Annotated in this window: 103 protein-coding genes and 5 pseudogenes (1 of these 108 running past the window's edge); 56 read left to right on the plus strand and 52 right to left on the minus strand. The window is 72.5% G+C overall.

Annotated features, from left to right (window positions below; genetic code table 11):
- From ACIBBH_RS15030 to ACIBBH_RS15045, 4 genes are all read left to right on the plus strand, one after another.
- A partial coding sequence (locus ACIBBH_RS15030) for an alpha-glucosidase C-terminal domain-containing protein (protein ID WP_399404669.1) occupies positions 1 to 336 on the plus strand: 336 nt, incomplete at its 5' end.
- A gap of 29 nt (positions 337 to 365) precedes the next feature.
- Positions 366 to 1,730, plus strand: coding sequence for a maltokinase (locus tag ACIBBH_RS15035; RefSeq protein WP_399404670.1), 1,365 nt, complete (start codon positions 366 to 368; stop codon positions 1,728 to 1,730).
- A 3-nt stretch (positions 1,731 to 1,733) separates the two neighbouring features.
- Positions 1,734 to 3,935: a 1,4-alpha-glucan branching enzyme gene (gene glgB, locus ACIBBH_RS15040; RefSeq protein ID WP_399404671.1), complete on the plus strand. Its 2,202-nt coding sequence runs from the start codon at positions 1,734 to 1,736 to the stop codon at positions 3,933 to 3,935.
- 114 nt (positions 3,936 to 4,049) lie between these two features.
- Positions 4,050 to 5,138 carry a glutamate--cysteine ligase gene (locus ACIBBH_RS15045; RefSeq protein WP_399404672.1) on the plus strand — a complete coding sequence of 363 codons (1,089 nt, stop codon included), beginning with the start codon at positions 4,050 to 4,052 and terminating at the stop codon, positions 5,136 to 5,138.
- 21 nt (positions 5,139 to 5,159) lie between these two features.
- On the opposite strand, the gene ACIBBH_RS15050 is transcribed toward ACIBBH_RS15045, so the two are convergent.
- Positions 5,160 to 5,393: a DUF6480 family protein gene (locus ACIBBH_RS15050; RefSeq protein WP_399404673.1), complete on the minus strand. Its 234-nt coding sequence runs from the start codon at positions 5,391 to 5,393 to the stop codon at positions 5,160 to 5,162.
- 152 nt (positions 5,394 to 5,545) lie between these two features.
- On the opposite strand from ACIBBH_RS15050, the gene ACIBBH_RS15055 reads away from it, so the two are divergent.
- From ACIBBH_RS15055 to ACIBBH_RS15075, 5 genes are all read left to right on the plus strand, one after another.
- Entirely contained in the window at positions 5,546 to 7,450 is a 1,905-nt protein-coding gene (locus tag ACIBBH_RS15055) for an AMP-dependent synthetase/ligase (protein WP_399404674.1), read from the plus strand.
- Positions 7,451 to 7,579: 129 nt separating this feature from the next.
- The gene (locus ACIBBH_RS15060; protein WP_399404675.1) at positions 7,580 to 8,014 is read left to right on the plus strand and encodes an ATP-binding protein; all 435 of its coding nucleotides are present in this window, start codon (positions 7,580 to 7,582) and stop codon (positions 8,012 to 8,014) included.
- A gap of 207 nt (positions 8,015 to 8,221) precedes the next feature.
- Complete coding sequence (locus ACIBBH_RS15065) at positions 8,222 to 9,604, plus strand: NAD(P)/FAD-dependent oxidoreductase (RefSeq protein WP_399405099.1); 1,383 nt, start codon at positions 8,222 to 8,224, stop codon at positions 9,602 to 9,604.
- A complete protein-coding gene (locus ACIBBH_RS15070) occupies positions 9,601 to 9,744 on the plus strand; it encodes a hypothetical protein (protein ID WP_399404676.1) in 144 nt (47 codons plus the stop codon). The genes ACIBBH_RS15065 and ACIBBH_RS15070 overlap by 4 nt, the downstream gene beginning before the upstream one ends.
- Positions 9,741 to 11,990 carry an FUSC family protein gene (locus ACIBBH_RS15075; protein ID WP_399404677.1) on the plus strand — a complete coding sequence of 750 codons (2,250 nt, stop codon included), beginning with the start codon at positions 9,741 to 9,743 and terminating at the stop codon, positions 11,988 to 11,990. Before ACIBBH_RS15070 ends, ACIBBH_RS15075 begins: the two co-directional genes overlap by 4 nt.
- Positions 11,991 to 12,020: 30 nt before the next feature.
- On the opposite strand, the gene ACIBBH_RS15080 is transcribed toward ACIBBH_RS15075, so the two are convergent.
- The 4 genes from ACIBBH_RS15080 to ACIBBH_RS15095 form a co-directional block, all read right to left on the minus strand.
- Positions 12,021 to 12,854, minus strand: coding sequence for a DUF1206 domain-containing protein (locus ACIBBH_RS15080; RefSeq protein WP_399404678.1), 834 nt, complete (start codon positions 12,852 to 12,854; stop codon positions 12,021 to 12,023).
- A 111-nt stretch (positions 12,855 to 12,965) separates the two neighbouring features.
- On the minus strand, positions 12,966 to 13,247 hold the full coding sequence (locus ACIBBH_RS15085) for a DUF5133 domain-containing protein (protein WP_399404679.1): 282 nt from the start codon (positions 13,245 to 13,247) through the stop codon (positions 12,966 to 12,968).
- A gap of 31 nt (positions 13,248 to 13,278) precedes the next feature.
- The gene (locus ACIBBH_RS15090; RefSeq protein WP_399404680.1) at positions 13,279 to 14,175 is read right to left on the minus strand and encodes a SigB/SigF/SigG family RNA polymerase sigma factor; all 897 of its coding nucleotides are present in this window, start codon (positions 14,173 to 14,175) and stop codon (positions 13,279 to 13,281) included.
- A 210-nt stretch (positions 14,176 to 14,385) separates the two neighbouring features.
- Positions 14,386 to 14,820: an ATP-binding protein gene (locus ACIBBH_RS15095; protein ID WP_399404681.1), complete on the minus strand. Its 435-nt coding sequence runs from the start codon at positions 14,818 to 14,820 to the stop codon at positions 14,386 to 14,388.
- Positions 14,821 to 14,968: 148 nt separating this feature from the next.
- On the opposite strand from ACIBBH_RS15095, the gene ACIBBH_RS15100 reads away from it, so the two are divergent.
- From ACIBBH_RS15100 to ACIBBH_RS15110, 3 genes are all read left to right on the plus strand, one after another.
- Positions 14,969 to 15,190 carry a hypothetical protein gene (locus tag ACIBBH_RS15100; RefSeq protein ID WP_399404682.1) on the plus strand — a complete coding sequence of 74 codons (222 nt, stop codon included), beginning with the start codon at positions 14,969 to 14,971 and terminating at the stop codon, positions 15,188 to 15,190.
- Positions 15,191 to 15,248: 58 nt separating this feature from the next.
- Positions 15,249 to 16,724, plus strand: a complete 1,476-nt coding sequence (locus ACIBBH_RS15105; protein WP_399404683.1) for an aminotransferase class I/II-fold pyridoxal phosphate-dependent enzyme — start codon at positions 15,249 to 15,251, stop codon at positions 16,722 to 16,724.
- Positions 16,725 to 17,025: 301 nt separating this feature from the next.
- Positions 17,026 to 17,481, plus strand: a complete 456-nt coding sequence (locus tag ACIBBH_RS15110; RefSeq protein WP_399404684.1) for a cyclic nucleotide-binding domain-containing protein — start codon at positions 17,026 to 17,028, stop codon at positions 17,479 to 17,481.
- A 107-nt stretch (positions 17,482 to 17,588) separates the two neighbouring features.
- Here ACIBBH_RS15110 and ACIBBH_RS15115 read toward each other — a convergent pair whose 3' ends face one another.
- Complete coding sequence (locus ACIBBH_RS15115; RefSeq protein WP_399404685.1) at positions 17,589 to 18,893, minus strand: MFS transporter; 1,305 nt, start codon at positions 18,891 to 18,893, stop codon at positions 17,589 to 17,591.
- Positions 18,894 to 19,926: 1,033 nt separating this feature from the next.
- Between ACIBBH_RS15115 and ACIBBH_RS15120 the strand changes: the two genes are divergently transcribed.
- Positions 19,927 to 20,178 (plus strand): WhiB family transcriptional regulator, encoded by a 252-nt coding sequence (locus ACIBBH_RS15120; RefSeq protein WP_399404686.1) that lies wholly within the window; start codon positions 19,927 to 19,929, stop codon positions 20,176 to 20,178.
- Positions 20,179 to 20,825: 647 nt separating this feature from the next.
- Here the strand turns inward: ACIBBH_RS15120 and ACIBBH_RS15125 are convergent.
- From ACIBBH_RS15125 to ACIBBH_RS15145, 5 genes are all read right to left on the minus strand, one after another.
- Positions 20,826 to 21,275, minus strand: a complete 450-nt coding sequence (locus ACIBBH_RS15125) for a DUF6098 family protein (protein ID WP_399404687.1) — start codon at positions 21,273 to 21,275, stop codon at positions 20,826 to 20,828.
- Positions 21,276 to 21,366: 91 nt separating this feature from the next.
- A complete protein-coding gene (locus tag ACIBBH_RS15130) occupies positions 21,367 to 23,208 on the minus strand; it encodes a sensor histidine kinase (protein WP_399404688.1) in 1,842 nt (613 codons plus the stop codon).
- A 14-nt stretch (positions 23,209 to 23,222) separates the two neighbouring features.
- On the minus strand, positions 23,223 to 23,930 hold the full coding sequence (locus ACIBBH_RS15135) for a response regulator transcription factor (RefSeq protein ID WP_399404689.1): 708 nt from the start codon (positions 23,928 to 23,930) through the stop codon (positions 23,223 to 23,225).
- Between the two features lie 19 nt (positions 23,931 to 23,949).
- On the minus strand, positions 23,950 to 24,696 hold the full coding sequence (locus tag ACIBBH_RS15140) for a L,D-transpeptidase family protein (RefSeq protein ID WP_399404690.1): 747 nt from the start codon (positions 24,694 to 24,696) through the stop codon (positions 23,950 to 23,952).
- A 41-nt stretch (positions 24,697 to 24,737) separates the two neighbouring features.
- Entirely contained in the window at positions 24,738 to 26,162 is a 1,425-nt protein-coding gene (locus ACIBBH_RS15145) for a M1 family metallopeptidase (RefSeq protein ID WP_399404691.1), read from the minus strand.
- A gap of 167 nt (positions 26,163 to 26,329) precedes the next feature.
- Here ACIBBH_RS15145 and ACIBBH_RS15150 point away from each other — a divergent pair, with 167 nt between their 5' ends.
- A complete protein-coding gene (locus ACIBBH_RS15150; RefSeq protein ID WP_399404692.1) occupies positions 26,330 to 26,680 on the plus strand; it encodes a DUF488 domain-containing protein in 351 nt (116 codons plus the stop codon).
- A gap of 19 nt (positions 26,681 to 26,699) precedes the next feature.
- Here the strand turns inward: ACIBBH_RS15150 and ACIBBH_RS15155 are convergent, their stop codons facing one another.
- Together ACIBBH_RS15155 and ACIBBH_RS15160 are read right to left on the minus strand one after the other, a co-directional pair.
- Complete coding sequence (locus ACIBBH_RS15155) at positions 26,700 to 28,373, minus strand: FAD-binding dehydrogenase (RefSeq protein ID WP_399404693.1); 1,674 nt, start codon at positions 28,371 to 28,373, stop codon at positions 26,700 to 26,702.
- Positions 28,374 to 28,398: 25 nt separating this feature from the next.
- Positions 28,399 to 29,028, minus strand: coding sequence for a TetR/AcrR family transcriptional regulator (locus ACIBBH_RS15160; protein ID WP_399404694.1), 630 nt, complete (start codon positions 29,026 to 29,028; stop codon positions 28,399 to 28,401).
- 108 nt (positions 29,029 to 29,136) lie between these two features.
- Between ACIBBH_RS15160 and ACIBBH_RS15165 the strand changes: the two genes are divergently transcribed.
- From ACIBBH_RS15165 to ACIBBH_RS15175, 3 genes are all read left to right on the plus strand, one after another.
- Positions 29,137 to 29,769 (plus strand): alpha-ketoglutarate-dependent dioxygenase AlkB, encoded by a 633-nt coding sequence (locus ACIBBH_RS15165; RefSeq protein ID WP_399404695.1) that lies wholly within the window; start codon positions 29,137 to 29,139, stop codon positions 29,767 to 29,769.
- Positions 29,770 to 29,852: 83 nt separating this feature from the next.
- A complete protein-coding gene (locus ACIBBH_RS15170; RefSeq protein ID WP_399404696.1) occupies positions 29,853 to 30,599 on the plus strand; it encodes an MBL fold metallo-hydrolase in 747 nt (248 codons plus the stop codon).
- A gap of 18 nt (positions 30,600 to 30,617) precedes the next feature.
- Positions 30,618 to 31,850 carry a DUF4032 domain-containing protein gene (locus tag ACIBBH_RS15175; RefSeq protein ID WP_399404697.1) on the plus strand — a complete coding sequence of 411 codons (1,233 nt, stop codon included), beginning with the start codon at positions 30,618 to 30,620 and terminating at the stop codon, positions 31,848 to 31,850.
- A gap of 6 nt (positions 31,851 to 31,856) precedes the next feature.
- Here the strand turns inward: ACIBBH_RS15175 and ACIBBH_RS15180 are convergent, their stop codons facing one another.
- Positions 31,857 to 32,720, minus strand: coding sequence for a universal stress protein (locus tag ACIBBH_RS15180; RefSeq protein WP_399404698.1), 864 nt, complete (start codon positions 32,718 to 32,720; stop codon positions 31,857 to 31,859).
- A gap of 58 nt (positions 32,721 to 32,778) precedes the next feature.
- Between ACIBBH_RS15180 and ACIBBH_RS15185 the strand changes: the two genes are divergently transcribed.
- From ACIBBH_RS15185 to ACIBBH_RS15200, 4 genes are all read left to right on the plus strand, one after another.
- On the plus strand, positions 32,779 to 33,132 hold the full coding sequence (locus ACIBBH_RS15185; protein ID WP_399404699.1) for a VOC family protein: 354 nt from the start codon (positions 32,779 to 32,781) through the stop codon (positions 33,130 to 33,132).
- A 159-nt stretch (positions 33,133 to 33,291) separates the two neighbouring features.
- Entirely contained in the window at positions 33,292 to 34,968 is a 1,677-nt protein-coding gene (locus tag ACIBBH_RS15190; RefSeq protein WP_399404700.1) for an FAD-dependent oxidoreductase, read from the plus strand.
- A gap of 11 nt (positions 34,969 to 34,979) precedes the next feature.
- Positions 34,980 to 36,413: an ATP-binding protein gene (locus ACIBBH_RS15195; RefSeq protein WP_399405101.1), complete on the plus strand. Its 1,434-nt coding sequence runs from the start codon at positions 34,980 to 34,982 to the stop codon at positions 36,411 to 36,413.
- On the plus strand, positions 36,410 to 36,760 hold the full coding sequence (locus tag ACIBBH_RS15200; protein WP_399404701.1) for a UBP-type zinc finger domain-containing protein: 351 nt from the start codon (positions 36,410 to 36,412) through the stop codon (positions 36,758 to 36,760). The genes ACIBBH_RS15195 and ACIBBH_RS15200 overlap by 4 nt, the downstream gene beginning before the upstream one ends.
- Before the next feature lie 7 nt (positions 36,761 to 36,767).
- Here ACIBBH_RS15200 and ACIBBH_RS15205 read toward each other — a convergent pair whose 3' ends face one another.
- The 4 genes and pseudogenes from ACIBBH_RS15205 to ACIBBH_RS15220 form a co-directional block, all read right to left on the minus strand.
- Entirely contained in the window at positions 36,768 to 37,997 is a 1,230-nt protein-coding gene (locus ACIBBH_RS15205) for an SGNH/GDSL hydrolase family protein (protein WP_399405103.1), read from the minus strand.
- Positions 37,994 to 38,779: pseudogene (locus ACIBBH_RS15210) on the minus strand (glycosyl hydrolase family 95 catalytic domain-containing protein); the annotation flags it as partial. The pseudogene ACIBBH_RS15210 and the gene ACIBBH_RS15205, both read right to left, overlap by 4 nt.
- Before the next feature lie 7 nt (positions 38,780 to 38,786).
- Positions 38,787 to 39,142, minus strand: a pseudogene (locus ACIBBH_RS15215) (sugar kinase); the annotation flags it as partial.
- Between the two features lie 139 nt (positions 39,143 to 39,281).
- Positions 39,282 to 41,063 carry a M4 family metallopeptidase gene (locus ACIBBH_RS15220; RefSeq protein ID WP_399404702.1) on the minus strand — a complete coding sequence of 594 codons (1,782 nt, stop codon included), beginning with the start codon at positions 41,061 to 41,063 and terminating at the stop codon, positions 39,282 to 39,284.
- A gap of 311 nt (positions 41,064 to 41,374) precedes the next feature.
- Here ACIBBH_RS15220 and ACIBBH_RS15225 point away from each other — a divergent pair, with 311 nt between their 5' ends.
- The 9 genes from ACIBBH_RS15225 to ACIBBH_RS15265 all read left to right on the plus strand — a co-directional run bounded on the left by ACIBBH_RS15225 (position 41,375) and on the right by ACIBBH_RS15265 (position 50,831).
- Entirely contained in the window at positions 41,375 to 42,595 is a 1,221-nt protein-coding gene (locus ACIBBH_RS15225; RefSeq protein ID WP_399404703.1) for a serine hydrolase domain-containing protein, read from the plus strand.
- A gap of 171 nt (positions 42,596 to 42,766) precedes the next feature.
- Positions 42,767 to 43,444 carry an AIM24 family protein gene (locus ACIBBH_RS15230; protein WP_399404704.1) on the plus strand — a complete coding sequence of 226 codons (678 nt, stop codon included), beginning with the start codon at positions 42,767 to 42,769 and terminating at the stop codon, positions 43,442 to 43,444.
- Positions 43,445 to 43,602: 158 nt separating this feature from the next.
- Positions 43,603 to 44,643, plus strand: a complete 1,041-nt coding sequence (locus ACIBBH_RS15235; protein ID WP_399404705.1) for a tetratricopeptide repeat protein — start codon at positions 43,603 to 43,605, stop codon at positions 44,641 to 44,643.
- The gene (locus ACIBBH_RS15240) at positions 44,640 to 45,677 is read left to right on the plus strand and encodes a polyprenyl synthetase family protein (protein ID WP_399404706.1); all 1,038 of its coding nucleotides are present in this window, start codon (positions 44,640 to 44,642) and stop codon (positions 45,675 to 45,677) included. The genes ACIBBH_RS15235 and ACIBBH_RS15240 overlap by 4 nt, the downstream gene beginning before the upstream one ends.
- A gap of 84 nt (positions 45,678 to 45,761) precedes the next feature.
- Positions 45,762 to 46,721, plus strand: coding sequence for a threonine/serine dehydratase (locus tag ACIBBH_RS15245; RefSeq protein WP_399404707.1), 960 nt, complete (start codon positions 45,762 to 45,764; stop codon positions 46,719 to 46,721).
- Positions 46,722 to 46,924: 203 nt separating this feature from the next.
- A complete protein-coding gene (locus ACIBBH_RS15250) occupies positions 46,925 to 48,538 on the plus strand; it encodes a serine/threonine protein kinase (RefSeq protein WP_399404708.1) in 1,614 nt (537 codons plus the stop codon).
- 55 nt (positions 48,539 to 48,593) lie between these two features.
- Positions 48,594 to 49,565, plus strand: a complete 972-nt coding sequence (locus tag ACIBBH_RS15255) for an LLM class F420-dependent oxidoreductase (RefSeq protein ID WP_399404709.1) — start codon at positions 48,594 to 48,596, stop codon at positions 49,563 to 49,565.
- A gap of 95 nt (positions 49,566 to 49,660) precedes the next feature.
- Complete coding sequence (locus ACIBBH_RS15260; protein WP_399404710.1) at positions 49,661 to 50,086, plus strand: SsgA family sporulation/cell division regulator; 426 nt, start codon at positions 49,661 to 49,663, stop codon at positions 50,084 to 50,086.
- A 91-nt stretch (positions 50,087 to 50,177) separates the two neighbouring features.
- A complete protein-coding gene (locus ACIBBH_RS15265) occupies positions 50,178 to 50,831 on the plus strand; it encodes a DUF2238 domain-containing protein (RefSeq protein WP_399404711.1) in 654 nt (217 codons plus the stop codon).
- Here ACIBBH_RS15265 and ACIBBH_RS15270 read toward each other — a convergent pair.
- From ACIBBH_RS15270 to ACIBBH_RS15280, 3 genes are all read right to left on the minus strand, one after another.
- Complete coding sequence (locus ACIBBH_RS15270) at positions 50,816 to 51,241, minus strand: DUF6328 family protein (protein WP_399405105.1); 426 nt, start codon at positions 51,239 to 51,241, stop codon at positions 50,816 to 50,818. The two genes, ACIBBH_RS15265 and ACIBBH_RS15270, sit on opposite strands and share 16 nt — an antisense overlap.
- A 191-nt stretch (positions 51,242 to 51,432) precedes the next feature.
- Positions 51,433 to 52,416: an aldo/keto reductase gene (locus tag ACIBBH_RS15275; protein ID WP_399404712.1), complete on the minus strand. Its 984-nt coding sequence runs from the start codon at positions 52,414 to 52,416 to the stop codon at positions 51,433 to 51,435.
- A 296-nt stretch (positions 52,417 to 52,712) separates the two neighbouring features.
- Positions 52,713 to 53,921 (minus strand): FAD-dependent monooxygenase, encoded by a 1,209-nt coding sequence (locus ACIBBH_RS15280; RefSeq protein ID WP_399404713.1) that lies wholly within the window; start codon positions 53,919 to 53,921, stop codon positions 52,713 to 52,715.
- Positions 53,922 to 54,267: 346 nt separating this feature from the next.
- On the opposite strand from ACIBBH_RS15280, the gene ACIBBH_RS15285 reads away from it, so the two are divergent.
- Positions 54,268 to 54,642 carry a tyrosinase cofactor gene (locus ACIBBH_RS15285; protein ID WP_399404714.1) on the plus strand — a complete coding sequence of 125 codons (375 nt, stop codon included), beginning with the start codon at positions 54,268 to 54,270 and terminating at the stop codon, positions 54,640 to 54,642.
- A gap of 33 nt (positions 54,643 to 54,675) precedes the next feature.
- Positions 54,676 to 55,497 carry a tyrosinase family protein gene (locus ACIBBH_RS15290; protein ID WP_399404715.1) on the plus strand — a complete coding sequence of 274 codons (822 nt, stop codon included), beginning with the start codon at positions 54,676 to 54,678 and terminating at the stop codon, positions 55,495 to 55,497.
- 28 nt (positions 55,498 to 55,525) lie between these two features.
- On the opposite strand, the gene ACIBBH_RS15295 is transcribed toward ACIBBH_RS15290, so the two are convergent.
- A complete protein-coding gene (locus tag ACIBBH_RS15295) occupies positions 55,526 to 56,233 on the minus strand; it encodes a ribonuclease H (protein WP_399404716.1) in 708 nt (235 codons plus the stop codon).
- A 30-nt stretch (positions 56,234 to 56,263) separates the two neighbouring features.
- Positions 56,264 to 57,061 carry a VOC family protein gene (locus ACIBBH_RS15300; protein ID WP_399404717.1) on the minus strand — a complete coding sequence of 266 codons (798 nt, stop codon included), beginning with the start codon at positions 57,059 to 57,061 and terminating at the stop codon, positions 56,264 to 56,266.
- 162 nt (positions 57,062 to 57,223) lie between these two features.
- Between ACIBBH_RS15300 and ACIBBH_RS15305 the strand changes: the two genes are divergently transcribed.
- The 5 genes and pseudogenes from ACIBBH_RS15305 (at position 57,224) to ACIBBH_RS15325 (ending at position 62,839) form a co-directional block, all read left to right on the plus strand.
- Positions 57,224 to 58,231 (plus strand): zinc-binding alcohol dehydrogenase family protein, encoded by a 1,008-nt coding sequence (locus ACIBBH_RS15305; RefSeq protein WP_399405107.1) that lies wholly within the window; start codon positions 57,224 to 57,226, stop codon positions 58,229 to 58,231.
- Between the two features lie 230 nt (positions 58,232 to 58,461).
- Positions 58,462 to 59,904 (plus strand): family 2B encapsulin nanocompartment shell protein, encoded by a 1,443-nt coding sequence (locus ACIBBH_RS15310; RefSeq protein WP_399404718.1) that lies wholly within the window; start codon positions 58,462 to 58,464, stop codon positions 59,902 to 59,904.
- Positions 59,905 to 59,914: 10 nt separating this feature from the next.
- Positions 59,915 to 60,961 (plus strand): annotated as a pseudogene (locus tag ACIBBH_RS15315) (family 2 encapsulin nanocompartment cargo protein terpene cyclase); the annotation flags it as partial.
- A 39-nt stretch (positions 60,962 to 61,000) separates the two neighbouring features.
- Positions 61,001 to 61,879 carry a geranyl diphosphate 2-C-methyltransferase gene (locus tag ACIBBH_RS15320; protein ID WP_399404719.1) on the plus strand — a complete coding sequence of 293 codons (879 nt, stop codon included), beginning with the start codon at positions 61,001 to 61,003 and terminating at the stop codon, positions 61,877 to 61,879.
- 87 nt (positions 61,880 to 61,966) lie between these two features.
- On the plus strand, positions 61,967 to 62,839 hold the full coding sequence (locus ACIBBH_RS15325) for an aminoglycoside phosphotransferase family protein (protein WP_399405108.1): 873 nt from the start codon (positions 61,967 to 61,969) through the stop codon (positions 62,837 to 62,839).
- Between the two features lie 36 nt (positions 62,840 to 62,875).
- On the opposite strand, the gene ACIBBH_RS15330 is transcribed toward ACIBBH_RS15325, so the two are convergent.
- Positions 62,876 to 63,358, minus strand: coding sequence for a VOC family protein (locus ACIBBH_RS15330; RefSeq protein ID WP_399404720.1), 483 nt, complete (start codon positions 63,356 to 63,358; stop codon positions 62,876 to 62,878).
- Between the two features lie 118 nt (positions 63,359 to 63,476).
- On the opposite strand from ACIBBH_RS15330, the gene ACIBBH_RS15335 reads away from it, so the two are divergent.
- Positions 63,477 to 64,682, plus strand: a complete 1,206-nt coding sequence (locus ACIBBH_RS15335; RefSeq protein ID WP_399404721.1) for an epoxide hydrolase family protein — start codon at positions 63,477 to 63,479, stop codon at positions 64,680 to 64,682.
- A gap of 21 nt (positions 64,683 to 64,703) precedes the next feature.
- On the opposite strand, the gene ACIBBH_RS15340 is transcribed toward ACIBBH_RS15335, so the two are convergent.
- Positions 64,704 to 65,066, minus strand: a complete 363-nt coding sequence (locus tag ACIBBH_RS15340) for a helix-turn-helix domain-containing protein (RefSeq protein ID WP_399404722.1) — start codon at positions 65,064 to 65,066, stop codon at positions 64,704 to 64,706.
- A gap of 381 nt (positions 65,067 to 65,447) precedes the next feature.
- On the opposite strand from ACIBBH_RS15340, the gene ACIBBH_RS15345 reads away from it, so the two are divergent.
- Positions 65,448 to 66,335, plus strand: a complete 888-nt coding sequence (locus ACIBBH_RS15345) for an RNA polymerase sigma factor SigF (RefSeq protein WP_399404723.1) — start codon at positions 65,448 to 65,450, stop codon at positions 66,333 to 66,335.
- Between the two features lie 94 nt (positions 66,336 to 66,429).
- Here ACIBBH_RS15345 and ACIBBH_RS15350 read toward each other — a convergent pair whose 3' ends face one another.
- Positions 66,430 to 66,882, minus strand: coding sequence for an ATP-binding protein (locus ACIBBH_RS15350; protein ID WP_399404724.1), 453 nt, complete (start codon positions 66,880 to 66,882; stop codon positions 66,430 to 66,432).
- 188 nt (positions 66,883 to 67,070) lie between these two features.
- Between ACIBBH_RS15350 and ACIBBH_RS15355 the strand changes: the two genes are divergently transcribed.
- Genes ACIBBH_RS15355 through ACIBBH_RS15365 form a run of 3 tightly spaced genes read left to right on the plus strand, consistent with a single transcriptional unit; the run spans position 67,071 to position 68,286 of the window.
- Positions 67,071 to 67,214: a hypothetical protein gene (locus ACIBBH_RS15355; protein WP_399404725.1), complete on the plus strand. Its 144-nt coding sequence runs from the start codon at positions 67,071 to 67,073 to the stop codon at positions 67,212 to 67,214.
- Positions 67,214 to 67,861: a PRC-barrel domain-containing protein gene (locus ACIBBH_RS15360; RefSeq protein WP_399404726.1), complete on the plus strand. Its 648-nt coding sequence runs from the start codon at positions 67,214 to 67,216 to the stop codon at positions 67,859 to 67,861. The genes ACIBBH_RS15355 and ACIBBH_RS15360 overlap by 1 nt, the downstream gene beginning before the upstream one ends.
- Positions 67,861 to 68,286: a PRC-barrel domain-containing protein gene (locus ACIBBH_RS15365; protein ID WP_399404727.1), complete on the plus strand. Its 426-nt coding sequence runs from the start codon at positions 67,861 to 67,863 to the stop codon at positions 68,284 to 68,286. The genes ACIBBH_RS15360 and ACIBBH_RS15365 overlap by 1 nt, the downstream gene beginning before the upstream one ends.
- A gap of 1 nt (position 68,287) precedes the next feature.
- Here ACIBBH_RS15365 and ACIBBH_RS15370 read toward each other — a convergent pair whose 3' ends face one another.
- Entirely contained in the window at positions 68,288 to 69,739 is a 1,452-nt protein-coding gene (locus tag ACIBBH_RS15370; protein ID WP_399404728.1) for a DUF6777 domain-containing protein, read from the minus strand.
- A 158-nt stretch (positions 69,740 to 69,897) separates the two neighbouring features.
- Here ACIBBH_RS15370 and ACIBBH_RS15375 point away from each other — a divergent pair, with 158 nt between their 5' ends.
- On the plus strand, positions 69,898 to 71,178 hold the full coding sequence (locus ACIBBH_RS15375) for a streptophobe family protein (RefSeq protein ID WP_399404729.1): 1,281 nt from the start codon (positions 69,898 to 69,900) through the stop codon (positions 71,176 to 71,178).
- 73 nt (positions 71,179 to 71,251) lie between these two features.
- Here ACIBBH_RS15375 and ACIBBH_RS15380 read toward each other — a convergent pair whose 3' ends face one another.
- The 3 genes from ACIBBH_RS15380 to ACIBBH_RS15390 all read right to left on the minus strand — a co-directional run bounded on the left by ACIBBH_RS15380 (position 71,252) and on the right by ACIBBH_RS15390 (position 74,635).
- Positions 71,252 to 71,794 (minus strand): hypothetical protein, encoded by a 543-nt coding sequence (locus ACIBBH_RS15380; RefSeq protein ID WP_399404730.1) that lies wholly within the window; start codon positions 71,792 to 71,794, stop codon positions 71,252 to 71,254.
- An 8-nt stretch (positions 71,795 to 71,802) separates the two neighbouring features.
- Positions 71,803 to 74,142, minus strand: a complete 2,340-nt coding sequence (locus tag ACIBBH_RS15385) for an FHA domain-containing protein (RefSeq protein ID WP_399404731.1) — start codon at positions 74,140 to 74,142, stop codon at positions 71,803 to 71,805.
- Positions 74,143 to 74,224: 82 nt separating this feature from the next.
- Positions 74,225 to 74,635: a hypothetical protein gene (locus ACIBBH_RS15390; protein WP_399404732.1), complete on the minus strand. Its 411-nt coding sequence runs from the start codon at positions 74,633 to 74,635 to the stop codon at positions 74,225 to 74,227.
- Positions 74,636 to 74,978: 343 nt separating this feature from the next.
- Here ACIBBH_RS15390 and ACIBBH_RS15395 point away from each other — a divergent pair, with 343 nt between their 5' ends.
- On the plus strand, positions 74,979 to 75,362 hold the full coding sequence (locus ACIBBH_RS15395; RefSeq protein WP_399404733.1) for a nuclear transport factor 2 family protein: 384 nt from the start codon (positions 74,979 to 74,981) through the stop codon (positions 75,360 to 75,362).
- 161 nt (positions 75,363 to 75,523) lie between these two features.
- Here the strand turns inward: ACIBBH_RS15395 and mgrA are convergent, their stop codons facing one another.
- The gene (gene mgrA / locus ACIBBH_RS15400; protein ID WP_399404734.1) at positions 75,524 to 76,516 is read right to left on the minus strand and encodes an L-glyceraldehyde 3-phosphate reductase; all 993 of its coding nucleotides are present in this window, start codon (positions 76,514 to 76,516) and stop codon (positions 75,524 to 75,526) included.
- A gap of 112 nt (positions 76,517 to 76,628) precedes the next feature.
- Between mgrA and ACIBBH_RS15405 the strand changes: the two genes are divergently transcribed.
- The 3 genes and pseudogenes from ACIBBH_RS15405 to ACIBBH_RS15415 all read left to right on the plus strand — a co-directional run bounded on the left by ACIBBH_RS15405 (position 76,629) and on the right by ACIBBH_RS15415 (position 79,368).
- A complete protein-coding gene (locus tag ACIBBH_RS15405) occupies positions 76,629 to 77,552 on the plus strand; it encodes a LysR family transcriptional regulator (protein ID WP_399404735.1) in 924 nt (307 codons plus the stop codon).
- A 404-nt stretch (positions 77,553 to 77,956) separates the two neighbouring features.
- Positions 77,957 to 78,825 (plus strand): annotated as a pseudogene (locus tag ACIBBH_RS15410) (carotenoid oxygenase family protein).
- A 27-nt stretch (positions 78,826 to 78,852) separates the two neighbouring features.
- Positions 78,853 to 79,368, plus strand: a complete 516-nt coding sequence (locus ACIBBH_RS15415) for a DUF664 domain-containing protein (protein ID WP_399404736.1) — start codon at positions 78,853 to 78,855, stop codon at positions 79,366 to 79,368.
- Here ACIBBH_RS15415 and ACIBBH_RS15420 read toward each other — a convergent pair.
- The 6 genes from ACIBBH_RS15420 to ACIBBH_RS15445 all read right to left on the minus strand — a co-directional run bounded on the left by ACIBBH_RS15420 (position 79,350) and on the right by ACIBBH_RS15445 (position 84,222).
- Entirely contained in the window at positions 79,350 to 80,420 is a 1,071-nt protein-coding gene (locus ACIBBH_RS15420; protein ID WP_399404737.1) for an adenosine deaminase, read from the minus strand. The two genes, ACIBBH_RS15415 and ACIBBH_RS15420, sit on opposite strands and share 19 nt — an antisense overlap.
- Before the next feature lie 44 nt (positions 80,421 to 80,464).
- Positions 80,465 to 80,860, minus strand: a complete 396-nt coding sequence (locus ACIBBH_RS15425) for a VOC family protein (RefSeq protein ID WP_399404738.1) — start codon at positions 80,858 to 80,860, stop codon at positions 80,465 to 80,467.
- A 292-nt stretch (positions 80,861 to 81,152) separates the two neighbouring features.
- Positions 81,153 to 81,401: a hypothetical protein gene (locus tag ACIBBH_RS15430; protein ID WP_399404739.1), complete on the minus strand. Its 249-nt coding sequence runs from the start codon at positions 81,399 to 81,401 to the stop codon at positions 81,153 to 81,155.
- Positions 81,398 to 81,772: a BlaI/MecI/CopY family transcriptional regulator gene (locus tag ACIBBH_RS15435; RefSeq protein ID WP_399404740.1), complete on the minus strand. Its 375-nt coding sequence runs from the start codon at positions 81,770 to 81,772 to the stop codon at positions 81,398 to 81,400. The genes ACIBBH_RS15430 and ACIBBH_RS15435 overlap by 4 nt, the downstream gene beginning before the upstream one ends.
- Before the next feature lie 98 nt (positions 81,773 to 81,870).
- Entirely contained in the window at positions 81,871 to 82,782 is a 912-nt protein-coding gene (locus ACIBBH_RS15440; protein ID WP_399404741.1) for an aldo/keto reductase, read from the minus strand.
- Between the two features lie 117 nt (positions 82,783 to 82,899).
- Positions 82,900 to 84,222, minus strand: coding sequence for an aldehyde dehydrogenase family protein (locus ACIBBH_RS15445; protein WP_399404742.1), 1,323 nt, complete (start codon positions 84,220 to 84,222; stop codon positions 82,900 to 82,902).
- A gap of 181 nt (positions 84,223 to 84,403) precedes the next feature.
- Here ACIBBH_RS15445 and ACIBBH_RS15450 point away from each other — a divergent pair, with 181 nt between their 5' ends.
- Positions 84,404 to 85,450, plus strand: coding sequence for an acyl-CoA dehydrogenase family protein (locus ACIBBH_RS15450; RefSeq protein ID WP_399404743.1), 1,047 nt, complete (start codon positions 84,404 to 84,406; stop codon positions 85,448 to 85,450).
- A gap of 3 nt (positions 85,451 to 85,453) precedes the next feature.
- Here the strand turns inward: ACIBBH_RS15450 and ACIBBH_RS15455 are convergent, their stop codons facing one another.
- The 6 genes from ACIBBH_RS15455 to ACIBBH_RS15480 form a co-directional block, all read right to left on the minus strand.
- On the minus strand, positions 85,454 to 86,596 hold the full coding sequence (locus ACIBBH_RS15455) for an LLM class flavin-dependent oxidoreductase (protein ID WP_399404744.1): 1,143 nt from the start codon (positions 86,594 to 86,596) through the stop codon (positions 85,454 to 85,456).
- Positions 86,597 to 86,644: 48 nt separating this feature from the next.
- Positions 86,645 to 87,829, minus strand: coding sequence for an SfnB family sulfur acquisition oxidoreductase (locus tag ACIBBH_RS15460; RefSeq protein ID WP_399404745.1), 1,185 nt, complete (start codon positions 87,827 to 87,829; stop codon positions 86,645 to 86,647).
- 5 nt (positions 87,830 to 87,834) lie between these two features.
- On the minus strand, positions 87,835 to 88,389 hold the full coding sequence (gene ssuE, locus ACIBBH_RS15465) for an NADPH-dependent FMN reductase (RefSeq protein ID WP_399404746.1): 555 nt from the start codon (positions 88,387 to 88,389) through the stop codon (positions 87,835 to 87,837).
- Positions 88,390 to 88,451: 62 nt separating this feature from the next.
- The gene (locus ACIBBH_RS15470; protein WP_399404747.1) at positions 88,452 to 89,669 is read right to left on the minus strand and encodes an acyl-CoA dehydrogenase family protein; all 1,218 of its coding nucleotides are present in this window, start codon (positions 89,667 to 89,669) and stop codon (positions 88,452 to 88,454) included.
- A 45-nt stretch (positions 89,670 to 89,714) separates the two neighbouring features.
- Entirely contained in the window at positions 89,715 to 90,842 is a 1,128-nt protein-coding gene (gene sfnG / locus ACIBBH_RS15475; RefSeq protein WP_399404748.1) for a dimethylsulfone monooxygenase SfnG, read from the minus strand.
- 155 nt (positions 90,843 to 90,997) lie between these two features.
- Positions 90,998 to 91,081 carry a putative leader peptide gene (locus tag ACIBBH_RS15480; protein WP_350760414.1) on the minus strand — a complete coding sequence of 28 codons (84 nt, stop codon included), beginning with the start codon at positions 91,079 to 91,081 and terminating at the stop codon, positions 90,998 to 91,000.
- Between the two features lie 137 nt (positions 91,082 to 91,218).
- On the opposite strand from ACIBBH_RS15480, the gene ACIBBH_RS15485 reads away from it, so the two are divergent.
- Positions 91,219 to 92,139 carry a LysR family transcriptional regulator gene (locus ACIBBH_RS15485; RefSeq protein WP_399404749.1) on the plus strand — a complete coding sequence of 307 codons (921 nt, stop codon included), beginning with the start codon at positions 91,219 to 91,221 and terminating at the stop codon, positions 92,137 to 92,139.
- Here ACIBBH_RS15485 and ACIBBH_RS15490 read toward each other — a convergent pair.
- Positions 92,136 to 92,309 (minus strand): hypothetical protein, encoded by a 174-nt coding sequence (locus tag ACIBBH_RS15490; protein ID WP_399404750.1) that lies wholly within the window; start codon positions 92,307 to 92,309, stop codon positions 92,136 to 92,138. The genes ACIBBH_RS15485 and ACIBBH_RS15490 overlap by 4 nt on opposite strands.
- Positions 92,310 to 92,500: 191 nt before the next feature.
- Here ACIBBH_RS15490 and ACIBBH_RS15495 point away from each other — a divergent pair, with 191 nt between their 5' ends.
- The 3 genes from ACIBBH_RS15495 (at position 92,501) to ACIBBH_RS15505 (ending at position 96,001) form a co-directional block, all read left to right on the plus strand.
- Positions 92,501 to 94,030: an SDR family oxidoreductase gene (locus tag ACIBBH_RS15495; RefSeq protein WP_399404751.1), complete on the plus strand. Its 1,530-nt coding sequence runs from the start codon at positions 92,501 to 92,503 to the stop codon at positions 94,028 to 94,030.
- Positions 94,031 to 94,098: 68 nt separating this feature from the next.
- Positions 94,099 to 95,472 (plus strand): cryptochrome/photolyase family protein, encoded by a 1,374-nt coding sequence (locus ACIBBH_RS15500; RefSeq protein ID WP_399404752.1) that lies wholly within the window; start codon positions 94,099 to 94,101, stop codon positions 95,470 to 95,472.
- A 91-nt stretch (positions 95,473 to 95,563) separates the two neighbouring features.
- Positions 95,564 to 96,001, plus strand: coding sequence for an SPW repeat protein (locus ACIBBH_RS15505; protein ID WP_399404753.1), 438 nt, complete (start codon positions 95,564 to 95,566; stop codon positions 95,999 to 96,001).
- Between the two features lie 74 nt (positions 96,002 to 96,075).
- Here ACIBBH_RS15505 and ACIBBH_RS15510 read toward each other — a convergent pair whose 3' ends face one another.
- Positions 96,076 to 97,530 carry an APC family permease gene (locus tag ACIBBH_RS15510; RefSeq protein ID WP_399404754.1) on the minus strand — a complete coding sequence of 485 codons (1,455 nt, stop codon included), beginning with the start codon at positions 97,528 to 97,530 and terminating at the stop codon, positions 96,076 to 96,078.
- Positions 97,531 to 97,658: 128 nt separating this feature from the next.
- On the opposite strand from ACIBBH_RS15510, the gene ACIBBH_RS15515 reads away from it, so the two are divergent.
- On the plus strand, positions 97,659 to 98,864 hold the full coding sequence (locus ACIBBH_RS15515) for an ROK family protein (RefSeq protein ID WP_399404755.1): 1,206 nt from the start codon (positions 97,659 to 97,661) through the stop codon (positions 98,862 to 98,864).
- A gap of 76 nt (positions 98,865 to 98,940) precedes the next feature.
- On the plus strand, positions 98,941 to 101,664 hold the full coding sequence (locus ACIBBH_RS15520; protein WP_399404756.1) for a glycosyl hydrolase 2 galactose-binding domain-containing protein: 2,724 nt from the start codon (positions 98,941 to 98,943) through the stop codon (positions 101,662 to 101,664).
- Positions 101,665 to 101,705: 41 nt separating this feature from the next.
- On the opposite strand, the pseudogene ACIBBH_RS15525 reads toward ACIBBH_RS15520, so the two are convergent.
- Positions 101,706 to 101,879, minus strand: a pseudogene (locus ACIBBH_RS15525) (hydrolase); the annotation flags it as partial.
- Between the two features lie 354 nt (positions 101,880 to 102,233).
- On the opposite strand from ACIBBH_RS15525, the gene ACIBBH_RS15530 reads away from it, so the two are divergent.
- Positions 102,234 to 102,497 carry a GlsB/YeaQ/YmgE family stress response membrane protein gene (locus ACIBBH_RS15530; RefSeq protein WP_399404757.1) on the plus strand — a complete coding sequence of 88 codons (264 nt, stop codon included), beginning with the start codon at positions 102,234 to 102,236 and terminating at the stop codon, positions 102,495 to 102,497.
- Positions 102,498 to 102,627: 130 nt separating this feature from the next.
- Here the strand turns inward: ACIBBH_RS15530 and ACIBBH_RS15535 are convergent, their stop codons facing one another.
- Positions 102,628 to 103,482 (minus strand): GNAT family N-acetyltransferase, encoded by an 855-nt coding sequence (locus ACIBBH_RS15535; protein ID WP_399404758.1) that lies wholly within the window; start codon positions 103,480 to 103,482, stop codon positions 102,628 to 102,630.
- A gap of 248 nt (positions 103,483 to 103,730) precedes the next feature.
- A complete protein-coding gene (locus ACIBBH_RS15540) occupies positions 103,731 to 104,414 on the minus strand; it encodes a chaplin (RefSeq protein WP_399404759.1) in 684 nt (227 codons plus the stop codon).
- Between the two features lie 273 nt (positions 104,415 to 104,687).
- Here ACIBBH_RS15540 and ACIBBH_RS15545 point away from each other — a divergent pair, with 273 nt between their 5' ends.
- Positions 104,688 to 106,274, plus strand: a complete 1,587-nt coding sequence (locus tag ACIBBH_RS15545; RefSeq protein ID WP_399404760.1) for an alpha/beta hydrolase — start codon at positions 104,688 to 104,690, stop codon at positions 106,272 to 106,274.
- A 39-nt stretch (positions 106,275 to 106,313) separates the two neighbouring features.
- On the opposite strand, the gene asnB is transcribed toward ACIBBH_RS15545, so the two are convergent.
- The 4 genes from asnB to ACIBBH_RS15565 all read right to left on the minus strand — a co-directional run.
- A complete protein-coding gene (asnB, locus tag ACIBBH_RS15550) occupies positions 106,314 to 108,158 on the minus strand; it encodes an asparagine synthase (glutamine-hydrolyzing) (RefSeq protein WP_399404761.1) in 1,845 nt (614 codons plus the stop codon).
- A gap of 288 nt (positions 108,159 to 108,446) precedes the next feature.
- Positions 108,447 to 109,232, minus strand: coding sequence for an alpha/beta hydrolase (locus ACIBBH_RS15555; RefSeq protein ID WP_399404762.1), 786 nt, complete (start codon positions 109,230 to 109,232; stop codon positions 108,447 to 108,449).
- A gap of 63 nt (positions 109,233 to 109,295) precedes the next feature.
- Positions 109,296 to 110,435, minus strand: a complete 1,140-nt coding sequence (locus ACIBBH_RS15560; RefSeq protein WP_399404763.1) for an alpha/beta hydrolase — start codon at positions 110,433 to 110,435, stop codon at positions 109,296 to 109,298.
- Positions 110,432 to 111,905, minus strand: partial view of a thioester reductase domain-containing protein gene (locus ACIBBH_RS15565; protein WP_399404764.1) — the 3' portion only. It continues 938 nt past the right edge of the window; 1,474 of the gene's 2,412 nt are visible here — the last part of the coding sequence; the start codon falls outside the window, past its right edge — the gene reads right to left on this strand; the stop codon is at positions 110,432 to 110,434. Before ACIBBH_RS15565 ends, ACIBBH_RS15560 begins: the two co-directional genes overlap by 4 nt.

Consider the following 111,905-nt stretch of genomic DNA (forward strand, 5'->3'; position numbering starts at 1 on the left):
CTCCACTGGACCCGCCGCATGATCGAGATCCGCAAGCAGAATCCTGCCTTCGGACTGGGGTCCTACACCGAACTGCAGTCGTCGAACCCGGCGGTGATCGCGTTCCTGCGCGAGTACCGGGACGACCTCGTCCTGTGCGTCAACAACTTCTCCCGGTTCGCACAGCCCACCGAACTCGACCTGCGGGCCTACGACGGACGGCACCCCGTCGAGCTCATCGGCGGAGTGCGCTTCCCCGCCATCGGTGAACTGCCCTACCTCCTCACCCTCGCGGGCCACGGCTTCTACTGGTTCCGGCTCTCCCGAGTCGCATCCCGCATCGGCCGACGACGCTGAGCGCGCCGCCGAGGAAAGGACGCGTCACCATGGCGAAGACCGTAATCCTCCAGCCGAGAAGCACGGGCACCGAGCAGCCCCTGGCCTCGCTCTGCGAGCTGCTGCGCGAGTGGCTGCCCCGGCAGCGCTGGTTCGCGGGCAAGGACCGGCCCGTGACGGACCTCACCGTGCTGTCCGCGACGGAGCTGTTCCCGGGCTGTCTGCACGTACTGGTCCACGCCGGACACCTGCCGGTCCCCGCCCCCGGCGGTGGCACTCCCCCTCCCGGGGACTGCTACCAGCTGCTGCTCGGCGTGCGCGAATACCTCGCGCCGCGGCTGGGCCGGGCCCTCATCGGCCGGGTGCAGGAGGGACCGCTGGCCGGTCTCACCGTCTACGACGCGCTGCACGACCCGCGCTCGGCCGCGCTGCTCCTGGAGCGGCTCAGGCAGCCCGGCACGGCGGGCCCGCTGTGCTTCGAGGCCGACCCGGCCGCGGCGGTCCCGGCCGGACTCGCGCCCCGGCTGCTGGACGCCGAGCAGTCCAACTCGTCCCTGGTGTACGGCGACGCCTTCATCCTGAAGGTCTTCAGGCGCATCCAGCCCGGCGTCAACCCCGACCTGGAGGTGCCGGGGGCGCTGGCCGCGCAGGGGTGCACCCGTGTCCCCGCCCCCGTGGCCTGGCTGCGCACGACCGAGCCGTGGGCGGCGACACTCGGGGTGCTCCAGCCGTACCTGCGCGACGCCTCCGACGGCTGGACGCTGGCCCTGCGGGCGCTCGCCGCCGGCGAGCACTTCACCAAGGAGGCGTACGAGCTGGGACAGGCCACCGCCGACGTCCACCTCGCCCTGGCATCCGCCTTCCCCTCCGGGGCCCACGGCGAGATGGAACTCACGGCGGCGGCGATGACCGCCCGGCTGGAGGCCGCCGCGCACTGCGTGCCGGCGCTCCGGCCGTTCGTCCCCGGCCTGCGCACCGCCTTCGGCGCGCTCGTCACCTGCGACGCCGGGCCACCCGCCCAGCGCATCCACGGCGACCTGCACCTGGGGCAGGTGCTGCGGGCGGGCCGCGAGTGGTTCGTCATCGACTTCGAGGGCGAGCCGTCCCGCCCGCTCGCCGAACGGCGCGGCGCCCAGTCCCCGGTGCGGGACGTCGCGGGCATGCTGCGCTCCTTCGACTACGCGGCCCGCCAGCGCCGCCCCTGGCGCCCGGAGTGGGCCCGCCGCTGCCGGGAGGCCTACTGCGCGGGCTACGCGGCCCGGGCCGGGTGGGATCCCCGCAAGAAGCACGCGCTGCTGCGTGCCTACGAGACCGACCGGGCGGTCTACGAAGTGCTGTACGAGGCCAGACACCGTCCGGCCTGGCTTCCCGTGCCGATGGCGGCGATCGAACGACTGGCCGTCCGAGGAGGATGAACCGTGGCGCTGCGCGACACCTCACAGCCCGAGCCGGCTGGCCGCCGGCCGCTGCCGGCCCCCGCCCTGGACCCGGCCGACCGGGAACGCCTGCTGGCGGGCGCCCACCACGACCCGCACGCGCTGCTCGGCGCCCACCCGGTGCCGGGCGGGATCGCCTTCAGGGCACTGAGGCCGTTCGCCCGTGCGGTGAGCGTCGTGCTCGACGGCGAGCGTCACCGGCTGCTCTCCGAGGGGGACGGCCTCTTCGCCGCCGTACTTGCCCTGGACACGATCCCCGCCTACACGCTGCTGGTGGAGTACGCGGAGGGCGCGCAGGAGGTACACGATCCCTACCGCTTCCTGCCCGCGCTGGGCGAGCTGGACCTGCACCTGATCAGCGAGGGGCGGCACGAGCAGCTGTGGAAGGCGCTGGGGGCCGAGCCGATGACCCACCAGGGCGTGGCCGGCACCCGGTTCACCGTGTGGGCGCCGAACGCGCGCGGGGTGAGAGTCGCCGGGGACTTCACCTTCTGGGACGGGACGGCGTTCCCGATGCGGTCCCTCGGTTCGTCCGGCGTCTGGGAGCTGTTCCTGCCGGGCATCGGGGAGGGCGCGACGTACAAGTTCGAGATCACCTCCCAGTACGGGCACCGGTTCCTCAAGGCGGACCCGATGGCCCGCCGCACCGAGATGCCGCCCGCGACGGCCTCGGTGGTGACGGCCTCGCACCACGAGTGGGGCGACGAGGAGTGGCTCGCGCGCCGCGCGAAGACGCCGGTGCACGAGGCGCCGTTCTCGGTGTACGAGGTCCACCTGCCGTCCTGGCGGCCCGGACTGACCTACCGGGAGCTCGCCGAGCAACTGCCCGCGTACGTCAGGGACCTCGGCTTCACCCACGTCGAGCTGATGCCGGTCGCCGAGCACCCCTTCGGCCCCTCCTGGGGCTACCAGGTCACCTCCTACTACGCGCCGACCGCGCGGCTGGGCTCCCCCGACGACTTCCGGTACTTCGTCGACGCCTGCCACCGGTCCGGCATCGGAGTGATCATGGACTGGGTGCCGGCGCACTTCCCGAAGGACGACTGGGCGCTGGCCCGGTTCGACGGGGATCCGCTGTACGAACCCGGGGACGACCGGCGGGCGGAGCATCCGGACTGGGGGACGTACGAGTTCGACTACGCCCGCACCGAGGTGCGCAACTTCCTGGTCGCCAACGCCGTGTACTGGTGCGAGGAGTTCCACATCGACGGCCTGCGCGTGGACGCCGTCGCCTCGATGCTCTACCTGGACTACTCGCGGGACTCCGGGCAGTGGACGCCCAACGCGTACGGCGGCCGGGAGGACCTGGCCGCGATGGCCTTCCTGCAGGAGATGAACGCGACCGTCTACCGCCGGGTACCCGGCGTGGTGACGATCGCGGAGGAGTCCACCGCGTGGGGCGGCGTGACCCGGCCCACCGACACCGGCGGACTCGGTTTCGGCCTGAAGTGGAACATGGGCTGGATGCACGACTCGCTGGAGTACGTCGCCCACGAGCCCGTGCACCGCAAGTACCACCACCACGAGATGACCTTCTCGATGGTGTACGCCTACAGCGAGAACTACGTCCTGCCCATCTCCCACGACGAGGTCGTCCACGGCAAGCAGGCCCTGGTGTCGAAGATGCCCGGCGACTGGTGGCAGCGGCGTGCCAACGTCCGCGCCTACCTGGGCTTCATGTGGGCCCACCCCGGCAAGCAACTGCTGTTCATGGGCCAGGAGTTCGTGCAGGGCGCCGAGTGGTCCTACGAGCACGGGCCCGAGTGGTGGCTGCTGGACCCCGGCTACTGTGCCGCCGCCGACCACCGGGGCGTACAGGACCTGGTCCGGGACCTCAACACCGTCTACCGGGCGACCCCCGCCCTGTGGCAGCGCGACACCGATCCCGGCGGCTTCCGGTGGGTCGCGGTGGACGCGGCCGACGACAACGTCTTCGCGTTCCTGCGCTTCGACGAGGAAGGCACCCCGCTGCTCGCGGTGTCGAACTTCTCCCCCGTCGTCCGCCACGACTACCGCCTCGGCGTCGGCGACGAGGTCCCCGCATGGCGGGAGACCCTCAACACCGACGCCCTGCGGTACGGCGGCAGTGACGTCACCCGCGCCGACCCGGTCAAACCGGAGGACGGGGAGATCCGGCTCACGCTTCCGCCGCTCGCCACGGTCTGGCTGACGCCCGCGCCGTGAGGGCGCGCACGGGGACGTGACCGGTCCGCCAGGTGTCGACGGCCGCCGGAGGGGCAGTCGGGGTCGTACCACCCGCGACGCCCCGTCGCGGTACGTAAGGAAAGGCGGCCCCACGTGCGCACCGTCGGTGTGGAGGAGGAACTTCTTCTGGTCGACCCGGACAGCGGTGACCCGAAGGCACTGTCGGCGGCGGTGCTCGCCCGCGCCTCCCTGGACGATCCCGGGCAGGACGTGTTCGAGAAGGAGCTGTACGGGCAGATGCTGGAGTTCGCCACGCATCCGCAGACGGACATGGCGGACCTGGGCGCGGAGATCGTCCGCTGCCGCAAGGAGGCGGCCCGGCACGCCGGGGAGATCGGCTGCGCGGTCGCCGCCCTCGCCACCTCCCCGCTCCCGGTCAGCCCCTCCATCAGCATGAACGACCGCTATCAGTGGATGGCGGAGCACTACGGCATCGCCACCCGGGAACAGCTCGTCTGCGGCTGCCATGTACACGTTGCGGTGGAGTCCGACGAGGAGGGCGTCGCGGTCCTCGACCGCATCCGGCCCTGGCTGCCCGTGCTGGCGGCGATCAGCGCCAACTCCCCGTTCTGGCAGGGCCGCGACTCCGGCTACCACAGCTACCGCAGCCGGGTGTGGGGCCGCTGGCCGTCGGCCGGCCCGACCGAGCTGTTCGGATCGGCGGAGCGCTATCACCGCAGGGTCGCGGACATGGTGGCCACCGGCGTCATCCTGGACGAGGCGATGGCCTATTTCGACGCGCGCCTGTCGGAACGCTACCCGACCGTGGAGATCCGCGTCTCCGACGTGTGCCTGCACGCGGACACGGCTGTCCTCATCGCCTCGCTCGTCCGCGGGCTGGTGGAGACCGCCGCGCGCGAGTGGCGGGCCGGCCGGGAGCCGGTCGACCACAGCGTGAGCCTGCTCAGGCTGGCCGCCTGGCAGGCCGCCCGCTCGGGCCTGGACGGGGAGCTGCTCCATCCCGCGACCATGCTGCCCCAGCCGGCCGAGAGCGTGGTGCGGTCCATGGTGGAGCACACCGGCGACGCCCTCTCAGGCACCGGTGACCTGGCCCGGGTCGAGGAGGCCGTCGCCGGCCTGCTGCGGCGGGGCAACGGCGCCCGGGTGCAGCGCGAGCTGATGGACCGGACCGGAAGCCTGCGGGACGTCGTCACCGAGTGCGTGCGCCGCACCCAGTCCTGACGCGCCCCGGGACCGCCGGTCTCAAAGGATCATGACCAGGGCGTACACCAGGAAGAAGGCCGCGACCAGCGCGACGAGGATCAGGATCAGGGTGAGCGGGGCCTTGGCCCAGCCCTTGGGCGGGTTGTGCGTCTCCCGGGGCCCGGCCTCGGGCATGCTGCTCTCCGCGGGCGGCGTCTCGCCGGGCGGCACGCCGCCCCCGGGCTCCAGGCCGGTGGTGCGCTCGGGCTCCGGATCGGGGTTCACGTGAGTCATGTCACCCGAGTCCCCAGGACGCGCCGAGATCATCAGTCGGCCACGACTTCTCCGTTCCCGGCACCCATCGCAACCACCTGGGCTACATTCGAGCACCGCCGACAACGGGACTCGTCGGCGGCGTCACTCTCCGTACACCCCAGGAGCAGCGCATGCGCGACCTCGCTCTCGCTCCGGCAGCCGCCCCGCCCCTGGCCGGCGGGCTGGCCGACGGCGTCTTCGAGACGGCGGACCGGAATCCGGCCCTGCCGGTGCTCGCCCGCCGTGCGGACGGCGCGTCGACCGCCTGGGAGGAGGTGACGGCCGTCGAGCTGCGGGACGAAGTCGTCGACGTGGCCAAGGGGTTGATCGCCTCCGGGATCTCGCCGGGCCACCGGGTGGCCGTCATGGCCCGCACCCGGTACGAGTGGACGGTGCTGGCGCACGCGCTGTGGGCGGTGGGCGCGGAGGTCGTCCCGATCCATCCGACGTCCTCGCGCGACCAGGTCGAGTTCATCCTGCGGGACGCCGGCTGCGTGGCAGTCGTGGTGGAGGACGAGCAGGGCGTCATGACGGTCGGCACGGTCTGCGCGGTCCTGCCCCGGCTGAAGCACGTCTGGCAGCTGGACGCGGGGGCGCTGGCGCAGTTGGCGCAGCGGGGCGAGTTCGTCCCGCTGACCACGGTGGAGTCGCTGCGCCGGATCGTGCTGCCGGACGCGACGGCGGCCGTCGCCTACACCTCCGGCACCACGGGCCGCCCGCAGGGCTGCGCGCTCAGCCACCGGGGCCTGGCGTACCCGTGCGACACACTGCTGGCGGGCTGGGGGCACACCGCGGCGCCCCCCGGCGAGCAGGCGTCGGTGCTGGCCTTCCTGCCGTTCTCGCACGTGTACGGGCTCATGATCATGGTGTTGTGCGTGCGCGGCGGCATCCTCATGGGCCACGAGCCGGAGATGACCGAGGCGGCGCTCGCGTCGGCGCTGCGCACGTTCCGGCCGACGTACCTCTACGGCGTGCCCTTCGTCTTCGAGAAGCTCTACAAGAATTTCCTGCGCACCGCCCAGCAGGCGGGCCGCGGGGCCCTGTTCGAGCGGGCGGCGCAGACCGCGCGGGACTTCGCCGCGGCCGAGGAGCGGCGACGGCTGGGCACGGGAGCGGGACCCGGGTTCGACCTGCGGCTGCAACACGCCCTGTACGAGCGGACGGTGTACCGCCGGCTGCGGGCGGCGCTGGGCGGCCGGGTGGTGCGGGGCACATCCGCCGGCTCGTCGCTCAGCCGCGAACTCTCCCTGTTCTACGAGGGCATCGGCGTGTACGTGCACGACGGCTACGGGCTGACGGAGAGCAGCGGCGGGATCACCGTGCAGCCGCTGGGCCGGGAGAAGTCCGGGACCGTGGGCCGGCCGCTGCCGGGCACCCAGATCCAGGTGGCCGACGACGGGGAGATCCTGGTGCGCGGTCCCTCGGTGTTCCAGGGGTACGTGGGCGACGAGGCCGCGACGCGGGCGGCGCTGGGCGGCGGCTGGCTGGCCACCGGCGACATCGGGCGGCTGGACTCCGAGGGGTATCTGACCATCACGGGCCGCAAGAAGGACGTCATCGTCACCAGCGGCGGCAAGAGCGTGGCGCCGGCCCCGCTGGAGCAGCGTCTGAGGATGCATCCGCTCATCCACCAGGCGGTGGTCGTGGGCGACGACCGGCCCTGCGTGGGGGCACTGCTCACGCTGGACCCGGACTTCCTCGCGCACTGGCGGGCGGCCCTGGCGCTGCAGGGCGACACGCCGGGCCGGGAGGTCCGTGAGGACAACGCGCTGCGGGAGGAGCTGGGCCGGGCCGTGGCCGCCGCCAACAGCACGGTGTCGCGTGCCGAGTCCATCCGGGTCTACCGGGTGGTCACCGAGCCGTTCGCCCCGGCCAACGGGCTGATGACGCCGTCGATGAAGCTGCGCCGGGACGCGATCGTCCGGCACTACGCCGCGGAGATCGAGGCGATGTACCAGGCGCGCAGCCGCGCCTCGCCGCGGCTGTCCGCGGTCGAGCCCGCCGACTGGGAGGACCCGGACGACGTGTTCCGGTGACCGGGCCCCGTCCGTGTGACATCCGCGACCGGCAGGGCACGCGTACCCGGCTCGCCTGCGGGAACCCAAGGACGTGGGAAAGCTGAGCAACGACGACAGCCGCGTTCAACCGGGGCTGAGGAAGATGTGATGGCGACGGAGCCGCGTTGGGACGACACACCGCACTCGGAGGAGACCCACGAGCGTACGGTCTCCTTCGCCGGCGAGCTGCGCAATGTGACGGGTGCGCGGCTCGCCGCCGAGGAGTTCCTGAGTGCGCTGGCACGGGCGTCGCCTCCGTCGGTCCCGGAGTCCTGGGACGACATCCTGCTGGTCGTCACGGAACTGGCCGCGAACGTGGTCCAGTACGCTCCGGGCCCCTTCGAGCTGCGCATGCGGCGGACGTTCGACGGGGTGCACCTCACGATGCACGACACCAGCACCATCCGGCCGGAGCCCCGCCCGTTCCAGCCGAACGCGGGTGGCGGCGGCATCGGCTGGCACCTCGTGCACACGCTGTGCGACCAGGTGAGCGTGGTGGTGACGGACACCGGCAAGGACATCCACGTGTTCCTGCCCTGGTGAGCGGGAACCGGCCGGGGGTACGCCGCATATCCGCGCGACACCCGGGTTACTCAGTCCGGGCCGGGGCATGCTGGTGCCCACGCGTTCGTCTGCCTGCCGCACCCGGCTGGCATCGCGGCTCGGGGCACGGTGGGATCGATGTTGCGAAGCAGCGATCCAGGGCATGCGAACGGCGTCGAGTCGAACCGCCTGGAGCCGCAGAAAGGGATGGACACCGTGACACGACCCAGGATCCTGGTGGTTGGCGCAGGCTTCGCCGGAGTGGAGTGCGTTCGCCGCCTGGAGCGCAAGCTCTCCCCCGACGAGGCCGACGTCACCCTGGTGACGCCGTTCGCCTACCAGCTCTACCTGCCCCTGCTGCCCCAGGTCGCCTCGGGCGTGCTGACGCCCCAGTCGATCGCCGTGTCGCTGCGCCGCAGCAAGAAGTACCGCACCCGGATCATCCCGGGCGGCGCGATCGGCGTGGACCTCAAGGCCAAGGTCTGCGTCATCCGCACCATCACCGACCAGATCGTCAACGAGCCCTACGACTACATCGTGCTGGCCCCGGGCAGCGTCACCCGCACCTTCGACATCCCCGGGCTGACCGAGCACGCCTTCGGTATGAAGACCCTCGCCGAGGCCGCCTACATCCGCGACCACGTCATCGCGCAGCTCGACCTCGCCGACGCCAGCGAGGACCCGGCGGAGCGGGCCTCGCGGCTGCAGTTCGTGGTGGTCGGCGGCGGTTACGCGGGCACCGAGACCGCGGCCTGCCTGCAACGGCTGACGCACGCCGCCATCAAGCGCTATCCCCGCCTGGACCCGGGCCTGATCAAGTGGCACCTGATCGACATCGCGCCCAAGCTGATGCCGGAACTGGGCGACAAGCTCGGCCGCAGCGCGCAGGAGATCCTGCGCAGGCGCGGGATCGACATCTCCCTGGGCGTGTCCATCGACAAGGCGGGCCCGGAGGAGGTCACCTTCACCGACGGCCGCGTGGTGCCCACCCGCACCCTGATCTGGACGGCCGGCGTGGTCGCCAGCCCGCTGATCGCCACGCTCGGCGCCGAGACGGTCCGGGGCCGGCTCGCGGTCACCGCCGAGATGTGCCTGCCCGGCCAGGACGGCGTCTTCGCGCTCGGGGACGCCGCCGCCGTCCCGGACAAGGCCAAGGACCAGGCCGGCGCGGTCTGCCCGCCCACCGCGCAGCACGCCATGCGGCAGGGCAAGGTGGTCGCCGACAACGTCATAGCGGCCCTGCGCAACCAGCCGATGCAGCCGTACGTGCACAAGGACCTGGGCCTGGTCGTCGACCTCGGCGGCAAGGACGCGGTCTCCAAGCCGCTCGGCGTCGAGCTGCGCGGCCTGCCCGCCCAGGCCGTCGCACGCGGCTACCACTGGTCGGCGCTGCGCACCAATGTCGCCAAGACCCGGGTCATGACGAACTGGCTGCTCAACGCCGTCGCGGGCGACGATTTCGTACGCACCGGTTTCCAGGCCCGCAAGCCCGCCAAGCTCAAGGACTTCGAATACACCGACGCGTACATGACGCCGGAGCAGGTTCGGGCGCACGTGGAGGGCGGTGGCACCGAACCCACCGGACTGTGACGCACGTCACCAGGGACCGCCGATCATCCGAGGCCCGGTCGGCGGTCTCCACCGGGCACGGGCACGCCAACGCCCTGGTGGCGCACACGCTCGCCGAAGGCAAGGAGTCGCCTGACACGGGAGAGAGCACGGCGGCGTGAGCACAGCGGGACGGTCGGTGCGGGCAAAGGTGTGGGACCGTGTCGCGGCGTCCGACCCCGGGCTGCTGCGGCTGACGGCGGGGCTGCGCACCGTGTGCGCCATCTCGCTCGCGCTCGTCGTGCTGGGCCCGCTGCGGGTGGACGTGACGCACCTGGTGGCCGGGGCCATGGCGGCGATGGTCGCCACCTTCGCCATCCGGGAGAAGCAGCCGGCCCGGCAGGCCGTCACGCTCGCGCTGGGCCTGCCCGTGGCGCTGGCCTCCGTGTCGCTGGGCGCGCTGCTGAACACGCGGGTCGTGGCGGGCGACCTGTTCTTCGTCGCGCTCATCTTCTGCGCCGTCTACGGCCGCCGGTTCGGTGACCGCGGCACGGCGCTGGGCCTGATCGGCTTCCAGGTCTACTTCATCTCCCTGTTCGTCCGCGCGACCGCCGGCGGCCTGCCGGGACTGTACGGGGCGATCGCCGTGGCCTTCGCGTGCAGCGGGACCGCCCGTTTCGTCCTCGTACGGCAGACCCCGGCCGGCATCCTGGACCGGCTGCGCCGGGCGTTCCGGGCCCGGCTGGCCCAACTGGTGGCCGCGCAGACCGAGTTGCTCGACGCCGGTCCCGAGGAGGTGGAGAAGGTCCTCGACGACGTCCGCACGGGGACCGCCCGGCTGCACGAGGCGGCCCTGATGATCCAGGGCCGGCTGGAGGACGGGACCTCCGACGAGGCGATGGCCGGCCTGGTGCAGCGCCGGATCGCGGACGCCGAGATCGCCGCCGAGCGGCTGGGCCTGCTGCTGCTCACCGCGCGTGCCGCGCGGCGGGCGGACACGCTCACCCTGCACCTGCCGGGCGCGCCCGTGCCCTCGCCGGTGCGGGAGCCGATGCGGGGCGAGGCGACCGACGCGCTGCGCCGGGACCTGCGGGCGCTGCGCATGCTCGTGCTGCGGCCGGTCGGCGAGGACACCGGGACCGGGCCGGCGCAGGTGCGCAACCGGCTGCTCGGCTACCGCGACGGGGAGAACCTGCCGCCCGCGTCGCCCGCCGTCCAGGACGTCTCCCGGGGCATCGGCGAGGCCGCGCGGGCGGTCCTGGGGCTGCGGACCGCCCTGGAGGGGCCGCAGGACGAGTCCGACGACAGCCCGGCGGCCGCCCGCTCCCGTGAGGAACTGGACGCGGAGGACGCCGCCATCACCGGCGGCGCGGACGGGCAGCGAGGGGAGGAGCAGCCGACCGGGCTGCGGCGGCCCACCACGCGGGCAGCCGTGCAGGTCTCCGTCGGGTCGGCGCTCGCCATCGTGGGCGGCGAGCTGCTCTCCAGCCAGCGCTGGTACTGGGCGGTGCTGACCTGCTGGATCGTGTTCATCAACACCGCCTCCACCGGAGAGATCCTGGTCAAGGGCTACCGCCGGGTGCTGGGCACCGTCCTCGGCGTGGTGGCCGGCCTCGGTCTGGCCGGGCTGGTGGGCCACCACACCTGGACGGCGTTCGGGCTGGTGCTGCTGCTCATCTTCGCGATGTTCTACACAGCCCCGCTGTCCTACACCCTGATGTCCTTCTTCGTGACGGCGATGCTGGGGCTGCTGTACACGCTGCTTCACACCTACAGCACCGCCGTCCTGGTGCTGCGCGTGGAGGAGACCGTTCTGGGCGCGGCCTGCGGGGTCCTCGCGGCGGCGGTGGTCCTGCCGGTGCACACCGACCGCCGTACGAACGAACTCCTCGTCACCACCCTGGACCACCTCGCTGACGTCACCCGGGCCGCGGTCGACCAGCTCAGCGGCGGTGCGCCGACCGACCTGCTGGAGAAGGCGCGGGACCTGGACCAGGCGCTGGCCGACCTGCGCGCGTCCACACAGCCGCTGACCCACCCGATCACACCGCTGCGGTCGCGGCGGGCCACCGCCCGCTACGTCGTCGCGCTGCTGGAGACCTGCGCGTATCACGGGCGCTCCCTGGCGGCCACGGCGGAACTGCTGCCGAGCCATCCCACGATCGCGGCGGATCCCCGGCTGCGCGGAGCGGGGCGGCGCATCGTGCACAACATCGAGACGATCGCCGCGCACGTCGCGGACCGGCGGACCCCGTCCGAGGTCGAGACCGGCCGGAGCATCGCCGCCCTGCTGGAGCCCGGCTCCTACCGCACCCCGCGCTACGGCCGGGTCACCGACCGGGTGCTGCGGCATCTGCAGCGCCTGGACGAGGCGGTGACGGGTCTGGCGCGGCCACTGGATGTACCGGTGCAGCGGCCGAAGAACTGACCGCCGCGGCGGGTCCACGGGTGCGGGCTCTCAGGTCCGGATCCAGCGGGCCTCGGCGAAGGAGAAGACGCCGAAGAGCGCCAGTCCGGCCGCGACGGCCACCAGCAGCCAGGGACCGACCGGGGTGTCGGCGAAGGTGCGCAGCGTGTCGTCGAGGCCCTTGGCCTTGTCCGGCTTGGCGGCGGCCGCCGCGCGCACCGCGAAGACACCCGCCGCCGTGAACACCGCCCCGCGCGCGACGCCGCCGGCCACGCCGGTCACGTCCACCAGACGCCGGCCGCCGGGTGGCATCTGGCCGGTCTTCAGCCGGTCGCGGTAGGTGCGCCGTACGGCCTGTACGGCGATCCACACGCCGGTCACGACGATCCCGGCCCCCACCGCGCCGACGAGCCACTGACCGGCCGGCGCGGACAGGGCGCGGGCGGTGAGGTCGCGCGACTGCGTGTCGCTGGACTGCCCGCCGCCCGAGCCCGCCGCGAAGGACAGCACGGAGGAGGCGACGAACGCGTAGAACACGCACCGCATCAGGGACAGCAGCCGCTTGCGCGCCGAGCGGCCGTCCTTGCCGACCGCGCCGAAGAACACCTCGGACAGCCGCCACAGGGCCATGCCGACGAGTCCGACGCCCAGCGCCCACAGCACCACGGCACCGAACGGGTGGTGGGCGATTTCGGCGAGGGCTCCGCTGCGGTCGGCCTGCTTGCCGCGGTCGCCGAAGGCGATCTGGACCGCCAGCAGCCCCACCAGCAGATAGATCACGCCGCGCGCGGCGAGGCCCGCCCTGGCGGCCCACTCGGTCACCGTGCCCGTCGCCCCGGACCGGGCCCGGAACCGTACCCCCCGCACCAGCGCACCCGTGTCCATCTGTACCTCCGAAGCTCCGATTGCCCCGGCCGGCCGGGGACACACCTCGATCACGGGCCGGGGCGACCGCGCGTACGCGGTCGCCCCGGCTGCTCCCCCGGTGGGGCGCGTTCAGTGCCTTCCGGTGTGCGCCGCCACCGGCTCGGGCGCGGTGGCCGCGCGCAGCGTGTCGGCCGCGATGTCCGCCGGCTCGGGCGGCAGCGTGGCCGCGGCCAGGTGGCGGCGGGCCGTGGCCAGGGCGACTCCCACGTCCCGGGTGCCGGTCAGCACACACAGTGTGTACGCCAGGTCCCGCTCCCGCGGGCCCTGACCTCCCTCGTGCGCGAGGAGTCCCTCGTACTCCTCGACGAGCTTGCGCAGGGTCGCGGGATGCGGCCTGAGCGGAATCAGCATCGGTCTCACTCCTCGATCGCTCGGCGGTCCCTCACTCCTTCGGGCGCCCGCCGGGACCACGGCCGCCCGGCCGCCGGCCGAGCGCCTCATCCCGGACGCGTGCGCAGCTGCGGCTGATGAGCCGGGAGACGTGCATCTGGGAGATCCCCAGCTGGTCGGCGATCCGGCTCTGGGTCATGTCCTCGAAGAACCGCATGTAGAGGATGGCGCGCTCCCGTTCGGGCAGGCGGCGCAGACCTTCCTTGGCGGACTCGCGGTCGATGACGACGTCGAAGGAGGAATCCGCCGCGCCGAGAGTGTCCGCGAGGCTGTATCCATCGTCTCCCGAGGACAGTTCGGCGTCCAGCGAGAGCGTGCTGAAGCTCTCGAGGGCTTCCAGGCCGGTGTTGACCTCGTCCTCCGTCAGACCGGTGTGCGCGGCGATGTCGGCGACCGAGGGCTCGGGGCTGCCGGGGTTCTGGGTGAGTTCACGGCGGGCCACGCGCACCCTGTTGCGCAGTTCCTGCACCCGGCGGGGCACCCGCAGCGCCCACATCCGGTCCCGGAAGTGCCGCTTGACCTCGCCGGTGATGGTGGGCACGGCGTAGCTCTCGAACGCGCCGCGCTCCGGGTCGAACCGGTCGATGGCCTTGACCAGTCCCAGGGCGGCCACCTGGCGCAGGTCCTCGACGGACTCGCCGCGGTCGCGGAACCGGCCGGCGATCCGGTGGGCCATGGGCAGCCACGCGGTCACCAGCTCGTCGCGCACCGCGTCGCGCTCGGGGCCCTCGTCGAGTTCCGCGAGCCGGGCGAAGAGGGCCGCGGTGTCGGGGGCGTCGTCGTGGGGCCGCTTGGGTGAGGTGGTGGTGGCCGCCGGGGCGGTGGAGGAAGAAGCGTCAGTGGGTCGGGCGGGCGTGCCAGGACGGCTGGTCGACATATCGGTGAGCATGCGGAATCGCTCCTGAACTGTGGTTTCAGGGAAATGCCGCGGGAGGGCTGCACGGACCACTTCGAAGGGCCCTGAGCAGGCATAACGCTCCCGCTGGGCGCGCCTCCGGTCCGAAGCACGAGATTCCGTCTGCCCTGCCGCCGGTGGCCCAAACTCCGCTTTTTGGAATCGGCGGAAGAAAAAATGGCGGGAGAGGCGGCCGACTGGAATTCAGGTGAGCGGCACGAGCGCCGTGATCCGCTTGCCTCCGCAGGGCAGGCACGCCACGCGGACGTCGTGCGCCAGCCGGCACACGATCGGCCAACCCCGGCCGCCGACCCGGGAACGGCCCTGGTCGTCGACGGAGCCGAGGGCCACCGGGAGGTCGTCACTGCGGTCGCTCACCGAGACGCACACGTCGTGTCCGACGACCTCGACGGAGAAGTCGGTGACCCCGCCGCCGTGCAGCATCGCGTTGGTGGTCAGTTCGGAAGTGACGAGCAGGGCGTCGTCGAGAGCGTCCGTGTCCCAGTGAAAGTGCTGGGCCTGACACCGCTCGGCCACCACACAGCGCACCCTTCTGCGGGCGTCCGCGGGCCGGCACGGCACGGTACGGCGCGCGTCCGGCGGTCCGAACGCGGATTCGGTCCTGTGCGTCTCGCGCATCCTTTCACTCCCCTGGCTGTGAGGACGAAATCCGGTCCTGCCACACCCGCGTGGATTGCACGGGTTCTCCCTTTTCGGCTGACCTGTCGGCAAGCCGCCAAACACGTTCAGGCGCCATCGGGCCTGGTTTCGGGGGTACGCGGATGCCATGACGGATGTCGTGGACTCGGACGAACTGCTGCGGCGGATGCAGCGCGCGAAGGCCTGCGCACAGGAGGAGGAGCGGACGTGGCGGGAGCGCGGTGACGCACTGAGGGAGGACGATCCGGCGGGCGCGCGGGACGCCGCCGTACGGGCGACGGCGTACGAGGTCGTGCTGCGCGTCCTGGACGAGATCCTCACGCCGGGCGTGCGCCGCGGCCGGGGCTGAACCACCGGTGCCTCCCCCGGGTTGATTGACGTTCATCGGTCCGGGCAGACGAAGACCCATGTCCGTCGATCACACACGAGCACCGGTCCTCGAAGCCCTCGCCGACTACCACGCTCAGGGGCGGCTGTCGTTCACCCCGCCGGGGCACAAGCAGGCCCGCGGCGCCGATCCCGCCGTGCGCGAGGTGCTGGGGGACGCCGTCTTCCTGGGTGACGTACTGGCCTCCGGCGGGCTGGACGACCGGCTCGAGCGGGGGCGGGTGCTGGAGCGGGCCGAGGAGCTGATGGCGGACGCGGTGCACGCCGAGCACACGTTCTTCACCACCTGCGGCAGCTCGCTGTCCGTCAAGGCGGCGATGCTGGCGGTGGCGGGACCGCACGAGCGGCTGCTGATCGGGCGGGACGCCCACAAGTCCGTCGTGTCGGGCCTCGTCCTGGCCGGCATCGAGCCGGTCTGGGTGGAACCGCGGTGGGACGCCGAACGGCACATCGCGCATCCGCCGTCGGCCGCGGAGTTCGAGGAGGCGTTCGCCGCGCATCCGGACGCCAAGGGCGCTCTCATCACCAGCCCGACGCCGTACGGCGCCTGCGCGGACCTGCGGGCGGTGGCGGAGGTGTGTCACCGGCGTTCGCGTCCGCTGATCGTGGACGAGGCGTGGGGCGCGCACCTGCCCTTCCACCCGGATCTGCCGTCCTGGGCGATGGACGCGGGCGCCGACGTCTGCGTGACCAGCATCCACAAGATGGGCAGCGGCCTGGAGCAGGGCTCGGTGTTCCACCTGCGGGGCGACCTCGTACCGCCGAAGCTGCTGAAGATGCGCGCGGACCTGCTGGGCACCACCAGCCCGTCCGTGCTGATCTACGCGGGGCTCGACGGCTGGCGGCGGCAGATGGCGCTGCGCGGCCGGGAGCTGATGAGCGGTGCGCTGGAGCTGGCGGCGCGGGTCAGGGCCGCCGTCGGGGAGCTCGACGGGCTGCGCGTGGACGGCCGCGACGACTACTGCGGGCCGGGGCTGGCCGACGACTTCGACCCGCTGCCCTGCGTCATCGACGTGACCGGCCTCGGGATCACGGGCTACCGCGCGGCGGACTGGCTGCGCGAACACCGGGCTGTGGACGCGCATCTGACCGACCACCGGCGCATCGGCGCCCAGCTCACCCATGCCGACGACGCCGCCACGGCCGACGAACTGCTGTCCGCGCTCAAGGACCTGGTGCGCGCCGCGCCGGAGTTGCGTGCGGCCCCCGGGGTGGACGTGCCGCCGCCCTCCGAACTGCGGATGGAGCAGGCGATGCTGCCCCGGGACGCGTTCTTCGGGCCCACCGAGGACGTACCGGTGGCTCGGGCGGCGGGGCGGGTCGCCGCCGAGATGATCACGCCGTATCCGCCGGGCATCCCGGCCGTCCTGCCCGGTGAGCGCCTGACCGAACCGGTGCTGCGCTACCTGTCCACCGGCCGGGCCGCGGGCATGAACCTGCCCGATCCCACCGACCCGGAGCTCGGGACCGTCCGGGTGGTGGCACGGGACGCCTGAGCGGCGGCACATGTGACGGCAAAGTGAAACCGGTCACGTGCCCCGCTCTCGGTTACCCGCAGGCCCGCTAGGTGGTTTACCATTCATACATACGTGGACGAGGAGTCGACCGTTGCCGTCCTCCCCGGACCACCGCATACGGCCCTGGCTGGTTTCCCCCGTCCAGCCAGGGCTTTTCTCTGCCCGGCGGACCGTTGTTCACGGCATCTTCCCTCCTTCGAGGTGCCCGGTGCGGCCACAGAGGCTGAAATGGGCGTAGGGAAAGACACCGCAACCCGTCGTCGGCGAGGAGCACCGCGCCATGACCAAAGCGATCAAACTGCTCACCGCCCTCCCCCAGAGACAGCGAGAGCGTCTGATGGAGCTGGCGAAGGAGGTCTCCTTCCCCGAGGACACCCGGATCTTCGAGGCCGGCGGCACCGCCGACCGTTTCTGGGTGATCCGCTCGGGCGCCGTCAACCTCGACCAGCAGGTGACGTCCACTCAGCGGGTGACCGTGGCCACCCTCGGCGCGGGTGACATGCTCGGCTGGTCGTGGCTGTTCCCGCCGTACGAATGGGACTTCGGGGCGGTCGCCTTCAGCCAGGTACGCGCCTACGAGTTCGACGGCGCGGCGGTGCTGGGGCTGTGCGTGGAGGACCCGCTGCTCGGTCTGTCCCTGGTCCGCACGGTCGCCGAAGTCCTCGCCCACCGGCTGGAGATGACCCGGAGCAAGCTCATGGATCAGTACACGATGCGCCGGCGCGGCGGGCTCTAGGACCCCCAACAGGCAACGTTCGCCCCGTCGCGACGCCCGGCACGCTCCCCCCACGACGCCGCTGCTTGAGGGGCAAACGCTGCCTGCCGGGGCACCGGGCCGGCGGGTCAGACGCGGTAACGGCGCAGCGCCGGTACCACGGCCGCCAGTGTGAGCATCACGGCGACCACCAGCAGGCCGCCGCCCGCCACGGCCGCCCGGGGGCCGAAGGCGGAGCCCATCGTGCCGTGCAGGACGTCGGCCAGACGCGGGCCGCCCGCGACGACCACCGTGAACACCCCCTGCATCCGGCCGCGCATCTCGTCGGTCGCCGCGGACAGCAGGATCGCCCCGCGGAAGACCATGGACACCATGTCGGCGACGCCGGCCGCCGCGAGGAACGCCGCCGCCACCCACAGGTTCCGGGTCAGCCCGAACCCGGCGACGGCCACCCCCCAGCCGACGACCGCGCCGATCACCATCCAGCCGTGCCGCCGCGCCCGCGAGAACGTCCCGGAGAACAGGCCGCCGGCCACCGCGCCGACGGGGATCGCCGCGAACAGCAGGCCGAGCGCGAGCCCTTCACCGTACGAGGCGTACGTCTCGGCGGCGAGCTGCGGGAACAGGGCCCGCGGCATGCCGAGGACCATCGCGATGATGTCGGCGAGGAAGGACAGCAGCAGCACCTTGTGCCCGGCGATGTAGCGGAACCCGGCCGCGATCTTCCGCCAGCCCGCGCGGCGCGCGGCCGAGGCGGCCGGCGGCGGCAGCGCGGGCAGCCGGTGAACCGCCCACACGGTGACGCACAGCGCGAGCGCGTCGATCAGGTACAGCTCGGGCAGTCCGATGACGGGGATCAGGACGCCGGCGAGCAGCGGTCCGACCACCTGTCCGGTCTGCATGACGGTCGAGCCGAGGGCGTTCGCGGCAGGCAGGTCCTCCTTGGGGACGAGCCGTGCGACGGAGGCGTTGCGGGCCGGCGCGTTCAGGCCCCAGAAGGCCTGCTGCAGGGCGAGCAGGACCATCGGCACGGTCACCGACTCCAGCCCGGTGACGGCCTGGACCCAGAACAGCAGCGAGGTGACGGCTATGCCGCTGTTGGTGATCAGGAGCAGCTTGCGGCGGTCCATGGTGTCGGCGACCGCGCCGCCCCACAGCGCGAACACGATCAGCGGCAGCAGCCCGGCGAGGCCGGCCGCGCCGACCCACGCCGAGGACCCGGTGATGTCGTAGATCTGCTTGGGCACCGCGACGGCGGTGAGCTGGCTGCCGACGGCCGTGACGATGGTCGAGGACCACAGCCGGCGGTAGGCCGGGATGCGCAGCGGGCGGGTGTCCATCGCCCAGCGGCGCCAGCCGCGCCGGGGCGGGGGCGGCGCGGTGGCGGGGGTCCCGGTGCGGGGCTCGGTGCTGCTGCTCTCGCTCGTGTCCACGGGCTTCCTGGTCGCTCGACGTCATACCTTTGTTGGTTACACCTTTCGGTGCGGGCTTCACTGTCCCAGGACTGGCTGTGGACGCCGAGCCCGTTCTCTCAGGCCCCGGCGACGAGCAGGACGCCGAGTCGTGGTGGTGCAGAGCCTTCATGGCGACGACGCTGCCGAGGGAGTGGGCGATCACGACGGCGGGCCGGGCCGCGTCCGGCCGGTACAGGAAGCGCCCGCGGATCCGCCGGTCGATCGGGAGACCGGCGGAGTCCCGCTCCTCCCCGGGCCAGACAGCGGGTGACCCGGGCGAGGTGGCCGGCCATGAGCCGGCCGCCGGCCCACTGGCCGGCCCGGCGCAGCGCGGGTAACGCCAGCAGCGTCGTGCAGACGTTCACGACCCGGCCAACCGGTTCGCCGCTGCCCGGGGCCTGGCCGGGGGGCGCAGTTCGGCGCGCGCGTGTTCCAGGATGCGGCGCTCACGCGGGTCGGGCCCGAGTTCCAGCCGCACCTCGTTCAACTCGTCGAGCAGGTAGCGCAGTTCCTCGGCATCGGCGGGGCCGGTGCCCGCCGATGCCCTGGGGCCGACGGGCGGCGAACAGGTCCCCGTAGTAGGCGAAGGCCGGTTCGGCGAGGACGTCCAGGAACGGCACCGAGTCCTCCTGGGCGTGGCCTGCCGTCCGGGCCCACCGCCAGCGCCGCCGGCCACACAGCACACTCGGCCTGCGGATCGCGCGCGCCGCCGATCCCGTGCACGCACAACAAGGCCGGTCTCACGCCCCGTGTCCCTCTCCCTCGGACTTGCGTCCACCCTCTCTCGCCCCCGGCCAACGGTTCGGCGTGGGAAAGGAGTTGCCGAGACCGTGCGCCATGGGGAGGGTCGAGAGCAACAAGAGCGGCCGTCGTCGTGGACCCGCGCGCGAGAGACCGTCCGGAACCATGCGGCTCTGCTGTTTCACCCGGCATCCACCGGTCACCCGGACAGGGCGCGCGTATTCGACAAATCACGGACGATACGGACGACTTCGATCGCAGGTGACATTCCATGGACAACTGGCGCGAGCACGCCGCGTGCCGTCATGAGGACCCCGACCTCTTCTTCCCGGTCGGCACCACCGGCCCGGCCCTGCTCCAGGAGCGGCAGGCGAAGGCTGTCTGCGGACGCTGCCCGGTCAGGGCGCAGTGCCTGGACTGGGCGCTGGACACGGGGCAGACCATCGGCGTCTGGGGTGGTACGGCGGAAGCCGAACGCCGCGCACTCAAGCGGCGCGCGAGCTCACGCCGCCGCTCCGGCTGACCGGGGGTGGGGTCTGAAGGGGGTGGACACGGACCTGGGGCCTCGCGCCCCGATCGGGACGCGGGGCCCGACCGGGGCCCGAGACCTGGCTGGGGCCGGGGACTGACCGGCGCAGTTGGCCTGACCGAGGCCGGGGCACGACCGGGGCCCGGCGCCTGGACGGTGCCCGGGCCTGACGGGAAGCCGGAGGCCGATGCGGGCCGGGTCCCGACCCGGACACGGAGGCCTGCCGCGGCCTGGGGCTGCCCGGCCCAGGGAACCTGAGCGAGGCCGAAAGCCGACCAGGCAGCCACCCGGCCGAGCCCTGGAGGCCCGACGGAAACCCGACGCCCGAAGGCGCCCGGGTCTGTCCAAGACCGTGGGCCAGCTGGGAGCCGGTCCCGACCGCGACCCGACGCCTGCCCGAAGCCAGGCCCGACCAGCCCAGGGAACTGGCCGAGGCCGGAGGCCCGCTGCGAGGCGATGACCTGGTCCGAGGCCGGGACCTGACCGAGTCCGGGGAGCCCGGCCGCCGGCGCCGGGCCCACAGCGGCCCGGGCCCGACCAGGGCCGAAGCCCGACCAGAGAGCCCACGCCCGACCAGGACCCAGGCCCCGCAAAGGGCCCAGCCACGGCCAGAATCCAGAGCCCAGCCCCGGCCAGGGCCGTCAGCCGCCGGTGCGGCGCAACGGTCCCCACTTCCTCTCCTGCCGGGCGACCTCCGCCTCCGCCTCCTCGATCGCCTCCGGGGCGATCCAGCACAGCGGTTCCACATGGGCGACGAGCGGTTCGTTGTCGGGTCCGCGGCCGGTCTCGCGGCCCTTGAGGACCCAGGGCCGTACGCCGGGTCCCTTCTCGCGCGGCAGGTGCGCGTAGTCGTACAGCCGGCGCGCCACCCACAGCTCCACCGAGCGGTCCTCCCACCAGTCCTCGAGGTCGAGCGGGTTGGCGGACAGCCCGGGCATCTCCACACCGGTGAGCTCGTCGGTGCTGGAGGTGGCGGTGAGGTCGACCTCGGGGCCGCGGGACCAGCGCACGTACAGCCCGCGGTGCCGTTCGACCAGGTCGGTCAGCTCGGTGATCCGGTGTACGACCGGCAGGTCGTCCCGTGCGCCCATGGCGTGGCCTCCCTCGTCGGTTCCGACAGGTCCGTCAGGGATCCGGAGTACCCGCGCCGGGCGGATGGAAGCGGAGGACGCAGGTCCGCCCTCACTGATCGTCCGGCGGCGGCGTGCCCGGCAGCCGCAGCGTGAAGACCGCGCCCTCCCCCGGTTCGCTCGCCGCCTCCGCCGTGCCGCCGTGGGCGGCGACCAGGTGGCGGACGATGGCCAGGCCCAGGCCGCTGCCGCCGGTGCGCCGGCTGCGGGACTTCTCGGCCCGCCAGAACCGGTCGAAGACGTGCGGCAGGTCCTCCGGCGCGATGCCGGTGCCGGTGTCGGTGACAGTGAAGACGACGTCGTCGTCGTCGCGGCGGACCGCCAGCGTGACGGTGCCGTCGGCCGGCGTGTGCCGCAGGGCGTTGGAGACGAGGTTGCCCAGTGCCTGACGCATCCGCACCGGGTCGGCGTCCAGCCACGGCGTGCCCTCGCCCTGGGTGCGCAGAGCCACCCCGGCGGCGCCGGCGGCGACCCGGTGGGCGGCGGTGACCTGGTCGAGCAGGTCGTCGGCGCGGACGGGCTCGCGGTGCAGGCGCAGGGTGCCCGCGTCGGCGGCCGCCAGGTCCTGCAGGTCGTCGATGATCCGCTGGAGCACCACCGCCTCCTCGTGCAGCGAGGCGAGCAGCGCGGGATCGGGGTCGACCACGCCGTCCCGGGTGACCTCCAGCCAGCCGCGGATGTTGGTCAGCGGGCTGCGCAGTTCGTGGGCGATGTCGCTGACCATCGCCTTGCGCTGGGCCTCCAGGCGCTCGCGGCGCTCGGTGAGGTCGTTGAACGCCTCCGCCAGGATGCCGGTCTCGTCCCGGGTGGTCACCGGGACCCGCACATGCATGTCGGGCGGCTGCTGTGCCGCCTCGGTCAGGGCGCGCAGGGGCCGCACCAGCCGCGTGGCGACCACCGCCGTGACGGCGACGGCGACGGCGAGGACCAGGCCGGCCACGCCGACGACCTTGGCCTTGTTGGACGGGGACATGTCGAAGCGGGGCGCGGGCCGGCCGCCGATGCCGAGGAACAAGTCGGCGACGGGGGCCACGTAGGGGTCGAGTTGTGCGCGGAGCGCGCTGTCGACGCAGGGTTGCGCGTCGTGTACCGCCTTGGCGTCGCCCCGCTTGGGGAACCCCGCCACGAGGAACCGGTTCGGTTTGCTGGGGTCGCTCTCGAGCAACGCCGGTGGGCCGTAGTCCAGCCCCCGTCGCTTCAGACAGGTGCTGGTGCCGTCGGTCAGCGCCGCGATGGCCTTCCTCTCGGTGGGGGTGGAGTCGAGGAGCTGGTAGTAGCCGCACCGGTCCGCCAGATACTCCGGAGGTGTCCCGGTCCCGTCGGAGTCGCTGAGGACGGGGCGGCCGCCGGGGCTCCGCCGGACCGTGGCCTCGACGCCCTGCCCGGCGTAGCACTGCCGTACCTTCTCCGCGATGGCCGCCAGCCGGGCGCGTTCGCTCGCCGTCAGCCGGTACGGGCCCACGGCACGGGGATCGATCCCGTCGAGCTGCGCGCCGGGCTCGGTGTAGGTGTCGGTGTGCAGGGGGTCGACGGTGGCGGCGGCGCCGAGGGGCAGGGCGGTGCCGTGCGGGGCGGAGTCGGCGATGAGAGTGCGGTCGGCGGTGGTCAGGGCGATGCGCCGGCCCGTCTTCCGGGCCAGGGCGCGGACGGTGCCGTCGACGCCCTTCCAGTCGGGGTGGGTGGCGGCGTACCCGCTGAGCTGGGCCAGGATCTTCATGTCGTCGGCGAGATCCTGCCCCTGCTCCTCCTTCAGGGCGCTGGTGGTGGTCGTGACGGCCAGCCAGGCCGTGGCCGCCACCGAGCACACGGCGATCAGCGCGGAGGCGATCAGCAGCCGCACCAGCAGCCGCTTGTGCACGGGTATCCGCCGCTTCGCGGGCTGCCGTCGCTTCACCCGTGTCCGCCCCCTCACGGCCGGCCGCCGCTGAGCTTGTAGCCGACGCCGAAGACGGTCAGCAGCCGCACCGGGCGGCGCGGGTCGGCCTCGATCTTCTTGCGCAGGTTCATGATGTGCACGTCGACGGCGCGTTCGGTGGAGGCCCGGTCGATACCGCGGGTGCACTCCAGCAACTGCCGCCGGGTGAAGACCCGCTCCGGCTCCCCGGCCATGGCCAGCAGGATCTGGAACTCGGCCGGGGTGCACTCCACCGGCAGCCCGTCGCAGCGCACCTCGTGCCGGGCCGGGTCGACGACGATCCCTCCGGCGCGTACGACGGGGTCGTCCCGCACGCCGACGGTGCGTCCGCTGCGCCGCAGCACGGTGCGGATGCGGGCCATCAGCTCGCGGGGGCTGTACGGCTTGGTCATGTAGTCGTCGGCACCGAGCTCCAGCCCCAGCAGGACGTCGTCCTCCTCGGAGCGGGCGGTGAGCATCAGCACGGCGATGTCGGAGGTGTCGGGGCCTTTGGCGCGCAGCACCCGGCACACGCCGAAGCCGTCGATGACCGGCAGCATCAGGTCGAGGACCACCAGGTCGGGCCGGAGTCTGCGGGCCGCGTCCAGCGCGGCCGCGCCGTCGTGGACCACGGTCGCGGTGTGGCCCTCCGCCAGCAGGGAGCGGCGTATCAGCTCGGCCTGCATCTCGTCGTCCTCGGCAACCAGCACATGTGCGCACACTCGGCGGATCCTAAGCCGCTCAGCCGGCGAGCCAGTCGGCGTACCCCATCACGACGACGGGGTGCCGGTCCGGGTCCAGGGTGCGCAGGAGGTCCTTCATGTGGGCCCTGGCGATGCTGACGCAGCCGTGGGTGGGGCCGCCGTGGTCGACGTGGAACCAGATGCCGCCGCCGCGGCCCGCGCCGCGGGGGCGGGTCCAGTCGAGGGGTGAAGTGCCGGTCCTGCGGTTGTAATTGATGGCGACGACGTAGTCGAACGAGCCGGCCAGTGGTTCGCCCTCGAAGCCGGTGCCCGGTGAGGTGAAGCCGCCGGACCGGGTGTACGGCAGCCGGGTGCCGGGGTCGGGGAGCAGGCCTCCGGCGTCGGTGAGGGTGTAGACGCCGAGGGGCGAGCGCAGGTCCCCGGCCGTGTGGTGGTCGCTCCAGCCCCGCAGCGCGTTGTGCGCGGGCCAGCTCGCGCCCGCCTCCCAGCCGAGGTCGGTGCGCTGGTACAGCACGACGGTGGACCTGGGCGAGTTCCTGCCGCGGCCGGTGACGACGACCGCCTGCCGTGACCGGCCGGGTATCGCGGCCGTCCGCTTCGGCCCGAGGCCGGGTATGCGCCGCGGTGCCGCCTGCGCGGACACCTCCGGCGAGGGCGTGGCCGTCGGTGTCGGTGCCGGCCGGGCGGCGGACGTCCGGCGGGGGGTCACCGCGGCACCGCCGCCGCAGCCGGTGAGCAGAAGGGGACTTGCGAGCAGTGCGACAGCGGTCCTGCGATTGATCATGAATCGACCATGGCCGACAGTTGTGAGGAACTGGTCAGCTTCTAGACTCGGTTGGGCTTCCCGGTCTGGTACAGCCACGTGTGGAACAGGGCGTCGAGGTCCTTGCCGGACTCGCGCTCGGCCAGCTTCACGAACTGGGCGGTGGTGCCGTGGCCGTCGTGGTGCTCCGCCGCCCAGGCGCGCAGTATGCGGAAGAACACCGGGTCGCCGACGGCCCGCCGCAGTTCGTGCAGGGTCATGGCGCCTCGGGCGTAGACGGGGGTGTCGAAGATGTGGGCGCCGCTGCCGGGGTCGCCGGGCGGGAACGCCCACAGGCCGTTGCTCGCCGGGCGGGCGTACAGCGCGTCGAAGGTCTTCTGGGCGCTGTCGCCGCCGTGCTGTTCGCTGTAGAGCCATTCGGCGTAGGTGGCGAAGCCCTCGTTGAGCCAGATGTCCTTCCAGGAGGTGAGCGAGACGGAGTCGCCGAACCACTGGTGGGCGTTCTCGTGGACGAGGGTGCCCAGGTCGGGTGCCGAGTCGTAGACGGGCCGGGACTGGGTCTCCAGGGCGTAGCCGACGTCGGGCGCGTGGTCGACGATCGAGCCGGCGGCGCGGAAGGGGTAGGGGCCGAAGAGCTTGCTCTCCCACTCCAGGACGGACGGCAGCTTCTTCAGGACGGGCGCGGCGGCGCTCGCCTCCCGCGCGTCGACGGCGTTGTACACCTGGATGCCGTCGCGGGTGGTGTACCGCTCGACCTTGAACTCGCCGACGGTGGCGGTGGCCAGGTAGGCGGCCATCGGCTCGGTCTGGCGCCAGCGGAAGGTGGTCTCGCCGTGGGCGGTGGACTGCCCGAGGAGGACGCCGTTGGCGACGGCGGTGCGGCCCCGGGGGACGGTGATGGTGATGTCGTACGAGGACTTGTCCCTGGGGTGGTTGTTCGCCGGGAACCAGGTCATCGCGCCCTGCGGCTCGCCGGCGACGAACGCCCCGTCGTCGGTGGGGATCCAGCCGTCCGCGGAGCCGTCCGGGTCGGTGACCGGTTTGGGGGTGCCATGGTAGGTGACGGTGACCTTGAAGTCCTGGCCCTTGCGCAGCGCGTGACGCGGGGTGACGACGAGTTCCTGGCCGTTCCTGCTGAACTCCGCGGTGGTGCCGTCGACGGTGAGGCGGGTGACCTTCAGGCCTTTGAAGTCGAGGTCGAAGCGGGTCAGCCGCTGGGTGGCGCGGGCGCTCAGGACCGCCTTGCCCTGCAACTGGGCGGCGGATGTGTGACGGAGCGTCAAACCGTAGTGCCGGACGTGGTAGCCGCCGTTCCCGGCCAGCGGGAAGTACGGGTCGCCCGCGCCGGAGGAACCGGTCGTCCCGGCCGCGGCGGGCCCGGCGGCCGTGACCAGCGCCGCGAGGGCGACGGGGACGGTGGCGAGCACCGCCCGGCGGCTCGGCACTGCCGTACGTCTTGCGGCGGCCTGCTGTCGGGGTGACGTCACGTGTGCTCCTTGGGGGGTGGCCAGTGATCAATTACCGACAGACTAGGCGTCATCCCGGTCGCGATTCGCCCTAGTTCAGGTCAAGTCACGCCGCGTCGCCAACCGCTCGGCGGGGGTCGCCGCAGTACGCTCGCGGCACCGTCCACGACCCGAGAGGGGCCCCCACCGTGAGCGTGCGCGTGCGCCGGATCTACGAACCGCCCGAGCCCGACGACGGCCTGCGCGTCCTCGTCGACCGGCTGTGGCCGCGCGGCGTGTCCAAGGACGCGGCGCACGTGGACGAGTGGCCGAAGGGCATCACCCCGTCGGACGAACTGCGCCGCTGGTACCACGCCGGCGAGCGCTCGTACGAGGAGTTCCGGCGGCGGTACGAGGCGGAGCTCGCCGCTCCTGAGGCCGCCGGACTCCTCGACGGCCTCAGGAAGTCGGCCCGCGAGGGCCCGGTCACCCTCGTGACCGCGTCCAGGAACCTGGAGCAGGGCCACGTCTCGGTGCTGGCGAAGCTCCTCGGAAAGTGATCCGGGAATTGACGGTGGATCAGGCCGTCTGCTGCGCCGCGGCCCGCCCCGCGGCCCGCCCGGAGAACAGGCAGCCGCCCAGGAAGGTGCCCTCCAGCGCGTTGTAGCCGTGGACGCCGCCGCCGCCGAAGCCGGCCACCTCGCCCGCCGCGTACAGCCCGCCGATCGGCTGCCCGCCGGTGCCGAGGGCGCGGGAGTCCAGGTCGGTCTGGATGCCGCCGAGGGCCTTGCGGGTCAGCACGTGCAGCTTGACGCCGATCAGCGGTCCGGCCGCCGGGTCGAGGATGCGGTGCGGGGTGGCGACCCGGCCGAGGCGGTCACCGATGTAGCGGCGGGCGTTGCGGATGCCCTGGACCTGGGAGTCCTTGCTGTAGGGGTTGGCGAGCTGCAGGTCGCGGGCCTCGATCTGGCGCCGTACCCCGGCCGCGTCCAGCAGCGGCCTGTCCGTCAGCCCGTTCATCTTCTCCACGAGCTGCTCGAGGGTGTCGGCGGTCACGAAGTCGGCGCCGTGGCGCACGAAGTCCCGCACCGGGCCGGGGGCGCCCTTGCCGAGCAGGCGGTCGCGCAGGACGGCCTTGCGGTCCTTGGCGGTGATGTCCGGGTTCTGCTCGGAGCCGGACAGGGCGAACTCCTTCTCGATGATCTTCCGGGTGAGGATGAACCAGGAGTGGTCGTACCCCGCGATGTCCTCGGTGGTGCGCAGGTACTTCAGGGTGCTGAGCGTGTCGTAGCCCGGCAGGCAGGGGTCGGGAAGGCGGCGGCCGAGGGCGTCGAGCCACATCGAGGAAGGGCCGGGCAGGATGCGGATGCCGTGGCCGGGCCAGATCGGGTTCCAGTTCTGCAGGCCCTCGGTGTAGTGCCACATGCGGTCCCGGTTGACGAGCCGCACGCCCGCCTCCGCGCTGATGTCGAGCATCCGCCCGTCGACATGGGCGGGGACGCCCGTGACCATCTCGGCGGGGGGCGTGCCCAGCCGCTCGGGCCAGTGGCGGCGGACGATGTCGTGGTTGCCGCCGATGCCGCCGCTGGTGACGATCACGGCCTGGGCGGTCAGCTCGAAGTCGCCGACGCGGTCACGGTTGGAGGCCACACCGCGCGGTGAGTCGTCGTCGGCGAGGACCGTGCCGCGTACCCCGCGTGCCGTGCCGTCCTCGATGACCAGCTCGTCCACCCGGTGGCGGTGGTGGAAGGTGAGCAGCCCGTCCCGGGCGGCCTGCTCGGCGTACCGCGCGAACGGCTCGACGACGCCGGTGCCGGTTCCCCAGGCGATGTGGAAGCGGGGCACGGAGTTGCCGTGCCCGTCGGCGCGCAGGTCGCCGCGCTCGGCCCAGCCGACCGTGGGCAGCAACGTGATGCCGTGGCTCTCCAGCCAGGACCGCTTCTCCCCCGCCGCGAACTCGACGTAGGCGCGCGCCCAGCGCACCGCCCAGGAGTCCTCGTCGTCCTGCCGGTCGAACCGGGCGCTGCCCCGCCAGTCGCTCCAGGCGAGGTCGAAGGAGTCCTTGATGCCGAGGCGGCGCTGCTCGGGGGAGTCGACGAGGAAGAGCCCGCCGAGGGACCAGAACGCCTGGCCGCCGAGGTTGGCGGCGTTCTCCTGGTCGAGCAGGGCGACCCGCCGGCCCCGGCTGGTGAGTTCGTGCGCCGCGACCAGGCCCGCGAGGCCCGCTCCGACGACGATGACGTCCGCGTCCATGACGACTGTGTCCTTCCTCAGCGACTCATGCGGGAGTGCGGCTGCCGTCGGTCAGCAGCGCGGTGAGCAGCTGCTTGAGCCAGGCGCGAGCGGTCTCGACGTCCTTGTCCAGCAGCAGTTGGGTGGTGACGCCGTCGTAGGCGGCGACCACGGCGTGCGCGGCGCCCTCGGCGTCGCCGAGTACGGCGGGCAGTTCGGTGTCGCCCCGGGCCCGGGAGAGCCGGTCGGCGATCGCCCGGCGCAGGCGGGCCCGGTGGTCGCGGAGGGCGTGGGCGACGTCCGGGTCGCGGGCGGCGTGCACCAGGAAGTCCGTCTTCACCAGCAGCCAGTCCACGTCGAGCAGGAGTACCTCGGTGACCCGGTCCACGGAGGCGGGCACGTCGAGGGCGGGCCCGTCGAGGGCGAGCGCGTCGGTCACCTGCCCGGCGATGAGGTCGGCCCGTTCCCGGTAGAGGGCGAAGAACAGCTCGTCCAGGGTGGCGAAGTTGGAGTAGAAGGCGCCCCGGCTGAATCCGGCGGCCTCGCAGACCTCCTCGATCGAGACCCGGCCGAAGCCCTTGGCGGCGAACACGGTGAACGCGGCGTCGAGCAGCTTGGCCCGGGTGCGCACCCGGCGCCTGGTGACGCGCCTGGCAGCCATCTCCTCCGTCGCCATCTCGGCCTCCGTTCGATACGTGAATGTATCCGATACACAGGTGTATCGAAAGAGCCGGACAAGATCCATAAATGGAACACGCATTCGATTCAGAGGTACGCTGACCGCATGGCCACGCACCACCTCCAGGGCTCCCTCTTCGACCAGACCGACGAGCCGAGGCTCGGCCCCCTCGACGCCCTGCGCCGCACCGCACTGGGCTCCGGCGCCTGGATCGACGTGCTGCCCGGCTGGCTGAGCGGCGCCGACGCGCTGTTCGAACAGCTGGCGACCGAGGTGCCGTGGCGCGCGGAGCGCCGCAAGATGTACGACAACGTCGTGGCCGTACCGCGCCTGCTCGCCTTCTACGACGCGGACGACCCGCTGCCGCACCCGGTGCTCGCCGAGGCCCGCGACACCCTCTCCCGGCACTACGCCGACGAACTGGGCGAGCCGTTCACCACCGCCGGGCTGTGCTTCTACCGCGACGGCCGCGACAGCGTGGCCTGGCACGGCGACCGGATCGGGCGGGGCGCCCGCGCGGACACGATGGTCGCCATCCTCTCCGTCGGCGCGCCCCGCGACCTGCTGCTGCGTCCGGCGCACGGAGGCGGCGGGACCATCCGGCGGCCACTGGGCCACGGCGACCTGATCGTCATGGGCGGCTCCTGCCAGCGGACCTGGGAGCACTGCGTACCGAAGACCACCCGGGCCACGGGACCGCGCATCAGCATCCAGTTCCGCCCGCACGGCGTGGGCTGACGCGCGCGCCCGGTCGGCGCGGGCGGACGTCACGTCTGGTTTGCTGTCCCCGTCACACGGCACGTCCGAGATGCGGAGAGATCATGCGGGCAGACGTACGGCAGGTCGCCGACGGCACCTACCTGGTGCACGGGAGCAACACCAACTGGGTGATCCTCAAGGACGGCGACGCGCTGACGCTGGTGGACACCGGCTACCCCGGGGACCGGCTGCAGGTCCTCGACTCCCTCACGGCGGTGGGTGGCGCCCCGGAGGCGGTCGCGGCCGTGCTGATCACCCACGCGCACAACGACCACCTCGGCTCGGCCGAGTTCCTGCGCGCCGCCCACGGCACGCCGGTCTACCTCCACGAGGCCGAAGTCCCGCACGCGCGCCGGGAGTTCCTGCAGCAGGTGTCCGTCGGTGAGGTGCTGCGCAACGCCTGGCGGCCGGGTGTCCTGCCGTGGATGGTGCACGCGCTGCGCTCCGGCGGCACCGAGCAGCATCCCGTCACCGCGCCGGAGGCGTTCCCGGCCGACGGCCCCCTCGACCTGCCGGGCCGTCCCGTCCCCGTGCACACCCCCGGCCACACGGACGGGCACTGCGTCTTCCACCTGCCCGACGCCGGGATCGTCATCTCCGGCGACGCCCTGGTCAGCGGTCACCCCACCGCGCGCGTCGAGGGACCGCAGCTGCTGCCCGACATGTTCCACCACGAGCGGGCCCGCGCGGTGTCCTCTCTGGAGCTGATCGAGGGGCTCGACGGCGACACCCTGCTGCCCGGTCACGGGCCGGTCCACCACGGTCCGGTACGGGAGGCCGCCCAGCAGGCTCGGGAACGCGCCCGGTAGAGCCTTAAGGTTCGTGCCATGGCATTGCAGATCAGCGCCACCAACCCGGAGCACCCCGCGCTCCTGCTCGAACTCCCCTGGGACGTGCCCCTGGAGGAGTGGCCCGAGGAGTACCTCGTCCCGCTCCCCCGGGGCATCTCCCGGCACGTCGTGCGCTACGCCCGCGCCGGCGACGAGGTGATCGCCGTCAAGGAACTCGCGGAGCGGCCCGCGCTGCGCGAGTACGAGCTGCTGCGCGATCTGGACCGGCTCGGCATCCCCGCGGTGGACCCCCTCGCCGTGGTCACCGGGCGCACCGACAGCGCGGGCGCCCCGCTGGAGCCGGTGCTGGTCACGCGGCACCTGGGCGGCTCGATGCCGTACCGCTCGATGTTCGAGACGACCATGCGCCCGGCCACCATGCACCGCCTGATGGACGCGGCGGTGCTGCTGGTCCGCCTGCACCTGGCCGGGTTCGCCTGGGGCGACTGCTCGCTGTCCAACACGCTGTTCCGGCGGGACGCGGGCGCCTACGCCGCCTACCTGGTGGACGCCGAGACCGGCGACCTGCACCCGCAGCTGAGCCCCGGCCAGCGGGAGTACGACCTCGACCTCGCCCGCGTGAACATCAGCGGCGAGCTGCTGGACCTGGAGGCGTCCGGGGCGCTGCACCCGTCAGTGGACGCGATCGCGTTCGGTCACGAGATATGCACCCGCTACAACAGCCTGTGGCAGGAGCTGACCCGCACCTCCGTGTATCCGGCCGGCGAGTACCACTACATGGAGCGCCGGATACGCCGGCTCAACGAGCTCGGCTTCGACGTGGCCGAGATGCAGATCGAGCACTCCCCCACCGGCGACACGGTCACCTTCGTGCCGAAGGTCGTCGACGCCGGCCACCACCAGCGCCAGCTGCTGCGCCTGACCGGCCTGGACGCCGAGGAGAACCAGGCCCGGCGGCTGCTGAACGACCTGGAGAGCTGGATGGCCACCCAGGACGACTACGCGCCCGGCGACCCTCTCGCGGCGCGCCCCGAGGTGCTGGCCCACCGCTGGGTGCGGGACGTGTTCCGGCCCACCGTGCGCGCGGTGCCGCGCGAGCTGCGCGGGTCCATGGACCCGGCGGAGATCTACCACGAGCTGTTGGAACACCGCTGGTACCTGTCCGAGCGGGCCCAGCACGACATCGGCCTGGACACGGCGGTGGCGGACTACATCGAGAACGTCCTGCCCAAGGCCCGCGAGACGCTGGAGCCGACGACGCCCCGGTAGCCCGGCTCAGTCGTGGGGGACCACGGCCACCGGGCACTCCGCGTGGTGCAGCACCCCGTGCGCCACCGAGCCGATGCGGGCGCCGACCGCCGTCAGGTGCGCGCGGCGCCCGACGACCACCAGCTGGGCGCGCGCGGCCACCGACAGCAGCACCTGCCCGGCGCTCCCCATCTCCACCTGCTCGGCCACGGGCACGTCCGGGAACCGCTCCCGCCACGGCTTCAGCGCCTCGGCCAGCGCCTTCCGCTCGTACGGCTCCAGGCCCCCGGCGTCGTCCAGGAGCTTCAGCGAGGCGGGGCTGTAGGCGAAGACGGGCGGCAGGTTCCAGGCCCGTACGGCCCGGACGGTGGCGCCGCGGGCCGCCGCCGTCTCGAAGGCGAACCGCAGGGCGGCGGCGCTGTCCTCCGGGCCGCCGTGCTGGCCCACGACGACGTCCCGGCCGGCCACCTCGGCCGCGGGCCGGTCCCCGGCGCGCACCAGCACCACGGGCCGCGTGGCCTCGGCGATCACCTGCTGTCCGACGGAGCCCAGCAGGAACCCGACGACCGCGCCGTGCCCGCGCGAGCCCAGCGCCAGCAGCTCGGCGTCGGCAGCGGCGGCGACCAGCGACTCGACCGTGCCGCCCTCGACGACGTCGGTGGTCACCGTCAGCTCCGGATGCCGTTCGGCGAGGGCCCGCCCGGACTTGGTCACCGCACCGGTCACCCACTGGCGCTGCGTGTCCCGGTCGGCCCCCTCCACCGCCTCGTACCGCCAGGCGTGCAGCACGCGCAGCGGCAGCCCGCGCCGTACGGCCTCGCGGCCGGCCCACTCCAGAGCGGCGAGACTCTCCTCGGTGCCGTCGACACCGGCGGTGATCGGGCGTGTCATGTGCGGGCCTCCTCGTGGTTCGACCTTGTGCGGGCCAAGTCTCCACTACCCTGCGGTCATGACCTTGGAGTGGGAGCAGGTGATCATCGACGCGGCCGACCCGGTGGCGCTGGGGCGCTGGTGGGCCGAGGCGCTGGGCTGGGTGGTCGTGAGCGACGCGGCCGACGAGTACGAGATCCGGCCCGCACCCGACCGCCTCCCAGGGCTGCTGTTCGGACTCGTACCCGAGGCGAAGACCCTCAAGAACCGGCTGCACCTCGACTTCCGCCCGGACGACCAGGAGGCCGAGGTCGCCCGACTCCTCGCCCTGGGCGCGCGGCACGCGGACGTGGGGCAGGGCGAGCAGCCGTGGGTGGTGCTGGCGGATCCGGAGGGCAACGAGTTCTGCGTGCTGGGCCCGCGCCGGGGCTGAGGCCGGATGGCCCCCGAGCGGCCCCGCTGTGTGCTCCGAGCGCACCGCCTCGCCCGTCCCCGGGCACGGCGACGCGATCGAACATACGATGGCCGGGAGCCGGCACAGTGACGACGGGGGCAACGGGCCGCCGATCCAGCCGCTCGGGGTGGGAGACGTATGGCACAGGCCGCCGACGCAGCGCGGACCGTCATCCTGACCGTGGACGACGACCCCGGGGTCTCCCGCGCCGTCGCCCGTGATCTCAGACGGCGCTACGGCGAGTCGTACCGGATCGTGCGCGCGGAGTCCGGGGAGTCCGCGCTGGAGGCGCTGCGCGAGCTGAAGCTTCGCGGCGACCTGGTGGCGGTGATCCTGGCCGACTACCGCATGCCGCAGATGAACGGCATCGAGTTCCTGGAGCAGGCGCTGGACGTGTACCCGGGCGCGCGGCGCGTGCTGTTGACGGCGTACGCGGACACCAACGCGGCGATCGACGCGATCAACGTCGTCGACCTCGACCACTACCTGCTCAAACCGTGGGACCCGCCGGAGGAGAAGCTCTATCCGGTCCTGGACGACCTGCTTCAGGCGTGGCGCACCAGTGCGTACAAGCCGGTGCCCAGCACAAAGGTCGTCGGGCACCGCTGGTCGGCGCGTTCCTCGGACGTACGGGAGTTCCTGGCCCGCAACCAGGTGCCCTACCGCTGGTACTCGGTCGAGGAGCCGGAGGGGCGGCGGCTGCTGGCCGCCGCCGGGCAGGACGGGCAGCGGCTGCCACTGGTGATCACGCCGGACGGCACGCCCCTGGTCCAGCCCGAGGCGCCCGAGCTGGCCGCCCGGGTGGGGCTGGCGACGACACCGACGGCCGACTTCTACGACCTCGTCGTCATCGGCGGCGGCCCGGCCGGTCTCGGCGCGGCCGTGTACGGGGCGTCGGAGGGCCTGCGGACCGTACTGGTCGAGCGGTCGGCCACCGGCGGGCAGGCCGGGCAGAGCTCGCGGATCGAGAACTACCTGGGCTTCCCCGACGGCGTCTCGGGCGGACAGCTCACCGAGCGGGCCCGGCGGCAGGCCGCCAAGTTCGGCGCGGAGATCCTCACGGCGCGCGAGGTGACGGGCCTGGAGGTCAACGGGGCCGCGCGCGTCGTACGGTTCGCGGACGGCTCGGCGGTCGCGGCGCACAGCGTGATCCTGGCGACGGGCGTGCAGTACCGGCAACTGGCGGCCCAGGGCTGCGACGACCTGACCGGCTGCGGGGTGTTCTACGGCTCGGCGCTGACGGAAGCCGCCTCCTGCCACGGGCACGACGTGTACATCGTCGGCGGCGCCAACTCGGCGGGCCAGGCGGCGATGTACCTGTCGCGGTGGGCGAAGTCGGTGACCCTGCTGGTGCGCGGGCCGGACCTGTCGGCGTCGATGTCGCACTACCTGATCCAGCAGATCGACGAGGCACCGAACATCTCGGTGCGCTGCCGCACGGTGGTCGACGCCGCGCACGGCGCCGATCACCTCGAGCGGCTGACGCTGCGGCACGCCGAGACGGGGGAGACCGAACAGGTCGACGCGCAGTGGATGTTCGTGTTCATCGGCGCGGCGCCGCTGACCGACTGGCTGGACGGCACGGTGCTGCGCGACGAGCGGGGGTTCATCCTCGCCGGGCCGGACCTCACGCCCGACGGGCGGCCACCGCGGGACTGGGAGCTGGACCGGCCGCCGTACCACCTGGAGACCAGCGTGCCCGGCGTGTTCGTGGCGGGCGACGCCCGCGCCGAGTCCGCCAAGCGGGTCGCGTCCGCCGTCGGAGAGGGAGCCATGGCCGTGATGCTCGTCCACCGGTATCTGGAGCAGTCGTGAGCGGGCAGTCGATGCCGTGCAGCCCGCGCGAGATCGCCTCGCTGTTCCTGTTCGAGAAGCTCTCCCCCGAACAGCTGGGGCGGTTGTGCGGCGCGGGACGGGTCGAGCTGTTCCAGCCCGGCCCGGTGTATGCCGAAGGGGATCCGGCGACCTGCTTCTACGTGATGATCGAGGGCACGGTGGTGCTCTCCCGCCGGGTCGGCGGCGACGACGTGGAGGTCGTCAGGACCTCGCAGCGCGGGGTGTACGCGGGCGCCATGCAGTCCTACCTCGGGGACCGGGTGCGGCAGGTGTACAACAACTCGATGCGGGTGACGGAGCCGACGCGGTTCTTCGTGCTGCCCGCCGACACCTTCGCCGACATCATGCGCGAGTGGTTCCCGATGGCCGTGCACCTGCTGGAAGGGCTGTTCTTCGGTACGAAGAACACGCAGGCCGCGATAGGCCAGCGGGAGCGGCTGCTGGCGCTCGGCTCGCTGTCCGCCGGTCTCACGCACGAGCTCAACAACCCCGCGGCGGCGGCCGTCCGGGCCACGGCGACGCTGCGGGAGCGGGTGGCCAAGATGCGGCACAAGCTCGCCGTCATCGCCGAAGGTCCCTTCTCCCGCGAGACGCTGGCGGAACTGATCGAGATCCAGGAACGCACCGCCGAACGGGTCGCCAAGGCCCCCGTGCTCAGCCCGCTGGAGGCCTCGGACCGGGAGGACGCCCTCGCCGACTGGCTGGACGACCACGGCATCGACCACGGCTGGCAGCTCGCCCCCACCTTCGTGCAGGCCGGGCTCGACATCGACTGGCTGGAGCAGGTCGCGGCGGCCGTGGGCGAGGAGATCCTCCCCGGGGCCGTCGGCTGGCTCAACTACACCGTCGAGACCGAGCTGTTGATGAACGAGATCGACGACTCCACCACCCGCATCTCGCATCTCGTCGACGCCGCAAAGCAGTACTCCCAGCTGGACCGCGCGCCCTACCGGGTCGTCGACGTCCACGAACTCCTCGACAGCACCCTGCTGATGCTGTCGGGCAAGATCGGGCCGCGCATCAAGGTCGTCAAGGAGTACGACCGCACGCTCCCGGACATCCCCGCCTACCCGGCGGAGCTCAACCAGGTGTGGACCAACCTGATCGACAACGCGGTCTCCGCCATCAGGAGCACGGGCGGCGACGGCACGTTGACCGTGCGGACCGCGCTGGACCACGAGCGGGTCCTGGTCGAGTTCCGGGACACCGGGTGCGGCATCGCGCCGGAGATCCGGGGCCGTATCTTCGACCCCTTCTTCACCACCAAGCCGGTGGGTGAGGGCACCGGGCTGGGGCTGGACATCTCCTGGCGGATCGTCGTCAACAAGCACCACGGCACCCTCCAGGTGGAGTCCGTGCCCGGCGACACCCGCTTCCAGGTCCTGCTCCCCCTGACCGCCGAGACGCCCGAGGAGGCAGTATGAGCGGCGAGTCCGTGATCGATCCCGGTGTCCCGCCGAGCGGCACCGGCTGCGTGGAGTGCGACGCGGCCGGCGGCTGGTGGTTCCACCTGCGGCGCTGCGCGAGTTGCGGGCACATCGGCTGCTGCGACGACTCCCCGTCGAAGCACGCCACCGCCCACTACCGGGAGACCGGCCACCCGGTGATCCGCAGCTTCGAGCCGGGCGAGGGCTGGTTCTGGAACTACGACACCAACGAACTGTACGAGTCCGGGCCCGAGCTCGCCCCGCCGGTCAGCCATCCGGCGGACCAGCCGGCGCCGGGCCCGGCGGACCGGGTCCCGGCCGACTGGGCGGACACGCTGCGCTGAGCCCCGGTCATGCAACGTGCCCGCCGCCGGTGCGGGGCGGGCTGTGGCAGTCGAGGCTCCGGAGGTCGACGGCGCCGGCCATCGCCTGCATCCCCTTGTCGTTGGGGTGCAGGTGGTCGCCGCCGTCGAAGAAGGGGTGGATCCTCTCGCGGTCGTAGGGGCTGCGGAGGATGCTGTCGAAGTCGGTGACGGCGTCGAACTCCCCGCTGCTCCTGATGTACTCGTTCACCTCCCGCCGTACGGCCTCCGCCGCCGGGTCCCATTCCGGCCAGCCCTTGAACGGGCCGACGGTCGCGCCGACCATGCACGTGCCGGCCGCGTGCGCCCGGCCGGCGATCTCGCGGTACCCGGTGATCAGGTCCTGGGCGGTGACGCCGGTGTGGGCCTTGATGTCGTTGACGCCCTCGAAGAGGAAGACGGTCCGCGCCCCCGGCTGGGACAGCACGTCTCGCTCCAGCCGGTGGAGAGCGCTTGGTCCGGCGCCGTCCGCGAGGACCTTGTTGCCGGAGATCCCTTCGTTGGCCACGCCCTTCAGCGCGCCGCCGGCCGTGCTCAGCCGCCGGGCGAGGTAGTCGGGCCAGCGGCGGTCGAGGCCGGTGGTGGACTGCCGGCCGTCGGTGATGGAGTCGCCGAGGGCGACGACGGCGCCGGTGGCCGCGTCGGGCGGCCGTACGGAGACGGCGTCGAGGTAGAACCAGGAGCCGGTCGTGCCGGTCCAGTGGGCGGCGCTCTCCTCGCCGGTGTGGTCGCCCCGGGTGACGTACGAGGTCTGCAGGGCCATCCCGTGGCCGGTGGCGGGGCCGGCCGCGTGGGGGCCGTGCAGGCTCACCACCAGGTTGGTCGCGGCGGGCAGGCTGCCGGGCAGCGGGTCGCTCCAGGCCGTGCCGCCCGCCGGTACGGTGACCGTGCGGGCGCCGCCGAAGGTGAGCCGCCGGTTGCTGCCCTGCTTCAGCGCAGCATCCTGGTCCTGGACGCCGGCGTAGACGCTGTCGAGGGTCAGCGGCCGGTCGCCGAAGGCGTTGGAGAGACGGACGCGCAGGCCGCTCCCGGCGGCGCTGGTGTGCACGACCAGCCGGTAGGAGCGGTCGGCCACGCCGTCGCCGAGGCGGTCGGCGCTCGCCGCCCAGGTGACGACGTCGTGCGGGGTGCCGGACGCCCGGGCGGGGGCCGGCTGGCAGGCGAGGGTGGTCAGCAGGACGGTGGCGAGGCGGCAGGCCCGCGCGATGCGGCCGGTCACCGGGCGAGGTCCTTCAGCGTGACGGACTCGCCGGGCCGCAGGGTGACCGTCCGGGACGTGCCGCCGTACACCACCGTGGTCGTACGGCCCCCGACACCGCGGATCCGCGCCTCGGTCGGCTTTCCGTCCTTCCACCGCAGGTAGACGACGAAGCCGCCGCGCGCCCCCGCCCCGGTGAGCGAACCGGACGCCGCCCGGGTGTCCGGGAGGGCCGGCAGCGGCTCCAGACGGCCGGGAGGGGAGTACAGCAGCATCTCGGTCATCGCGGCCGGAGTGCCGAGGTCGGCATCGATCTGGAAGATGCCGCGGCCCTGTTCCACCTGGTAGATGTCGAACAGGTTCGGCGCCGTGCCGTTGCTGCCGTCGATCGAGGCGCGCAGGTTGGTGGCGACCAGCCGGTAGGCCTGGTCGGCGTTCTTCAGCCGGGCCCAGCACAGGGCGCGCCAGGCGTTGGCCCAGCCGAAGCCGTCCATGCCGCGGGCGGTGAGCAGGGCGGTGGCGCCGTCCACGATGCCGGAGGGGGTGGAGCCGTCGGGGCGGACCCGGTCGCCGGGGAACAGGCCGGCCAGTGTGGACAGGTGCCGGTGGGCGGTCTCGCCGAGGTTGTCGGGGGACATCCACTCCTCCAGCCAGCCGGTCTTCGGGCTGACCTGCGGCAGGTAGAGCCGCTCGCGCAGGCCGCCTGTGGTGTCGGCGTATCCGGTATCCTTCCCCAACTCGGCGGCTCCCGTACGGTAGTTGCCGAACAGAGACCACACCAGCTCCTGGACGTAGGTGATGCCCGACCGCCCGGTCCGTCAGCGAAACGCGCCGGGCGAGGCGGATCCGGCAGCAGAGGTCGGTCAGCACGCCGATGACCGCGTCGCCGGCACCTTGACGCCGATGAACAGCGCCCGTCCGCCGTCGACGCGGACCAGGTTCGCGGGCCGCCCGAGGGCGGCGCGAGGCTCGTCGTCGGCGTCTTCCACCAGGTACCCGGCCGCCAGCTGGGGGCGGACCGCCTTGGTGACGGCGGCCGGTGACAGCCCGGCACGCCGGGCCGCCTCCAGCCGGGTGAGGGGGCCGTGGGACAGCAGCGTGCTGAAGACCTGTGAGACGGCCGGAGTGTGCGCCGGGAACGTCTCGGTGCGGGAGGCCGAGCGCATGGCCGGGAACCCAGGGCCGTTATTTTCCGCTGCCAATAAAAGAAACGGCGGTATTGGAAAAGGCCGTTGACGGCAGCGGACACGCGAGTGCCCCGCGCCGGGGCGCGGGGCACTCGGTTCCGCCGTGGTCCGGCCGCCGTCAGTGGCGGTCGGCCGGCGTGTTGGCGGCGGTGACGTTGACCGCGCCCCACGCCTTGTCCACCGTCTTGTACTCGACGCTGCTCGCGCCGTACAGGTCCTTGGCCGCCTTCAGCGTCGCGACGCGCGCGTCGTGGAAGTCGGTCGTGGAGACCATGTAGCGGGTCAGGGCACGGTAGAAGATCGCCGTGGCCTTGGTGCGGCCGATACCCTTGACCGTGGCGCCGTTGTAGGTCGGCGAGTTGTAGGTGACGCTGCCGATCTTCTTCTTGCCGCTGCCCTCCGCGAGGAGGTAGTAGGCGTGCGAGGAGACACCGGAACCGGCGTGCACCTCGGTGTAGTACGTGTCCGGCGACCAGTAGTCGATCGTGCCCTCGAGCTTGTCGAGCGACGGGTGGTCGAGGCGGCGCAGGAACTTCTGGTCGAGGCCCAGCTTCTCGCCGACCAGGTAGTCCGGCGTGTCCTTCGCGTTGTTGGCGAAGAACTCCACGTTGGAGCCGAAGATGTCCGCGAGCGACTCGTTGAGCGAGCCGGGCTCGCCGTACTGGTTGCCGTCCGAGTCGACGTAGGTCGGCTCGAGCTTGGCGGTCGCGTCCACCACGCCGTGGGTCAGCTCGTGACCGGTGACGTCGAGGACGACGAGCGGCTTCTTGAACATGTCGCCGTCGCCGTCGCCGTACAGCATGCAGTTGCAGGTCGGGTCCCAGAAGGCGTTGGCGACCTTGTCGCCCCAGTGGACCATCGCGCGGGCGGCCTTGCTGTTGTTGGCGATGCCCTTGCGGTTGAAGGTCTTCTTGTAGAAGTCCAGGGTCTTGGTGATGCCGTACTGGGCGTCGGCGGCGGCGCTGGCGCGGCTGGAGGTCTTGCCGTTGCCCCAGACGTTGGTGGTGTTGGTGAACTTCGTGCCCGCTCCGAAGCTCTCCGTGTACTTGCCCTTGGCGTCCCGGGTCTCGGTGCCGTACCGGCTCGGGTCCTTCAGCTGGTAGTGGCCGCGCGAGGTCGCGGTGGTGGTCAGGCCGACGTTGCCCACGAAGAGGGTCTTGCCGGTGCCGTGCGCGGTTGCCGGGTAGTGCGTGGCGCCGGAGACGCCGGAGCCGAGGAGGCCGGCGTCCTCGGAACCGGTGCCGGTGGCCGGGTCGAGCGTCTCGCCCCGCTTGCGCAGGGTGTCGAGCAGCTTCGGCGACAGGAACTCGTCGCTGTCGGGCGTGTTGCTGCGCACCTTGCCGGTGACGGCGTCGACGACGACGGTCCGTGAGCTGCCGCTGTCGGTCACCGTCACCTGGTAGGCGAGGGCGGAGGCGCCGTCCCGGGCGTCCACGACGAGTTCGGCGGTGCCCGCGTCGCCCTTGGCGACGGCGGCGGCCTTCCGCTGGGCCTGCCGAGCGGTCAGCTTGGCCTGCTGCGCGGCGGGCTTCACCGCGTGATCGGCCGCCCGGGTGACACCGGTGTAGGCCAGCTGCCGGGAGAGGTGGACGACGAGATCGCCGCCGAGCACCGGCATTCCCTTGTGGGTCCGGACGAACCGGACATGCCGCGACCCCTCGGGGTCGATCATGACGTCCTGGGCGTGGAGCTCGTCGCCCTGGGAGACGCCGGTCGCCGAAGCATGGGCGATGGCGGCGGTCCGCGCCGCCGCCACAACCGAGTCGGCCGTCGTCGCGGAGGACGACACGCCGTGCTCCGCCCCCGTGGACGGACCCGCGAAAGCCGTTCCCGCCAGGCCCGTAGCAGCCGTCGCCACCGCGATGGCGACCGCCACGCTGCGTATGTGCGGTCTACGCACTATGAAGGGTTCCTTCGTTCGAAGACGGCCGGGGTCACCAACCGCCTTGAGACGTGGCGGCGTTGGTCCCTCGCCACAGGGGCTGGTCGGGCCCCCGACGGAACCCTTACGGACGAGTCATGTCCACGTAAAGCCGGAATGATCGCTTTCGCGGTCTTCTATGACAATCCTTTACGAATGCGCACCGGAGGGTGATGGACGCATGACCAACTGTGTGTCAGCTGTGGAGATGTGACGAGATGCGAGTAGGTTCCATCGCCGGGATGTGACGGATCTCGCACCGCAAATGGTGCAGATGGGAGAGACGGCGGATGGTCTCAGGAACGGTTGGCAAAGGTCTGGTCCTCGGAGCGGTCACCCTGTCGCTCCTCACGGTCCCCGCGCAGGCCGCGCCGCGGGAGGCACACGCGCGGACGGAGGCGGGGCTCCCGGCGCCCGATGCGGCGGGGCTGCGCGCGGTGCTGCGCTCCACCGTCGCCAAGGGCGCGCCCGGCGCCATGGCCCGGATCGACGACCACGGCACCGTGTACAAGGCGGCACAGGGCATCGCCGACCGCGACACCCAGCGGGCCATCAACACCACCGACCACTTCCGCGTCGGCAGCGTCACCAAGACCTTCTCCGCCGTGGTCCTGCTGCAGCTGGCCGACGAGCACAAGCTGACCCTCGACGCGCCTGTCAACCGCTATCTGCCCGGCCTGCTGCCCGACGACCGGATCACGGTGCGGCACGTGCTGAGCCACCGCAGCGGCCTGTACGACTACACCAACGACATGTTCGCCCGGAGCGTGTCCGGCTTCGAGGCCGTGCGCAACAAGGTCTTCACCTACCGCCGGCTGGTCGACCTCTCGCTCAAGAAGCCGCGCACCAACGCGCCCGGTGCGGCCTACTCGTACTCCAACACCAACTTCGTCGTCGCCGGAATGCTCATCGAGAAGCTGACCGGGCACTCCGTACGGACGGAGTACGAGAACCGCATCTTCAAGCCGCTGAAGCTTCGCGACAGCTTCTACGTCCACCCCGACACGCAGATCCCGGGGAGGTACACCCGGGGCTATCTGACCTCCGACACGGCGGGCGCCGCACCGGTCGACGCCACCGAGCAGACGATGTCCTGGGCGCAGAGCGCCGGCGCCATCATCTCCAGCGCGCACGACCTGAACACCTTCTACTCCGCGCTGCTCGGCGGGAAGCTGACCTCGGCCGCGCAACTGGCGGAGATGGAGCGGTGGACGAAGGTCAACAGCACCACAGCATACGGACTCGGGCTGCGCCGCCGCACCCTGTCCTGCGGGGTGTCGGTGTACGGCCACACGGGCGCCGTCCAGGGCTACTACACGTACGCCTTCACCTCCAAGGACGGCCGGCGCAGCCTCACCGCGGTCGCCAACGCCTCCAACAACGCCGACGTGCTCACCGCGATGGCGGGCACCCTGGAGTCGGCGTTCTGCGGCAAGCAGACGAAGGCCCGCCGGGGTGCCGTGGTCGTCGAGCGTCACGAGGACATCGCTCCGGCGGTCGCACGCCACTGAGCCGTCGGCGGCGGCGCCGGCTTCGTGTTCTCCGACCAGCCGGACGCTCGCGGCGTCCGGCCGCGCGGCGACACGCCGACCGGGCGAGCCGTCGCGTCCTGGCCGCACCCAGACGAAAGACCATGCTCCGTGATCTTGGCGGAATGACATCGTCCGGGACACCATGCGCGCATGAAGGGTGATCTCTTTTCCAGTCAGCACGTGGTGCAGCCGGCCGTTGAGCCGGGGATGTCCGTCGAGAACCCCAAGTGCCTCAGGTACACGGTGAACGGCGAGATGTACGCCCGCCAGGGCGCGATGGTCGCCTACCGCGGCGGCCTCCAGTTCGAGCGCAAGGGGCAGGGCGTGGGCGGCATGCTCAAGCGCGCGTTCACCGGTGAGGGCCTGCCGCTCATGGCGGTGCGCGGGCAGGGTGAGGCATGGTTCGCGCACGAGGCGCAGAACTGTTTCGTCGTCGACGTCGAGCCCGGCGACCAGTTCACGGTCAACGGCCGCAACGTACTGTGTTTCGACGCCTCGTTGTCGTACGAGATCAAGACCGTCAAGGGCTCGGGCATCGCGGGAGGCGGCCTGTTCAACAGCGTCTTCACCGGGCAGGGCAAGCTCGGCCTGATGTGCGAGGGCAACCCGCTGGTCATACCGGTCTCGGCGCAGCAGCCGGTGTACGTGGACACTGATGCCGTGGTGGGCTGGACCGCCCGTCTGCAGACCTCGCTGCACCGCTCCCAGTCCATCGGCTCGATGCTGCGCGGCGGTTCCGGCGAGGCCGTGCAGCTGATGCTCCAGGGCGAGGGGTACGTCGTGGTGCGTCCGAGCGAGGTGACGCCGCAGAAGGCGGAGCAGCACTGACGCCCGCTGACGTGATCTGCGCCGCACAGGCAACCCCGTCGGCCGTACCGACGTCTTGATCGACAACAGACCGAGAGCAGCCCTGGCCCCTCGGGCCAGGGCGGATTTTCGACGCACTATACACATCATGTATACACGTCGTGTATAGAAAGGCAGTCATGTACGGCAAGGCATTCGCCCCGGAGTACCAGGGCGCCCTCACCACCCTGTCCGTGAACTCCTCGCTCGCGGACGTACTGGCCGAGGGCACCGAACGCCTGCGGGCGGCCGAGCGCGCCGGACGGCGCGACGAGGCCGCGCGCTGCGGACTCGCCGTCGCCGAGGCGCACCGCCGGCTCGGCCAGGTACGGGACGCCGACCGGGCGTGGAAGGCGAGTTACCGCGCCGCCCGGGAGGCCGGCGACACGGCGGCGATGGCGTGGGCGCTGTGGAGCGGCGGCACCCTCGCGCGGCAGCGCGGCGCGTTCCCGCTGGCCTGGCGGCTGCTGGGGCTGGCGGCCGAACTCGGCGAGCGGGGCGGCGACATCGTCGTCCGGGGCTACTCGCTGGCCGGGCTCGCGGAGACAGGCCGCATCCAGGGCGACTACGAGGCCGTCGGCCGGCTGCACGAGCAGCTGCTCGCCGAGGCCCGTAAGCGCGGCGAGGCCCGGCACACGGTGTGGGCGCTGGAGGGCATCGCGCAGATGCACCGCAACACCGGCTCCTACGACACGGCGTACGCGATGTTCGAGGAGGCCGCTCAGATAGCCGACCGGGCGAACGACCGGCGCGGGCACGCCTGGGCGCTGCGCGGGCTCGCCGACATCGTCTCCGTGCGCGACGGGGACACCGGGCGTGCGCTGGAGCTGCTGTCGGAGGCCGAGGCGACGTGCCGCGCGATGAACCTCTCCAGCGCGCTCGCCTACAACCACAAGATGCGCGGCAACGTCCTCTACCGCGCCGGCCGGTACGCCGAGGCACGCGAGATGTACGAGACCGCGCTCGCGGAGTTCCGCGCGATGAGCGAGCCGCGCGGCGAGGCACTGGCCCGCCTCGGCCTGGCCAAGGCGCTGGCCCGGCTCGGCCGCGACCGGGCCGAGACGGCGGCCGAACTGGCGGACCTGGCCCGCACGGTGCAGCGCGGCGGCCTGCGGCACGTGGGCCGGATGGTGGCCCGCGCGCAGGAGGAGTTCGGCGTCGGGGCGGAGGCCGTACGGTGAACGCGCTTCCCTCGCCGGTGCAGGCACCGCCGTCCGCGCCGGAAGTCCTCGACCGCTGCCGGGAATTGGTGCGGCCCGAGCTCACCGAGGCCGTGGGACGGCTGCATCCGTGGGTGGGTGAGATGGCGGCGTACTCCTTCGGCTGGTGCGAGGTCGGCGGCGCGCCCTCGGTCGCGCCCGGCGGCAAGGGCGTACGACAGGCGCTGGCCGTCCTCGGGGCGGAGGCGGCCGGCGCGTCCGGACGGGCCGGGGTCGCCGGGGCGGTCGCGGTGGAACTGGTGCACGCCTTCTCGCTGCTGCACGACGACATCATGGACGGCGACCCCACCCGGCGCCGCCGCCCCACCGTCTGGAAGGCCTACGGCACCGGGCCCGCGGTGCTCGCGGGCGACGCGCTGTTCGCGCTGGCCGTGGGGACCCTGGCAGCCGCACCGGGCGGCGCGGGCGCCGTACGGCTGCTGTCGGCGGCGCTGGCCGACCTGGTGCGCGGTCAGGCGGACGACCTCCTCTTCGCCGCCCGGCCGTGGACCGGGCCGGAGCGGGTGTCGCCGCGGGAGTACCGGACGATGGCCGAGCACAAGACCGGCGCGCTGCTCGGCTGCGCGGCGGCGCTGGGTGCCGCGCTCGGCGGCGGGCCCCCGGCGACGGTCGCCGCGCTCGACCGGGCCGGGCGTGCCCTGGGGGTCGCGTTCCAGCTGGTGGACGACGTGCTGGGGATCTGGGGCGACCCGGCCGTCACCGGTAAGCCGGTGCACGGTGATCTGCGGGAGCGGAAGAAGACGTTCCCGGTCCTGGCCGCGCTGGCCTCGCCCGCTCCCGGTGCCCGGCGCCTCGCCGCGCTCCTGGACTCCCCGGGGGAGACGGACGCGGCGTCCGCGCTGATCGAGGAGCTCGGCGGCCGTGCCGCGGCACTGACCGAGGCCCGGCGGCACACGGCCGCGGCTCGGGCCGCGCTCGCCGCTGTGCCGCTGGCGACCGGGGCCGCCGAGGAACTGCGGTGCCTGCTGGACCACCTGGTGGTTCGCGACCTGTGAAACCGAGTTGACCTTCACCGGGTCACCGGGTGAGGGTGCGAAGCGGCGCGGTCCGTCGCTTCCCGCGCCGGAAAGGTGACCACGTTGATCGAGCTCTGGGAGATCGAAGCCGCGGCACGGGCCGTCGCCGGGCACGTCGTGCGCACCCCGACCGTGCCGAGCCCGGGCCTTTCCGAGCTGCTCGGCGCCCCGGTCACCGCCAAGCTGGAACTGCTGCAGCGCACCGGCTCGTTCAAGGCACGCGGCGCGACGGCGAAGCTGCTGTCGCTGAGCGAGGCCGAGCGGGCGGCCGGCGTGGTGGCGGTCAGCGGCGGCAATCACGGGGTCGCCCTCGCGGTGATGGCCGCGGCCCTCGACGTGAAGGCGACCGTGGTAATGCCGCGCACGGCGCCCGCGCGCTCCCTGCGGGCGGCGGAGGCGGCGGGCGCGTCGGTGCGCCTGACCGACGGCATGGACAGCGCGTTCCAGCTGGTGACCCGGTTGCGGGACGAGGGGCTCACGCTCGTCCACCCCTTCGACGACCCGGTGGTGATCGCCGGACAGGGCACCGTGGGTCTGGAGCTCGCCGAGGACGCCGACGAGCTCACGGACGTGATCGTCAGCATCGGCGGCGGAGGCCTGATCGCCGGTGTCGCGGCGGCGCTGCGGGCCCGCCGCCCGGGCGTGCGCGTCTGGGGCGTGGAAACGGAGGGCGCCCAGGCCATGTCCGAGGCGCTGGCGGCGGGCGGGCCGGTGCCGGTCGCACTGTCGTCGATCGTGACCACGCTCAGCGCCCCGGCCGTGTGCCGGCTGACGTACGAGCATGTCTCCGCCCTGGTGGAGGAGGTCCTCGTGGTCCCGGACCGGGAGGCGGTACGGGGCTGCCTCGACCTCGCCGACCACGCCAAGGTGTGGGCGGAACCCGCCGCGGGCTGTCTGCTTCCCGCCGCCCGGCGGGTACTGGAGCTGGTCGGCGACGGCGCCCGGCTCGGGCTGGTGGTGTGCGGCGGCAACGTCACGCCCCAGGACATCATGGGGTGGGCGGATCGGTTCGGGCTGGGCTGACTGCGCGGCAGCCCGGTGCCGATGCCTTTACCGTCGGTTACCCCCAGGTCGGGCCCGGGACATCCGCCGCTTCCCCAAGCTCCGGGCGCCGTCCGCCGCTTGAATAAAAGGCAAGAACCGCCTCGGAGTTGCGGATCCTTTGAACGCATCGCGTCGCGCCCCGCGTACCTCTGGGAAAGACGAGGCAGGGGTTGCAGCGAAGGATGACCATGTTCAAGGCGCACGTCTCCGCACAAGAGCTGATCGCGGGCAGGTACCGGCTCCTCGAGGTGGTCGGCCGCGAGACGAACCGCGTCTGCTGGTACGCCGAGGACCTGGAGGCGGAGCGGCCGCGGTTGGTGACCGGGATCGTGCTCCCGGCCGCGCCGGCCGAGGAGACCCCGCGCCGGACCTGCGCGCGCGTCCTGCGCACCTCGGAGGTCATGAGCATGCTCCGCCCCGGGCGGGTGCCGACGGTGATCGACGCGGTCGAGGAGTCCGGCACGCTGTGGACGGTCACGGACGTGATCGGCGGTACGCCGCTGAGCGAACTCCTCACCCAGGAGGGGTCGTTCCACTACGTGCGGGCGGCCCGGATAGGGCTGGAGGTGCTCGACGTGCTGGAAGCCGCGCACGACGAGGGCTTCACGCACGGCGAGCTCAGCCCCGGCCAGGTGTTCGTGCCCGACCGGGGCCCGGTCGTCGTCGCGGGCTTCGGACTGGCGGGCGCGACCCTCGCGCCCCGGGTGACCGCACCGTCGTACGCCTCCCCCGAGCAGGCCCGCGACGAGCGCATCGGCCCGGCCGCCGACCTGTGGGCGCTGGGCGCGATCCTCTACACGATGGTGGAGGGGCGGCCGCCGTTCCGGGACCGGGGCCGGTTCGAGGCCACCCTGAAGGGCGTGGACCGGCTGCCCCAGCGCACCCCGCTGCGCGCCGGTCCGCTGGCGCAGGTCGTGCAGGGCCTGCTGCGCAAGGACTCCCGGGAGCGGCTGACCCGGCCGGTGGTCCGCGAGGCCCTCACCCGGATCCTGAGCGAGGACCCCGACGCGTACCGGCAGGCCGCGCCCGCGCCCCGGCTGCGGAGTGCCTACGCGACGGTTCTGCTCCCCGACGGGGCGTGGAGCAGGCGGACCATGGCCGCCGGGACGGCACTGGCCGTGGTCACGGTCACGGTGGCCGTACTCGCCGCGACGCACCAGTTGCCCGGCACCGGCACCGACACCGCGGCCTCCGCCGGCGCCTCCGTGCCGGGCGACCGCACGGACGGCGGGCAGACCGGGTTCCCGACCGTCCCGGCCACGCCCACCCCCACGCGGTCCGCCGCGCCCTCCGCCCCGCCCCCGCCGTCGGCCACCGCCACCGCCCCGCCGGACGGCTACCACCGTTACACCGCCCCGGAGGGCTTCTCCGTCGCGCTCCCCGACGGCTGGCAGCGACTGCAGACCTCGCGCGTGTCCGACGCCTACCGCGTCACCTTCGGCACGGGGGACGGCTCCCCCACCCTCGCGGTCACCTACAGCGAAGGCGAACGCGTCGGGCCTGACCCGGTCGCCGTCTGGCGGGACGACGTGGAGCCGGATCTGGAGAAGCTGGCGGGCTACCGGCGGATCGGCGCGATCCTGGCGACCACCTACCAGGGCCACAAGGCCGCCGACATGGAATGGATCTCCGGTACCGGGGGCGACGCCGAGCACACCTTCGGCCGCGGCTTACTCCTCGGCGGCCGACGCGGCTTCTCCCTGCGCTTCACCACCCCGGCCGCCGACTGGGAGGACGCCGCGAACCGGGAGGCCCAGAGAACCTTCCTGCGCACGTTCCGGCCGCCGGCGGACTGACGCCGGTCGCCCGTACAGCCCGTTTTCCGTCCGGCAGGCCGGGGACCCGATACTTATGGTGCAAATCGGATACACGATGATGACCGAACAGGCCGGTCCGCGTGACCTCGTCGACCATCTGGTACACGCCGAGGAGGCCGGCTTCGACTTCTCGGTGACCTCGGACCACTACTTTCCGTGGCTGCGCTCGCAGGCCCACGCCCCCTACGCGTGGAGCGTGCTCGGCGCCGCCGCCCAGGCCACCTCGCGCATCCCGCTGATGACGTACGTGACGTGTCCGACCTTCCGCTACCACCCGGCGATCGTGGCGCAGAAGGCGGCGACGATGCAGCTGCTGTCCGAGGGCCGCTTCCGGCTCGGACTCGGCGCCGGGGAGAACCTCAACGAGCACGTCGTGGGCGGCGGCTGGCCGCCGGTGGACGTGCGGCACGAGATGCTGGAGGAGGCCGTGGAGATCATCCGCGCGCTCTTCGACGGCGGTCACGTCACCCGTCACGGCCAGCACTTCGACGTGGAGTCGGCCCGGCTGTGGGACCTGCCGGAGGAGCCCCCGCAGATCGGCATCGCCGTCTCCGGTGAGCAGTCCTGCAAGCTCGCGGGCCACCTCGCCGACCTGGTGATCGCCACCGAGCCGAAGGCGGGGCTCCTGGAGGCCTTCGACCGGCACGGCGGCACCGGCAAGCCGCGGGTGGGCCAGCTGCCGGTCTGCTACGACCCCGACCGGGACACCGCGGTCAAGCGCGCCCACGCCCAGTTCCGCTGGTTCGGCAGCGGCTGGAAGGTCAACGCCGAGCTGCCGCACCCGGACTCCTTCGAGGCGGCGACCCAGTTCGTGACGCCCGACGACGTGGCCGCGTCGATCCCGTGCGGCGACGACCCGGACGACTTCGTGGAAGCCGTACGGCCGTACGCCGAGGCCGGGTTCACCGAGATCGCCCTGGTGCAGATCGGCGGCGACTCCCAGCCGGCCTATCTGGACTGGTCGGCGAAGACGCTGCTGCCCGCGCTGCGTGACGCGCTCGGTTGAATCGTCAAGGAACGGCAATCACCCGGACGACTGAGCATCTTGTGCGCCGGAGGGGTACTAGAGGGTCCTACGTCGATCGTCCCGGAGGCCCTCGCGTGATCCCCTTCGTGCACAAGACCCTCGTCGTACAGCTCCAGGCGGGCGGTACGGAACGCTGCCCCGTGCTCGCCCACCTCACGTACGACGCCGACGACCCGTTCGCCGTCACCGCGGTGTTCGCCCACGACGGCCGGGTGCTCGCCCGGTGGCGGCTGGACCGGGAGATGCTCGCCGACGGCCTGGACAGGCCGGTCGGCGTAGGAGACGTGCGGTTCCGGCCGGTGGCCACCGGGCCGTGGCACGAGCTGCGGATGGACTTCCTCGGTGACGCCCGCGCCGACGGGGGCCGCCAGCAGGCGGTGGTGTTCGCGTGGGCGCCCGCGGTCGCCGCCTTCCTGCGGGAGACGTGGGAGGCCGTCCCGCCGGGGCAGGAGGAGGTCCGGGTGGACGACTTCCTGGCGCAGATCCTCGCGACGGGCTGAGCGGGCGCGCGGGGGCGGCTGAGTAGCCGTACTCATGCCGCCTGCCGGGCGGGCCGGTCAGGATGAGGGCCCATACGACAAGGAGCCCGCCGTGACCGCAGTGCACCCCGCCCCCCGCCGCGCCCCGCGCTCGACGCTCCCCGTCCTGCTGGCCGGGGTGGTGGTCGCCGGGACGGCCCTGTCGGCGTGGGGCGCGCGTGAGCGCACGACCTGGTTCCTGGAGACGGTGTGGGTGCTGATCGGCCTGCCGCTGGTGGTGCTGACCTGGCGGCGTTTTCCGCTGACCGGGCTGCTGTGCTGGCTGCTGGCCGCGCACGCGCTGGTGCTGGCGGTGGGCGGGCACTACACCTACGCGCAGGTGCCCCTGGGCGACTGGGTGCGTGACACGTTCGGCCTGGCCCGTAATCCGTACGACCGGTTCGGCCACCTCATGCAGGGCTTCGTCCCGGCGGTGCTGGTACGGGAGCTGCTCAGCCGCACCTCACCGCTGCGCGGCAGCCGGTGGCTGGCGCCGCTGACGGTGTGCGCCTGCCTCGCCTTCAGCGCGGTGTTCGAGCTGCTGGAGTGGCTGGCGGCCGAGATCGGCGGGCACGGCGCGGACGCCTTCCTCGCGACCCAGGGCGACGTGTGGGACACGCAGTGGGACATGTTCTGCGCGCTGGTCGGCGCGACCCTGTCGGTGCTGCTGCTCAGCCGGGTGCACGACCGGCAGTTGGCGGCGCTGGAGGGTCAACGCGAGGTGTAACGGCGCCGCGTCCACAGGGGTACCCCGTACCAGCACACCAGATACCAGGCGACGACCGCGGCGACCAGCCACGGCACGTGGCCGTCGTGCGTGGCCACACGAAGGATCAGCAGCAGCGAGGCGGTCATGGTGGCCAGCAGCAGGACCAGGCCGACGAAGGTCAGCCGCGAGGCCATCCGGACCGCCTGGGGCTTCACCCGCCGTCCGGCGACCAGACGGTGCAGGGACACCGGGCCGATGAGGGCGCCGGTCGCGCACGAGCCCAGACAGACGGTCACGATGTAGATGACCTGGTCGGTGTGGGTCAGGTCGGCGTACTTGGGCGTGAAGACGACGGTGAGCAGGAAGCCGAAGAGGATCTGCACGCCGGTCTGGGCGACGCGGACCTCCTGGATCAGCTCGCCCCACATCCGGTCGGCGCGCTCCTCCTCGGTCTCGTTGCGCCCCCGGCGCCGGCCGACGCCCTCTCCGGTGACCGCCACGTTTCCTCCCGTCTTCGGCGACCCGAGTCCTTCTGACTCGCGAGTTCCCCGTAACGGCTCGGTTGTGCCTGATCAACCGTCTGTTTGAAAGATCAGCGGGCGCCGGAGGGCGGGCACCGCTACCAGCGGCCCTCCACCTGGGCCTTGATCCGGCGGTCGTACAGGTCCCGGATCGCGGCGAACGTCTCCTCGGGCGGCGCCGGGAGCCTCGCGGCGGCCGCGTTGGCGCGGGCCTGCTCCGGGGTGCGGGCGCCGGGGATGACCGTGGTGACGCCGGGCTGCTCGATGATCCAGCGCAGGGCCAGCTGGGCGGGGGTGCAGCCCTCGGGGGCGAGCGCGGCGAACTCGGCGGCCGCCTCGACGCCGGTCCCGTAGTCGACGCCGGAGAAGGTCTCGCCCTGGTCGAAGGCCTCGCCGTGCCGGTTGAAGGTGCGGTGGTCGTTGGCCGCGAACACCGTGTCCTTCGTGTACGTGCCGGACAGCAGCCCGGAGGCGAGCGGCACGCGCGCGATGATGCCGACGCCCGCCTCCCGGGCGGCCGGGAGCACCTCGCGCAGGGGCTTCATGCGGAAGGGGTTGAGGATGATCTGGACGCTTGCCACGTTCGGGCGGGCGATCGCGGTCAGCGCCTCGGCACAGGTCTCCACGCTCACGCCGTACGCGGCGATCCGCTCCTCCTCCACGAGGGTGTCCAGCGCGTCGAACACCTCGTCGGAGGAGTACACCGCGGTGGGCGGGCAGTGCAGCTGCACCAGGTCGACGCGGTCGACGCCGAGGTTGCGGCGGGAGCGGTCGTTCCAGGCACGGAAGTTGTCCAGGACGTAGTTCTGCGGGATCTGCTCGACCCGGCGGCCCATCTTGGTGGCCACCAGCACGTGCAGGTCGGGCCTGCCGCTCAGGAAGGCCGCGATGGTCTGCTCGCTGCGCCCGTCGCCGTACACGTCGGCGGTGTCGAAGAAGGTCACCCCCGACTCGGCCGCCGCCTCCAGTACGGCGAGGGCCTCCTTGTCGTCGACGTCGCCCCAGTCGGCGCCCAGCTGCCACGTGCCGAGGCCGACGACCGACGTCCACTGCCCCGACCTGCCCATCACGCGTTCGTCCATGCCGCCAGTCTGTCACCCGGCACCGACCCGCGCGGAGCGGGCCGCTCCGGCCCCGGAACCTGCCCACCGTTCACCCGGACGAGTGATTCGGCTCGACAGAAAGCCTGTACGAGTCAAGCGGGCCCCAGCGTGAGTCCGTGACCGATCGGTCTTCAGTGGGGATGCCGCCCGAGGCCGGCACCGGAATGGTGAGGCGGTCCCGCAGGGGGCGGGCTGTCGGGGCGGGCTGGTCCATCGATGCTTCTGCGGGCATGTACGGAGAGGAGGTGAGTACCAACTCGGCAGCATTTCCCGGGCTATCCGCGGTTGCCCGAGGAGCGCGCGTGCAGGGCCCGTGCCGCCCTCGGCCCGAGCCACCGCTTGAGCCGGCGCAGCACCTCCAGTTGTCCGGCCGCCTTGTCGATGCGGTAGTACAGCTGCGGCGGGACGTACGGCAGCAGCGGGGAGTGACGCTGGCCGAGCAGGGCGAACATCCGGTCGGGGGGCAGGTCGATGTAGCGGGGCAGGTTCTCGTACCACTGGGCGCTGTAGCGGGCGGCGCTCTGCACGGACAGCAGATCGGTCTGGCGCCGCCGCTCGTAGAGGGCGAGGGCCTCCGGGCGCCTGCCGTGCTCGCGCAGGACGCCCGCCAGGCAGATCGCGTCCTCCAGGGCCAGGGTGGTGCCCGCGCCGACGGAGTAGTGGGTGGTGTGCGCGGCGTCGCCGAGCAGGACGAGGTTGCCCCGGTACCAGGTGCGGTTGGTGAGGGTGCGGAAGGTCAGCCACTGGGCGCTGCCGTCGGGGGCGGAGCGGCCGATCAGGGGGTGGCCGCCGAGGACGCCGGCGAAGAGCTCCTCCAGCAGCGCGAGTCCCTCGGCCTCGCTCGCCCGGTCCAGGCCGAGGCCGGTGAAGGTCTCGGGGGAGCACTCGACGACGCAGGTGCTGTGGGTGCCGCTGTAGCCGTAGCCGTAGCACCAGATCCAGCCGTGCCCGGTCTCGGTGAAGGCGAAGGTGAAGGCATCGAAGACCTGGGTGGTGCCGAGCCAGATGTAGCGGTTGCGGCCGGAGGTCAGGCGCGTGCCGAAGTGGTCGCGGTACCGGTCGCGCAGGGTGCTGTGCACGCCGTCGGCCGCCACCACCAGGTCGGCGTCCTCGGGCCCGGCCGTGACCTCGCTCTCGTACTGGAGCCGTACGCCCAGCGAGCGGGCGCGCGCGGCGAGGAGTTCGAGGAGCCGGTGGCGGCCGATGCCGAAGCCCTCGTCGCCGCGGTGGCGGGTCGTCAGGTCCCGTACCCGGGCGACGCCGTCGCGCCAGCGCACCGAGTGCGCCTCGACGGCGTACGCGGACTCGGGGTCGTTGGCCCGGAGTTTGTCGAGCAGTCCGCGCCAGTACGTCACGCCCCAGCCGTAGGTGGAGCCCTCCGGGTCGCGCTCGTGGACGGTGATGTCGTGGGACGGATTCTGCAGCTTCAGCAGGATCGCGAGGTACAGGCCGGCGGGCCCGCCTCCGACACAGACGACCTTCACGCACACACCCCTGACAGTCACCCAAAGTGATCGATTGGCATCGCAGGGTAGCAGGGAGGGGGCGGCGCGGCCGGGCTTCCGGATCACGTCAGCTTGCGGCGGTGAGCGACGCCACTCGAACGGACGGCCGCCGCGAAAGATCACCGGAAATGCCGCCGCACAGGCAAGGAATTTCCGCTTCCGGACCCTGGACACCCCTCCCACGACAAGATCATCTTCGTTCAACTCTGTAGGGCATGCGGCTAATTGTCCGGATCGTAGCCAACCCGATCCGGGGGATTTCTCCCGCTCTCGGGGGACCGATAGGCATGCGGGGTCATCACCGGAACGCACCAGGAGGTCCCGCATGCCGGAACTCACCCGACGCCGCGCGCTCACCACCGCGGCCGCCCTCACCGCAGCCGCCGGAGTCCGGACCGCCGTCGCGCCCGGCGCGTCGGCCGCCGAGCACCACCACGGCTCCCCCGAGGCCTTCGACGAGGTCTACAAGGGCCGCCGGATACAGGGCCGCCCGGCGAGCGGGGGCGGCCACCACCACGACCACGGTGCCGGGTACGCCGTGTTCGTCGACGGGGTCGAACTGCACGTGATGCGCAACGCCGACGGCAGCTGGATCAGCGTCGTCAGCCACTACGACCCGGTACCCACGCCCCGCGCGGCGGCCCGTGCCGCGGTCGACGAGCTGCGGGGCGCCGCGCTGCTGCCCTTCCCCGCCAACTGACCGTCCCCGCCAGCACATCCGGAGCACCCGCACATGACCGTACGCAAGAACCAGGCCCGCCTGACCGCCGACGAGAGGCGGCGGTTCGTCACCGCCGTCCTGGAGCTCAAGCGCAGTGGACGCTACGACGAGTTCGTCAGGACGCACAACGCCTTCATCATGGCCGACACCGACAACGGTGAGCGGACCGGCCACCGTTCACCGTCCTTCCTGCCGTGGCACCGCAGATTCCTGCTCGACTTCGAGCGGGCGCTGCGGCAGGTGGACCCGTCGGTCACGCTGCCCTACTGGGACTGGAGCGCGGACCGCACGGTCCGCGCCTCGCTGTGGGCGCCGGACTTCCTCGGCGGCACCGGGCGGAGCCTGGACGGCCGGGTGATGGACGGGCCGTTCGCGGCGTCCACCGGCAACTGGCCCATCACCGTGCGGGTGGACGGCCGTACGTTCCTGCGCCGCTCGCTCGGCTCCGGGGTGCGCGAGCTGCCGACTCCGGCCGAGGTCGAGTCGGTGCTGACGATGACGACGTACGACACGGCGCCCTTCAACAGCGCCTCGGACGGCTTCCGCAACCACCTGGAGGGCTGGCGCGGGGTCAATCTGCACAACCGGGTCCACGTCTGGGTCGGCGGGCAGATGGCCACCGGGGTCTCCCCCAACGACCCGGTGTTCTGGCTGCACCACGCCTACGTCGACAAGCTGTGGGCCGAGTGGCAGCGCCGGCACCCGGACAGCACCTATGTGCCGGCCGCCCGGACGCCGGACGTGGTGGATCTGAACGAGACGATGAAGCCGTGGAACGACGTGCGTCCGGCGGACCTGCTGGACCACACGGGGTTCTACACGTTCGACGCCTGAGCCCCGCTCGCCGGAGCGGAGTCGCCGGTCAGGCCTCGGCGGCCGTGCGGCACTCCGGGTGGCCCCAGCCCTGCGTGTTCTTGGCGATGGCCTCGCCGGCCGCGTAGGAGCGTCCGCACACGCAGCGGCCCGGGAACTTGGCCTTGATCGTGCGGGAGGACGCCCCGCCGCCCGCCTCGCCGGCCGCCCGGCGGGGCGCCTTCCGGCGTGGCGCGGAGGCGGCCGGGACGTCGGACGACGGTGGCGGCTCCGGCGAGCCGAGGCCGCTGCCGGCCGGGCGCTGGGCGGTCGCCGCCTGGCTGGCGGCGCGGTCGGCGAAGTCGTTCAGCGGGTCGCCGTCGACCTGGTGGGCGGGGACGTAGCGGAACTCGACCGAGCGGCCGTCGAGCAGTTCGTCGATGCGCACGACCAGGTCCTGGTTGGCGACGGGCTTGCCGGCGGCCGTCTTCCAGCCCTTGCGCTTCCAGCCGGGCAGCCAGGTGGTGACGGCCTTCATCGCGTACTGCGAATCCATCCGGATCTCCAGCGGCACATCCGGGTCGGTGGCCGCCAGCAGGCGTTCGAGGGCGGTGAGTTCGGCGACGTTGTTGGTCGCGGTGCCAAGCGGTCCGGCCTCCCAGCGGGCCGGCTTCTCGGCGTCGTCGGAGATCACCCACGCCCAGCCCGCCGGACCGGGGTTTCCCTTCGAAGCCCCGTCGCACGCGGCCACCACTCGTTCACGCATGGCCCCGATCATGCCACGCCCGGACCGGGCGCCCGGCACGCCCTAGGGGACGTCCGTGGTCGTCGGCGTCTCGCCCTGCCTGGTCGTGATGTCGATCACCGAGAAGTTCGCGCCCTGCGGGTCGCTGAGGGCGGCGAAGCGGCCGAAGGGGCTGTCCATCGGGCCGAACCGCAGGACGCCGCCGAGCCCGGAGGCGCGGGCGACGGCGTCGTCGCAGTTGCCGACGGTGAAGTAGACGTTGACGTACGAGGGCACCTCGGGCGGGAACTCCTCCGTCATCCTCATCCGGCCCAGGACGGTGTCGTCGCCCACCTTGAACAGCCGGAAGTCGACGCCCGCGTCCTCGATCCGCTGCGCGGTGTACGGGAAGACCGCCGGGAGGAAGGCGTCCGTCTTCTGCGGGTCCCGGGTGAAGAACTCGGCCCAGCAGTAGGCGCCGGGCACCGCCGTCGCCTCGAAGCCCTCGTGGGTGCCGCCCTGCCAGACGCCGAAGACCGCGCCGGCGGGCTCGCGGGCCAGGCACATGGTGCCGAACTCGCCGACCCGCATCGGCTCCATCAGCACCTCGCCGCCGTTCTCCCGGATCTTCTCGGCGGTCGCGGCGGCGTCCGCCGAGGCGAGGTACAGGCACCACTGCGACTGGCCCTCCTGACCGGGCATCGGCGGCACGACGGCCGCCACCGCCCTGCCGTCCACGTAGGCCTGGGTGTAGTTGCCGTACTCCGACGACGACTCGCCGAAGGTCCAGCCGAGGACGCCGCCGTAGAAGGTCTTCGCCCCCTCGACGTCACTGAACATCGCATCGGCCCAGCAGGGGCTTCCCTCAGGTTGCACGGCCATGGTCGCGGCCTCTCCCGATCGACGTCACCGTCCGGGTCCTCACGCTAGTCACCCTCGGGACGGCCCGCGCGCCGAACCGTCCGGGCCGCCGGAGACTGGGAGGAGACGGCGGCCTTCGACGGGACGGGGCGCGGGATGACGGACGCGACGGTGGCGCGGACGATGCGGGCATGGTCGGTGGTCCGGCCGGGGCCGGTCGAGGGGGATCCCCTCCGGCTCGTCGAGCGGCCGGTGCCGGTGCCCGGGGACGACGAGCTGCTGGTCCGGGTGCGCGTCTGCGGGGTGTGCCGCACCGACCTGCACGTCACCGAGGGCGACCTGCCGGTGCGCCGGCCCGGGGTGACGCCCGGGCACGAGGTGGTCGGCGTGGTCGCCGGGGCCGGGGCGGCCGTCGAGGACTTCGTCCTGGGCGAGCGGGTGGGCGTGGCGTGGCTGCGGCGGACCGACGGCACCTGCGCCTACTGCCTGCGCGGTGCCGAGAACCTCTGCCCCGACTCGCGGTACACCGGGTGGGACGCCGACGGCGGTTACGCCGCGTACACGACCGTCCCGGCCGGGTTCGCCCACCGGCTGCCCGGCGGCCTGGACGACGTGGCCGCGGCACCGCTGCTGTGCGCCGGGATCATCGGCTACCGCGCGCTGCGGCGGGCCGCACTGCCGCCGGGCGGCCGGCTCGGGCTGTACGGCTTCGGGGGCAGCGCCCACCTGTGTGCGCAGGTGGCGCTCGCGGAGGGCGCCACCGTGCACGTGCTGACCCGCGACGAGGCCGCCCGGCGGCTCGCGCTCGAGCTGGGCGCCGCCTCGGCACGGGACGTCTACGACCGGCCGCCCGAGCCGCTGGACAGCGCGATCCTGTTCGCACCCGCCGGCGACCTGGTCCCGGTGGCGCTGCGCGCCCTCGACCGAGGCGGGGTCCTGGCGGTCGCGGGCATCCACCTCGGCGACGTTCCGCCGCTGCGCTACGAGAGCGAGCTGTTCTACGAGAAGGAGCTGCGCAGCGTCACCTCCAGCACGCGCGACGACGCCCGCGAGTTCCTGGCGCTGGCCACGCTGCACGGGGTCCGGGCGCGGACGCACACGTATCCCCTGTCGAGGGCGGCGCAGGCACTGCGGGACCTGAAAGCCGGCCGCTTCGACGGGGCGGCCGTGCTGCTGAACGACCTCTCCTGACCCGCTTGTCGCTCCACTGCGCCCGGGAGTGGGAGCACGGGACCGGCGCGCGATCATCCACACCTGACCCATCCGCCCCGAACGGCATGTTTGCACCACCAAGGAATGAAGCCGCCCCTTTCACGCCGTACCGGGCACCTCCCCCATGCTGTTTGGCTTGTCCACGCGCAGGACCACCTCGTTCACCACCGACCGATCCGGTCACCCCTGTTCACCTCCCGGGAGGGAATGTGTCCACACCGGACAGCGCCACCGGTTCCACCGTCGACGAACCAGCCCCCGACCCCTCCACCGACGGGCACCTCACCAGTCTGAGCACCCGGGCGGCACGCCGGCTCGCCACCACCACCAAGTCCGAGCCGCAGATGCAGGCCATCACCTCGCGGTGGCTGCTGAAGATGCTGCCGTGGGTGGACGTCAAGGGCGGCGCCTACCGGGTCAACCGGCGTCTGCAGCTGCGCTCCGGCCGCGGCCGGGTGCACTTCGAGCAGAACGGCGGCGACGACATCCGGGTCATCCCCGAGACGCTGACCGAGCTGCCGGTCCTGCGCGGCTACGCCGACCTCGACGTGCTGCGGGAGATCGCCGGCCGGTTCCAGCGCCGTGAGGTGCGGGCCGGGCAGGTCCTGTTCGAGGCCGGGCAGCCGGTCACCGAGGCGTATCTCGTCGCCCACGGCCGGTTCATCCGCTACATCAACGGAAAGTACGGCGACGAAGAGGTCGTCGGGGTGGTGAGCGACGGCGCCCAGATGGGCGACGAGGCCGTCGGCCAGTCCGACCCCCTGTGGCTGAGCTCGGTGCGGGCGGAGACGTCGGGCGTGGTGCTGGCGCTGCCCTGGGCCGTCGTCACCGAGTTCACCGAGCGGGTGCCGTCCCTCGCCGCGCACCTCGAGGCGTACGTCGGGCGGCACCGCAGGCCCATGAACCGCAAGGGCGAGGCGGACGTCCCGGTGCAGGCCGGCCACGTGGGCGAGCCCACGCTGACCGGCGGCTTCGTGGACTACGAACTAAGCCCGCGCGAGTACGAGTTGTCCCTCACCCAGACCGTGCTGCGGGTCCACACCCGCGTCGCCGACCTCTACAACGACCCGATGAACCAGACCGAGCAGCAACTCAGGCTCACCATCGAGGAGATCCGCGAACGCCAGGAGTGGGAGCTGGTCAACAACCGGGAGTTCGGGCTGCTGCACAACACCGACTACAGCCAGCGCATCAGCACCTTCACCGGACCGCCCACCCCGGACGACATGGACGAGCTGCTCTCCATGCGGCGCAGGACCAGGCTGTTCCTCGCCCACCCCAAGGCGATCGCGGCGTTCTTCCGGCAGTGCAACCGGCGCGGCCTGGTGCCCGGCACCGCGACGGTCGACGGGCACGAGGTCCCCGCCTGGCGCGGTGTCCCGCTGTTCCCGTGCAGCAAGATCCCCATCACCGGCCACCACACCACCAGCATCCTCGCGCTGCGCACCGGAGAGGCCGACCAGGGGGTCGTCGGCCTCTACCAGACCGGCATCCCCGAGGAGCAACAGCCCGGGCTCAACGTCCGCTTCATGGGCATCGACACCGCCGCGATCATCAGCTACCTCGTCACCGCCTACTACTCGATGGCCATCCTGGTCCCCGACGCGGCGGGGATCCTCGAGAACGTCCAGATCGGCCGGACGGCCGAGTGACGGCCCGGAGCACCCCATGAACGCACCCCCCACCTCCCTTCCGCTGCCCGGCCCGCCGAACCTCGCCCGGTCGGTGCGGGCCCGGCGCACCGGGGCGATCCCCGGTCTGAGGTACCGGCCCGCCGTGCCCGCCGACCCGGAGAAGGCGGCCGAGATCGACCGCAGGCTGGAGGCCTGGGCCCGCGGCCTCGACCTGTTCCCCGCGGCCTGGACGGGCGACTTCACGGGCTTCCAGTTCGGCCGGGCCGTGGTACTCCAGCACCCGGGCGCTGCCGACCTGGAGCGCCTCACCGTCGCCGGCAAGCTGCTGCTCGCCGAGAACATCGTCGACGACTGCTACTGCGAGGACCGGGGCGGCTCCCCGCGTGGGCTCGGCGGCCGGCTGATCATGGCCCAGTCGGCGATCGACCCGTACCACGGCACGCCCGAGCTGGAGGAGGAGTGGCGGCACGGCATGCGGGCCGACGGTCCGCTGCGCTCGTACCACTTCGCCCTGAAGGACCTCGCCGTCCTCGCCACGCCCAGCCAGACCACCCGCTTCACGCACGACATCGCCCGGCTGCACCTGGGCTACCTCGGCGAGGCCGCCTGGACGGAGACCCGGTACGTGCCGCGGGTCTGGGAGTACCTGGTGATGCGGCAGTTCAACAACTTCCGTCCCTGTCTGTCGATCGTCGACGCCGTGGACGGCTACGAACTGCCCGAGCAGGTCTACGCCCGCCCCGAGATCCAGCGGATCACCGCCCTGGCCTGCAACGCCACCACCGTCGTCAACGACCTGTACTCCTTCACCAAGGAGCTGGCGAACGACCCGACGCACCTCAACCTGCCCCAGGTGGTCGCCGCCAACGAGCGGGGCGGGCTGAAGGCCGCCTACCTGAGGTCCGTCGAGATCCACAACCGGATCATGGCGGCCTTCGAGGAGGAGTCCGCCCTGCTGTCCGCCACCTCGCCGCTCGTCGAGCGCTACGCCCGGGGCCTGGCCGCCTGGGTGTCCGGCAACCACGAGTGGCACGCCACGAACAGCCACCGCTACCACCTGCCCGACTACTGGTAGCCCGATGAGCGAGCGCCAGATCCACCAGGAGGAGCCCCGTTGACCACCGCCCCCGTCGCCGGCACCACGTCAGCACCGGTGCCGACCCAGTCCACGTACCAGAACCGCGTCGCGGACTACTGGAACGCCGAGCAGAACCCGGTCAACCTCGAACTCGGGAAGATCGACGACCTGTACCACCACCACTACGGCGTCGGCGAGGCCGACTGGTCGGTGCTCGACGCTCCCGACGCCGGCCTGCGCCGGGAGCGGATCACCACCGAACTGCACCGCCTGGAACACGCCCAGGCCGAGCTGCTCACCTCCCACCTCGGCCCCCTCTCCCCCACCGACCGCGTCTTCGACGCCGGCTGCGGCCGGGGCGGGGGCAGCGTGGTGGCGAACCTGCGCTACGGCTGCCACGCCGACGGCGTCACGATCTCCGCCAAGCAGGCGGACTTCGCCAACGAACAGGCCCGCAACCGGGGCATCGACGGCAAGGTGCGTTACCACCACCGCAACATGCTCGACACCGGCCTCCCCTCCGGCGCGTACGCGGCGTCGTGGAACAACGAGTCCACCATGTACGTCGAGCTGGATCTGCTGTTCGCCGAGCACGCCCGGCTGCTGCGGCGCGGCGGGCGCTACGTGGTGATCACCGGCTGCTACAACGACACCTACGGGCGGGCCTCGCGCGAGGTGTCCCTCATCAACGCGCACTACATCTGCGACATCCATCCTCGGTCGGCGTACTTCCGGGCCATGGCCGCCAACCGCCTGGTGCCGGTCCACGTGGCCGACCTGACCGACGCCACGATCCCCTACTGGGAGCTGCGCAAGCAGGCCGACCACCTGGTCACGGGCATCGAGGACACTTTCCTGAGCGCCTACCGCAACGGCAGCTTCCAGTACCTGCTGATCGCGGCCGACCGGGTCTGAGCCGGGGCGCCTGCGCGGGCGGACCGTCAAATTCCTTCGACAGCGGGCGCGTTGGTCGCTGGAATGGTGCCTGTGTGTGCCATGAAGATGCGTGCGGACGAGGTGGACGTCGACGTCCCCCTCGTCCGCCGGCTGATCGCCGGGCAGTTCCCCGCGTGGGCGTCGCTGCCCGTGGAGCGCCTGGAGTCCTCCGGAACCGAGAACGCCATGTTCCGCCTCGGCGCGGACAAGGTCGTACGGCTCCCCCGGCATCCCGGGGCCGTGGCCGACGTGGCGCACGAGCAGCGCCGGCTGCCCCGGCTGGGGCCGCTGCTGCCCGTGCCGACGCCGGAGCCGATCGGGCGGGGCGGGCCCGGGACGGGCTTCCCGTGGCCCTGGTCGGTGTACCGCTGGCTGGAGGGGCGCAATCCGGTCGCGGGGGCGGTCGAGAAGCCCGGGCCGCTCGCCGGGGACCTCGCGGCGTTCATCCGCGCCCTGCGCCGCATCGACCCCCGCGAGGGGCCGCCCCAGCACCGGGGCGTGCCCCTGGCGACCCGCGACGCGGCCACCCGGGAGGCCATCGCCCAGCTCGCGTACCGGGGGATGGACACCGCCGCGGTCACGGCCCGGTGGGAGGAGGCCCTGCGCGCCCCGGAGCACACCGGGCCGCCCGTCTGGGCGCACGGGGATCTGTCACCGGGCAACGTCCTGGTCGTGGACGGGCGGCTCAGCGCGGTGATCGACTTCGGGACCGTGGGGGTGGGCGATCCGGCCGTCGACCTGATCGTGGCCTGGAACCTGCTGCCCGCGTCCGCCCGCGGCGTCTTCCGCGAGGTCGTCGGCGCCGATGACGCCGAATGGGCGCGGGGGCGGGGCTGGGCGCTGTCGATCTCGCTGATCCAGCTGCCGTACTACTGGGAGACGAATCCGCCGCTCGCGGAGAACTCCCGGCACGCGATCGCCGAGATCCTGGCCGAGTGACGGCCGGCCGCCCGTGCGGGGCGGCCGGCGCGTCGGTCACTCGCCCGCGTACGCCTTCTCCAGTTCGGCCACGTCGAGCTTGCCCATGGACATCATGGCCCGGGTGGCGCGGGTCGCCTTCTCCTGGTCCGGGTCGCCGATCATGTCGATCAGCCGGTCGTAGACGACCTGCCAGGAAACGCCGTACCTGTCCTTGAGCCAGCCGCAGGGGCCGCCCTCGCCGCCGTTCTCGGTGAGCTTGTTCCAGTAGTAGTCGATCTCCTCCTGGTCCGAGCACATGATCTGGAAGGAGACGGCCTCGTTGAACTTGAACTCCGGGCCGCCGTTGAGCGCGACGAACTTCTGGCCGTTGGCCGTGAACTCGACGGCCAGCACGGAGCCGGCCGGGCCGGGACCGGCCTCGTTGTAGCGGCCGATCCGGCCGATGCCGGAGTTCTTGAAGACCGAGACGTAGAAGTGGGCGGCCTCCTCGGCCTGGCCGTCGTACCAGAGACACGTGGTGAATCCGTCGGTGGTCATGAGCACCTCCTGGGGCGTGGAACGCGGTCACCTGTGTCGACCGATCCTCGACCCGGAACTCATCGGCCGGGCCGGCGATTAATCCGGATGGCGGAAGCGCGGCACTAGCATCGGGGCCATGACGTCACCGCCTGCCGACAGCATCCGGCCCTTTCGTCTCGCGATCCCCCAGGGCGACCTCGACGACCTGCACGAGCGCCTCGACCGCACCCGGTGGCCGGACGAACTGCCGGGCGCGGGCTGGGCGTACGGGGTACCGGCGGGCTATCTGCGGGACCTCGTGCGGTACTGGCGGCACGCGTACGACTGGCGTGCGGCCGAGGCGCGGCTGAACGCGTGGCCGCAGTTCACCACCACGGTCGACGGGGCGCACATCCACTTCGCGCACGTGCGCTCCCCGGAGCCGGACGCCACCCCGCTGGTCCTCACGCACGGCTGGCCGGGCTCGATCGCCGAGTTCCTGGACGTCGTCGGGCCGCTCACCGATCCCGCGGCGCACGGCGGTGATCCGGCCGATGCCTTCCACGTCGTGGTACCGAGCATCCCGGGTTTCGGACTGTCCGGGCCGACGACGCGGACGGGCTGGGAGGCGGTCCGGGTCGCCGACGCCTGGGCGGAGCTGATGCGGCGGCTCGGCTACGAACGGTTCGGCACCCAGGGCGGCGACTGGGGCGCGGTGATCTCGCGTGAGCTGGGCCGCGCGCATCCCGACCGGGTGATCGGCGTCCACCTCAACCTGCTGCCGGGCGCCCAGGCGCTCACCGAGCCCACGGCCGGGGAACTGGCGGAGCTCGGTCCCGAGGAGCGGGAGCGCACGCTCGTGTCGTGGCGCCGGTGGGAGGCGTGGTCACGCGAGGGGGCCGGGTACGCCATGCTGCACTCCACCCGGCCGCAGACCCTGGCGTACGCCCTGACCGACTCGCCCGTCGGCCAGCTCGCCTGGATCGTGGAGAAGTTCCGGGAGTGGACGGACTCCCAGGAACTGCCGGAGGAGGCCGTCGACCGGGACCAGCTGCTGACGAACGTGATGCTCTACTGGCTGACCGGTACGGCGGGCTCGTCCGCCCGGATCTACTACGAGCGGGCGCACGCCACCGGCCGGGCCACCGCCCCGGCCGAACCGTCGACGGCCCCCACCGCGCTGGCGCTGTTCCCGGCCGAACTCCACATGGCGCTGCGGCACAAGGCGGACCGGACGGACAACATCGTGCGCTGGACGGAGTTCGACCGGGGCGGGCACTTCGCCGCCATGGAGGAACCCGACCTGCTCGTCGGTGACGTGCGGGCGTTCTTCCGGCAGTTGCGCGAGAAGGACGTCGACTGAGCCCGTACCGGTCGCGCCCGGTCAGGCGGCCAGGCACAGCCCCCGGTACGGCGCGCGGGACGCCCGGCGGCTCCCGTTCGCCTGCCGGGTGAGCTCCCCCTGGGCCAGCGAGAGCAGGTCCCCGAGACCCAGGCCGAGCGCGTGGGCGGCGGCCGCGAGGACCTCCGAGGAGGCCTCCTTGCGACCGCGCTCGATCTCCGAGAGGTACGGCAGGGAGATCCGCGCCGCGTCGGCGACATCCTTGAGCGTGCGCTCCTGCGTCAGGCGCTCACGGCGCAGGACGTCACCGACCAGGTCGCGCCAGAGGGGCTCCCTCGGTGCGCGGGCCGGGGTTTGGGGGTGAAGGGGGATGACGCGGCCCTGGTTCGGCGCTTGGTTGCTCACCCGTTCAGCCTAGGAGCCGAGGCCATCCGGGGAAGGGATCGGGAGCGGATCGGCATTCCGCCCTGAGGGAAATCACGGTTCCGGACGCGGTGGTGTGCGCGACCGCGTTCCGCGGATACACCACCGACTGCCGCCTCGGCCCGCCGCTGACGTACTCGGGTCACCCCGTGCTCGGCCAGCGGTCGGTAACCTGCGGAAACCACCGGTTTCCGCCACTTCGGCGGACGGCCCGCATGCGCAGCGTCACTCGGGGTACCCGCACCGTGGGACACGCATGGATGACCGCATTCCGGGTACCCGCCCGCCACAGTCCAAGGCAGGCATCCGGAAACACCGAGCCGAAAAGGCAGACGTCGAACCGTGACTTTCGTGGGAGAGGTAATGAATACCGCCGGGATCCGGTCGGAAGCAGTGGTCGCCGAGAAGACCGCCGAGGACAGGACGGGCGAGGGATCACTGCCTGGAATCGAGGACCCGAGCGCGATCGCTCCGCGTGACGCGCGCGAGCTGTCCCGCCAGTTCTTCCGACGGCTGACCGAGCTGGAAGAGGGCACGCACGAGTACCAGTACGCCCGCAACACCCTCATCGAGATGAACATGTCGCTGGTGCGGTTCGCGGCGGGACGGTTCCGCAACCGCGGTGACGACATGGAGGACATCGTCCAGACCGGAATGATCGGCCTGATCAAGGCCATCGACCGGTTCGAACTGTCGCGCGAGGTGGAGTTCACCTCGTTCGCGCTGCCGTACATCGTGGGCGAGATCAAGCGGTTCTTCCGCGACACCACCTGGGCGGTGCACGTGCCGCGGCGGCTGCAGGAGCTGCGGGTCGAGCTCGCCAAGGCGCGCGAGGAGCTCTCCAGCCGGCTGGACCGCGATCCCACGGTCGGTGAGCTCGCCACTCTGATGAACATCTCCGAGAACGAGGTCGTCGAGGCCCAGCTGGCCGCCAACGGATACAACTCCGCGTCGCTGGACGCCGCGCTCACCGGGGACGGCCCCGAGGACGGCGAGGCGGTGCTCGCGGACTTCATCGGCGTCGAGGAGGAGGGGCTGCGGCTGGTGGAGGACTTCCACTCCCTCGCCCCGCTCATGGCCGAACTCAGCGAACGGGACCGGCAGATCATCCACATGAGGTTCGTGGAGGAGGCCACCCAGGCGGAGATCGGCGAACGGCTCGGCTGCTCGCAGATGCACGTCTCACGCCTGATCAAGCGGATCATCACACGCCTGCGGCAGGGCATGCTGGGCGAGCTGGGCTGCGCCTGACGCCGCGGGTCGCCGGACTCCGCCCTTGTGCCGACTCTTCCCGGCCGGCGGGCGGCGTCCGACGACTCGTGACGGCTCAACGGCTCCTGACGGCTCAATGGGGAAGGTTCACCAGAGCGCGCACCTTCTTGCCGACGGGTATGCGTTCGGCGGTGACCTCCGCGGCCAGCGCGTGCACGATCTCCAGGCCGTGGCGGCCTACGCGTTCTGGGTCGCGCGGGAAGCGGCGGGGCAGGGCGACGCTGCTGTCGTAGACGGACACCGAGACGGCCGTGTCCGTTCCTTCCAGCTCCAGGATGTACGGCCCGTTGCTGTGCCGGTCGGCGTTCGTGACCAACTCGCTGACCACCAGCAGCAGTTCACCGTCGGCGCGTGCGTCGATGCGGGCGCACCACTCGTTCCTCAGTTGCTCGAGGAACTGGGCGGCGAAGGACCGCGCCTCGGCGATGCACCCGGGTTCCCCGGTGTAGTGCGCCGCCCGTCGCAGCGGTTCCACGGGCACGTCGAAACCACTCGGTATCACTGCCTCGTCCACGTGGTCGGTCATGCGTTTCTCTTTCGGAATCCGGCCCGGCCGGTCACTACTGCACCAGTCCTCGTACCCCGACGGGCGCCGCGCAGTCCAGCCCGGCCGTTCGCCGTCCGCGCACAGTGGGCATCCGCGCGGCGCTCCGGGGCACCCGGACGGTGAGAACCCGGCCGAAAGCGGCCGGGACGGACGGCCGGAGGTGGACGGTGGTCTGGTGGGTGTGGCTGGTCCTGGCGGTGGCCGCGGTGGCGGTCACGGCGCTGCTGGCGCTGGGCATCCAGGCCGGCCGGCGGTCCGGGACGGTGATCGCGGTGCGGCGCGGACGCCGGTACGGCGGACGGGGTGTGTGATGGCCGGACGGATCCTGTCGGAGCCCGGGCGGATGGGCTCGGAGCTGATGGCCGCGCGCAGTCTGACGACCCTGCCGGTCGTCACACTCGCGGGTGACGCGGTCGCGCAGATCAAGGACACGGTCTTCGACGCCCCGGCCGGCCGCATCACCGGCTTCACGCTGAGCGGGCGGGGCCTGTTCTCCGGCCCGCTGAAGCGGAGCCTGCCCTGGTCGGGCGTGCACTCGCTGGGGCATCACGCGGTGATGATCCGCGATCCCGGCGCCCTGGCCGAGGCGGGCGCCGTGGTGGTCCGCAAGGAGGCGGCCAAGGGCCGGGTGCTGGGTGCGAAGGTGCTCACGGACGCGGGGACGGAGGTCGGCAAGGTGCTCGACGTCGTCGTGGAGGGCGGCAGCAGCGGCCGGGTCGTGGGCTTCCGGATCGCGGCGAGCAAGTCCCTGACGTCCGGCTCGAGCCGCCGCCGGCACAAGGTGTACGTCCCGCGGGGCGAGACCCTGGCGGTCTCCGGCCAGGCCCTGGTCGTCCCCGCGGACGCGACACTGTACGTGGCCGAGGACCTCCCGAGCTTCGTCGGGCAGGTGCAGGCCTTCCACGCCCGGTACGGCGCGGATCATCTGCCCCGCCCGCCGAAGGGGCCGCTGCCGTGATGCTGTACTCGCAGGTGCGCAACCTGCCCGTGCTGACGCTCACGGACGCGGCCGAGATCGGTGTCGTGAAGGCCCTGACGGTCGACGCCGCGGCGCGGGCGGTCACGCACGTCCGCGTCGGCGCGCGGCACGGCCGGGGGGACACCGTGCTGCCCTGGGAGGCGCTGCACGCGGTCGGCGCCGACGCCGTGCTGGTCCGCCGGGATCCGGCCGCGGAGACCTCCGCGCCCGCCGCGCCGCCGCACCACGAGGCGCTGCACCAGCGGATCCTGACCGAGGCCGGTGACGAGCGCGGCACCGTCCAGGACCTCGCGTTCGATCCGGAAACCGGCCGCGTGGAGACGGTCTTCACCGCACTCGGCACGATCCCGGCCGACCGCCTGCTGGGCCTGGGCGACTACGCCATGGTCGTCCGCGCCGGCTGAGTCACTGCTCCGGGGAATTCGTCATCGGGGCCTCCGGGGCGTCGGAGGTCACCTCTTCGGAGGTTGGGGACTCCCCCGTACTCTCGGATCCGGAGGACGGCGGTACCAGGTTCTGCGAGGACGGCGTCTCCGACGACGGCATGTCCGAGGACGGGGTGTCCGACGACCGGTTGTCCGAGGACGGGGTGTCCGAGGACGGGGTGTCCGAGGACGGGTTGTCCGAGGACGGGTTGTCCGAGGACGGGTTGTCCGAGGACGGCGTCTCCGAGGACGGCGGTACCAGGTTCTCCGACGACGGGGTGTCCGAGGACGAGGTGTCCGAGGAGGTGTCCGACGACGGGGTATCCGAAGACGGCGGTACCAGGTTCTCCGACGACGAGGTACCCGAGGACGGCGTCTCCGACGAAGGAGACTCCGGGCCTCTCGACGGCGGCGGGCACGGTGGCTTCTGACCCGGCGAGGACGCGCACTCCGGGGGCCGCGACGGCGGGTTGGGGTCGAACGGCCTCGCCGGCGGCCTGCTCTGCTGGTCCTTGTGTCCCGTGTCACCCCGGTGACGGTGGAACCAGCCGTGGTGGTGGGGGTCGTAGATGACGAAGACCTTGATGACCACCGGCGCGGGCGTGACCACGACGACGTTCGAGGGGCGGTACGACGGCCACACGTGCCCCGCCAGCTTCGGCGTGGACTTCTGTGCCACGGGCGGGGCCAGCGGGTTGCCGCAGGCGCAGCGCACCCGGGGCACGCCGTGGCCGTCGACGAGGACGGCCGTGCCCGCCTGGAGGACGGACTGGTAGTGGGTGGCGGCGCCGTCGCGGTAACCGTGGTTGGTGACGCGGGTGTCCGCGCGCAGCTGTACGGGGGTGAGCGAGTGGAGATAGGCGGGGACGCCGGACGGCTGGACGCCGGCGGCGGAGGCCCACGCCCTGTTCTTGGCGGGGTCCGCCTGGAGGGCATGGCTCTGCTTGTTCACATCGCAGGCGGGGACGTTGCGGGTGCCGCTGTAGAGGCCCTCCGACGCCCCGTTCACGCCCCGCACCGTGGTGACCGGCCCGGACGACGAGACGGCCGGCGCGGAGGGGGTGACCTGCGGGGACGAGGGGGCCGGGGAGACGGTGACCGGCGGAACGGAGCTGGTCGTCGCCGTGGACGGCGTGAACGGGTCCGGGCCCGTGCTGCCCGCGGCCTGGGGGAATATCTCGCCGCCCTTCCCCGAACCGCCGTCCGGGCGGGTGAGGACCACGGCCAGGACGGCGACCGCCACGACGGCGGCGGTGAGCGCGGCGATGCGGGGCACGGAGCGCCACCACGGCCGGTGCGGGTGCGGTTCTCCCGTGCCGGCGCCTCCCGTCGGTGGTACCGGGGGCCCCGTCGGCGGCTGGGAGGGGCCGCCCGACAGCGGGCCGGAGGGCGGTCCTGTGGGACGGTCGGAGAACGGCGGTTCGGCGCTCACGAGCTCTTCTTCCGACGCGGAATGCGGCCTTCGCTGGCAAACGGCCGCTTTGCTGCACGATGATCCCATTGTGTGCTCCGGTCCCTGACGGCCCGCAACACGACGCGGACGGCCCACCCGGCGGGCGCGTCGCCCGGAGGGCTGCTTAGCGTGGCAGCGTGACCCCCCGCACCGCCTCCGACCAGACCGTCGCCCGACACGGCTGGTGGCAGGCCGTGACCACGGTGCTGGCCGGGGTGTTCACCATGGTCGTCGTCGCCGCGCTGGGGTTGTGGGCGGCGGGCGCGGCGGACCTTCCTGAGGACGCGTTCCCCCGGGTGGTGATGGCCACCGTGGTGACGGCCGTCGGCGGCACCGTCCGGCTCGCGGGCGATGCCGGACCCCTCGCCAGGACCCAGGTGGGGCTGACCGTGATCCCCCTCTCGGTCACGCTCGCCGGGGCCCTCGCGGTCGCCGCGGGCTTCCTGCAGCCGCTGCGGCACCGGGCGGTCGCGGGCGCGGCCGAACTGGCCGGGTGGGCCGCCCGTATCGCCGTGCTGTGGCTGCTCGCGCTGACCGGCCTGGCCCTGGGGGCGCGGCAGACCTTCGCCGTCGACCCCGGCAACGGCACGCTCAGTGACCTCACCGACCTGTTCGACGCGGCGCCGAAGGTCGGGTTCACCACGGACATGCCGCTGACCGTGCTGTTCGGACTGCTGTGGCTGGCGGGCGTCCTGGTGCTGGCCCTGCTGGTGTCGCGCGCGGCGCCGCTGCCGGGACGGCTGCTGCGCTCGCAGGAGTCGGTACGTCCGGCCGCGTACGCCATGGTCGTGCTGCTGCTCGCCTGTGTCGTCGTGGGCATCGTCGTCGCGCTGGTGAAGGCGGCCCGCGGGCACCCCCTGGAGACGCTCGCGCTGATCCTGCTCGGCATGCCCAACCTGGCCTGGCTGGCCTTCACCCTCGGCCTGGGCGTCACCTGGCACGGCCGGGTGGACGGCCCGTTCGGGCTGCCCGTGCCCCGGATCCTCGACGAGCTGCTGCGCACCCCGGACGTCTCCACCCTGAACCTGCGTACGCTCGCCGAGCACGATGCCCACGCGTGGTGGCTGCTGGTGGTGGACGCGGCGCTCCTGCTGGCGGCCGCGTTCCTGATGGCGGCTCGCTCCCCCGCCCGCGTACGGGCCTGGCGGCACGCCGTGCGTATGGCCGTCGCCCTCAGCCTGACGGTCCTGACGATCTGCCTCGTCGGCCGCGTCTCCGCCCACTACGGCCTGTCCCTGCTCGGCATCGGCGACCTGGGCGGCGACCTGTCCGGAGAACTCCTTCTACGCCCCCGGTTGTGGCCCGCCCTGGGCCTGGCCGCGCTGTGGGGCCTGATCACCGGCTTCCTGGGCGCGCTGCTGGCGCGGCCGGTGCGGCGGCGGGGCGAGGCGAGGGCGAGCGGTCCTGGTCGGCGCTGACACCTCCCGCCCGTGCCACGCGACGACCTCCCCCACGGGCAGGTGGGCCTGTGCGGGCCTGTCCTGCCGTCCGTCAGCGCTCGGCCTCGGGGGTCACCACGCGGGTCGGGGCGTGGCGCGGGCCGGTGGTCGGGATCGCGCGGTCCGTGGCGTAGGTGGTCAGCCGTTTGCCGTCCCCGTACACCCACCGCTCCTCGTCGGTGTCGTACAGCCACATGGACTCGCCGTCGACCACCACCCCGATCCGCAACTCCCGGGTACGGTCGCGGAAGGACTCCCCGTCGAGGCCGCCGGCCACGAGGTCCTCCACCGCGGCCCGGTAGTCGGCCAGGGCCCGTTCGGCCCGGGCCAGCAGAGGGCGCGGGTCGGTGGTGCCGTCGACCTCGCCGCCCGTGACGGGCGGATCGTCGGGGACGCTGACCAGGAAGCGGCCGTCGACCCAGGCGGTCCAGCCGTTGGCGCACCGGATGTGCCCCCAGTCGCCGCGCCGCTCCACGAGCTCCACCGGCAGCAGCGGGTCGAGGGGGACGGTGGGGCGGTCGGGGTCGGGGGCCTCCCAGGCGGGCATGCCGTGCTGGGGGACGACGTGGGTGGGCCGGAAGCCGGGGGTCGTCATCGCGGCGCCTACTTCCGCATCACGGCGGGTTCCTGCCGGCGCAGCAGCCGGGTGACCGCCCAGCCGGACAGCGCCGACAGCACCACCAGCATGGCCAGGTCGAGCAGCCACACGCCGGCGGAGTGCCTGAAGAGCGGGTCGGCGGTCAGCGCGCCGGGCACGATCCGGGCGAGCCCGACCGTGCCGGCCATGGCGCCGAGCGCCCACCTGGAGGGCACCAGCCAGGACAGCTGCTCCAGGCCGGGGACGCCGTCCAGCGTGAGCAGGGCACCGCAGAAGACGACCTGGACGACGGCCAGCAGCACCAGCAGCGGCATCGTCACCTCCTCCTTGCGCACCAGCGCAGAGACCAGCAGGCCGAGCATCATCGCCGTGAAGGCCAGCAGGGCCACCGCGAGGGTGATCTCCGCCAGGGGTGGCAGCAGCACGCCCTGTCCGCCGGGCGAGTTGAGGTCGACACCGTACAGCGCGACCAGGGTGAGCACCACGGCCTGCAGCACGGTGACCGTGCCCAGTACCGCGACCTTGGACAGCAGATACGCCGATCTGGACAGGCCCACGGCCCGCTCCCGCCGGTAGATCACGCGTTCCTTGACGAGTTCGCGCACCGCGTTGGCCGCGCCGGTGAGCACGCCGCCGACGCACAGCAGGAGCAGCGCGTTCATCGCGGTCTCCTGGGTCAGCTTCGAGCCGCCCAGCGCCCGCGCCATGGCACCCATCACGAACGGCAGCGCGATCATGACGGCGAGGAAGACGCGGTCGGCGGCGAGCACGGCCGTGTAACGGCGCACCAGCGTGCCGAGCTGGGCTCTCCGGCTGCGGGGCCGGGGCGGCGGGGCCATGACGACCGGACCGGAGCGGGGCTGCCGCGGCTGGGCGGTCGAGCGGACGACGTACTGCCGGTGGAGCGGCGAGTCCCGGTACTCCCCCGCCCAGTCCCGGTCGCGGTCGCGTTCGAAGGCCTCGAAGGCCTCGGGCCAGTGCGCGAAGCCGAAGAACGGCAGGGCGTCCCCGGGCGGCCCGAAGTACGCCACCTTGCCGCCCGGCGCGAGCACCAGGAGCCGGTCGCAGACGTCGAGGCTGAGGACGCTGTGGGTGACGACGATGACGGTGCGGCCGTCGTCGGCGAGCCCGCGCAGCGTGTGCATCACCGACCGGTCCATGCCGGGGTCGAGTCCGGACGTCGGCTCGTCGAGGAAGAGCAGCGACGGCTTGGTCAGCAGCTCCAGGGCCACGCTGACCCGCTTGCGCTCTCCGCCGGAGAGGCTGTGCACCCGCTGTCCGGCGCGCTGCTCAAGGCCCAGCTCGCGGATGACCTCGTCGGCGCGGGCCTGGCGTTCCGCCTTCCCGGTGTCCTGCGGGAAGCGCAGTTCGGCGGCGTAGGACAGGGCGGCGCGCACGGTCAGCTGGGTGTGCAGGATGTCGTCCTGCGGCACCATGCCGATGCGCTGGCGCAGCTCGGCGTAGTCGTGGTAGAGGTCGCGGCCGTCGTACAGGACGGTGCCGTGGTCGGCGGGACGCTGCCCGGTCAGGGCGTGCAGCAGGGTGGACTTCCCGGCGCCGCTGGGCCCGACGACCGCGAGGAGGCACTTCTCGCCCACCGGGAAGGAGACGTCGTGGAGGAGGACCTTGCGCCCGCTTTCGACGACGACGGTGAGGTCCTGCACGTCGAGGCAGACCTCGCCGGTGTCGACGTACTCCTGCAGCTCGTCCCCGACCAGGCAGAACGCGGAGTGGCCGATGCCGACGATGTCACCGGGGGCCAGCGGCGCGCCGGTGACGCGCCGGCCGTTGAGGTACGTGCCGTTGTGGCTGCCGAGGTCGACGATCTCGTACGAGCCGTCGGCGAGGGCGCGCAGTTCGGCATGCCGGCGGGAGGCGAGGAGGTCGTCGACGACGATGTCGTTGTCGGTGGCCCGGCCGATGCGGACGGCGCGCGCGGCGAGCCGCCGTACGCTGCTCGGCCGCCGGAAGGTGCCGGTCAGGCCGGGCATCGACACCCGGGAGGGGCGGTCCTCGGGGGGCGCGGGGCGGTCGGCCAGGACCGCGCGGGGGCCGTCGGCCGGGTTGCCGAAGCGGATGACGCTGCCCGGGCCGACACCCCGGGCGTGGACGCGGCGGCCGTCGGCGTAGGTGCCGTTGGTGCTGTGCTCGTCCTCGAGCGTCCAGTGGCCGTCCGCGGGCCGCAGCACCGCGTGGTGCCACGAGACCCGGGCGTCGTCGAGGACGATGTCGCTCGCCGGGTCGCGGCCGACGTGGTAGTCACGGCCCGGGCTCATCACCGTGGAGCCCGTGTCGGTCTCCAGGACGAGTTCGGGCGCCGTCGGGGCGACCGGCCGGTCCGTCATGGCCTGGATTCTACCGATTCGACCACCTGCACGCCCGGGCTGTGGGCCAGGGGTGGACCGGGCCGCGACCCGTTGTCGCGTGTCAGGCGACGGGAACGATGAGCGCCGGGATGGTGCGCTGCATGCGCAGGGCGTCGACGGACTCCGCGAGCAGCTCGTACTCGGTGGTGTCGTCGTTGGCGGCGATCCGCACCAGCCGTCCGTCGGCCAGTTCGTCGGCGACGAGCTCCTGCCGGCCCGTGTCGGCGCACCAGGCGCGCAGCACGCCGGGCACGTCGGTGACGCTGTCCGCGACCGGCACCAGGGCGTGCGGCGGGAAGTGCGGGCTGTCGGGCTGCGGGTCCAGCCGCTCGGCGATCCACAGGGCCCGGTCGCGCAGCCACCACAGGGCCAGCGCCAGGGTCGGCGCGCGGTAGGTGCCGAGCGGTACGCCGATGCGCCGCCCGTCGCACCAGCCGTACGCCGTGACATGACACAGGAATTCGTCGTGCACGATCACTCCCCCGTCGCGTCGGTCTGCTGGCGGCCGGGCCCTCGCTTTCCGTGCGGCTCCTGTGCGGTGAAGTGCCCCTGGCGTTCGAGTATCTTCACTACTGACACTCTGTCACCATGACTTTCCGGCCAGTCTGTTGGCATATTCACGGCCGTTCTTGGCCGAAACCGGCCGGAGCGGGCGCCCCCGCTCTTCCGCCTCGCGTCCGCCATTACCCGGGGAGTAATCGACCCTCGCGACGCCCGACGGCATGGTGGTCTTACCGGTTCGGCGCAGCGAAGAGACGCGCCGAAGATCCGGTTTCCCGACCAGCAGTTCCGACCTCGATGGAGGCTGATTCGCCATGTCCGTGAACCCGAACCGTTACGAGACCGCCGCCGCCCGCTACTTCGAGGCGTGGAACGCCGCCGGCCCGGAGGCCCTGGCCAAGGCGGTCGCCGCCGCCTGGACGGCAGACGGCTCCTACACCGACCCGCTGGCCGACGTCACCGGGCACGAGCAGATCGCGGCGCTGATCGCCGGGGCGCACGAGCAGTTCCCCGGCTTCGTCTTCCGTCCGCTGGGCGTCGTGGACGGGCACCACGACACCGCCCGCTTCGCCTGGGAGCTGGTGAACGAGGCCGACGGCTCCGCGCCGGTAGCCGGATCCGACGTGGTCACGCTGGACGCGGCGGGCCGGATCACCTCGGTGCTCGGCTTCCTGGACCGGGTGCCGGCCGGGATGTGACGGCCGGCCGTGCGCCTTGTCGACGACGCGGGCCGCCCCGTACGGGATCCCGCCCGCCGGCTCAGGACGGTCCCGCAGGGGGCCGGCCACAAGTGTCTGGTGCGACCCGGAGGCGGCCGCCCGCCTCCGGAAGGTGAGCGAGCACCTCACGGGTGCGCGCCTCACGGCGTGACGACCGCGTCGATGCGCGCGAGCTCCTCCGCGTCGAAGTCCAGGTTGCGGATCGCGGCCACGCTGTCCGCCAGCTGCTGCGGGCTGCTCGCGCCGACGAGGGCGGAGGTCACCCGGCCGCCGCGCAGCACCCAGGCCAGGGCGAGCTGGGCCAGGGTCTGGCCGCGGGACTTGGCGACCTCGTCGAGGGCGCGCAGCCTGCCGACCAGTTCCTCGGTCACCGCGTCGGAGGTGAGGAAGGGGCTGTCGCTCGCCGCCCGGGAGTCCTCGGGGATGCCGTCGAGGTAGCGGGCGGTGAGCAGGCCCTGCTCCAGCGGGGAGTAGGCGATGGAACCGACCCGCAGCTCGTCCAGGGTGTCGAGCAGTCCCTGCTCCTCGGGTCGGCGGTCGAGCACAGAGTAGCGCGGCTGGTGGATCAGCAGCGGGGTGCCCAGCTCGCCGAGGATGCGGGCGGCCTCGCGGGTCTGCTCCGGCGAGTAGTTGGAGACGCCGACGTACAGGGCCTTGCCCTGCTGGACCGCCGCGTGCAGGGCGCCCATCGTCTCCTCCAGGGGAGTCTCCGGGTCCGGGCGGTGCGAGTAGAAGATGTCGACGTAGTCCAGGCCCATCCGCTTCAGGCTCTGGTCGAGGGAGGACAGCAGGTACTTGCGCGAGCCCCATTCGCCGTAGGGGCCGGGCCACATCAGGTAGCCCGCCTTGGTGGAGATGACCAGCTCGTCGCGGTACGGCGCGAGGTCCGCAGTGAGCGCCTCTCCGAAGGCGGACTCGGCGGCGCCGGGCGGCGGGCCGTAGTTGTTGGCCAGGTCGAAGTGGGTGACGCCGAGGTCGAAGGCGCGGCGCAGGATGGCGCGCTGGGTCCCGACCGGTCGGTCCGGGCCGAAGTTGTGCCACAGGCCGAGCGACAGCGCGGGGAGCTTCAGGCCGCTGCGTCCGGTGCGCCGGTAGGGCATCTCCGCGTAACGGCCGGGGTGTGCGGTGTACAACGCGACTCCAGAGGGGTTGGCACACGATCTACCGGTGTCCACTCTTGCCCGAGCCGCGTGCAGCGGTCCAACAGAAGAATCCGATGGAATTCAGCGACTAAGGTTCTCAATCATGGAACTGCGTCACCTCCAGCACTTCGTCGCCGTCGCCGAGGACCAGCACTTCACCCGGGCGGCGGAGCGGCTGATGGTGTCCCAGTCGGGACTGTCCGCGTCGATCCGCGCGCTGGAGCGGGAGCTCAGGGCGCCGCTGTTCGTGCGGACCACCCGCCGAGTGACGCTGACCGAGGCGGGGCGCGCGCTGCTCGTCGAGGCGGAGCGGATCCTGGCGCAGGTCAGGTCCGCGCACGAGGCGGTGGCCGCGGTACAGGGCGTGCTGCGCGGGACGCTGGCGCTGGGCACCGAGCAGTGCATCGCCGGGGTGCACGTGGCGGGACTGCTGGCCGCGTTCCGGCGGCGCCATCCGGACGTGGAGATCCGGCTGCGGCAGGCGGGCTCGGGCGCCCTGGCGGAGGAGGTGGCGGCCGGGCGACTGGACCTCGCGTTCGCCTACCGCACGCAGACGGACACCGACCAGCCGCGGTCGGTGCCGCTGACGAGCGAGCCGATGACGGTGCTGTGCCATCCCAGCCACCGCCTCGCCACGGCCGGCGCGGCGCTCACGCCGGACGATCTCGGCGGCGAGGTCTTCGTCGACTTCCACCCCGGCTTCGGCCCGCGCCGCGCCACCGACGCGGCCTTCGCCGCCGCCGGCGTACGGCGCACGGTCGCCCTGGAGGTCAACGACGTCCACAGCCTCCTGGACCTGGTGGACGAGAACCTCGGGATCGCCGTCGTGCCCCGGCACTTCCGCCACAAACGGCCGGCGCTCACGGCGCTCCCCCTTAAGGGAACGGGCGAGGCGGAGTACGAGACCGTCGCCCTGCTGCCGCCCGAGACCGCCACCAGCCCCGCGGCCCGCGCCCTGGTCACGCTGCTCGGAACGCTCGGAACGGGGGGCCCGGCACCACCCCACGACGGGGCCCACCCCTCCTGACCCGGGCCCGGAGCCACCGCAGACTCGTGAACGTCTCTCACACCAACCGCGGTCAGGAGAAGGCCGGATGACGGAGCACACACGACGGAACGTACTGCGCGGCGCGGCGGGGAATCGCGGCGGCGGCGCGCTCATCGGGACGGAGCCGCCTCGGGCAACAGCGGCGCCGGATGAGGTGACGGTCCGTCACTTGCCCTATCGCGAGGGCGCGTTGAGCCGGTCACCGAGGAGCTGACCGCCTTCGGCCTGCCGGTCCGCGCGAGCTGAACGGCCGCTTCCTGCGCAACGGCCCCCGACGTGCTCGGCCTGGAGGAGCCGCGCTCCCACCACTGGACGCTCGGCGAGGGCATGGTGCACGGCGTCCGGCTGCGCGACGCGACCCGCGCTCCGGCGAACTGCACGCGATCGCCTATTACCCCACCTGGGGCCACGTACGGCACCTGGTCGTCGACCCGGCGGGCCGGATCAGCCGGACCACGCGCATCCCGGTGGCGGGCGCACCGATGATGCACGACTTCGCGCTCACCGAGCGGTACGTCGTCGTCTTCGACCTCCCGGTCACCTTCGACCCGGCCGCTGCCGGGCGCGGCGACCCGGTGCCGTACGTCTGCAACCGCGAACACCTCGCGCGCGTGGGCCTGTTGCCGCGGGCAGGCGGAGAGGTCCGCTGGTTCGACGTGGAACCGGTGTTCTCCTCCACGCGCTCAACGCCTACGACGACGGCCCGCACGTCGTGATCGACATGACGACCTTTCCGGCGCCCTTCCACGTGGCCGGCCTCGGCTCGGACGGCCCGTACGGGGCGGGCACCACCAAGCTGGAGCGCTGGACCGTCGCCCCGCGCCGGGGCCGGGTCCGTACGGCGACCCTCGACGACCGGCCGCAGGAATTCCCGCGGGTGAACGAGGCGTTGGTCAACCGCCGCCACCGCTACGGCTACTCGGCGACGGCGGCCGAGCTGACCCTGGCGGAGCTGACGGGCGAGGGCAATCCGCCCGACCGGGCCTCCGCCAACGCCCTCATCAAGCACGACCTGCTGCGCGGCACCACGCAGGTGCACCGGCTGCCGAGGGACGCGGCGGCCGGAGAGGCGGTGTCCCGTCGGCCGCCGAGACGACGGGTACGCCGTCGCGTACGTCCACAACCCGGACCGCGGGGCCGCCGACCTGGTGATCCTCACCGCGCAGGATTTCACGGGCGAGCCCGTGGCCCGGTGCACCTGCCGGGGCGGGTGCCGCTCGGCTTCCACGGGAGCCGGCTTCCGGACGCATGACGGCACGCGATGCGCGATGGTGGACCTATGCATGCAAGGGACATCCTCATCGACGGCTACGGCCGCATCCGGGAAGAAGTCCATGCCACCCTCGACGGGCTCGGGCCGGACGACCTGCACGCCCGCCCGGACCCCGAAGCCAACTCCATCGCCTGGCTGGTCTGGCACCTCACCCGGGTCCAGGACGACCACGTCGCCGACGCCTTCGACCTCGACCAGGTGTGGCTGTCACAGGGCTGGGACAAGCGCTTCGGGCTCGGCCTGCCCCGCCACGACACGGGGTACGGGCACAGCGCCGCGAAGGTCGCCAAGGTGCGGGTCGACTCCGCCGGCCTGCTGACCGGGTACTACGACGCCGTGCACGAACAGACGCTCGGCGTGCTGCGCGACCTGCCCGCCAAGGACCTGGAACGCATCGTGGACGAGCGGTGGGATCCGCCGGTCAGCCTGGGCGTGCGGCTGGTGAGCGTCCTGTCCGACGATCTGCAGCACATCGGACAGGCCGCCTACCTCCGGGGGCTGCTTCAGAGCGCGGCCGCATAGCCGGGCAGGACCACGTCCTCGATGAGGGCCTTGCGCTCGTCGAACGGGAGGAACGCGCTCTTGAGGGCGTTCACCGTGACCGTGCGCAGGTCCTCGACCGTCCAGCCCGCCTCCTCGACGAGCAGGGACATCTCCCGGGTCATCGTCGTGCCGGAGACCAGCCGGTTGTCGGTGTTGAGGGTGACCCGGAAGCCCAGGTCCTTCAGGGCGGTGATGGGGTGCTCCGCTATCGAGGAGGCCGCGCCGGTCTGCAGGTTGGAGGTCGGGCACATCTCCAGGGCGATGCGGCGGTCGCGCACCCAGCCGGCCAGGCGGCCGAGCTTGCCGTCGACGACGTCCTCGGTGATGCGCACGCCGTGGCCGATGCGCTGGGCGCCGCACACCTGGACGGCCTGGTGAATGCTGGGCAGGCCGTGCGCCTCGCCGGCGTGGATGGTGAAGGGCACGCTCTCGCGGCGCAGGTGCTCGAAGGCGGCCAGGTGGTCGGCGGGAGGGAAACCGTCCTCGGCGCCGGCGATGTCGAAGCCGACGACACCGGCGTCGCGGTAGGCGACGGCCAGGTCGGCGGCCTCGCGGACGCGGTCGAACATCCGCATGCCGCACAGCAGGGTGCCGACGCGGACCGGGGTACCGGCGGCGGCCGCCTTGGCCATGCCGGCGGCGAGGCCCTCCTGGACGGTCTCCACGACCTCGTTCAGTGTCAGCCCGCCCTTCAGCATCAGCTCCGGGGCGTAGCGCACCTCGCCGTAGACGACGCCGTCGGCGGCGAGGTCGAGGACGTACTCCTCGGCGGTGCGCAGCAGGCCCTCGCGGGACTGCATGACGGCGAGGGTGTGCTCGAAGGTGGCGATGTAGCGGACCAGGTCGCCGGAGTTGGCGGCCTCGAAGTACCAGGCGGCCAGCTCGTCGGGGTCGGTGGTGGGCAGGGTGTGGCCGACCGCGGCCGCGAGCTCGACGACGGTGGCGGGGCGCAGGCCGCCGTCCAGGTGGTCGTGCAGCACGGCCTTGGGCAGCCGGCGGAGGGTGTCGGTGTCGATGCGGGGCGCGGTCATGGGCGTGCTTCCTCGGCAGATGGTGGTGCGGTGGTTTCGGTGGATCAGTCGGTGGCGGGCTGGAGCAGGTCCCAGCGGTTGCCGTACAGGTCCTGGAAGACGGCGACCGTGCCGTACGGCTCGTGCCGCGGCTCCTCCAGGAAGATCACGCCGATGGCGGCCATCCGGGCGTGGTCGCGGGCGAAGTCGTCGGTGTGCAGGAAGAAGCCGACGCGCCCGCCGGTCTGGTCGCCGACCCGGGCCCGCTGGGCCCCGCCCCTGGCGCGGGCCAGCAGCAGGCCGGTGCCCGTTCCCTCCGGCCCGGCCTCCACGACGACCCAGCGGGAGCCGTCGGGCCGCGGGGCGTCCTCGGCGAGCCGGAATCCGAGGGCCTCGGTGTAGAAGCGGATCGCCTCGTCGTAGTCGTCGACGACGAGGGTGACCAGGGCGACGCGTCTCATCGAGGCCTTTCCGAGGAGTGCTGGAGGAGGGTGGTTGACGGGTGAGGTTATACGTAAAACCCCGTGGGCGCCAGTCAGGGTGGCCAGGGTTCCGACGGTCCGGCCGTGAGCCTGCGCTGAGCGGCTCTCCTCACCCTGGGCGGCCTCCACCCGGTGATGGAAGTCGATCAGCCCGGTCGCCGAGGCGGCGAAGGAGAGGGTGGCGCAGGCTGCGAGGAGGAGGGGGTCCAGGGGGCGGCGCGGTGGGGACCGGCGAGGAGGGCCCGGACGCGCTGCGGGACGGGGCCGGTCGTCACGGCCGGGGCGAAGTCCGGGCGTTCGGAGGGTAGGCGTGGCCGACGAGGGCGGCGAAGACGGACAGCGCGAGCAGCCCGGACAGCACGAAGGCACCGAGCGCGGCGAGCGAGCAGCCCGCCCACACGACCGCCGAGACGGTGATCACCCACAGCGCGGCGACGGGCGCGAGCCGGTCGACGCTCCGCCGGGCCGGCGCGGGCAGGGCGAACGTCAGCACGAGCGGCAGGAGCAGCAGGGCGGTCATCGCTCCGCGGGGGGTTCGAGCAGATCACGCAGGATGCGTTCGTCGTCGGGGCTGAGCTGGGCGACGAAGCGGGCGAGTACGGTCTCGCGGTCACTGTCGCGGTCGAGTTCGGTGTGCATCCGGCGGCCGGTGAGGCCGTGGGCGTCCTGGACCGGGAAGTAGGCGTAGCCGCGACCCTGCCACCGCCGGTCGACGACACCCTTGTCGTGCAGACGGGACAGGATCGTGGTCACCGTGGTCCGCGCCAGGTCCGTACCGAGACCGAGCTGCACCTGACCGGGCGTCTGGGGCACCCCGGCGGCCCAGAGGGCGGCCATGACACTCGCTTCCAGCTCGCCGGCCGGGCGGCGCTGGTCCTTCGTGTCGGTCATGGGAACGTTCCTCATCCCGTCTTCGTCTGCAACTCGGTGGACCGTCTGCGCGACCGTGGCCGTTCGGGTGCCGTCCTACGGCTGTGCCCGCACGCCCATTATGAAAGGGGCCGCCTCGTGTGCAGAGCGTTCAGCCGCTCCAGTTCGCCGCCGGTGAGCCGCAGCGCGCCCGCGGCGACGTTCTCGGCCAAGTGGTCGGGGTTGCCGGTGCCGGGAATGGCGAGCACGTGCGGGCCCTGGTCCAGCGTCCAGGCGATGCGGACCTGCGCCGGGCCCGCGCCGTGGGCGCGGGCCACGGCGCGGACCCCGTCGTCCTCGTCGCCGGTCGCGCCGTGCGCGCCGCCCTCGCCGGCGACGGCGAAGAAGGGGACGAAGGCGATACCCCGTTGTCCGCAGATCCGCAGGAGGTCGTCGGTCTGCGGGTCCGGCCTGCCGAGCCCGTACCGGTTCTGCACGCACACCACCGGGGCGATCTCAAGCGCCTCGGCGAGATGACGCGGCTCGACTTCGGACACGCCCAGGTGCCGGATCAGCCCGGCTTCCCGCAGTTCGGCCAGGGCGCCGAAGTGCTCGGCGATCGAGTCCTGGCGCATCCGGCGGAGGTTGACCACGTCGAGGTGGTCGCGGCCCAGCTGGCGCAGGTTCTCCTCGACGTGCCCGCGCAGCTGGTCGGGCCGGGCGGAGGTGCCCCACTCGCCGGAGCAGTCGCGGAGGGGACCGACCTTCGTGACGATGACCAGGTCGTCCGGGTAGGGAGCCAGCGCGGTGTTGAGGAGTTCGTTGGCGGAGTGCAGGGAGGAGAAGTAGAAGGCCGCCGTGTCGATGTGGTTGACGCCGAGCTCGACCGCCCTGCGCAGCACGGCGACCGATCGTTCACGGTCGCTGGGCGTGCCGAGGTGGAAGGCGGCGCTGCCCGTCAGCCGCATGGCGCCGAAGCCGACACGGTGGACGGGCAGGTCGCCGAGTGTCCAGGTGCCGGACGCGTCCGCGGTGATCGCTTGAGTGGTCATCGGCGGAGTTTCGCAGGCGCCCTCCCGCGGGGGCTGTCAGCGGTGGAGGTCACCCGGTGCAGTGAAGATCCCTCGGGCCCAACCGCTCGTGCGGCCGGGCCCGAGGGATCCCCTGACTCAGCTCAGCGGCTTCGCCAGTACCGCCTTGCGGTGGCTGAACGTCTCGATCGAGTAGCGGCCGTGGTAGCTGCCCATGCCGCTCTCCCCCACACCGCCGAACGGCAGGTCGGAGACGGTGAGATGGGCGAGCGGCAGGCCGTAGCCGAGGCCCCCGGATGACGTCTCGGCGGCGATCCGCTCCCGCGTCTCGTCGGACTCGGTGAAGACGTACAGCGCGAGTGGCTTGTCGCGGTCGTTGATGAAGTCGATCGCCGCGTCCAGGTCCGGCACCGTGACGATCGGCAGGATCGGGCCGAATATCTCCTCCTGCATCACGGGGGACTTCGGATCGACGTCCGCCAGGACGGTCGGCGCGATGTACTTGGCCGCACGGTCGCGGTCGCCGCCGACGGCCACGCGGCCGGAGTCGAGCAGGGCGCTGAGCCGGTCGAAGTGACGCTCGTTGACGATCCGGCCGTATTCGGCCGAGGCCGCCGGGTCGGTGCCGTACAGCGCCTCGACGGCCCGGACGAGCGCGGGTTCGAGGGCGGCGGCGGTCTCCGGGTCGGTCAGCACGTAGTCGGGGGCCACGCAGGTCTGGCCGGCGTTGAGGAACTTGCCGCGCGCCAGGCGGTCGGCGACCGCGTCGAGGCCGGTCCCGCGGTCGACGAAGGCCGGGGACTTACCGCCGAGTTCGAGAGTGACCGGGGTGAGGTGCTCGGCGGCGGCGCGCATCACGATGCGGCCGACGGTGCCGTTGCCGGTGTAGAAGATGTGGTCGAAGCGCTCGGCCAGCAGGGCCGTGGCCTCCGGCACGCCGCCCTCCACGACGGCGACCGCGTCGGTGTCGAGGTACGCCGGGATCAGCCGGGCCAGCGCGGCCGAGGTGGCCGGGGCCAGCTCGCTGGGCTTGGCCACCACCGCGTTGCCCGCGGCCAGCGCGCCGACCATCGGGGCGAGCAGGAGCTGGGCCGGGTAGTTCCAGGGGGCGATGACCAGGACGACGCCGAGCGGGTCGTGCTGCGTCCAGGCCGTCGCGTCGGCGCCGAGGTGCGCCGGGACGGGCGCGGGCTCGGGACGCAGCCACCCGTCGAGGTGGTCGAGGGTGTGGTCGATCTCGCGGACCGTGAAGTCGATCTCGGTCCGGTAGGCCTCGGTGCTGCTCTTGCCCAGGTCGGTGTGGAGCGCGGCGGCGAGCGCGTCGGCGTTCTCCGTGAGCATCGCGCGCAGGCGGCCCAGTTGGCCGGTGCGCCACTCGACGGGCTTGGTGCGGCCGGTGCGGAAGGTGGCGCGCAGCCGGGCCACGATGTCGGCGGGCTGCTCGGGGGTGGAGTGGTTCACGGTGCCTCGCTGGTGTGCAGGGACCTTGCGGCCCGAGGGTACGGCCTCGACGGTTCAGATGTAAACACCAACCTTTCAGGTGCCAAATGAATTCCGGGCCGGCAGGTCGTCTCACCTCCTGCGCGAACGGCACACCCCCCGGATGGACATCTCACCGGAGGGAATCGGGAGAATCCTGTGCATGACCGTCGCAGCACACCCCCTCGTCGTCCGCGCCCGCCTGCTCGCGGACGAGTTGCTCGCCCCGAACGCCGAGCGCGTCGACCAGGAGGAGGTGCCCGCGAGTCACATCGAGGCGATCAGACGGTCGGGCCTGCTCGGGGTGAGCGCGCCCAAGGAGTACGGCGGGGCCGAGGCGCCGGCCGGGGTGGCCCGGGAGACGGCGGAGATCCTGGCCGGGGCGTGCTGCTCGACGTGGTTCGTGGTGACGCAGCACCACACCCCGGTGAAGCTCCTGGCCTCGTCCGATCAGCCCGTGCGCGAGCGGCTGCTGCGTCCCCTGGCCTCCGGCGAGCTGCTGGCGGGCATCGCCTTCGCACACGTCCGCGCCTTTCCCCGGGTACCGGTGCGGGCCGTCCCCGAGCGCGGGGGCTGGCGCTTCGACGGCGTCGTGCCCTGGTACACGGGCTGGGGGCTGAACGACATGATGCTGCTGGCGGGCGTCACCGACGCGGCCGAGGTGGTGTTCGCGTTCGGCGAGGCGCGTGAGCAGCCGGGGCTGCGCCCGTCGCCGCCGATGCGGCTCGCGGCGCTCACCGCCGCCCGTACGGTCTCACTGCGCCTGGACGGCATGTGGCTGCCCGGGGAGGCGGTCGTCCTGCGCACTCCGCAGGACAGGTTCGCCCTCGTCGACCGGCCCAGGAACACCAACGCCTCACCGGCCGTCTTCGGTGTGGCGTACGCGGCGCTCGCCCTGCTGGACGAGGTCCCGGATGCGGCGGACGCGGCGCGTGCACTGCGCACCCGCCTGGACGAGGTGCGGGGGCAGGCGTACGCCCTCTGGGACCACCCGGTGCCGCACGAGCGCATCGAGGAGCGGCTCGCCCTGAAGACGCGGGCGTTCGACCTGATGCGTGCCGCGACGACCGCCGCGATCGTGGCGGGGGGCGGGCGGTCCCTGGATCGCGCAAGCCGCGCCCAGCGGCTGGCCCGCGAGGCGATGTTCCTGCTGGTCCAGGGGCAGACGAGCGAGGTGCGCAGGGCTCACCTCGACCATCTGGCCGGCTGAGGTTCAGCTCGCGAACGGCACCTGTGCCGAGGGGGCGTCCCGCTGTCCGGCCGGATGCCGCCACAGGCCCTGCGCGGCCAGCCGTGGCAGCACGCCCTCGCCGAACCAGTAGGCCTCTTCCAGGTGCGGATAGCCGGAGAGCACGAACTCGTCGATGCCGAGGGCGTGGTACTCCTTGATCCGCTCGGCGACCTCCTCATGGCTGCCGACCAGCGCGGTCCCCGCACCCCCGCGTACCAGCCCGATCCCGGCCCACAGGTTGGGACTGATCTCCAGCCCGTCCCGGCCGCCGCCGTGCAGCGCGAGCATCCGCTGCTGCCCCTCGGACTCGCTGCGGGCCAGCCCGGCCTGGACGGACCGTACGGTCTCGGGGTGGAAGCCGTCGAGGAGCCGGTTCGCCTCGGCCCAGGCCTGCTCGGCGGTGTCCCGGGTGATGACGTGCAACCGGATCCCGAACCGCAGCGTCCGCCCCTCCTTCGCGGCCAGTCCCCTGACCCAGGCGATCTTCTCGGCGACCTGCGCGGGCGGCTCGCCCCAGGTGAGGTACACGTCGACGTGCCGGGCCGCGATCTCCCCCGCGATCGGCGAGGATCCGCCGAAGTACACCTCGGGGACGGGATCGGGCACCCGGGCCAGCTTCGCGTCCTCGACCTGGAGGTGCTCGCCGTGCAGGTCGACGGTCTTGCCGTCCCACAACTCCCGTACGATCTGCAGGAATTCCCCGGTACGGCGGTAGCGCGTGTCCTTGTCCAGGAAGTCGCCGTAGGCCCGCTGCTCGTGGCTCTCCCCGCCGGTGACCACGTTGAGCAGGAGCCGCCCGCCGGTCTGCCGCTGGAAGGTGGATGCCATCTGCGCGGCGAGCGTGGGCGAGACGAAGCCGGGCCGGAAGGCCACCAGGAACTTCAGACGGTCGCTCGCCTGGGAGACCATCGCCGTGGTCAGCCACGCGTCCTCGCACCAGGCACCGGTCGGGGTGAGCGCGCCGACGAAGCCGAGGTCCTCGGCGGCGCGGGCGATCTGGCTCAGGTAGGCGACCGTCGGCGGCCGGTCCCGCCCGGAGGCGGTGGCCGGGGTGCCGTGGCCGCCGCCGACGACGTGACGGCTGTCGCCGTTGGTGGGCAGGAACCAGTGGAAGGTGAGGGACACGTGGGGGTCTCCGATCGCGAGTGTCCGTTGTCCGGCTGTCCGGCGGGGTCAGAGGAGGCCGTGGCGGGGAGGCCGCGTGCCGTTCAGCGTGTACCGGCCGATGTGCTGGATCTTCCAGCGCGTCGGGTCGTGCAGGGTGTGGGTGCGGGCGTCGCGCCAGTGCCGGTGCAGGTTCAGCGAGTTGAGCGCCGAGCGGGTGCCGGACACCTCGAACAGGGCGCTCGCCACCTCCACCGCCGCCTGGGCCGCCCGTACCTTGGCCGCGGCGACCGCGATGGACGCCTCGGCCGCCGAGTCGTCGGTGAGGCCGGCGTGGGCCGCGTCCACCGTGCGGGCGGCCTCGCGCAGCAGAGCCTGAGCCGCCCGCACCTGCAGGGCGAGTTCGCCGAAGCGCTGGATCAGCAGCGGGTCCTCGGCGGCCGTGTCGACGCCGCTCTCGAACCAGGGCCGGCTCTTCGTCCGTACGAACGCGGCGGCCTCGGCCAGCGCTCCCTGGGCGATCCCGGTGTCGATGGCCGCGTGCAGCAACTGGGCGACCGCGCCGTGGAGTTGGGGGCCCTGGAAGGTGAGGTGGTGCGGCAGGACCCGGTCGGCGGGGACCGGGACGGCGTCCAGGCGGACGGTGCCGCCGGCCGTCGTACGCTGGCCCATGCCGTCCCAGTCGTCGACGACCGTGACACCGGGGGCGTCGCGGGGGACGTACGCCACGTGGAGGTTGTCGTCCTCGGCACGGGCCAGGACGGGGATCCAGTCGGCGAAGAGGGCGCCGGTGGAGTAGTGCTTGACGCCGGTCAGGAGGTAGGAGCCGTCCGGCTGGGGTTCCAGGCGGGTGCGGATGTCCTGGACGTGCCGGGTGCCCGCCTCCGACTGGGCGTTGCCGAAGCGGCGGCCCGCGAGCAGCTCGGCGAAGAAGAACTTCCGCTGCCGCTCGGTCCCTTGGCGGCGGATGACGTTGACGTAGGCGAAGTGGCTCTGCGGGATCTGCGCCAGGCTGCCGTCGGCGGACCCCAGCAGCCGGAAGATCTCCGCCAGGGTCTGCGCGCGGATGTCCGCGCCGCCGTGCTCGGCGGGCACGGTGACCGCGAGCAGGCCCGAGGCGGACAGCCGGTCCAGCTCGGCGCGGGGGAGCCGCCGTTCCGCGTCCCGCTCGGCTGCGCCGGCCCGGAAGTCCTCGGCCAGCGCCGCCGCGACGGCGAGCGCCTCGGCGTCGTCGGCGATGACATGTGCGGTCATGGCGCTCAGCTCGCCGCCGCGAGCAGCGGGGAGCGTCCCAGCGCGGCCGAGAACTGGTCGAGCACCTGGCCGAGGGCCTCACCGACGGCCGGGGTGACGGTCAGGGCGCCGTCGTCGTGCACGGTGATGTCCTTGTCGAGGGTGAACCAGCCCTGGACGATGTGTGCGGCACCCATGGAGTTCAGGACCGGGCGGAGCGCGTAGTCGATGGCGAGCACGTGGGCGGTGCTGCCGCCGGTGGCCAGCGGCAGTACGGTCTTGCCGGTGAGCGCGTACTGCGGGAGCAGGTCGAGCAGCGCCTTGAGAACACCCGAGTACGAGGCCTTGTAGACGGGGGTGCCGACCACCACCCCGTCCGCGCGGGCGAACAGTTCGGTCGCCTCGACGACGGCCGGGTGCCGGAAGTCCGCGCCCAGCAGCGCCTCGGCGGGGATGGTGCGGACGTCGAGCGGAATCACCTCGTGCCCCTGGGCGGTCAGCCGCTGGTCCAGGTGGCGCAGCAGGCGGTTGGTGCGGGAGGCGGCGGACGGGCTGCCGGAGACGGACAGGACGGTGGCCATGGGTCCCTCTTTCTGCGGAGCCCGGGCGCCCGTCGCGGGACGGGCGCCCGGGAGGGGAACGGTCAGGAATACCAGGTGGGTTCGGGCAGTTCGCCCTCGAGGACCCAGCGGCCGACCTCGCGCCGCTTGTAGGCGACGGGGTCGTGCAGGGTGTGCGTACGGATGTTGCGCCAGAAGCGGTCCAGGCCTTCGGCGGTGGCGGTGGAGCGGGCGCCGGTGACCTCGAAGATCCGGTTCGCGATCTCCAGGGCGACGTCGGTGGCCCGTGCCTTGACGGCGGCCACCCGCACCTCGAACTCGCCGCGCGCCCGCTCGGTGACCGCGTCGGGGTCGTCGTGCAGCTTCTGTCCCTCGGCGGCGACCGCGTCGGCCAGTGCCTCGACCGCCCAGAGCTTGGCGGTGAGGTCGCCGTAGGCGTCGATGACGTACGGCTCGTCGACCGCGCGCTCGTACCCGCCGTGCAGCCAGGACCGCGCCTTGGTGCGGGTGTAGGTGGCGGCCGTCTCCAGCGCGCCGCCCGCGATGCCGAGGTAGAAGTTGACGAAGACCAGCTGGATCGTGGGGACGTTGAGGGTGTTGTAGATCCGGGGCCGGAACTGCTTGTCGACGTAACCCGCCGCCGACGACCAGGGCGTGCGCACGCCGTCGAGGGTGACGCTGCCGCTCTCGGTGAGCCGCTGGCCGATGTTGTCCCAGTCGTCGTGGAAGACCAGTCCCTCGCTGTCGGAGGGCACGATGGCGAAGACGTGCTGGTCGGTGCCTTCGAGGACGCCTTCCAGGACGGTGACGTCGGACACCTTGCTGCCGGTGGAGAAGGACTTGCGGCCGGTGAAGACCAGGTCGTCGCCGTCCTCGGTGACGACCACGTCCTTGTCACGCGGGTTGACCGCGCCGCCGAAGAACCAGCGGCCCCGGGCGGCCTCGGCCTCGACCTGCTCCCACTGCTCGCGGGTGCCGACCAGGCGGGCGGCCCAGTTCCACAGGTAGTGGTAGCCGAGGAGCTGGCCGATGGAGCCGTCGGCCTTGGCGACCTCGCGGACGACCCGGTAGGCGGTGGGCCAGTCCTGCCCTGCGCCGCCGTGCTCGGCGGGGCCGAGCAGGGTGACCAGGCCGGCGTCCTTCAGCAGCTGGACTTCTGCGTACGGGATGGCGCCCGCCCGGTCGCGGGCGGCGGCGTCGGTGGCGAGGACGGCGGCCACCTCGGCGGCCCGGGCGATCCATTCCCCGGCGGTCTGCGGGGCGGGGCGGGTCTGCCACTCGGTGGGCGTGACGGTACTCATGCTGGGGTGACCTCTTTCGCGGTGCGGTGCGGAAGGCGGGGAGGGTCAGGCGTGCACGGGGGCGGAGGCCGACTCGGTCTCGGCGTCGGGCAGTTGGGCTTCCAGCTCCCGTACGAGGGGCAGCACCCGCCTGCCGAAGTACTCGACCTCCTCGTGGTAGTGCAGGAAGCCGAGGAGGAAGAGGTCGACGCCGAGCTTCTTGTAGGCGACGACGCGCTCCGCGATCTGTTCCGGGGTGCCGATGAGCCCGGTGCGGAAGCCGTCGTTGTACTGGACCAGGTCCTCGAAGGAGGAGTCCTGCCACATGCCCTTGCCGTCGGCGGTGGACTGCCCGGCCTGCTTCACCGCCGCTCCGAAGCCCTCGACGGCCTCGGTGTCGGCCTGGGCCACGATCTCCCGGAGGGTTTCGCGGGCCTCGGCCTCGGTGTCGCGGGCGATGAGGAAGCCGTTGAGACCGAACTTCGGTGCCGTGCGGCCCGCTTCGGCGGCGGACTTCCGTACGTCCGCGATCTGCTCGATGACCCCGTCGAAGTCCTTGCCGTTGGAGAAGTACCAGTCGGAGACCCGGCCGGCCATCTGCCGGGCGGCCGTGGAATTGCCGCCCTGGAAGATTTCCGGGTGCGCGCGCTCGGGGGTGATGAGCGGCTTGGGCTTGAGGGAGAAGTCGCGCAACCGGTAGAAGTCACCGGCGAGTTCGGCGTGGTCCTCCGTCCAGATCGAGCGGAGGGCGCGGATGAACTCCTCGGAGCGGCGGTAGCGCTCGTCGTGCTCCAGCCAGGGCTCACCGAGGGCGGTGAACTCGCCCTTGAACCAGCCGGAGACGACGTTGACCGCGAAGCGGCCGTTCGAGAGGTGGTCGGCGGTGGCGCCGAACTTGGCGAGGACGCCGGGGTGCCACAGGCCGGGGTGGACGGCGGCGATGACCTTCAGGCGCTGGGTGGCGAGGAGCAGGGCGAGGCTGAAGCTGGTCGACTCGTGCTGGTTCTCGGCGCCGTAGCTGGCCATGTAGCGGACCTGGCTGAGCGCGTAGTCGAAGCCGTTGTTCTCGGCGAGGACGGCGAGTTCGCGGTTGTAGTCGTACCCCCAGTCGGTGCGCTGCTCGATCCTGCTGGTGACCAGTCCCCCGCTGACGTTGGGGACCCAGTAGGCGAATTTCACGGGCGCTGCGGACATGCGGAACTCCTGTTGCGGAATGCGCTCGAGCATCTTTGTGAGCACGCCGAATTCCGGCCACGCGGCACGAGAAAGGCTCCGGGCACGCGGGCACGCGAAAGACAGGGAATTCGGACGGTGAAGGAGGGGGAAGAAGGCGGCGGCTCGGACGAGGATCAGGCCGCGGCGCAACAGGAGGCGCTGGAGACGCGCGCGAGGTCGACGTGGCGTCGCCGCGTGAGGTCCAGTCGCATCTTCATGCCGTCGATCGTGGCAGCCGCCGGTGACGGCAGTCAAGGAAAACCCGACCGTTCTCGCATCCCGGACCATTGAATTTCACGAAGGCGTGACAGGGAAACCCTTGAACCGGCCCGGGAAATGGCCGCAGTCTGCGGTCGTGCGGATAGAACAGCTGGAATACATCGCGGCCGTCACCCGGCTCGGCTCTCTGCGCCGGGCCGCCGAGGAACTGCGGCTTTCCCAGCCCGCGTTGAGCGAGACCGTGCGCAACCTCGAACGGGAGCTCGGAGTCGACCTGCTGGAGCGCAAGCGATCCGGGGCCAGGATGAGCGCGGAGGGCCGGGAGCTGCTGCCGCACATCGTCGGCGTACTGGAGGCGGTGGACCGGCTGCGGTCGGCCGCGGGCGAGCAGCACCGGGTCAGCCGCATGGTGCGGGTAGGCACGGTCAACGCGGCGACCGTGCCCCTGCTCATCCCGGTGGTCCGGGACTTCCGGGCCGCTCACCCGGTCACGCAGGTGGAGGTGGTGGGCGCGCAGCAGGCGGAGATCCACCGGGGGCTGTCCGAGGGCGGTTTCGACCTGGGGCTGGTGAACCACCTCGACGGGGACGACGTACCCGCGTGCTTCGAGTCCGCCGAGCTGCTGCGCGGCCGTCCGGTGGTATGCGTGCGCCCCGACAGCCCGCTGGCCTCCCTGGCGGCGGTCTCGGTCGAGGACCTGCTCGGCGTGCCGCTGATCGCGATGCGCACCGGATATGTGATGCACCGTTACGTCCACCGGCTGCTGGCCGGCCGCACCCCGTCCTTCTCGTACTCCACCGACGGCGCCGAGATGGGCAAGCTGATGGTCGCCGAGGGGCTGGGGGCGACGGTACTGCCCGACTTCAGTGTCGTCGGGGACCCGCTGGAGCGGTGCGGCGCGCTCACCCACCGGCCGCTGACCGACGAGACCACGCGGGTGCTGCTGATGCTCCAGCGCCGCCGGGCGGAGTCCGTGCCGCAGGCGGCGCGGGACCTGCACGAGGCGTTCGTGCGCCGGGCGCGCGAGCTGGGCGGAGCGCTGCCCGGACCGCGCTAGGCGGCCTTGTCCTCTCCTGTGCGCACCACCACGAGGAACGCGTCGGACTTCAGGTCCATCACCACGGTCGCGGGTTCGCCCTCAGCCCGGCGCCGGGCCGCGTACTCCTCCGCCGGCCACGATCCGCGCGGAGCTCCCGCGGGGAACCGCTCCAACACCTTCGCGCCCATAGCGGCTGGTCACCTCCGGTTTCGATGGGGGTACGGGACGTTCACCACGTGTATTACTCCGGCTGCCCCGGATCGGCGCGGACATGTCCCGGATCGGCGGCGATGTCCGCACGGTGCGTCCGAACACCCCGCCCGCGTGGAAGTGGTCCCAGGAGGAGCCGGCACGCGCCGGCAGGAAGGGCGGACGACCCATGAAGAGTGACCACGCCGGAGCGGGACCGCGGTGCCTGGTGACGGGTGCCACGGGGTACATCGGCGGCCGGCTCGTGCCCGAGCTGCTGGCCGCCGGCCACCGGGTGCGCTGCCTGGCCCGCTCCCCCGGCAAGCTGCGCGACCATCCATGGGCGGGCGAGGCGGAGGAGGTCCGGGGAGACGTGACCGACGCCGCCTCGGTCGCCGCGGCGATGCGGGACGTCGACGTCGCCTACTACCTGGTGCACGCGCTGGGCACGGGCAGGGAGTTCGAGGAGACCGACCGCCGCGCTGCGCGGATCTTCGGGGCGGCGGCCCGGGCCGCGGGCGTCCGGCGTGTCGTCTACCTCGGCGGCCTCACCCCGGCGGGCGTGCCGGAGCACGAACTGTCGCCGCACCTTCGGTCGCGGGCGGAGGTGGGCCGCATCCTGCTGGATTCGGGGGTGCCCGTCACCGTCCTACGGGCCGCGGTCATCATCGGGTCCGGCTCCGCCTCCTTCGAGATGCTCCGCTACCTCACCGAGCGACTGCCCGTGATGGTCACCCCGAGGTGGGTGCGCACCCGCATCCAGCCTGTCGCCGTGCGGGACGTGTTGCGCGCCCTCGTCGGCAGCGCGCGCATGCCGGAGGAGGTCAGCGGGAGCTTCGACCTCGGGGGCCCGGACGTCCTGACGTACCGGGACATGATGATCCGGTACGCGAAGGCGGCGGGCCTGCCCCGGCGGCTCATCGTCCCCGTGCCGGTGCTCACGCCCGGGCTGTCCAGCCATTGGGTGGGCCTGGTGACTCCCGTTCCCGCGTCCATCGCCAGGCCGCTCACCGAGTCGCTGCGGCACGAGGTGGTCTGCCGCGGGCAGGACATCACGCGGTACGTGCCCGCCCCTGCCGGACACCCGCTCGGCTTCGACGAGGCGGTCCGGCTGGCCCTGCGACGCGTCCGCGAGGCCGACGTCACCACGCGCTGGTCCTCCGCCTCGGTGCCCGGCGCGCCCAGCGATCCGCTGCCCACCGACCCCGACTGGGCGGGCGGCAGCCTGTACACCGACCACCGCGAGGCGGGGGTGGACGCCCCCGTCGACGCGCTGTGGCGGGTGATCGAGGGCGTGGGCGGTGACAACGGCTGGTACTCCTTCCCCCTCGCCTGGGCCCTGCGCGGGTGGCTGGACCGGCTGGTCGGCGGAGTCGGCCTGCGCCGGGGCCGCCGGGACGCGCAGCGGCTGCGCGCGGGCGACTCGCTGGACTTCTGGCGGGTCGAGGAGATCGAGCCGGGGCACCTGTTGCGGCTGCGGGCCGAGATGCGGCTGCCGGGCCTGGCGTGGCTGGAGATGTACGCCGAGCCGGAGGGCACCGGCCGCAGCCGGTACCGCCAGCGGGCCCTGTTCCATCCGCACGGGCTGCTCGGCCACGTCTACTGGTGGGGCGTGTCGCCGTTCCACGCCCTGGTGTTCGCCGGTATGGCCCGCAACATCGCACGCGCGGCCACCCGCACCCCGCCCACCCTCACGGGGGAACGCGCAGCGCTGCCCTGACAAATCCTCAGCGGCCGCCGGGCCGGAAGCCGCTGACCGTCCACACCGTCTCGCCCCGGAGCCGCGCCATGAACGTCTCGGTCGTCCTGTTCACCTCCGACCTGCGCCTGCACGACCACCCGCCCCTGCGGGCCGCCCTGGACGGTTCACGCCAGGTGGTCCCCCTCTTCGTGCGCGACCGGGGCGTGGACGCGGCCGGCTTCGCCGCGCCCAACCGGCTGGCGTTCCTCGCCGACTGCCTGCGGGATCTGGACGCGGGTCTGCGCGGGCGCGGCGGGCGGCTCGTCGTCCGGTCGGGTGACGTCGTCGACGAGGTCCGCGAGGTGGCGGCCGAGGCGGATGCCGACGAGGTGCACATGGCGGCCGACGTCAGCGCGTACGCGCACCGCCGTGAGGAGCGGTTGCGGCGTGCCCTGGAGGCGGACGGGCGCCGGCTGCACGTGCACGACACGGTGACCACGGCGGTCGCGCCCGGCGCGCCCGCCCCGGCCTCCTCGGACCACTTCGCGGTGTTCACGCCGTACTTCCGGCAGTGGTCGCGGCAGCGGCTGCGGGACGCGCTCGGCACGCCCCGGACGGTGCCCGTGCCGGACGGAGTCGGTTCGGAGGGTCTCCCCTCCCGTGCCGCGCTGCCGGGGGTGTCGCAGGGGCTGGCCGCGGGCGGCGAGACGGAGGCCCGCAAGCGGCTCGCCGCCTGGCTGCGCGGGGGCATCGCCGCGTACGCGGACCACCGCGACGCTCTGGCCGGCGACGCGACCTCCCGCCTCTCGCCTCACCTCCACTTCGGCACGCTCTCCCCCGTCGAAGTCGTCCACCGGGCCCGCAGGGCGGGCGGCCCGGGCGCCGAGGCCTTCGTACGGCAGCTCGCCTGGCGCGACTTCCACCGCCAGGTCCTGGCCGCACGGCCGGCCGCCGCCCGCGCCGACTACCGTACGAAGCACGACCGCTGGCGGTCCGAGCGCACGGCCGGGGACGACATCGAGGCCTGGCGGGAGGGACGCACCGGCTATCCGGTCGTGGACGCGGCCATGCGCCAGCTGCGCCACGAGGGCTGGATGCCCAACCGCTGCCGCCTGCTGACCGCGAGCTTCCTGACCAAGACGCTGTACGTCGACTGGCGTGTGGGCGCCCGGCACTTCCTCCGTTTCCTGGTGGACGGCGACCTCGCCAACAACCAGCTCAACTGGCAGTGGATGGCCGGGACCGGCACCGACACCCGCCCCAACCGCGTGCTCAACCCCGTCACCCAGGCCAAGCGGTACGACCCCGAGGGCGTGTACGTCCGGCGGTGGGTGCCGGAACTGGGGCCGCTGGAGGGCTCCTCGGTGCACGAGCCGTGGAAACCGCGGGGCCCGGCCCGGACCGCCATCGACTACCCGGAGCCGATCGTCGACCTGTCCGACGGCCTGGCACGCTTCCGCAGCGCACGAGCCTACACATAAGGAAAAAATAAGAGCAGAATGGTAGGTAAGCGGCGCTTACCGCACCGCACCGGACGCGGTCAGGCCTGCACAGTCAAGAAGGAGACGAGTCATGGCCAACGTCTCGCACAGAGGTGACATAACGAGCCACCCCGATGTATCCGAAATGCGGGCACGGTACGCCCGCATGCTCGGCGGTCGTGATGTGGCGCTCGTGGACGGACCGGTGTTCCTGCTCGGTCTGTACTGCGCCGCGTCGCCGTGGATCCTCCACTACACGACGAGCCAGCCCGCACTCGTGACCCACAACCTGATCATGGGCATCGCGATAGGCCTGCTGGCCCTCGGATTCACCACGACCCCGGCACGGATGTACGGCCTCAGCTGGGCCATGTGTGCCATGGGTGTCTGGATGATCATCGCGCCGTGGGTCGTGGGCAGCGGCCCGGACGCCGGCGTGATCATCAACAACGTCATCATCGGCGCGCTGGCCGTGATCCTCGGGCTGATGTGCGCCGGTACGGCGGCGAAGAGCACTCCCATGCCGTAACCGAAGAGCCTCTGGAGGGAGGAAGCGGGGCCGGTCCGTGGTCGGCGGACCGGCCCCGCGACGCGTTCATGTCGTCAGGCCCCGGCGGGCTCCGCTTCCGCCGCCGGCACGGTGAGGTACTCCTCGCTGATCTCCTTCGGCCCGAACGGCCACACCTTCTCCAGCCGCGCCCAGACGCCGTACGCCACACATCCCAGGGCGAGCCAGGCCAGCGACCACTCGATGGGGTGGCGGCCCGGGGAGTTCCTGTCGGCGTAGCCGTAGATCACGCACCAGCCGGCGAAGGCCACGATGCTCGGCAGGGGGTAGAGCCACATCCGGTACGGGCGGCGGAGAGCCGGCTGGCGCCTGCGCAGGACGCTCAGCGCGATGATCTGGGCCAGCGCCTGGACGATCACCATGACCGTGGTGAGGAGCTGGATCAGGGTCGCCAGGTCGGTGTGGCGGCCGATCAGGAAGCCGACCGCGGTGATCACGCCCATGGTGGCCAGGCCCAGCATCGGGAAGCGGTGCCGGGGGTGCAGTTTCTCGTACGGGCGGAAGAAGACACGGTCGCGGGCCGCGTCGTAGGGGACGCGCGAGCCGCCCAGCAGGCCCGTGAACACCGACGCGAAGGCCGTGATCAGGATCAGGACGGTCACCGTGTCGGCGGCCCCCTTGCCCCAGGTCTTCTCCAGGACCGCCGACGCCACCGAGGTGGCGGCGATGTCGTGCGGGTCGGTCATCCGGTGCCAGTCGATGACGCCGAGCGTGCCGATCTGCAGCAGCAGGTAGATCGCCATGATGCCGAGGATGGACAAGAGGATGGAGCGCGGCAGCGTGCGGCCGGGGTCCTTGATCTCGGCGCCCATGTAGGCGGTGGTGTTGTAGCCGAGGTAGTCGTAGATGCCGATGGTCAGGCCCGCGGCGAAGCCGAGCCAGAAGTGGTCGCTCGTCAGGTCGAGGGCGTGGGCCGGGTAGGTGAAGGCCAGGTGCGGGCTGAAGTCCGTGGCCGCCGCGACGATGACGAGGAGCACCGAGGCGATCATCACGGCCCACATCACGGCGGTGATGCGGGCGATGTGCTCGATGCCGCGCCAGAGCAGGATCACGACCAGGGCGATGACGCCGAGGCCGATCAGGTCGCCCGGGGTCTTGCCGAGGTCCGGGGCCAGGTAGCCCAGGTACTGGACGAAGCCGACCACGCCCGTGGACATGATCAGCGGGATGAAGAGCATCGCCGTCCACACGAACAGGAACGGCATCAGCCGCCCGGTACGGTACTGGAAGGCCTGGCGGAGATAGACGTAACTGCCGCCGGAGCCGGGCATCGAGGCCCCCAGCTCGGCCCAGACGAGGCCGTCGCACAGGGCGAGCACCGCGCCCGCGACGAAGCCGATGACCGCCTGGGGGCCGCCGAACGCGGCGACCATCAGCGGGATCGTCACGAACGGACCGATCCCGCACATCTGACTCATGTTGATGGTGGTGGCCTGGAACAGGCCGACGCGGCGGACGAAACCACCCGTGGGTGGCGGGCTACCGGACATGGGGACTCCTGACGCGCGGCAGGGAGAGGGGCTCGCCCGGCGGGGCCGAGTTGGCCGAGTGGCCGATATAGTTAAGGAGACTTACTAGACGCGTCAAGTAGGCGCCGGGAATGCATGAGAATGGTCGGATGCCCGCCAGCGACGCCGTAGAGCAGCAGCAGCCCTGGAACCGGCAGCGTCTGCGCAGTACCAACGAGCGGCTGCTCCTCGACCGGCTGCGCGGGCTCGGCGCGGCGTCGCGGGCCCAACTGGCCCGGGAGACAGGCCTGTCCAAGCCGACCGTCTCCAGCGCGCTCGCCTCCCTGGAGGCCGCCGGGCTGGTCCGCGAGGCCGGCACCCACGCCCCCGAACGCGGCCGTACCGCGGTCCTGTACGCCCCCGATCCGGCCGCCGGGTACGCGCTCGGCGTGGACGTCGGCCGCGGCTGGCTGCGGGTGGCCGTCGCCGACCTGGACGGCACGCCGGTCGCCCGCGCCGACGTACGCAACCGGGCGCGCGGCTCCGAGGCGCTGGCCGACCTGGTCGTCTCGGCCGCCCGGCAGGTGGTCGCGGGCTCCGGCGTGGACCCGGCCGAGGTGGTGCACGGGGTGGTGGGCACGCCCGGCGTGTACGACGAGAAGCAGCGGCGGGTGCGATACGCGATGCACCTGCCGGGCTGGGGCCGCGCCGGGCTGCTGGACCGGCTGCGCGAGGAGCTGGGCGTCCCGCTGGAGGTGTACAACGACGCGAATCTGGCCGCCCTGGGCGAGTACACGTACGGGGTCGGCGCGGGCAGCCGGCTGTTCGCGTACATCCTGATCGGCACCGGTCTCGGCATGGGGGTCGTCAGCGAGGGGCGGCTGTTCACCGGGGCGCACGGGCTGGCCGGGGAGATCGGGTTCCTGCCGTGGCCGGGGCAGCAGAAGCCGGAACGGCTGGAGGACGCCGTGTCGGGGGTGGCCGTCGTGGAGGCGGCGCGCCGGTTCGGGATGAGCGGGCAGCTCACCGCGAAGGCGGTGTTCGACGCGGCTCGGCAGGGAAACCCGGCGGCGTGTCAGGCGGTGCAGCTGGAGGGTGAGCGGATAGCGCACACCGTGGCGGCCGCCGCCGCGGTGCTCGACCCCGACCTGGTGGTGCTGGGCGGGGGCGTCGGCCACAGCGTGGACCTGCTGCTGGGGCCGGTGCGGGAGCACCTGCGCGCCCTGACCCCGCTGCGGCCGAAGATCGCCCCGAGCCGGCTGGGCGAGGACGCGGTGCTCCTCGGCGCGGTGGCGACGGCGCTGGGGACGGCGCGGGAGGTGGTGTTCGAGCGCAGGTCGTCCGGGTCACAGCAATTCCCACCCGGGCCACGGTGATTGACACGGCCCACTCGCAGCCCTAGCTTGAGCCAGGTTAGTAAAGTTTCCTAACTTTACGAGGCTGGAGACCGCCGTGTTCCCTCGCCCCGCCGCCCGCCGCCGCCTCGCCACGGCCGCCGTCGCCCTGGGCCTGCTCTGCTCGCTCAACTCCGGCGCCTGGGCCGGTTCCCGGCATCCGGCCCCGCCGCACGGGCAGGCCCGGACCACCCGCGTCCCGTCCGCCGCCGGAACCAGCACCCCCCTCTCCGGCTTCGCGATCCAGTCCACGGGGAAGGTGAGCGACTCGCCGTCGGCCGTCTCCTCCCCCGGCTACCCGGCGGCCGGCTGGTACCCGGCGGGTCCCCGCTCCACCGTCCTGGCGGCCTTGCTCGCCAACGGCGTCCACGCCGACCCCTTCTACTCCACCAACCAGCAGAAGATCCCCAAATCCGACTTCCAGGTCCCGTGGTGGTACCGCTCCGACTTCACGGTCGCCGACCCCGGGCAGCGCACCTACCTGGACTTCAGCGGGGTGATCTCGGCGGCGGACGTGTACGTCAACGGCAAGCAGGCCGCCAAGGCGGCGGACGTCACCGGCGCCTACACCCATCACGAACTGGACGTCACCTCACTGGTCAGGTCCGGCAGGAACTCGGTCGCCTTCCGCATCCGGCCCAACGAACCGAACAAGAACCTGACCATGGGCTGGATCGACTGGCTCCAGCCGCCACCCGACCAGAACATGGGCATCGTGCGCGACGTCCTGGTCCGCCGCGGCGGCCCGGTCGCGCTGCGCGACGCGCACGTGGTGACCGAGCTGGACGTCCCGTCGCTGAGCTCGGCGGACCTGACGGTCAAGGCGCGGGCCCGCAACGACTCGGACGCGGCCGTCACGGCCCAGGTCACCGGCGGCATCGGCAGGATCTCGTTCGCGAAGACGGTCACGCTCGCCCCGCACGAGACGAAGACCGTGACCTTCACCCCCGCCGACGTTCCCGGTCTGCACCTGACGTCCCCGAAGGTGTGGTGGCCGGCGGGCATGGGCGGACAGCCCCTGTACGGCCTTGACCTCACCGCGTCCGTCTCGGGCACGGTGTCGGACACCGCGCACGAGCGCTTCGGCATCCGGGACGTACAGGCGCCCCTGAACTCCGACGGTGCCCGCCAGTACCGGATCAACGGCCGCACGTTGCTGGTCAAGGGCGGCGGCTGGTCGCCGGACGAGTTCCTGCGCTGGGACGCCACCTATGTCGAGGACCGGCTGAAGTACGCCCTCGACCTCGGCCTCAACACCATCCGCCTGGAAGGCCACATCGAGCCGGACGAGTTCTTCGACCTCGCCGACCGGTACGGCATCCTGACGCTGCCCGGCTGGGAGTGCTGCGACAAGTGGGAGGGCCAGGTCAACGGCAGCGGCGAGTCCGGCGAGAAGTGGACGCCGGCCGACTATCCCGTGGCCAAGGCCTCGATGGCCGCCGAGGCCGCCCGGCTGCGCGACCACCCGAGCGTGATCTCCTTCCTGATCGGCAGCGACTTCGCACCCGACGCCACGATCGAGAAGAACTACCTGGACGCGCTGAAGGCCGCCGACTGGCCGACCCCCGTGGTCGCCGCCGCATCCGACAAGTCATCGCCGCAGCTGGGCAGTTCAGGCATGAAGATGACCGGCCCCTACGACTGGATCCCGCCGGACTACTGGTACGCCAAGCGCGAGGGCGGAGCCACCGGCTTCAACTCCGAGACCAGCGCGGGCCCCGACATCCCCACCCTCGACACGCTGCGCCGGATGATGACACCGGCCGAACTGGACACACTCTGGAAGAACCCGGGCGACAGGCAGTACCACCGCTCCCCGTCATCCGTCTTCGGCACCCTCAAGATCTACGACAAGGCGCTCACCGGCCGCTACGGCGCCCCGACGAGCCTCACCGACTACGTGCGCAAGGCGCAGCTCGCACAGTACGAGGCCGTCCGCGCCCAGTTCGAGGCGTACGAGCGCAACGCCACCGACTCCTCCAAGCCTTCCACCGGGGTCGTGTACTGGATGTTCAACAGCGGCTGGACGTCCCTGCACTGGCAACTGATGGACCGTTGTCTGGACCAGGGCGGCGCCTACTTCGGGGCCAAGAAGGCGAACGAGCCGCTGCACGTGCAGTACTCCTACGACAACCGCTCGGTCGTCGTGATCGGCAACCGGCACGCCGCCGCCTCCGGACTCACCGTGCGGGCCACGCTGTTCAACCCCGACGGCACCCAGAAGTACGACCGGACCGTCACCGGGGTGACGGTGAACGGGGACGGCGCGCACAGCACCGTGCTCACCCTGCCCTCCTCGGTGAGCGGGCTGTCGGCGACGTACCTGGTGCGCCTGACGCTGACCGACTCCACCGGCGAGGAGGTGAGCCGGAACGTGTACTGGCTCTCCACCGAGCCGGACACGCTCGACTGGGACAACACCGACTGGTACTACACGCCCACCACGAGCTACGCCGACCTGAAGGGGCTGGCCTCGATGGCCCAGGCGCCGGTGTCGGCGACGGCGTCGACCGATTCGTCGGACGGTACGTCGACCACCACGGTGACCCTGCGCGCCACGGGCAGCGGGAAGACCCCGTCGCTGCTGACGGACGTGCATGTCGTCGACGCGGCGGGCAGGCCGGTGCTGCCGGTGCGCTGGTCGGACAACGACGTGAGCCTCTGGCCGGGCGAGTCGGTGACGCTGACCGCCACCTACCGGACGGCCGACCTGCACGGCTCGGCGCCGCGGGTGCGGATCTCCGGCTGGAACACGCCGGAGCGGACGGTTCCGGCGGCGTGATGCGGTAGGGCCCGGCCCTGGGGCGGCCGGGCCCCAGGACGTCAGCTCACGTTGAGCGCCGTGTCGTCGACAACGAACGACGTCTGGAGCTCGGAGCCCTCCGTGCCGGTGAACCTCAGGGTGACGGTCTGCCCCGCGTAGCCGCTGAGGCCGAAGCTGCGCCGGGTGCAGCCGGAGGCGGCGTTGAGGTTGGAGTACGTCGCCAGGGTGCCCATGCCGTGCGTGGTGGCCGCGTTGGCCGGTGTCGCGGTGGTGCTGACCTGGAGGGCCGCTCCCATGACGAGCAGCCCGAATCCGGCCAGGGCGGTGGCGACTCGGCGGCGGGATCTCCTCGGTCCAAGCATCCGGCGAACCTCCGTGTGGGGCGGGGTAGAGACGGTGCGGCGCCAAGTCTGTGCGCGTGGTACCGAGTTGAGGGTTCTACACGCGTCGATCGATTGAAAGGTACATGGCATGACGGCTCGGTGAACAGAAAGTCCCGGCATGCACAGGTACCGGGCGGAACGGACTGCTTCTCCCCGGAGCGGGCAGTTGGACAACAGCGGGGATCTCGACGAAGAGGGGCGGAGATGGGGATCTCAGGCGTCATCAGCGCCATCGTCATCGGCGTCGTCATGGGTGTGCTGGGCCGCCTGGTCGTCCCGGGGCGGCAGCACATCGGCATCCTGTGGACGATCGTGGTCGGCATCGCCGCCGCCCTGCTGGGCTCGGCGATCGCCGCCGGCTTCGGGGTGGCCGACACCAAGGGGGTCGACTGGATCGAGTGGCTCGTCCAGATCGGCCTGGCGGCGGCGGGCGTCGCGGCGCTGGACCGCTCGAAGGCGCTCCGCTGACCTCGAGCACAGCGGGTGGCGCGGCGGCGACGCCCTACGCCCCGTACAGGTACGACGTCGTCGTGGTCAGCGGATGGCAGCCCAGGCGTTCTCCAGCATCCGGGGCCGGGTGGGGCGACGGGGCAAGGCTCTAACCGAGTTCGAGCGTGGTCACGCCGAACACGCGCTCCGTCGCGTACGGGCGCACCGGGCCGGTGTACATGCGCGCCGTCTCGAACGAGGGGGTGAAGCCGGCCGCCTCGGCCAGTGCCACGCCCGCCGTGTTCGTCTCGGGCACGTCGACGGCGACCTCCGTTCCGGCGGCGCCGGCGGTGAGGGCGGCGAACAGGGCCCGGGCGTCCTCGGCGGTGTCCGCGAAGAGCGGTCCGATGCGCAGGCTGTCGCGGGCGGGGCGGATCACGCCGTAGCCGGTGAGGCGTTCGCCGTCGTGGCGGACGGCGGTCCGGTGCTGCGGGGTGGTCAGCCACTCGGCGAGGAAGCGCGGGCGGTCGGCCGGGTGGCAGGCGCTGTCGTAGGCGGTGATGGCGGCCAGGTCGGCGGGGCCGGCCGGGCGGACGCCCGCGGGCACCTCCGCCTCGGGGGCGGTGCCCGCGAAACGGATGGTGCGGTAGGCGAGTTCGAAGCCGGACTGGCGGTAGTTGTCCTGCTGGGCCACGACTCCGTCCAGGCCGACGGTACGGTTTCCGGCGTGCGCCAGGGCGGTCTTCCAGATGGTGATGCCGTGGCCGCGCCCGCGCAGGTCCGGGCGGACCAGGTAGCAGCCCAGGAAGGCGTAGTCGGGGCCGTAGTTGACCACGGAGATGGCCGAGACCGGCTCGCCGTCGATCCGGCCGAGGAAGAACCCCTCGGGATCCTGGGCGAAAAAGGCGGGGCCGTCGGACAGCCCGGGGTTCCAGCCCTCGTCCGCCGCCCACCCGCTGATCACCGGCCAGTCCTCGAGGGTGGCCTGCGTGATGACGAGGTCCTGGGGGGCCGGAGAGGTCATCGGTGCGCTCCATTCCGTGGGTGTCGGGTCCGTGGGTGGTGCCGGGCGGCACGATGATCCGTCGCGCCCGCAGCATCCTTCCCGATCACCCTCCGATCCGCTACGCCGGGATCGAGCCGTTGGCCGGCCCCAACCGCTTCTTCGCGTGTGGCCGTTGAGGGAGGCGGAGGCGACTGGGCCGCCGTACGGCCGGGCCCCACCGGCCGGGGGTCCGGTGGGGCCTTCGGGGGTGGGAATGGTGGCCGGTGTCAGCTCTCCGGGCGGGAGCGGAAACGGCGGTACAGGACCGCGCCGGTCAGCAGGAGCGCGGCGCTCGCGGCTACGGCGGGCGCGATGTCGTCCGCTCCCGTGCGGGCGAGGGCCGCCCCTGGCTGCGGCAGGGCCGCGTGGGGCGCCGCGGGAGCGGGGTGGGCCTTGGCCGGAACGGTCGGCCGAGGGGCCGGGTGCGTGGGCTGCCGGGGCTGGTCGCCGGGGGCGTTCACCGACTCGTTGCCCTCGGCCGCGTTGCCGGCGCCGGGCGCGCTCACGGAGTTGCCGCTGACGTTCACCGGGAGGTGGACGGGGAGCTGGACGCCGTTGCCGGACAGCACACCCGGGGAGTCATGCTCGCCACCGCTCGCGGACGCTCCGCCGGAGGCCGTGGTGCCGGACCCGCCGCCACCGCCCGCTTCGGCACCGCCCGCGTTGGCGCAGGTGTTGCCGGTGGCGGGATTGAGCAGCCCCACCACGTTCACGGTGTTCCCGCACACGTTCACCGGCACGTGCACCGGCAGCTGGACGGTGTTGCCGGAGATCACCCCGGTCGAGCCGGCCGCCGAACCGCCGGCGGAGGCGCCGTCGGCCGCGAAGGCGGCAGACACCGGCATCGTCGCGGCCATCGCGCCGCATGCGGCGGCGACGGCGATCACACCGTTCCGGGTAACCCGTCTCATAGGTTCCCTGCCTTCCAGACATGGTCGCGGGCACTCACCCGCACCGGATCAAACGCCGGGGACCCGATCCGAGTTATGGCTTATCGGCCTTTCACCCCATCGAGTGGCCCGGTTATCGAACCGTACGCAAAGTCCCGGAATGGTCACGGAGCGTGCGCAGGGTAGGGCACCGCGGACCGTTGCGCACGCCCGGAGGCGTGCCCTCCGGGGCCCGCTTATGGTGAGCGAGAGGCGCTGTCCCCGGTCCGCAGCGGGGCGACCCTGGAGGCATCGATGCTGGCCAAGCTGTCCACACGGCGCGCCGCCCGGCACTGCGCGGGCGTCGGAGCCGTCGCGCTGGCCCTGCTGGGAGCGGGGCTGCCCGTCGTGGGGGCCGACGAGCCGCAGCCCGACCTGTCCCCCTTCTACCGGCAGAAGGTCGCGTGGTCGGCCTGCAAGGGCCCGGACATGCCCAAGGACCTGCAGTGCGGCAAGGTCACCGTCCCGCTCGACTACGCCCGTCCCGGCGCGGGCACGCTGGAGGTGGCGCTGGCCCGCTACCGGGCCACCGGCAGGTCGCGGGGCTCGGTGCTGCTCAACTTCGGCGGACCGGGCGGTGCGGGCATACCCGAACTCGCCCGGGGCGGCAAGGACTTCATGGGCCTGACCAACGGCTACGACGTGGTCACCTTCGACCCGCGCGGCGTCGGCCGGTCCTCCCCCGTCAGCTGCGGCGAGGGGTCCGACGAGGCCTTCGCCGCCACCGAGGACGCCGCGGACCCCGGCGATCCACAGGCCGTTCTGGAGCAGGTGCGGAAGGCAGCCGCCGAGTGCGCCCAGCACTCCGGCCCGGTCCTGCCGTACATCGGCACCGTCAACGCCTCCCGGGACCTGGACGTCATGCGGCAGGCGCTCGGCGACAAGAAGCTGAACTACCTGGGCTTCTCCTACGGGACCCGGCTCGGCGCGGTGTACGCGACCCAGTTCCCCGACAAGGTGGGCCGGCTGGCGCTGGACGGCGTGGACACGCTGACCGAACCGCTGGCCGAGCAGGGCGTGGCGGGCGCCGCCGGGCAGCAGACGGCACTGGACGACTTCCTGGACTGGTGCGTGACCGACCTCGCCTGCCCGTTCGGGCAGGACCGGCGCGCGGCCGGGGACCAGGTCGTCCGTCTGGTGCACTCGATGGACGAGGATCCGGTGCCCACGGCCTTCGGCGACCGGTTCTCCGGCCAGGACCTGGTGGGCGCGATCGGGCAGGCGCTGTACAGCAGGGAGCTGTGGCCCCTGCTGGAGCGGGCCCTGGCCTCCCTGGTCGAGGACGGGGACACGCGCGGGGTGGAGAATTTCGCCTCAGGCGGCATGGCGCTCTCCCCCGGCCGGGCCGGCGACGGCGGGCTCGTCGACGCGGACGACGTCCCCGCGGACAACCTCACGGCCGCCCTGATGGCGATCAACTGCGCGGACGACCCCGACCGTCCCGCCGCCGGGCAGATCAGCAGGGATCTCCAGCGGCTGCGCGCGGAGTACGAGCAGGCGTCGCCGGTCTTCGGCCGGTACCGGCTCACCCAGTTGGTGATGTGTTACGGCCGCCCGCGGGGCACCGACTTCATCCGCGACCGGGTCAAGGACGTCCACACGCCGAAGATGCTCCTGGTCGGCACCCGCGGCGACCCGGCGACGCCGTACCGCTGGACCGTGGAGACCGCCGCCCGGCTCGGCCCGTCGGCCGTGGTGCTCGACAACAGGGGCGAGGGCCACACCGGCTACTCCTCCTCCAAGTGCGTCCACCGCAAGGTCGACGACTTCCTCCTGTACGGCTCCCTGCCGGCCAGCGGCAGCTCCTGCGCTGCGGACACCCCGTCCGCCGTGACCGGGTGACCACGTGGCGGCAGCGTGCGCGCGGGGGGAGCCGGATGCTCAGCCGAGCGACAGCTCCGGACGGTAGAGGTCCAGCCAGACCGCCAGGTCGAGGGTGCGTTCCAGGCCGCGGCGGGCCCCCTGGGTGCTCACGGGAGCCGTCTCGCGGTGGGCGGCGCGGTCGACCTTCTCGCGGTCGACGAGGTCGAAGACCGGGTGGGAGGGGCGGGCGAGGAGGTCCTTGGCGTGTTCCTGGAGGGCGCGGGCGTAGAGCGGGTCCTGGGTGGAGGGGTAGGGGCTCTTGGCCCGGTCGTGGACGGACTTCGGGATGACGTCCGCCACCGCTTCCCTGAGCAGGCTCTTCTCCCGCCCGTCGAAGGACTTCAGGGACCAGGGCGTGTTGTAGACGTACTCCACGAGCCGGTGGTCGCAGAACGGCACGCGGACCTCCAGGCCGACGGCCATGCTCATGCGGTCCTTGCGGTCGAGCAGGGCCCGCACGAAGCGGGTCAGGTGGAGGTGGCAGATCCGCCGCATCCGGTACTCGAAGTCGCTCTCGCCGTCGAGGCGGTCGATGGCCGCGACGGCGGCGCGGTGGCCGTCGGCGACGTACGCCTCCACGTCCAGCGCCTTGGCCAGGTCGGCGCGCAGGACGTCATTGTCGTCCCCGAAGTCCCGGCCGTGGCGCACCAGCCAGGGGAAGGTGCCGGCCCGCCGCGCGTCCTCGTCGAAGAAGTGCCGGTAGCCGCCGAAGACCTCGTCGGCGGACTCGCCGGAGAGGGCGACCGTGGACTGGTCGCGGACGGCCCGGAAGAGCAGGTAGAGCGAGGCGTCCATGTCGCCGAAGGCCATGGGCAGGTCGCGGGCGCGGATCACCTTCTCCCGCACGGCGGGGTCGGCGAGGGTGTGTGCGTCGAGGACGATGTCCTGGTGGTCGGTGCGGGCGAGCCGGGCCACGTCGTGCACGAAGGGCGTGTCGGGGGTGCCGCGCAGGTCGTCGGCGACGAAGTGGTCGGTCTGTCCGGCGAAGTCGACGGCGAAGCTGCGGACCTTCTCGCCGTGCTCGGCGAGCTGCCGGGCGGCGAGCGCCGTCATGGCGGAGGAGTCGAGGCCGCCGGAGAGCAGGGTGCAGCGCGGGACGTCGGCCACCAGCTGGCGGCGCACGATGTCCTCCAGGAGCGTGCGGACGGTGGCGACGGTGGTGTCGCGGTCGTCGGGGTGCGGGCGGGTCTCCAGCCGCCAGTACGTGCGGGTGGCGAGGCCCGAGCGGTCGACGGTGACGACGGTGCCGGGTTCCACCTCGCGCATGCCCTCCCACACGGCGTGGCCGGGCGTCTTGACCATGGTGAACAGCTCTCGCAGGCCGTCGAGGCCGACCCGGGCGCGGGCGAGCGGGTTGGCGAGGATCGCCTTCGGTTCGGAGCCGAACAGGACGCCGTCTGGGGTCGGGTAGTAGCAGAAGGGCTTGATGCCCATGCGGTCGCGGATCATCACGAGCTTGTCGTGGCGGCCGTCCCAGACGGCGAAGGCGTACATGCCGTTGAGGCGCTCGGCGACGGCGTCGCCCCATTCGAGGTAGCCGCGCAGCACGACCTCGGTGTCGGAGCCGGTGGTGAAGCGGTGGCCGCGGCCGGTGAGTTCGGCGCGCAGTTCGGTGAAGTTGTAGGTCTCGCCCGAGTAGACGAGGGCGACGGCTCCGTTCGGGGTGCCGGCGGTCATGGGCTGGCGTCCGCCGGGCAGGTCGATGACGGCGAGCCTGCGGTGGCCGAGCGCGGCGGGTCCCTCGGCCCAAGTGCCGCGGTCGTCCGGGCCGCGGCAGGCCATCGTCGCGGTCATCGCGTCCAGCGCCGCGGCCTCGGAGCGCAGGTCGCGGTCGTAGGAGACCCATCCGGTGATGCCGCACATGCCGTACCTCCTGCCTCCGGCCCGTCGGAAGCGGCTGGCTCACCTGCCCCTTTCCCGGGTGGATGCCGACGCCCACGGAACCAGTTGTAACCAGCACCTAGTACGGCGAGCCTGTGCCCCGCGCTCCGGCCGGTCAACACGGCCGTAACCTGAACGGGTGGTCCCCCCGTGCGGTTTCGGCCGCGCTTTGCCCATGCGAGGTTAAGGAATCGGCGTCACGCCGGGCCGGTCCACCGGGAACCGGCCACGGGCAAAGATTTCCCCAACGCCCTCGGCCGGACAGGCGGATCAGGCCACGGACGCGGGACTCACGAACCAGTCGACCGCTGCGGTCAGCTCGGCCGGCTTCTCGACCGGCAGTTCGTGGCCCGCGTCGATGATGCGGATCACCGCGTCCGGGTAGGCCGTCGCCATCCGGAGCATCTGCTTCACCGGGAGCTGGATGTCGTGGTAGCCGTGCACCAGCAGGGTGGGCGTGCGGATCTCGCCGACCCGGTCGAGGACGTCGAAGGCCCGCATGGCGCCGTACAGCGTCATGACCACCTCGCGCGGGGTCTCGGCCGAGGCCCGGATGTACTCCCGGATCCGCTCGCGCGGATAGCCGGGGGCGAAGGCCCGCTGGATGTTGGCGGCGACGAACAGCTTGAAGGGCACGAGGGTCGAGGCGGCCATCAGCAGACCGCGGCCCCGGCTGAAGGCCATCCGGCTGATGGAGTTCACCAGCACCAGGCGCTCGACCCGCTCGGGGTGGGACAGGGCGATGGTCTGGGAGATCATCCCGCCCATGGAGTGACCGATCAGCACACAGCGCTCGATCTTCAGGTGGTCGAGGAGGGCGAGGACGTCCCTCGCCAGCTCCTCGATGGTGGGCACTCCCGCCCCGCCGCTCTCCCCGTGGCCGCGCAGGTCGAGCCGGATCACCCGCCGCTTCTCCGCGAAGTGCGCGATCTGGTGGTCCCAGCGGTGCCGGTTGGCCGTCCACCCGTGGACGAACACCAGGGGCACGCCGTCGCCGTCGCGGGGGCCTTCGTCGTCGTACGTCAGCGCTGCGCCGTCGACCTCGAGCTGCGGCATGGGGTGTCTCCTGGATGCGGTCGGGTTACTGATCGGTAGGGTAGCCGGGCGACCGGCTCGCCGTCACCGCTGTCCGGCGAGGAAATCCAGGATGTGCCCGAAGACGTCCAGGGCGGCGCCGCGGCCGATGAACGTGTCCAGGTGCCCGTACCCGGGAATCTCGGTGTACGTCACGTCCAGCTGCGGCTGCCGGTGGGCCAGCACCTCGTGGCACAGCTTCTGCGAGTCCAGCCACAGGCCGTTCTCGCTGCCCGCGAGCAGCAGGACGGGAGTGTCGATGCGGGCCGCCGCGTCCAGCGCGTTGGGCGGCAGGGCCCGGTAGCGGTGGTCGGTGTCGTGCCAGCGGACGACGCTGCGGGCCAGCTCGATGCGGCGCAGGTGCGGCAGGATCCACAGCGGCGCGGGGCCGAGGAGCTCGGCGAGCCGGTCGTGGGTGGCCTCGGCGAGGTTCTCGTGCACGAAGAGGGAGGCGCCCGTACCCCAGGCCGAGTTGTGCAGGATCTGGCAGGTCGGGTCCGGGCAGGTCGCCTTCCGGGAGGCCAGGGCGAACAGCGGCGTGTACTTAGACCACAGGCCGACCTGGCGGAAGTCGACCGGGATGTGGTCGATCCGGGTCTTCAGCAGCTCCCCCGCCACCGTCATCCGCAGCGAGGTGCGCCCGGCCAGCTTCGGGGTCAGGAACACGCCCTGGGACACCACGCCGGCCAGGCCCGGCACCAGCCCCGCCGTCATGCTCAGCGACAGGGTCAGGGAGCCGATGCAGTGGGCGACGACGTACAGCGGCCTCTCGCCGATGCGGGCGCGGACGTGGCAGACGGCCTCCGGGATGTCGTACAGGGCCACGTCGTCGTACGTGTACCGGCGGCCGGTCTCGTTGTACGGCAGCCGCCGGCTGCCCCGCCAGTCCAGCAGCCAGGGTTCGTAGCCCTCGTCGAGCAGGACGTCGACCAGGTTGCGGGTCTCGGGCAGCAGGAACATGTCGGCGGACGCGGTGTGCCCGTGCAGCAGCAGTACGGCGGGACGGTCGCCGGAGCCGGGGCCGACACGGGTGAGGCCGAGCCGGAAGCCGTCACCGGTACGGAACGGGATCTCCTCGACGGCCGCCGGGTCGAGGCGGTGGCGCAGGGCGCGCAGTTCGGTGGTGGTGCGGACCTTGCGCAGGGCCGGCCTGCTGGTTCTGGGGTTCGCGGTCCTGAAGATCATCGGTTGTGCTCCCTGAGGGTGGGGGTGCGGCGCAGGTCGAGCAGGTCCGCGGCGGCCCGGGCGAAGGGGGCGAGCAGTCCGCGGCCCATCTCCAGGCCGAACCAGGCGAGCCAGGTGAGCTTGGCGGCCCGCTTCTCCTGGCCGGTCAGGTGCGGGGCGACCCGGATGCCGTCGATCTGGTCGCGGACGTAGGAGTCGGCGGGCACGACGACCTCGCCGAGCAGGCTCGCCGCCTCGCCCTCGCGGCCGATCTCGACGGTCAGGGCGCGGGTCTGCCGCCACACATCGCGGCGGGCACGGGCGTACTTGCGGCCCTCCAGCCACCACAGGCCGCCGTCCTTGTCGCGCAACTTCAGCCGGTACCGCAGGAGTTGGTGCCGGTGGCCGTGCTGCTGCGGGATGCCCTCCTCGGGGCGGACCCAGACGTCCCCGCGCTCGACGGTGAGCGGCTCGGGGTTGATCGCGGGGCAGGTGACCTCTCCGCTGACATCGACCCGGCGCTCCTTCACGAGTTGGTACATGCTCGCGATGGAGAGCGTGAGCGCCATCGAGCACGGGGTCTGCGCGGGGGCGCCGACCGGGCCCACGGTGCCCTCGGTCGTCTCGGTGAACCACAGGTACGGTTGGTCGTCCTTCCGGGGCAACCGGGCCAGGCCGTCGGCGGCGAGCTTCTCGAAGGTCCTCATCTGTGCCTGTGCGTCGTAGCGGGCGGCGGGCGGCAGGCCGAGCGCCTCGACGAGCGCGGCGGTGCGCTCGCCGCCGGCCGCCGGGCCCTTGAGGGTGGCCTCGCACAGCTTGAGCGCGGTGGGGCTACGCAACACCCGGGAGAGGAAGTCGAGTTCGGGGACCGGCTCGGTCTCCAGGCGGGCCAGGGTGTCGGTGCGCCACTCGTCCCAGTCCTGGACGCGCACGTGCATACCGCCGAGCGCCATGTCCCGGACGACGTCGTCGAGGGTGTTGGGCACGCCGGTCAGGTTGTAGTCGAAGCCCCATGCGTCGGGTGCGCAGACAGCGGCGACGGCGACCCGGCTCACCCAGTCCACGGGGGCCGCGTTGAGATAGCGGAACGCCGGTACGGTGCGGAGGCGGCCGAAGGCCGAGACGAGACCGCTGCTCAGGTCCTGCGGGTTGTAGGCGCCGGTCTTCGTGTGGCCGCCGATGCCGCCCGGGCGCAGGGCGGTGACCACCAGGCCGTGGTCGCGGGCGCGGCGCAGGGCCACCTCGGCGGTCCACTTGGACTGGTCGTAGCCGGAGACGAGGCGGTCGACGTGGGCCAGCGGGTCGTCCTCGCCCATGGAGGTGATGCCGACCTCGTTGAACACCGCGATGGAGGAGATGTGGTGCAGCGGCTTGGGGCGGCCGGTGGCCGCGAGTTCGGCCAGGGTCAGCGCGCCGAGCACGTTGCTGCTCCGCAGGGAGTGGTAGCCGCGCAGGAAGTCCACCGCCGCGGCCACGCCGACGACGCTGTCG

The organism is Streptomyces sp. NPDC051636, from assembly GCF_044453765.1.
Classification (GTDB): Bacteria; Actinomycetota; Actinomycetes; order Streptomycetales; family Streptomycetaceae; genus Streptomyces.

Coding starts and splice junctions, on each gene's coding strand:
- ACIBBH_RS15545 (WP_399404760.1), top strand. CDS start 104,688: ATGCTGGCCAAGCTGTCCACACGGCGCGCCGCCCGGCACTGCGCGGGC.
- ACIBBH_RS15500 (WP_399404752.1), top strand. CDS start 94,099: ATGAACGTCTCGGTCGTCCTGTTCACCTCCGACCTGCGCCTGCACGAC.
- ACIBBH_RS15125 (WP_399404687.1), bottom strand. CDS start 21,275: ATGGGCGCACGGGACGACCTGCCGGTCGTACACCGGATCACCGAGCTG.
- ACIBBH_RS15200 (WP_399404701.1), top strand. CDS start 36,410: ATGAGCGGCGAGTCCGTGATCGATCCCGGTGTCCCGCCGAGCGGCACC.
- ACIBBH_RS15060 (WP_399404675.1), top strand. CDS start 7,580: ATGGCGACGGAGCCGCGTTGGGACGACACACCGCACTCGGAGGAGACC.
- ACIBBH_RS15435 (WP_399404740.1), bottom strand. CDS start 81,772: ATGACCGACACGAAGGACCAGCGCCGCCCGGCCGGCGAGCTGGAAGCG.
- ACIBBH_RS15095 (WP_399404681.1), bottom strand. CDS start 14,820: ATGCGCGAGACGCACAGGACCGAATCCGCGTTCGGACCGCCGGACGCG.
- ACIBBH_RS15480 (WP_350760414.1), bottom strand. CDS start 91,081: ATGAAGATGCGACTGGACCTCACGCGGCGACGCCACGTCGACCTCGCG.
- ACIBBH_RS15180 (WP_399404698.1), bottom strand. CDS start 32,720: ATGACACGCCCGATCACCGCCGGTGTCGACGGCACCGAGGAGAGTCTC.
- ACIBBH_RS15065 (WP_399405099.1), top strand. CDS start 8,222: ATGGACACCGTGACACGACCCAGGATCCTGGTGGTTGGCGCAGGCTTC.
- ACIBBH_RS15530 (WP_399404757.1), top strand. CDS start 102,234: ATGGGGATCTCAGGCGTCATCAGCGCCATCGTCATCGGCGTCGTCATG.
- ACIBBH_RS15305 (WP_399405107.1), top strand. CDS start 57,224: ATGCGGGCATGGTCGGTGGTCCGGCCGGGGCCGGTCGAGGGGGATCCC.
- sfnG (WP_399404748.1), bottom strand. CDS start 90,842: ATGTCCGCAGCGCCCGTGAAATTCGCCTACTGGGTCCCCAACGTCAGC.
- ACIBBH_RS15225 (WP_399404703.1), top strand. CDS start 41,375: ATGGTCTCAGGAACGGTTGGCAAAGGTCTGGTCCTCGGAGCGGTCACC.
- ACIBBH_RS15330 (WP_399404720.1), bottom strand. CDS start 63,358: ATGACCACCGACGGATTCACCACGTGTCTCTGGTACGACGGCCAGGCC.
- ACIBBH_RS15560 (WP_399404763.1), bottom strand. CDS start 110,435: ATGATCTTCAGGACCGCGAACCCCAGAACCAGCAGGCCGGCCCTGCGC.
- ACIBBH_RS15140 (WP_399404690.1), bottom strand. CDS start 24,696: ATGATCAATCGCAGGACCGCTGTCGCACTGCTCGCAAGTCCCCTTCTG.
- ACIBBH_RS15080 (WP_399404678.1), bottom strand. CDS start 12,854: ATGGACACGGGTGCGCTGGTGCGGGGGGTACGGTTCCGGGCCCGGTCC.
- ACIBBH_RS15300 (WP_399404717.1), bottom strand. CDS start 57,061: ATGGCCGTGCAACCTGAGGGAAGCCCCTGCTGGGCCGATGCGATGTTC.
- ACIBBH_RS15360 (WP_399404726.1), top strand. CDS start 67,214: ATGGCCGGACGGATCCTGTCGGAGCCCGGGCGGATGGGCTCGGAGCTG.
- ACIBBH_RS15050 (WP_399404673.1), bottom strand. CDS start 5,393: ATGACTCACGTGAACCCCGATCCGGAGCCCGAGCGCACCACCGGCCTG.
- ACIBBH_RS15535 (WP_399404758.1), bottom strand. CDS start 103,482: ATGACCTCTCCGGCCCCCCAGGACCTCGTCATCACGCAGGCCACCCTC.
- ACIBBH_RS15165 (WP_399404695.1), top strand. CDS start 29,137: ATGGCCACGCACCACCTCCAGGGCTCCCTCTTCGACCAGACCGACGAG.
- ACIBBH_RS15470 (WP_399404747.1), bottom strand. CDS start 89,669: ATGAGTACCGTCACGCCCACCGAGTGGCAGACCCGCCCCGCCCCGCAG.
- ACIBBH_RS15325 (WP_399405108.1), top strand. CDS start 61,967: ATGCGTGCGGACGAGGTGGACGTCGACGTCCCCCTCGTCCGCCGGCTG.
- ACIBBH_RS15055 (WP_399404674.1), top strand. CDS start 5,546: ATGCGCGACCTCGCTCTCGCTCCGGCAGCCGCCCCGCCCCTGGCCGGC.
- ACIBBH_RS15090 (WP_399404680.1), bottom strand. CDS start 14,175: ATGCTCACCGATATGTCGACCAGCCGTCCTGGCACGCCCGCCCGACCC.
- ACIBBH_RS15515 (WP_399404755.1), top strand. CDS start 97,659: ATGCCCGCCAGCGACGCCGTAGAGCAGCAGCAGCCCTGGAACCGGCAG.
- ACIBBH_RS15505 (WP_399404753.1), top strand. CDS start 95,564: ATGGCCAACGTCTCGCACAGAGGTGACATAACGAGCCACCCCGATGTA.
- asnB (WP_399404761.1), bottom strand. CDS start 108,158: ATGTGCGGCATCACCGGATGGGTCTCCTACGACCGCGACCTGCGCTCC.
- ACIBBH_RS15540 (WP_399404759.1), bottom strand. CDS start 104,414: ATGAGACGGGTTACCCGGAACGGTGTGATCGCCGTCGCCGCCGCATGC.
- ACIBBH_RS15460 (WP_399404745.1), bottom strand. CDS start 87,829: ATGACCGCACATGTCATCGCCGACGACGCCGAGGCGCTCGCCGTCGCG.
- ACIBBH_RS15110 (WP_399404684.1), top strand. CDS start 17,026: ATGACCAAAGCGATCAAACTGCTCACCGCCCTCCCCCAGAGACAGCGA.
- ACIBBH_RS15160 (WP_399404694.1), bottom strand. CDS start 29,028: ATGGCGACGGAGGAGATGGCTGCCAGGCGCGTCACCAGGCGCCGGGTG.
- ACIBBH_RS15430 (WP_399404739.1), bottom strand. CDS start 81,401: ATGACCGCCCTGCTGCTCCTGCCGCTCGTGCTGACGTTCGCCCTGCCC.
- ACIBBH_RS15510 (WP_399404754.1), bottom strand. CDS start 97,530: ATGTCCGGTAGCCCGCCACCCACGGGTGGTTTCGTCCGCCGCGTCGGC.
- ACIBBH_RS15385 (WP_399404731.1), bottom strand. CDS start 74,142: ATGACGGACCGGCCGGTCGCCCCGACGGCGCCCGAACTCGTCCTGGAG.
- ACIBBH_RS15105 (WP_399404683.1), top strand. CDS start 15,249: ATGTCCGTCGATCACACACGAGCACCGGTCCTCGAAGCCCTCGCCGAC.
- ACIBBH_RS15335 (WP_399404721.1), top strand. CDS start 63,477: ATGACGTCACCGCCTGCCGACAGCATCCGGCCCTTTCGTCTCGCGATC.
- ACIBBH_RS15100 (WP_399404682.1), top strand. CDS start 14,969: ATGACGGATGTCGTGGACTCGGACGAACTGCTGCGGCGGATGCAGCGC.
- ACIBBH_RS15270 (WP_399405105.1), bottom strand. CDS start 51,241: ATGTGGGGCGAGCTGATCCAGGAGGTCCGCGTCGCCCAGACCGGCGTG.
- ACIBBH_RS15420 (WP_399404737.1), bottom strand. CDS start 80,420: ATGACCGCGCCCCGCATCGACACCGACACCCTCCGCCGGCTGCCCAAG.
- ACIBBH_RS15255 (WP_399404709.1), top strand. CDS start 48,594: ATGGTGCAAATCGGATACACGATGATGACCGAACAGGCCGGTCCGCGT.
- ACIBBH_RS15235 (WP_399404705.1), top strand. CDS start 43,603: ATGTACGGCAAGGCATTCGCCCCGGAGTACCAGGGCGCCCTCACCACC.
- ACIBBH_RS15350 (WP_399404724.1), bottom strand. CDS start 66,882: ATGACCGACCACGTGGACGAGGCAGTGATACCGAGTGGTTTCGACGTG.
- ACIBBH_RS15085 (WP_399404679.1), bottom strand. CDS start 13,247: ATGCTGATTCCGCTCAGGCCGCATCCCGCGACCCTGCGCAAGCTCGTC.
- ACIBBH_RS15155 (WP_399404693.1), bottom strand. CDS start 28,373: ATGGACGCGGACGTCATCGTCGTCGGAGCGGGCCTCGCGGGCCTGGTC.
- ACIBBH_RS15495 (WP_399404751.1), top strand. CDS start 92,501: ATGAAGAGTGACCACGCCGGAGCGGGACCGCGGTGCCTGGTGACGGGT.
- ACIBBH_RS15490 (WP_399404750.1), bottom strand. CDS start 92,309: ATGGGCGCGAAGGTGTTGGAGCGGTTCCCCGCGGGAGCTCCGCGCGGA.
- ACIBBH_RS15185 (WP_399404699.1), top strand. CDS start 32,779: ATGACCTTGGAGTGGGAGCAGGTGATCATCGACGCGGCCGACCCGGTG.
- ACIBBH_RS15405 (WP_399404735.1), top strand. CDS start 76,629: ATGGAACTGCGTCACCTCCAGCACTTCGTCGCCGTCGCCGAGGACCAG.
- ACIBBH_RS15380 (WP_399404730.1), bottom strand. CDS start 71,794: ATGACGACCCCCGGCTTCCGGCCCACCCACGTCGTCCCCCAGCACGGC.
- ACIBBH_RS15395 (WP_399404733.1), top strand. CDS start 74,979: ATGTCCGTGAACCCGAACCGTTACGAGACCGCCGCCGCCCGCTACTTC.
- ACIBBH_RS15425 (WP_399404738.1), bottom strand. CDS start 80,860: ATGAGACGCGTCGCCCTGGTCACCCTCGTCGTCGACGACTACGACGAG.
- ACIBBH_RS15450 (WP_399404743.1), top strand. CDS start 84,404: ATGACCGTCGCAGCACACCCCCTCGTCGTCCGCGCCCGCCTGCTCGCG.
- ACIBBH_RS15290 (WP_399404715.1), top strand. CDS start 54,676: ATGACCGTACGCAAGAACCAGGCCCGCCTGACCGCCGACGAGAGGCGG.
- ACIBBH_RS15415 (WP_399404736.1), top strand. CDS start 78,853: ATGCATGCAAGGGACATCCTCATCGACGGCTACGGCCGCATCCGGGAA.
- ACIBBH_RS15170 (WP_399404696.1), top strand. CDS start 29,853: ATGCGGGCAGACGTACGGCAGGTCGCCGACGGCACCTACCTGGTGCAC.
- ACIBBH_RS15440 (WP_399404741.1), bottom strand. CDS start 82,782: ATGACCACTCAAGCGATCACCGCGGACGCGTCCGGCACCTGGACACTC.
- ACIBBH_RS15295 (WP_399404716.1), bottom strand. CDS start 56,233: ATGATCGGGGCCATGCGTGAACGAGTGGTGGCCGCGTGCGACGGGGCT.
- ACIBBH_RS15175 (WP_399404697.1), top strand. CDS start 30,618: ATGGCATTGCAGATCAGCGCCACCAACCCGGAGCACCCCGCGCTCCTG.
- ACIBBH_RS15250 (WP_399404708.1), top strand. CDS start 46,925: ATGACCATGTTCAAGGCGCACGTCTCCGCACAAGAGCTGATCGCGGGC.
- ACIBBH_RS15120 (WP_399404686.1), top strand. CDS start 19,927: ATGGACAACTGGCGCGAGCACGCCGCGTGCCGTCATGAGGACCCCGAC.
- ACIBBH_RS15555 (WP_399404762.1), bottom strand. CDS start 109,232: ATGCCGCAGCTCGAGGTCGACGGCGCAGCGCTGACGTACGACGACGAA.
- ACIBBH_RS15275 (WP_399404712.1), bottom strand. CDS start 52,416: ATGGACGAACGCGTGATGGGCAGGTCGGGGCAGTGGACGTCGGTCGTC.
- ssuE (WP_399404746.1), bottom strand. CDS start 88,389: ATGGCCACCGTCCTGTCCGTCTCCGGCAGCCCGTCCGCCGCCTCCCGC.
- ACIBBH_RS15345 (WP_399404723.1), top strand. CDS start 65,448: ATGAATACCGCCGGGATCCGGTCGGAAGCAGTGGTCGCCGAGAAGACC.
- ACIBBH_RS15285 (WP_399404714.1), top strand. CDS start 54,268: ATGCCGGAACTCACCCGACGCCGCGCGCTCACCACCGCGGCCGCCCTC.
- ACIBBH_RS15230 (WP_399404704.1), top strand. CDS start 42,767: ATGAAGGGTGATCTCTTTTCCAGTCAGCACGTGGTGCAGCCGGCCGTT.
- ACIBBH_RS15035 (WP_399404670.1), top strand. CDS start 366: ATGGCGAAGACCGTAATCCTCCAGCCGAGAAGCACGGGCACCGAGCAG.
- ACIBBH_RS15190 (WP_399404700.1), top strand. CDS start 33,292: ATGGCACAGGCCGCCGACGCAGCGCGGACCGTCATCCTGACCGTGGAC.
- ACIBBH_RS15195 (WP_399405101.1), top strand. CDS start 34,980: ATGCCGTGCAGCCCGCGCGAGATCGCCTCGCTGTTCCTGTTCGAGAAG.
- ACIBBH_RS15365 (WP_399404727.1), top strand. CDS start 67,861: ATGCTGTACTCGCAGGTGCGCAACCTGCCCGTGCTGACGCTCACGGAC.